The following is a 115343-nucleotide window of genomic DNA, read 5'->3' as shown; positions in this document are numbered from 1 at the left end:
AGCACGTTCCAGCTCCAAAAGTAACTGAAGGTAACCTTCAGATGCAGATTACTTCTCTAGATTTCTCTTCTTTCTTAGGAAGAATTGCTATCGGGAAAGTAACAAGAGGAGAGATCAAAGAATCTCAATGGATTGGTCTTGCACAAGCTGATGGTAAAGTGTTGAAAGGTAAAGTAAAAGAACTTTACGTTTTCGAAGGATTAGGAAAGAAAAAAGTAACTGAAGTACAAGCTGGAGATATCTGTGCTGTAGTAGGTTTCGATGCCTTCCAAATCGGTGATTCTTTCGTGGATCTTGAAAACCCGGAGCCATTGGAAAGAACGGCTATTGATGAGCCTACATTGAACATGACGTTCTCTATCAACAATTCACCTTTCTTCGGTAAAGATGGTAAATATGTTACTTCTAACCACCTTAAAGAAAGATTAACTAAAGAATTAGAGAAAAACTTAGCATTAAGAGTTCAACAAACTGATGATGCGAATACTTTCTTAGTATTCGGTAGAGGTATTCTTCACTTATCTGTTTTGATCGAAACAATGAGAAGAGAAGGATACGAAATGACTATCGGTCAGCCACAGGTTATCCTAAGAGAAGTTGACGGAGTAAGCTGTGAGCCTTACGAATCTTTAGTAGTTGATGTACCTGAAGAATATGCTTCAAGAGTAATCGACTTAGCAACTCAGAGAAAAGGGGATCTTCACATTATGGAAACTAAAGGGGAGATGCAGCACATGGAATTCGAAATTCCTTCAAGAGGTTTGATCGGATTACGTTCTCAAATGTTGACAGCTACTGCAGGTGAAGCTATTATGGCACACCGTTTCACAGAATACAAGCCTTTCAAAGGAGCTATTCCGGGAAGAAACAACGGAGTATTGATCAGCAAAACTACGGGGCCTGCTACAGAATACTCAATTGCTAAACTACAAGATAGAGGTAAGTTCTTCGTTGATCCGGGTGAGGAAATCTACACAGGGATGATCATTGGTGAGCAAAACAAACCTGGAGATCTTGTCGTAAACATCGTGGAAGCAAAACAGTTGAACAACATGAGAGCTTCTGGAAAAGATAAAGATACAGGTGTTGCACCAAAAATCTTATTCTCTCTTGAAGAATGTATGGAATACATCCAGGCTGATGAAGCAATCGAGGTAACTCCAAACTTCATTAGAATGAGAAAGAAAATCCTTTCTGAAGAAGAAAGAAAAAGACTTGAAAGATCAGCGAAAGCATAATCATTTCAATTCAAAATCAATATCATATAGAAAAGCCTCGAATTTTTCGGGGCTTTTTTTCTAAACAATTGGAAAAATTGTTTATTTTTTCAAAAGGAAATCCAAAATATTAAAATTTAATTTAAAGTAGTTTTGCGGCTATGAAAATGAGTAAACTAAAACTTATCGTTTTATTGGGAGTTCTAGCGTCTTACAGCACCTCATGTTCTACTCAGAACAATGTAACAAAGACTCCGCCTGTTAAAAATACAACAAAACCTAATACCAATAATAATACCTCTCAGCCAAAGCCTCCTGTAGTTGTAACTAAACCTACACCGGGAACTTCAACGGAAGAGACTTTCAGAACCAATCTTCCGGAGATCAAAAGAGAGTTCCGTGGCGCATGGATTGCCAGTGTTGCCAATATCAACTGGCCTTCAAAAAACAACCTTACCGTTGAACAACAGAAAGCAGAAGCAATCTCCATGCTGGATATGCTGAAAGAAAATAACTTCAATGCAGCTATTTTTCAGATCAGACCTTCCGCAGATGCTTTATATACCAGTAATATCGAACCTTGGTCTTACTTTCTGACAGGAGAAACAGGAACTGCACCTTATCCTAATTATGATCCTTTATTATTTTGGATTGAAGAAGCTCACAAAAGAGGGCTGGAACTGCATGTTTGGCTAAATCCTTACCGTGCTCATCATACCAATGGTGGAAATGTGAACAAGATGTCGATGGCCAACAGGATGTCTGATCTTGTAGTGAGATTAAAAAATGGAATGTACTGGTTTGATCCGGCAAATCCAAAAACCCAGGATCATGTATCCAATGTAGTAAAAGATATCGTAAAAAGATATGATATTGATGCGATTCACTTTGATGATTATTTCTATCCTTATGCTACGTACAACAAAGGAGCTGATTTTCCGGATCATGCAACATGGAATGCTTACGTAAACAGTGGCGGAAATTTATCCAGAGCAGACTGGAGAAGAGATAATGTGAATAAATTTGTAGAACGTATCTATAAAGAAATTCATGCAGAAAAAAACAATGTGAGATTTGGAATCAGTCCATTCGGAATCTGGAAACCGGGATATCCGGCAGGAATTGTAGGTTCTTCTCAGTTTGATGAGCTGTATGCAGATGCTAAATTATGGTTAAACAGAGGTTGGGTAGATTATTTCTCCCCACAATTATATTGGCCTATTGATTCTAAAGGCCAAGGTTTTGAAGCATTGTTAAACTGGTGGCAATCAGAAAATACAATGAAACGCCACTTGTGGCCAGGTCTAAATACCGTAGAGATCAAAACCTATGATCGTCCTACAGAAATTAAAAACCAGATTGAAATTTCCAGAAAGATTTTGAAAAATGATGCCGGAGAAATTCACTGGAGTATTGCCGGTCTTACTAAAAATCCGGGAATGCTTCCGGCTCTGAAAAGTGGGCCATACAGTGAGAAAGCATTAATTCCTAAATCTCCATGGATCAAAACAGTTCCATTACAGGCTCCAACTTTATTCATTTCAGATAACGGTAGTTTTGCACAAACAAGATGGAGTACAAAAAATGCTTCAGAGGTGTTCCAATGGGTGCTTTTCAGTCAATATGACGGAGTGTGGCAAACGGAAATCTTACCACTAGATACCCTTTTCAAAGATATTCCTAAATTCAAAAATGGTAAAAAATTAAGTGGAGTAGCCATTAAAGCCATCGATAGACTAGGAAACGAAAGTGATTACATGGCGAAAAAAGTCAAATAAAAAAAACTAATAAGGATGTTGTAAACACCGTTAAGTTTTAATAAATAATAAGGGTTTAACTTTTAGTTGAACCCTTTTTTATTCTGTTATTTTAATTCTTACGGAGAGAAAGTCTTAGCACTTAGCTTATCCATGCACCTTTTCATTCTGGAAGAATCTATACCTAATTGTTACTTCAAATAAACTATAGAAATGTTCAAAAATTCCACCATGCTTTCCCTACCTTTTATTTTAGAACAACTATAAATTATTGATTTAAAATGATAAAAATCAGCATGTTGTAAATTAAATATTCCATTTTTAAGTAAAATAAAAACTTTCACGGAATCATTTTTGCATGAATACTCTCATAATCACCAAAATATAACATTATGAATACTAACAGACTTTCCGCAAATGTGGAAAAAGCACTTAGTGATCAGATGAACAAGGAGATTCATGCATCACACATTTTTCTATCGTATGGAATTTGGGCAGATGACAAAGGCTATCAGGGAATTGCTAATTTTCTGTATCGCCATGCCCAGGAAGAAAGAAACCATTCCATCAAATTCATGGAGTACATTTTAAACAGAGGCGGAAAACCCAAAGTGACTGCCATTCCGGCTCCTCCAGCCGATCCCAAAACACTGACAGCTTGCTTTGATGGTGTCTTCAAACATGAAGTGGATAATACAACCGCTATCTACAAAATTGTAGATCTTTCCATGGCAGAGAAAGACTGGGCCACATGGAATTTCATGCAGTGGTTTGTACAAGAACAGATCGAAGAAGAAACATTAGCTCAGAACCTGATTGATAAATTAAAAATTGCAGGCGGCGACAGAGCTACAGATGAGTCTTTATTTACTTTAGATAAAACTTTACAAGAAGCACCGAATGATGTGCCACTGGCTCAGGAAGCTACGGGCAGTAATCCGTAAAAGTTATCGGTGAAGCAAAAACTGCTTGAAAATCTGTCAGAATGCTGACAGATTTTTTTATTATGAAACTCCCTTAAAATTCACTATCTTTGCACGCTGAAAGTTCAGGAATCAACAATAAGGTGAAAATATTGAACCTTATACTTTGAACTTCCAACTTTAAACCTTAAACTTTGAATTTTACAATATGAAATGTGGAATCGTAGGCTTACCGAATGTAGGTAAATCAACTCTTTTTAACTGTCTGAGCAACGCAAAAGCTCAATCAGCAAACTATCCTTTCTGTACGATTGAGCCAAACCTGGGAACAGTATCTGTACCAGATCAGAGATTATTTGAATTGGAGAAAATCGTAAAACCTGAGAGAGTTTTACCAGCTGTAGTTGAAATCGTTGATATTGCAGGTCTTGTAAAAGGTGCCAGCAAAGGAGAAGGATTGGGGAACCAGTTCTTAGCAAATATCCGTGAGTGTGAGGCGATCATCCACGTTTTAAGATGTTTTGATAATGGAAATATCGTTCACGTAGAAGGTTCGGTAGATCCGTTAAGAGATAAAGAAATTATTGATATCGAACTTCAATTGAAAGACCTTGAAACAGTAGGAAAAGCAGTTGAAAAAGCTAAAAAATTCATCAAATCTGGTAAGAAAGAAGATATCCTTACTTACGAAACCCTTCAGAATTTGCAAAAATTCCTTGAAGATGGAAAAAATGCAAGAGAATTTGCAACCAATGATTTGACAGCTTCTATCATTGGTGAAGTTCAGCTTTTAACAAACAAGCCGGTGCTTTACGTTTGTAACGTAGATGAAAATTCTATTAAAAACGGAAACGATTGGATTGCTAAGATCGAGGAAATGGCTAAAAATGAAGGAGCGGAAGTTGTGGTACTTGCTGCTCAGATTGAAGCTGACATCAATGAACTGGAGACTTTTGAAGAAAGAGAAATTTTCCTTGATGAACTAGGGCTTACAGAACCAGGAGTAAACCGTTTGATCAGAAAAGCATATGATCTTTTAAAACTACAGACTTATTTCACTGCCGGAGTAAAAGAAGTAAGAGCTTGGACTATCGGACAAGGATGGACGGCTCCTCAGGCTGCCGGAGTAATTCACACAGACTTTGAAAAAGGGTTCATCCGTGCAGAAGTAATCAAGTATAATGATTATATGACTTACGGTACTGAAGCAAAAGTAAAAGAAGCCGGAAAACTTTCTGTAGAAGGTAAAGAATATATCGTTCAGGATGGTGACATCATGCACTTTAGATTCAACGTATAAGAAAAAATATTAAAGTTAGTTTATAAAAAAGCGCTTCCATAATATAATTTGGGAGCGTTTTTTGCATTGATGTGTAAAATGATACCCATGAGAGTCTCTTATTTTTTCATCATAGCTTTCCTTTTTTCATGTTCAAAATCTATTGAAGATAAGTGTTTCGTCGATAAGATGAATGCAGAAAATGTTGTAATGGTGAATAAGACTTTCCAACCTTATACTCTAAAACAAATCCTAGCAGAAAAACCTAAGTATCTTGAAATTAACAATCTTACAGCATACCGGGATTTTGTAACAGATAGAGCTGAATTTCTTAAACAACCAGAAAACTCACAAAAAGAAGGGGAGACATCAGGAAATAACTTTACGATACTCAATGAAAGATTTTCCAATCAGTTTTTATGTTTTGCTCAACAACAAGTTGGAAATATTATATATGGGCTCGGGTTTAACAAACTCGGATATTGGTTGTTGAAGATAGAAAATAATAAGACCTTTGCCTATTTTTTAGGATTAAGTCCCAACCAGTATTATGTTAATAGAACTCAGCAGAATCTATTTGTTCTGGGAGGCTACCTCCAGGTTAAAGGAAGCTTGGTGAGTCCGAGAAAATCAAAAGATCCTAGTAATTATAAAGATTATTCAGTGATTGAAGACGGCAAATTGTTTACAATCAAATTAAAAGATCTGATGCTGGATTCCGATCAGGATGGTTATAATGATATTTTTGAGAATAGTTTTGGGTTAAATCCCAACCGGAAAGATACAGATGGTGATGGAATCAACGATTTTGAGGATATGAATCCTATGTTTACATCATCAAAGGGTAAGTTTACTCGTCTGTATGAGTCATTGTTACCTAATCCTTCCATAGATTCTGAAAAAAGGAACTTTGAATTTCAGGTGTATAAAAGTGATTGTGACTATTTCCATCAGATTAATCCAGTACAGAAGGTACTATTTATACCCGAGGATAAAAATAAGCAGACTTATTATACCAGTGTGTCAGATATTATCGATGAAGTGATCTCTCCAATACAGAAGAATGAGAAGAATCCAGACAGTTTTTATATTTATAAAGTAGGAAGCTATTTTAAAAATGATTATTCTGCAGACTATGAAAATGAAAATTGGGTACTTAAAGTGATTGGCGGATATATTATATAAATTGATAAGGTAGCCTGTTTATTCATATAAAAAGCACTTTCAAATGAATGAAAGCGCTCAAATTATAAAAATAACATAAGGTATATGTTTATTCTATGGGTGGATCTATGATGATTCTGCATTGTCTTTCGAAACAGCCTAGACCAATAGAGGTACATAAGCCTGTTGCTGGATCAAGGCATCTCATGAGACCACCGGTGACTGATCTTAATTCTTTTTTGTTCAGTTTCTTTCCCTTGTTTAAGTTTTGTTTTTTCATGGTTTTTCTATTTTAATGGATATTAATCATATCGAGGTTCAGGAACGTATCTGCACTCTCTTTCAGCGCATCTTATTCCTGTATCTATACAGCGTCTTGTTTCAGGATCAAGACACATTTGTAATCCTCCTTTAATGGACTTTAGCTCTTTCTTGTTTAGTTTTTTTATATTTTTCATAGCATTATATTTTAATGAAATTGATGATTAATCTATAAGAATTGGCCCTGGTCTGCATTCTTTTTGAGCACAAGCAGGTGAAATAATAGTACAGCCATAAGGATCAGATGAAGGTTCGCATGGCTGAATCGGACATAATACAGGTCGTATACAGTCAAGTAATCCTCCTCTAATCGTCTTTAATTCTCTTTTGTTTAATTTTTTTGCATTTTTCATAGTATAGATTTTAAATTAGATGTAATAAAATTTAATAAGGGTGCTTTGGTCTGCATTCTTCCTGGGCACAGAACGAAGATGTAATCGTACAACGAGAACCACTGGACTCGCATGGTGGGTTTTCACACAATTGATGATCAAAGCAATTAAGCATTCCACCCTGAATTGTTTTTAATTGTTTTTTGTTCAATTTTTTTCCAAATGGTAGGGTTTGGCTTTCCATGGTTTTGATTTTTAGTAAGTTATTAAATACTAATGTAGTGAAAATAATGATATGTATATCACTTGGTGTAGAAAAAAATTAGATAAGTATTTTATTCAGATTAAAAATCAACTTTGTATCTTTGAATTTTACAAATAATTAGGGATGGAAAAAATAGTCCACGCTTCATTGGAAGATTTTTATAGCGAAATGACTGCCAAATTAGGCAAGAACCTGGAAGAACTTTTTCCTAAGGGGCTTCACAAAGATATTGGACACTTTAATGTGTTTGATATTGCACAAACTCTCGAAAGAGCAAAAACAACATCTGAAATGCCTTATAATAGACGAAAATATTATAAGATCAGCCTGATCAGAGGTAAGAATAGGGCAGAATATGCCGATAAGACCATTTCCATAGAAAAAAATGCACTTTTGTTTGCTACCCCTAAAGTTCCTTATCATTGGGTACCTGAAGATGATAACCAATCCGGGAGTTTTTGTGTATTTACAGAAGACTTTTTTATTAAAAATGCATCCTACAGCAATTTGGAAAGTCTGCCTATTTTTCAGCCTGGAGCTGTTCCTATATTCGAGATTGAGGATGAACTGGCGGATGAAATAGAGTTTCTTTTTAAAAAAATTAAAAAGGAAATTGCTTCAGACTATATATATAAATACGACCTGATCAGGAATTATGTGTGGGAATTGATTCATTTCGGACAAAAGCTGCAGCCTGCCACCAAAATCTCAATGACAAAAGATGCCTCCCTGAGAGTAGTCTCTCTATTTATAGAATTACTGGAAAGACAGTTTCCTATTGAATCAAGGGAGCAAAGGATACAGCTGAAAACAGCAAACGACTTTGCAGAAAGGCTTTCAGTACACGTTAATTATCTCAATAGAAGATTAAAAGAAAATACCGGAAAAACTACCACGGAATTAATTAGTGACCGTATTGCTCAGGAAGCTAAGATCCTTTTAAAGCAAACCCAATGGACTGTTTCAGAAATATCCTATGCATTAGGTTTTGAAGAAATAGCTCATTTTTCAAACTTTTTCAAAAGAAAAACAGCGTTTACCCCTTTGGAATTTCGTTCTTGATTTGAATTTTACAAATTTTGGATTGATTGAGGTAAATACTTTCTGCTATAAATGAACCAACTTTGTCGTATTAAAATAACAAAAAATATGAAAGCAAAGACAAAAGTAGCATTGGTAACCGGAGGGAACAGAGGTTTGGGAAAAAATTCAGCTCTTAAAATTGCTCAAAAGGGACTTGATGTAATCATTACTTATAGAAGCAATCAAGAAGAGGCTGAAGAAGTGGTTAAAGAAATAAAAGCTTTGGGCAGAAATGCAGTGGCGTTTCAGCTGGACACCAAAGACCGTAAAACCTTTGACGGATTCGTAAAAAATGTAACGGAGCATTTAGAGAAAGAAACTGGAAGTTCAGATATCGATTATCTTGTTAACAATGCAGGAACAGCTTTGTATTCACCCATTACTGAGGTGACGGAAGAACAGATGGATGATATGGTGGATATTCATTTTAAAGGCGTATTTTTCCTTACCCAAAAACTATTGCCTTTCATCAATGAAGGAGGAGGAATTATTAATATTTCTTCAGGATTGGCAAGATTTGCCACACCAGGTTCTTCTGTGTATGGATCCATAAAAGCAGGAGTAGAAATGCTTACCAAATATATGGCTAAAGAATTAGGATCAAGAAAAATAAAAGCCAATGTAATTGCTCCGGGAGCCATTGAAACGGATTTCGGCGGCGGAAGAGTAAGAGATAATAAAGAGATCAATGATATGGTAGCCGGATCTACAGCCTTAGGCAGAGTAGGGCTTCCTGACGATATTGGTGGAGTTGTTGCTTTTCTATGTACGGAAGATGCCAGATGGATTAACGGACAAAGAATTGAAGCTTCAGGGGGAATGTTTCTATAAAATAATCAAGAAAAAATTTTTATCAAAAAAACAAAAGAACCAACCTGTATCAAGTTGGTTCTTTTTATCATTATAAGTCTATTGTTTAAGGAAGTACGATAGGACCATCCGGGTCTATTGGTTCTAGAGGTTCTCCCGGTAGCTGACATTTTTGTTCTCTACATCCGGGGCCATAATATTTACAGTAGCCGTTAGGAGCACATGGATAGCTGCCCAAACCGCCGTGTATAGCCTTCAGCTCAGACTTTGCTAATTTTTTTCCTTTGTTTAAGTTCGTATTTTTCATGGTATTATTTTGTATGAAGATTTAATTTAAGGTCTGCAAACTATTTGGCCACAATGTGGCGAGATGATCGTACAATAATCTCTCGGTTCTTTGGGAATATTAATCGGTGGACAGTCTGGGCCTTCACAAGGAACACTTGGCTGCATACAATTAAGCATGCCTCCTGCAATTGTTTTTAATTCCTTTTTACTGAGTTTCTTTGCTTGTAGAAAAGTTTGTTTTTTCATAACGGTAATATTTTGATTTTAATTCCAAGGCTGTTCTGGTTGATCTGGCTTGCATTGATCTTCTGCACATTTAGGATGATACTGTCTGCATCTTAAAGAAGGATCAAGGCACATTAGCAGTCCTCCGTTAATTGTTCGGAGCTCTTTTTTATTTAATTTTTTAGCCTTTAATGATTTTTCGCTTTTCATGATTCTGATTTTTAATGAGTTAGTTATTGCGAATATATGAAAAGTTTCAATAGTAAATCACTTATTGATGAAAAATATTAAATAGTTTGATTCTATTTGTTGTAAAAATGCATTGATTCGCCAAGGATAGTGCAAAATATTTCTATAAAGTATAAGGATTACAGTTTTGAAAGATTTTCTATTGCTCTCTCTAATGTTTCCTGCTTTTTGGCAAAACATAATCGGATCACATTTTCATTCAGCTTGTTTTTGTAAAACGAAGAAAAAGGGACACTGGCCACCTTATGAGTAATGGTAAGCTCACTGGCAAAATCGAAATCATTTTTATCCGAAATCCTGGAATACCTCACAGCCTGGAAATAGGTTCCTTCGCAATCTAAAAGTTCAAATGAAGTTCCGGCAAGCCCTTTTCTCAGAAAATCTCTTTTCTCCTGAAAGAACTGGTTAAGGTGAATGTAATGCTCGTCGTTTTTCATATATTCTGCTAAAGCAAGCTGAATAGGCGTATTGACACAGAAAACATTAAATTGATGTACCTTTCGGAACTCATCGGTTAAAGCTTTAGGAGCTGCACAATACCCGACTTTCCAGCCTGTAACATGAAATAGCTTTCCAAACGAAGCAACAAGAAGACATCTTTCTTTAAGTTCAGGATATTTACAAGTGCTTAAATGTTGCTTTCCGTCAAAGACAATATTTTCATATACTTCGTCACTTAAAATAAGAATAGAAGTATCCTTTACCAACTGAATAAGCGCTTGAATATCTTCCTCTCTTAATATTTTTCCTGAAGGGTTATTCGGATTATTAAGGATTATCATTTTTGTTTTCTCGCTGATCAGGCTCTTTACAGCAGTCCAATCGATTTGATAATCCGGTGCCTTCATTTCGAATCGTTTTACAATACCTCCGAAAAGCTCAACGGTAGGCTCGTAGCAATCATAGGCCGGTTCAAAAATGATCACTTCATCCTCTTTCTTGATAAAAGCAGCAATGGCGGTGAAAATAGCCTGAGTTCCACCTGCAGTAACGGTTATTTCTGAGTCCGGATGATAACTGGTTTGGTGGCTGTTCTCAATTTTTCTAGCGATTTCTTCCTTTAGACCAATCATTCCTCCCAATGGTGCATATTGATTGAACCCTTTTTTCACAAAGTGATCTACATAGTCTAGTAATTCAGAATCCGGCATGAAATCCGGGAATCCCTGCGATAGGTTAATCGCTTCATTTTCATTGGCGAGTTGTGTCATCTGACTGAAAATAGTAGTTCCTACATTGGAAAGCTTTGATAAAGGAAGTTGTATCATAAAAAGAACGAATTTTATTAATACCGAATTTAATGAATTATTTGAAAAAGATAAAAGATAAAAGATAAAAGATAAAAGATAAAAGATAAAAGATAAAAGATAAAAGATAAAAGATAAAAGATAAAAGATAAAAGATAAAAGATAAAAGATAAAAGATAAAAGATAAAAGATAAAAGATAAAAGATAAAAGATAAAAGATAAAAGATAAAAGATAAAAGATAAAAGATAAAAGATAAAAGATCTTGTCGTTAAACAACTAAAACATGCGGATATCAACATCAATAGGGGCGGGCTTTAGCCTGGCCGCTCAATAAATAAAATAAATCCATTGGCTTTAGCCTAAAATTAACCTCTCTATTTGTATTTGCAATATTCAAATGACCATGAGAAAAATCTCTGTGTTTAATCTATTGATTTTGATGTTTTATAAGTGAAAGTTTGAAATAAAAATCTGTTTTCATTTATTTTGATCCTGACTAAGAGATTGGTTTATAGTTTAAAGTGTATTATGAAGACGATTTTAACTATGTTTTTGTTAATTAAACAAATGTTTTAAACGATCGTTTGAAAAAAACAAGTTTTTCCTTTTTAATATGCTCGGTGATACTTACATTTGTTATGCTAAAAATAATTTAAAACCAATGACAATGAAAATTAAGAGGATCGAATTTCCAGCAAAATCTATTTTGTCTCAAGGAAATGAAAAGTTTGATTATGCTGATAGCTTTGAAGGAGGTTTGGTGGGTAATGGACAAAATTTTGACATTACACAGGTTGGAAAAGCTTTTTTTACAAGCGGGCCTACATGGGGAAAGAAAATGTTTGCACTCAGAAATAAAGTGGTGGGATTATTCGGATTAAAAACAGGTGAAAGCAATGATCCTATAAAGGAATCTGATCGTTTTACCTGTGAAGTAGGAGAGCGTGTAGGGCTTTTTAAAGTCTTTAATAAAACCAACAATGAACTTATTATAGGGGAAGATGATAAACATCTGGACTTCAGAATTTCTCTTTTATTTGATAAAAACCAAGGTGGGCAGGATGAAAATTCTTTAACAATTTCCACAACGGTGAAATTTCATAACTGGCTGGGTGTGTTATACTTTTTACCCGTACGTCCTTTTCATAAACTTATTGTTCCTGCTATGCTTAAAAATATCATAGGCAAGCTGGAACGCACTCAATAATAACTTGTAAGGGTAAATGTTGGAAAATAGACATTTACCCTTTATTCTTTACTTAATTAAGTCTACTTTTTTGAGATGTAAATCCTGATTTCAGGAAGAATGTTGATAAAAAAATGAAGCTGAAAATTCGGATAATTTTGGACAATTTCGTACTTTTGTATGTTTGCTGAAATCATATATGTCACAAGAAATAAATCCAACCTACTCCGAAGATAATATCAGAACCCTCGATTGGCAGGAACATATCCGTCTGCGCCCCGGCATGTACATCGGGAAGCTCGGTGATGGTTCATCTGCCGATGACGGTATTTACATTTTACTTAAAGAAATCCTGGATAACTCCATTGATGAGTTTAGGATGAGATCTGGTAAAAGAATTGAAATAAAGCTGGATGACGGCAAGGTTACGATCCGTGACTTTGGTCGTGGAATTCCGCTGGGGAAAGTCGTAGATGCCGTTTCCAAAATGAATACCGGAGGTAAGTACGATAGTAAGGCGTTCAAAAAATCTGTCGGACTGAATGGGGTGGGTACCAAAGCTGTAAATGCCCTTTCAGACTATTTCAGAGTACGTTCTTTCCGTGATGGAAAAATGAAGGTGGCGGAATTTTCCCGCGGTATGATCAAAGAAAACTTTGATGAAAAAGAAACCTCAGACAGAAACGGAACTGAAATTTCATTTATTCCCGATGGAGAAATCTTCCTACACTTCAAATACAGAAAAGAGTATATCGAAAGAATGCTCCGCAACTATGCGTATCTGAATCCGGGACTGAAAATATTATTCAACGGAGAAACCTATTTTTCTGAAAATGGTCTTAAAGATCTCTTGGAAGAAGAATTGGAAAGCGATATTCTTTATCCGATCGTCCACTTAAAAGATGATGATATTGAAGTTGCCATTACTCATTCCGATAAATCACAAACGGAAACCTATTTTTCATTCGTTAACGGACAGAATACTACCCAGGGTGGTACTCACCTTAATGCTTTCCGTGAAGCGTATGTGAAAACAATCCGTGAGTTTTTTAATAAAAGTTTTGATGCTTCTGATATCAGAAAATCAATTATTGCAGCGATTTCCATCAATGTAGAAGAGCCGGTTTTCGAATCTCAGACCAAAACCAAATTAGGATCTAATGATATGGGGCCTAATGGGCCAACAGTAAGAACTTTTATCATTGATTTTCTAAAAAGCAAACTCGATAATTTCCTACACAAAAATCCAGAAATAGCAGAAGCGATTCAAAGAAAGATTCTGATCTCTGAGAGAGAGAGAAAAGAACTTTCCGGAATCCAGAAACTGGCCAGAGAAAGAGCTAAAAAAGTATCTCTCCATAATAAAAAACTACGTGACTGTAGACAACATTATAATGATCAAAAAGCCGAAAGAAAAGGTGATACACAGATCTTTATTACCGAGGGAGACTCCGCATCCGGATCTATCACCAAATCAAGGGACGTAGAAACTCAAGCCGTATTCTCATTAAAAGGAAAACCATTGAATTGCTATGGTCTAACGAAGAAAGTAGTGTATGAGAATGAAGAGTTCAACCTTCTTCAGGCCGCTTTAAATATTGAGGAAAGTTTAGAAGACCTAAGATACAACCAGGTAATCATTGCAACCGATGCCGATGTAGATGGGATGCACATCCGTTTGCTGATGATTACATTCTTCCTGCAATTCTTCCCGGATCTGATTAAAAATGGACACCTTTATATTCTTCAAACTCCGTTATTCAGAGTGAGAAATAAAAAAGAAACCAGATATTGCTATTCAGAAGCGGAAAGAGTAAAAGCTCTAAATGATCTTGGAAAGAATCCTGAAATTACCCGATTCAAAGGATTAGGAGAAATTTCACCGGATGAATTTAAACATTTCATTGGTAAAGATATCCGTTTAGAACCGGTAGTCGTAGGAAAAGATCAAACCATAGACCAGTTACTGGAGTTTTATATGGGTAAAAATACACCAGACAGACAGACTTTCATCCTTGAGAACTTGGTGGTGGAAGACGATTCTGATATTGATAAAAAACACATTCTTGATGGAGTAAACATTTAACATTGTTCATGACACCAAAGAATCAAAATGAGATTAAGTAACCGAAGTAAAGCACCAGTTTACAACTTTATAAACACGCTATTGATGATGGTAGTGGTGTTTGGAATAGCAGGATTTTTAGTCAATAAGTACAGGTTTCATATCCTAGGAAGCGAAAGCTATCTGATGGTTCTTGTTCCCCTATTATTACTGATAATCTTTTATCTTAACGGACGACAAATCTTTGAATACGACAGTGATGGAGAAGCGCTGCATTTTAAAAACAGGAATATTATTCCCTTTTTAAACAAACCTCTTCACGATGAGTTTCCAAAGTATAAGCTGGTAAAATATGATGTGATCAGTATATTCTTTATCAAAAGATTATATATTACCGTTTCAAGTAAGAATAATGGATCTACCATTCTGAAGTATCAGATCTCTTATTTGACCGGAAAAGAAGTAAATGATTTAAAACTCTCTCTGAATAAAGTGGTGAAAGCCAATAAAGAGAAAAAAGATTAATATAACAGATGACGACAGAAGAATATTCGCATGAGGGTGAAAGCTTAAAGAAGGTTTCCGGTCTCTATAAAGACTGGTTTCTAGATTATGCTTCCTATGTAATTTTGGATAGGGCTATTCCTTCGATATTTGACGGGCTGAAGCCTGTTCAGCGAAGAATTATGCACTCTATGCGGGAACTGGAAGATGGCCGTTACAATAAAGTGGCCAATATCGTGGGAAATACCATGAAATATCACCCTCACGGGGATGCCTCCATTACAGATGCCATGGTGCAGATCGGGCAAAAAGAACTCCTAATAGATACTCAGGGAAACTGGGGAAATATCTATACCGGAGATTCTGCAGCTGCCGCCAGATATATTGAAGCGAGATTGACTCCCTTTGCTTTGGATGTAGTCTTTAATCCAAAAACTACAGAATGGACAAAATCCTATGACGGTAGAAATAATGAACCCATTGATCTTCCTGTAAAATTCCCGTTGCTTTTGGCTCAGGGAGTAGAAGGAATTGGGGTAGGACTTTCCACAAAGATCCTTCCACACAACTTCAATGAGTTGATTAATGCTTCTGTAGCGTATTTGAAAGGAAAGAAATTTGAGATCTATCCGGACTTTTTAACTGCCGGTTATCTTGATGTATCAGAATATAATGATGGGCATAGAGGCGGAAAAGTAAGAGCAAGAGCAAAGATCACGCAAACGGATAAACATATGCTGGTGATCTCTGAACTCCCTTATTCTAAAACAACTAGCGACCTGATCGATTCTATCTTGAAAGCGAATGAGAAAGGAAAAATCAAGATCAAAAAAATTGAAGACAATACGTCTGATAAAGTAGAGATCCTGATCCATATTCATAATGATGTTTCTCCGGATAAAACGATTGATGCATTATACGCTTTCACAGACTGCCAGGTAACGATTTCTCCGAATGCTTGTGTGATTGTTGGTGACAAACCAATGTTCATGAATGTTTCCGATATTCTTAAAACCAATACGGATCATACCGTTTCCTTGTTGAAAAAAGAGCTTGAAATAGAGCTTCACGAGCTTCAGGAAAGCTGGCATTTCTCTTCATTGGAAAGAATCTTTATCGAAAACAGAATCTATCACGATATTGAAGAAGTGAAGACCTGGGATGATGTTTTGAAAACCATCGATAAAGGATTAAAACCTCATACCAAGCATCTTCTAAGAGCTGTAACGGAAGAAGATATTCTAAAATTAACAGAGATCAGAATCAAGAGAATTTCAAGATTCGATTTAGATAAATTTAAAGAAAATATTGCCTCTCTTGAAGGTAAAATAGAACAGGTAAAACACCACCTTGCCAATCTGATAGCCTATGCTATTGAGTATTATCTGAATATCCAGAAGAAATACGGAAAAGATAAGCAGAGAAAAACTGAATTAAGAATCTTCGATACCATTGATGCAACAAAAGTAGCAGTGGCGAATGAGAAGTTCTATGCCAATTTTGAAGAAGGTTTTATCGGAACATCCTTGAAGAAAGATCAGTATATGTTTGACTGCTCGGATATTGATGATATCATTACCTTCAGAAAAGACGGAAGCATGAAGGTGGTAAAAGTGGAGGCTAAGACATTTATCGGAAAAGATATTCTCCACGTTGCTGTATGGAAGAAAAATGATAAGAGAACGGTATACAACATGATCTATCGTGAAGGTAGAGAAGGCCCTTATTATATGAAACGTTTCTCTGTAACAGGAGTCACAAGGAATACAGATTATCCGTTAGCTTCAGATAAAAAAGGTTCAGAAACATTGTACTTTTCAGCCAATCCGAATGGTGAGGCGGAAACGGTTACAGTTCTTTTAAAACCCAACCCAAGAATCAGAAAGAATAAGATGGAGATCAATTTCTCTGATCTGGCGATTAAAGGACGTGATTCCAAAGGAAATCTGGTGACCAAATATGCTGTGAAGAAAGTTGATCTTAAAGAAGAAGGTGTGTCTACACTGGCTCCAAGAAAAATCTGGTTTGATGATACAGTAAGAAGACTGAATGCTGATGCAAGAGGTACTTTGCTAGGAAACTTCAAAGGAGATGACAGAATATTAACCATCAATACCAATGGTGAAGTGAAATTAGTTTCATTTGATCTTGGAAACCGTTTTGATGATGAGTATCTGGTATTGGAAAAATGGAAGCCAGAACAGCCTATTACATGTATCTACTATGATGGCGAAAAAGATATTTATTTCATCAAGAGATTCTTGTTAGAGAATACGGTGAATGTACAGATCTTTATGCCATCCGAACATCCGAAATCCTTCATAGAAAATGTAATTGTGGCCAATGATGCCACAGCAGAAATTATTTTTGCGAAAGATAAAGGCAAAGAACGCGATTCTGAAACCATTAATATCGATGAATTTATTGCTGTAAAAGGAATAAAAGCAATTGGTAATCAATTTACTAAATTTAAAGTAAAAGCAATCAATATTACTATTCCCGAACCTGTAGAAGAGGAGTTGGAAGTATACGAAGATCCGGAGCCAACAGGAGATATGGATGAGGACGGTGGCGTTATTGGTGATCTGTTTCATGAAGAAGGAAACAACGAAACCGAATAGAAACACCGAAGCATGAAGAAAATAATATTTCCCACACTCTTACTGATAGGCTTATTAAGTTTTTCATGTAAAGAAAAGAAGACTGTAGAAACAAAAGTGGTAACTACTCCCAAGCTTCCGGTCGCTCAGCATGCTAATACCCCGGTAGAAGATGAAGCCGATTTTGCAAAAGATGATACGGAGTATGAAAAGATTGACGAGAACAGTTTTAAAAAGTGGAAAGGAAAATATTTCCTTGAATATCATGACTATGCAGGTGAAGGAAACTCCGTAATTAAGGTAAAAGTAGATCTGAATGAACCCGAGTTCAATAATATTTGGATCTGGTGGGAAGCCCCTAATGAAAAGAATTCTGATACAATCAGTATGTTTGGAGGCTTAGGAAAAGCAGATCATACGAATACCAAAATTAAATTCTTACCGGAAGTGGAGGCTGGAGAGGGTCGAGGGATGGAGAAAGATTATTTTTTATATGAAAAAAACAATAAATTCTATATAAAATCCGGGATGATCCCTTCTGAAAATGGAGTGATAGAGTTGCTTCCTATTCAAAAAATAAAATAAAAAACATCAGATGGATATATTGGTTATCATTATTATTGCAATCACTTGTGTATTCAGTTACATGGGATTCAACAATACGAGTTTATTTGAGAAATATAAATTCAATGTTGGAGCGATTGTTAACCGTAAAGAATATATAAGGCTTATCAGTTCTGCATTTTTACATGCAGACTTTATGCATTTGTTTTTTAATATGCTTTCCTTGTACTTTTTTCAGGGTGTGGTGGTTCAAATGTTTGGAGAAATAGGATTTTTGATTATCTATTTTGGATCGATGATCCTTGGAAACCTATTCAGTTTGCAGATTTACCAGAAACAACCATGGTATTCAGCTATCGGAGCATCCGGGGCTGTTTCGGGAATCATTTTTGCTTCCATAGCTATGGCACCCAATGAGATCAGTGTTAATTTCTTACCGGGATGGCTGTTTGGAACATTGTATTTCGGATATTCCGTATACATGATGCTAAACCCTAAGCAATGGGATAATCTGGGACATGCTGCCCACCTTGGAGGAGCATTTTTTGGGCTTGTTTACTCTGTTGTACTGCATCCGCAGCTGGCAATGCATAATATTCTCTATCTTGGAGTAATGTCATTACCATTAATTTATCTGGGATATCAGATTTTCGTCAGGAAGAGAATAAGATAAAGCTTATCTTTAATCTAAAATATCAAAACCAATGAACACATCAGAATTCAACAGTTTCATCGTGATACTTATCTATGGTTCATTGGTTTTGCTTTCTCTACTGAACATTGCGAATCCTTTAAAAGTAAACCGAAAAGCAAACTTCTGGTTCGGAATCTTTCTTTTTCTCTGGTCTACCTTCTGGATGGATGAAGTTCTTGTTTTGATAACAGGTTCAATGGTAGAATTTCATTCCCTTTTTCTGGTTCGTATTATACAATATTCTACTCCTATCTTTTTTTACTTCAGTGTATTATTTTATACGAATCCTTCTTTTTCCTTTAAACTTACAGATCTCAAGTTTTTGTTGTTTCCGACGGCATTCCTGACCTGTCTTGTATTGTCAAGTCTTGGGTATACCACTCCTTTTGAATTCCTGAGTATCATCCTGATCCTGGTTCAGGCGTTATTCTATACCGTACTTTCTTACATTACGATCAGAAAACATCAACAGAAAATTCAGCAGTTCTCTTCCAATACAGAAGGAATCAACCTGAATTGGCTCGAATACATTATTCTGGTAATTCTTGTAGTGAACATTATCTATGCCGTTTATAATCTATTTTATGATCCTAAATCGTTAAACTTTTTTATCAATGTTGTATTTCTATTGGTCATTTATTGTGTGGGATATTATTCTTTGAAGCAAAAAGAAATTTATCCGCTAGAAGAAAAACAACGGGAAGAGTTGATTTCTATTGAGGATAATACGGATTCGGAAGAAGTAAAAAAGAAACTGATCCCTGATGAAGACCTTATCAAGATCAAAGCACAGCTGGAAAGCATTATGGAAATTCAGAAACCTTACTTGGATAGTGAGCTGAATCTTATCAAGCTTGCAGAAATGGTATCCGTTTCTACCCACCATGTATCGTATGTGATTAATACTGGCTTCCAAAAGAACTTTTTCCAATATGTAAACGAGTACAGAGTGGAATATGCTCAAACTCTTCTGAAGGATTCCAACAGCAAACTATCCATTCTTGGAATTGCTTACGAATCAGGGTTCAATTCAAAGACATCTTTTAATACCACCTTTAAAAAATTAACCGGACAGACCCCTTCTGAGTTTAAAAATAGGTTCTGATTTATAAACTTTTACTTTTGTAAGGTATTTATGTTGTTGATTTTTAATTATTTAAATATATTTCGCCTTTTTGCTTAAAATAAGTTCGTTCAGATAACTCGGAACATTCAAAAGTAACTTCCATCATAGCTTTGTACTGTAAAATTTAATCTTATGGATACTAAAGAATCATACGCTGTGATAACAGGAGCCAGCCAAGGACTTGGAAAAGCCTTTGCTGAAAATCTAGCCCGGAAAAATATCAATGTCATTCTGGTAAGTCTTCCCCACCAAAACTTAAAAGAACTTGCTCATAGGCTTGAAGAAATATACCATATAAAAGCTCATTATTATGAAGTGGATCTTTCCGTTAATGAAAATGTGATGAAGCTTACAGAATGGCTTAATTCATCTTTTCAAATTCATATTTTGATTAATAATGCAGGACTTGGAGGTACGAGAAAATTCACTGAAGTAAGTTCTGATTATATCAATACCATTCTGCAGGTCAATGTAGCTGCTACATCATTAATTACCCATCAGCTGCTTCCTAATCTTTTAAAACAGCCCAAAGCCTATATTTTAAATGTTTCAAGTATGGCAGCATTTTCTCCGATAGGGTTTAAAACCGTATATCCTGCTTCTAAAAGTTTTATCCATTCCTTTTCAAGAGGTCTACATGAAGAATTAAAAGATACCAGCGTTTTTGTAAGTGTGGTGAATCCCGGTGCCATGAAAACCAACGAAGATGTCTGCAAAAGAATTGAAAAACAAGGTTTCTTTGGCAGATTGACGCTTTTAAATCCTGATAAAGTAGCAGCACGATGTATTCAGCGGTTATTTAAAAAAGATTCCGTAATTATGGTCAACCCAATAAGCTGGCTGATGATGAAGATTCTTCCGATATGGATAAAACTTCCTCTTATGACCCAGGCCATTAAAAGAGAGATCGAAGCATGAAAAAAGTTTTTGTAACCGGAGCTACAGGGCTTCTGGGAGCCAATGTTATCCTTAAATTATTAAAAGATGGTTATTCTGTTATTGCTCTGGTGCGCCAGAAAAGCAAATATCTGGGTGAAGAAAATAAAAACCTAATGTTGGTTGAAGGAGAGCTTATGTCAGACCTTTCATCATACCTTACAGAGGTAGATTGTGTTATTCATATAGCTGCAGAAACAAATCAGAACCTGATCCATTACGAAGAGTATAGAAAAATAAACTATAGCATGACAATGCATCTTTTCTATGAGTCAGAAACTTATGGTGTAAAACGATTTTTATTTGTAAGTTCAGCGAATACCTTGGGATACGGAACCAAAAACGCTCCTGGCAATGAGCAGGAAGCTCAAAAATATCCTTTTACCCATTCTCTGTATGCCCAAAGCAAACTGGAGACCGAAAATGATCTTTTGGAAAACAATAATAAGATGGAAATCATCATTTTGAATCCTACCTTTATGATTGGAGCCTATGACGCAAAGCCAAGCTCAGGAAAGCTAATTTTTTGGGTTTGGAAAAAGAAACTTGTTTTCTATCCTAAAGGAGGAAAGAATTTTGTACATGCAGAAGATGCCGCTCGTGGAGTAGTGAAAGCAATGGAAAAAGGAAAAGACGGAGAAAAATACTTATTAGCGAACGAGAATCTAAGCTACAAGCAATTTTTTGAAAAAGTAAACAAAATCACGAACCAAAACCCTTTTATGATTCCTATTCCCAATATATTGTTGAATATTCTAGGTTGGAAAGGAGATGTTCTTAGAAAATTAAAAATAAAAACCAATCTTAATACTCCTAATATGAAAGCATTTCAGATTTATAATTATTATTCTAATCAAAAGTCAGTAGAGGAACTGGATATTCAATATCAACCGATTGATACAGCAATAGAAGAAGCTATTCAGTATTTTAAGACTAAAAAGAGAGGAATCTCTAAATAGAAATATGTATAGAAAACCATTCGCAAATTCTTAACCAATCTAGAAATTCCAGGGCATTTCAACGATGAGATTGCTTCCCTTCGCTCACCATAACAGAGGAAATACAGGGAGTAATTTATCCTGAAAAATTCTCCAAAGCTTGTTCCAGTGTTTCTACAAAATTAACGTGCTTTGTTTTATTACTCTCAAAGATAAAATCCTTCATGCTTTTGCTTTCATATTTGCTAAAATCTCCAACAATAGCCAATCCAATACGGTAATTGGAAAACTTTTGCAGAATTTCTCCTGCAATTTTGGTTTTCAGATCAAAGAAATCGGGAGTGATATTTTTTTCATAGAGAACTACTTTATCAAATCCTTGATAATAGATGTTTCCCATAAGATCCAATCCATCTTCTGCTGATTGAATAATGATTTGCTCCGAAGTTACTTCTGCAATTTGCCTGTTTCCGACATTGTGCGGTTTGATGACCATGATTTCTGTGATATATGGTGATTATAGAGGATAAAATTACTTATTTTCTTCCGTAAATAAACCGATCATTTTCAGATAAGTCTTTTAATAACTGTGCGTTGGAGAAATAGTGATATAGTTCCAATGTTTCAGGCCCCAGCTTTTGATTGATCTCTAAAAATAAAAGTCCGTTACTTTTCAAATGATTTTTGGAATCCTCAGCAATCTTTCTGTAAAAAATCAAAGCATCAGATGTAGGAGAGAAAAGCGCCATTGTAGGCTCAAATCCTTTTACCGAATCGGCAATTTCTGTCTCTTCTTCAATACCTATATAGGGCGGATTTGAAATAATAACGTCATATTCTTTAGTCAGTTTAGTATTAAGATAATCAGCATGAATAAATTGAATGTCAAGCTGATGATATGCTGCATTTCGCTTGGCTGTTTCAAGTGCTTTTTCAGAAAAATCTATTGATGATACTTCAGCGTCAGGAAAATGTTTCTTTAAAACCAAAGGAATCACTCCGCTTCCGGTACCAATATCAAGAATCTTTAAGGTCTTAGATTCTAAATTTTTGATTTCCTGAATGGCTATTTCAAGCAGCTCTTCTGTTTCCGGGCGGGGAATCAATACATTTTCATCCACTAGAAATTTCATTCCGTAAAACTCTGTCTCACCAAGAATTTGTTGATAAGGTCTTCCTGTTTTTAAAATTGAAATCAATTCACTAAGCTTTTGCTCATCATCTGTCAGAAGCTCCTGCTCTGAAAATCTTCTTTGCTCAAAAGAATCAAAGCCCGTAATTTTCTGGATAAATATTGAGGCTAAAAAAGCGCTTTCCGACTCAGTATAAAGGTCGGAAAGTTCTGCTTTGAAATATTTTTTAAATGTTGAAATTGTCATTTATCTCGTGAAAACAAGTTTAGTGTCTGTAGATTTTTCTTCATCAATTCTGTACCCTTCATAGTTGAAAGCTTTTACATCTTCCAGGGTTTGGGCATTGGTTTCTGCACAGAATCTTACCACGAGACCTCTTGCATGTTTTGTGTAGACTACAATGGTTTTCAGTTTACCCTCTCTTAATTCATAAAAATCAAAATCAATAACCTTATGATTCAGTTTTTTTCGATCAATAACCTTTCCATATTCATTGCTGGCAAGGTGAAGCAGAATTTCTCCTTTTTTCATTTCAGAATTCAGCTGTTCTGTGATTTTTTCTCTCCAGAACTCATACAAATTTTTGTACTGATCGAATTCAAAAGGCCGTCCCATTTCCAATCTGTAAAGCATTACTTTATCAGAAGGCTTTAGAAGGCCATACAATCCGGAAAGTATTCTGTAGTTTTTTTGAAGGTAATCTACCGCATCTTTATCAAGTGTTTTAGCATCCAATCCTCTGTACACTTCACCTGTAAAAGCAAACATAGCAGCAGTAGATTCTTTGGCAGTAGGTTTTGATTTCCACTTTTGATTTCTTTCCCAATTTTCATCAGCAAGCTTTGGCGAAATCTCCATAAGCTCAGAAAGATATTTGGGTGATTTTTCTTTTAAATAAGTTTGTATAAAAGCTGCATCTTCAATGAATTTAGGAGTAGTGGGTTTCAACAGATCCGTTGAATTTTCTACATTCATTAATTTGGCAGGTGATGTTACAATTTTCATAATGTTAAAATACAGATAAATGTTTAAAATCAATAAAATTCATGGCCATCAATGAGATCAGATCAATCATAAAATGACAGACTATCAGAATTTTAATGTTTGAATATTTTTTATAAAACATAGCAAAAACGACTCCAATAAAGAAAGGTACTACCACCTGACCAATGGTTCCGTAAGTGCTGTGCAGAATTCCAAATAAAGCAGCAGAAACTAAGATCCCCAAAAGAGGGCTGTTATATATTTTCTCAACCCTGGGTTGTATATAACCTCGCATCAGAAGCTCTTCAACAATGCCTGCTGTAAGGCATGTAAAAATAATTAAAAAATAATCATTTTTAAAAATGGTCGTGAATTGCAGAATTTTACTGCTGTCTTCTTTATGGATGAAAAACTGAATCAATACATTCAGAATGGCTCCTCCAAAAACGCAGATAAGATATAAACCGATGACAGATTTTATATTGAAGGCAGTAGAGAACTTCTTTTCTTGTTGAAGTAAAAAAGAACCCTTTTCAATAAAGAGACTGTACAGAAATAGAATGAGTAAAACAGCCCATATAGCAAGTCTGCTAAGAAAGAATGTATTGCCTGTAACGACTTTTGCCCCTGTAATCATACTGATAACAGGGAATACATATAGCATCACTATACCTAAAAGCACAAATGTGAGCAGAATTCCTAAAGAATATTTTCCATTAAGCCCCATACAACCTATCAACCGTAATTCTTAACCTTGAATTTTAAACGTCAAAACTTTGAATTAAATAATTCCTTTTCCCTGACGAATAACTTCCGGCTCACCAGAAGTAAGGTCTACAATAGTGGAAGCCACATTATCACCATAGCCTGAATCAATAACGATGTCTACCAGATGATCATATTTTTCAGCGATGAGTTCAGGATCGGTAGAGTATTCGATAATTTCATCATCATCTCTAATAGAGGTTGAAGCAATGGGATGTCCTAATTTTTCTACAATAAGTTGTGGAATCGGATGATCCGGAACACGAATACCAATTGTTTTATGCCCTTTATAAGCTAAAGGTAAACTTTTGTTCGCTTCAAGAATAAAAGTAAACGGCCCCGGAAGATGACTTTTCAGAAACCTGAACACTGAAGTATCAATAGGTCTTGTAAAGTCGGAAAGGTGACTCAGATCATTACAAATAATTGAGAATTTTGACTTTTCAAGCTTTAATTTTTTCAATTGAGCCAACTTTTCCATGGCTTTTATATCAAAAATATTACAGCCAAGTGCATAAATTGTATCGGAAGGATAGATAATCAATCCGCCATTATTTAATGTTTTAATGACTTCATTCACAAGATTTTCCTGTGGGTTGTCGGGATAAATTTTTAATATCTTTGCCATAAAACAAAGATACAAATAATAAAATAGTTTTCATAAAAGTCCTTTATTTAAAAGAAAAATTAGGATTTGTGAAAAATATTCGTACCTTTGCAATCCAATATCGCGGGATGGAGCAGTAGGTAGCTCGTCGGGCTCATAACCCGAAGGTCATCGGTTCGAGTCCGGTTCCCGCTACTAAGCAAGTGTTTTCGGTAAACACTCTAAAAATACACCGCGGGATGGAGCAGTAGGTAGCTCGTCGGGCTCATAACCCGAAGGTCATCGGTTCGAGTCCGGTTCCCGCTACTAAGTAAGTGTTTTCGGTAAACACTCTAAAAATACACCGCGGGATGGAGCAGTAGGTAGCTCGTCGGGCTCATAACCCGAAGGTCATCGGTTCGAGTCCGGTTCCCGCTACTAAGCAAGTGCTTTCGGTAAGCACTCTAAAAATACACCGCGGGATGGAGCAGTAGGTAGCTCGTCGGGCTCATAACCCGAAGGTCATCGGTTCGAGTCCGGTTCCCGCTACTAAGCAAGTGTTTTCGGTAAACACTCTAAAAATATACCGCGGGATGGAGCAGTAGGTAGCTCGTCGGGCTCATAACCCGAAGGTCATCGGTTCGAGTCCGGTTCCCGCTACTCAACGAGAGAAGTAACTTTAGGTTGCTTCTCTTTTTTTATTTCCTGTTGTTACCAACAAATCTCACTTTTGAAATACAATCTGATAAGTTAGAAATTGCAAAGGGCGCAAGGTCATGTACAATTCTGTTATTTTTAAGACGTAAGGATTTTATCTCCGATAAAATTGTGTGCTAATTAGCCACTAATGCACGAATAATTCTAGTTATATATAAATCTATGTGCCTATGTGGTTAATAATTTAGAGCCACATAGATACATAGAATGTTATAAGCTAAAGATAACTTGAGAACTTTTTAAAAAAACTCTGTATTTTTAGCACTTTGTGTCATTGCGTTTTCTACAAGAGCTCTTGCAGGTCTTAGAAAAGGTAAATTAGTGACTTTTCTTAGTTGCCACTACAGAATAAACCATAGGAATTTTATCTTCCAAACGAGCTATCCTATATTTTTTAGGCTCAAATTCAACCGTTCCATTGAAACAGTTGTAGGGTGAATAATCAAACTCATCCAGGTTGTTGATTTCAAGTCCGTTTTTGATAAGACTGTTCATTACTTCACCTAGCCCGTGGTTCCAGGTAACGGTGGATGCTGAGATATCGGCCTCTCTGTCAGCATAAGTACCGCTTACAGTTTCTACGATAGCCCCTGAATTAAAGTATCTGTATCCTACCGTTTCAAAATTGTCATCAAACATCCAAACCACAGGATGAAATTCAACAAAAACAAACTTCCCATTAGGCTTTAGAAAATGAGAAATTACTTTTGCCCATTTGTCCAGATCCGGAAGCCAGCCAATAGTTCCGTAGCTGGTAAAAACAATATCAAATTGCTTATTCAAATGATTAGGAAGATCATAAATATCACTGCAGATAAACTGGGCGTTTGAATTTGTATCATGTGCCAGTTGTTGAGCACTTTCGATGGCTTTATCAGATAAGTCAGCTCCTGTAACTTCTGCTCCCAATCGGCTTAGCGAAATAGAGTCCTGCCCAAAATGACATTGCAAGTGTAATACTGATTTTCCTTGTAAATCACCTAAGAGACCTAGTTCAATATCATTTAGCGAGCTTTTCCCTTTTAAAAAGCCATCAACATCATAAAATTCAGAATTTATATGTGTTTCTGTTCTATTGTTCCATGAGTTTCTGTTGATATCTATATAATTGTTTTCCGGATTCATTTTGTAAATTAGTTTTTAATGATTTGAAAACTACTAATTTACATAAAATTTACATTTTTGTTTAACATTGCTGATCAAATTTCCATTGTTGGTACTCTTCTCTCATACAATGACCACAAGGTCGATATCCGTTTTGTAAGGCTTCTGCTTTATCACTAAAGAATATTCGATTCTCTTTTTTCATTCTTTTCCCTGACTTACAACCCAATAATCCATAGATTTTCAGTTTTTTATTTCCACTCAGACGAATTTCCTGGTTTCGGATTTTGCTTCTTAGGGTAGAGGCTGAAAGTTGTGAATGTAGTAGCATATTTTAGAGGGGAGTTGGAGGCTGGARGAGGGAAGTTTCTTGAAGYCGAAGTTTAAATAGGGGRTTGTTTTAAGGAGATAGGGTATTAGGAGGGGAGTTGGAGGCTGGAGGAGGGAAGTTTCTTGAAGTCGAAGTTTAAATAGGGGGTTGTTTTAAGGAGATAGGGTATTAGGAGGGGAGTTGGAGGCTGGAAGAGGGAAGTTTCTTGAAGCCGAAGTTTAAATAGGGGATTGTTTTAAGGTGATAAGGTATTCCGAGGGGAGCTTTAGGCTGAAAGAAGGAAGTTTCTTGAGTCTTGAAGCTTAAATATTTTTGTTTTATAATCAATTGAATTCATTAATAATGATTGTTTTTCCATCTAATATAAACTTCAAGCCTCCTGCTTCCATCTTCCAACTTCTCAATTCGCTGCATCATGAAAGATAATACCCAAAGCATATCGTTTTCCTGTTTTCACCTCACTTACTCCATGTTTCATGTTGACTCTGTAATATCCTTTTACTCCTTTTTCAGGTTTAAAATGAGTAGTGAAAATAAGAATATCTCCTTTCTTAGGTTTTAAAACGATTGCTTTAGATTGAGCTCTCGGAACTTGCTGGGTAAGAACAAACTCACCACCTGTAAAATCCTTATCCGGATCGCTTAGCATCAATACAATCTGAATGGGGAAGTAAATATCGCCATATAAATCCTGATGTAAAGTATTGAAACCTCCTTCACCATATTTTAAAATCAAAGCAGTTGCTTTTTTCTGATTATTAGAGTGGCATTGCTCCAAAAACGAATGGTGTTCAGAGGGAAATGAAATCGGAATATTCAATGCTTTAAACCAATTATTGGCAATAAGAGCGAGATGCGGATAGATGTGAGTACGTAGATTTTGCAGAAGTTCAGGCAGTGGGTAGTTAAAATATTTATATTCACCCAGACCAAAACGATGCCGTGCCATTACAACAGTTTTTCGATAGAAGTCAGGTTGGTCGTAATTCAAAGATAGTGTGTCACATTCCTCATCAGATAGTAATTTAGGGATGATGGCGTATCCGTTTTGATGCATAGATTCCGTTATGGAATGCCAATCTGTATCTTGAATTCTTTGAAGTATATCTGTCATTGTTTTGTATTTACTTCACAAAGATCTGAACTCAATGGCATGTATAAAATCCAAAACATGCGGTATTTTGTTTGATGGAGAATGTTTTTGAATTCAGTTTTTGTCTCTCTGGACTATCTTTATAACTTAAATCTGGATGATAAGCGCAGTCCTGTATAAAGATACTTTTGCAGTGTTAATTAAAAATATAGATAACAATGAATTACACGATTAAAAAAGCAAGTCTTGAGGATCTTCATGAAACAGCAGAATTATTTAACCTTTACCGTATTTTTTACAGACAAGAATCGGATGTGGAAAAAGGAAAAGCATTTCTCAAAGAAAGATTTTTAAACAGTGAATCGGATATTTTTCTTGTTTACGTTGAGGGAAATGCAGTAGGATTTGTACAGTTGTACAAACTGTTTCATTATACCAAATTGCAAAAACAATGGTTGTTAAGCGATTTATTTGTTCATCCTGATTATAGAGGAAAAGGACTTTCTGTAGCGTTGATTGATCGTAGTAAGCAATGGTGTGAAGAGACTGGAGCTTGTGGATTGATGCTTGAAACGGAGAAAACAAATGATGTAGGAAATACTTTATATCCTCGTTGCGGATTTGAGTATGATGGATTGCACAATTATTATCATTGGTGGAAATAGATGGAAATAGAAAGCTGAATTGGGAAGCAGAATAATATCCTGTCGGCCTTTGATCCTTATTTATACGTAATGAGAAGTAGTATTATTTCTACAATTACCGTCATTTAATTCTACAGTTATTCTTTTATGGGTAGGGCACATAGTCCTATTTTTGTACTGCTCTTATAGATCAAGGGTAGGACAGTTGATCTTGTAGAGTTTATGCAAATTATCTCCGCCTTATTTCTACTTTTTCCCCAAGTTTTATGATTAGTACCACAAAACTGCTTTTTGGCGGGGATTTTTTGTCATATTAAAAACAGCATTCTTTTTTCTATATCTATTCTATTTTACTGGATTTTTACCATTTTATATATTTCTCATTGCTATAGAATTATTACTGTGCAAAAAGTGTTTTTTGTAAGGTGTTATTAAGATGTATTTACCCTATAAAAAAATCCCGCTTGAGGCGGGATTTAAATTGTATATTATTGAGCAAGTTGAGCGTAAGGAGTAAGTTTATTATCGTCACTCATGGTTGCTCCCAGGAATTCTCTTTTTTGATCTGCTTTCATTCTTCCTGCCGCATCATTAGCATTAAAATAAGCTTCGTTAAGCTTCGTTGCAATTTCAGCGGGCTTGAATTCAAATTTTGTATCACCTTCTACACCTAAATATCCGTTCTTTCTGGTAAGATTAGAAATATAGTTGTTATAATTGATAAATGTATTTCTAAGATATAGAGTATGGTATTCCATACATTTTTTAGCTTTCTTGGAAGAATTGTTCATAATGCAGTTCTTCATGTTGTTTCTGTATAAAAACCATTCAGATTCTAAGATGCCATATTCTTTTCCCAGTGCAGTTTTTCCGTTGATAACGATATTATTGTCGCCTTCTTTTGTAGCAATGGCCTGAAGATGTTGAATGACTAATGGAACTGTAGCTTCAATTTTAGATTTAGTATCCTTTAGTATGCTAAGATCAGCAGCAGGGGATTTTTTCTTTTGTGCTGTAGTAACGTTAAAAATGAGCAGCAGTAGTACAATCAGTAAATTATATCTTTTCATGAGAAATTTTTAAGGCACTAAAATAAATATAATTTCCCGGTTTTAACAAATTCATTTTAATTTTATTTAATAAATTTTAACAAATCTACAATGTATGTTGTTCATTGTTGTAAAAATGGTTGTTTTTAAGTCTTTATTTCAATCATCTTGGTAATGAATTGTTGCGAAATGTGAATTAAAAGTGATTAAAACTTTTCTTATTTAAACAAATACTATATTTTTGCTGCCAATGAATTTAGAGAAATTACATACAAATATCCGATTGAAAACTAGTATTGCTTTGGTTTTTACGTTTTGTATTATTATTTCTTCATGTGCGGTAAAGAATAGTATCAAGCAGTTGTTGAATGTTGATAGAACTTCAAACAGCCAGTCTTCTATTCCTAACAGAAATTATCATTCTGTAGCTTCGTCTTTAAAATGCAAATTCTGTAAAGAAAAAGAAACCTTGTCTCAAGACCACGGTCTGAAAGATCTGATGCCTTCTGATGCTGAGGAGTTAGTATTTACCTTTGTTGCCTTTTGTGGGCTGTTTACTTTCAAAAAAGAATTCAGTCATCCGTTGTATAACACTTCCAAAATAGGGAAAACAATTTCTATTTTTCTGCAATACCGAAAACTTATCATTTGATTCAGAAAACTGTATTAAGTGACTGATTGTAGTGTATTAAAAATATATACTCATTCTACCGGAATCTCCGGTAATAAATAATCTATAAAATCTTTAAGAACATTTTAGGCATCCTGTGTGGATGGCTAGCATTCTGCTGTCTTTCAATGTATGGACGGCAAGGTGCATAAAATATTTACAATGAAAAATACAGCTAATATTTATTCTATTCCTGCTATAATAAGCATTCTGTTGTTTCAGAATTTAGCTTTTGCGGAAATACCTCATCTTAAATTAAACCATGAAAATTTAGAAATTCTTTCCACTATTACCAATGATGATCTCATTTTTATAAATGAAAAAAAACAGAAAATAGCATTAAGTGATCTGAAAGGTAAAGTAGTTTTTGTCAACTTCTGGGCTACCTGGTGCAGGCCTTGTGTAGAAGAAATGGCTTCTATCAATGAACTTAAAAAAAAGCTAAAAGAAGAAGATATTGTATTTGTAATGCTTAATATAGAAGGAGACCTAGAGAAGGCAAAAAAGTTTATGATACAAAGAGAATTAGATCTTCCTGTATACGGAATCGGAAGCTCTGTATCATCCGGTCTTTTTCAAAATGTAGTCCCAACTACATTGATTTATAATAAGAGTGGTCAATTGGAAGCCAATATTCAAGGGATGAGAGATTTTAATGATCCTCAGATTTATGAAGCATTAAAAGAACTATCAACAAAATAAAAGATATGAATCATTTACAAAAACAGATCAAGGAAAATGGGATTAAAGCTCTAATACTATCTATGGTATTTTTATCCCTCAACATCAATGCTCAAAAAATAAGTATGGAAGATTTTCAAATAGCCAAAGCAACTCATAAATCCTATCAGGCGATGTATATTATAAATGAATCTGACAAAAATAAAATGGACGCTGTGCTTAGAAATATTGGCAATGCTCTGGAAGATCCTCGCCTGAAAAATAAACTCAAAATCGTTTTGCTTGCTTTTGGTGGTGGGGTTGAGATTTTTAAAAAGAACAATACCTATGAATCTCAGCTTTTATCACTTAAAGATAAAGGAGTTGTATTCTTGCAGTGTGAAAATACCCTTAGAGAAAAGCAGATTGCAAAAGATGAATTATACAAATTTATTCATTATACGCCTTCAGGAAACGGGGAAATTATTCTCCGGCAATATGAAGGATGGGCCATCGTAAAGCCTTAATTAAAAATTTTAAAAATAACACAGCTTTTATTAATAGGCTGTGTTGTTTGTTTTTAGGTTGGTCTTTTAACTTTTTCCCCTATTTATGTCCGAATGATTGATAGAAATGTTATCTATTTTTTTGAAAACCCAATAATAATTAAGAATATTTGTAGAATCGTGTTTTTAGATTAGATGATTTTTTTCATATTAAATAGAATGTTGTAATTGGATGACTGGATTTTAATATTGATTATTAGTTGTTTATGTTTTGTGTTTAAATATTCGTTTTAAACCTAATTAGAATAATTAAAAATAAAAACCCGTTTTTCTTTGAGAATTTATAGGTAACGGTTAATTTTGCTATTTATAATAATTATAAATAATGAAATTGTATCAACGTATTTTTATTTTTCTCATTTTTAGCCTTTCCATTTCTCGAATTAGCGCACAAGATGCTGGTTTTTCAATGTCTGGAACGGTGCAGAATCACACAAAACAGGGACTAAGTGGAGTCAATATTTTTATTGAAAACACAAAAATTAAAACACAATCCGATCAAAATGGAAATTTTAGGATTCATTACAAAAAAGGAGAGGCCACATTGGTATTCAGTGTGGCGGGCTATAAGAACTTCAAGAAGAGAGTCAACTTTAGTAACGAAACATCTCCGGTAAATATTCAGTTAATAGAAGATCATGGAGCGGTTGAAGAAGTTATTGTACATGGCAAAGGCAAAGTGAAAGCACTGCAAGACGGTGCTTTTACCGTTAATGCTATTGATGTTGCTAAATTGGCTAATACGACAGCCGATCTTAATCAGGTTTTGAACAGAACTACTGGAATTAAAGTCCGCCAGCAGGGTGGTGTAGGTTCCGATTACAACTTTTCTATCAACGGAATGTCCGGGAAAGCCGTGAAATTCTTTATAGATGGTGTTCCTTTGGAAATGCTTGGGAAAGGAGTAGATCTGAGCACACTGCCTGTAAATATGGCTGATCGTGTAGAAATCTACAAAGGAGTGGTTCCTATTCACCTAAGTACTGATGCAATGGGAGGAGCTGTAAATATCATTACTCCAGCCAGTAGTAAAAATTATTTGGATGCTGGTCTGAGCTTAGGGTCTTTCAATACACAGCGCATCAATCTGAACGGGCAGTTTAAAGATGATAAAACAGGGCTGATTCTTCGCGTCAACAGTTTTTATAACCACTCGGATAACAATTACCTGATGAAGGATATGAAAATATGGAACGGAGCCAAAAACGAGTACGAACTCAGAAATCTAAAACGTTTTAATGACCGGTATCAGTCTGTTTTTGGGATGGCTGAAATTGGACTAGAAAACAAAAGCTGGGCAGATTCTTTCTTTGTTGGAGTATCTCAATCAGTGTTCGATAAACAGATACAGACAGGTTCCAATCAGGATGTTGTTTATGGTGGAGTAAAGCAAAATGGAGAAGCTCAAAATTCCTTTATGAAGTATAAAAAAGCTAATCTTTTCAATGATCATTTGGATGTGAATGTGTATGCAGGTTTCTCTAAAAGCATTCAGAAAGCAACCGATACTCTTATGCGTAAATATAGTTGGGATGGTACGTATGTGCCTTCTGCTACCAGTGAAAAAGGAGGAAGAAGTATTATCATGCAGCATGAAGACCGTCTTTATTCGCAAGTAGGAGCTACATATAAAATCGTTGAACATCATAAGCTTATCTTCAATTATGTTCTCGATTATCTAAAGAATATCACCTTCAATCAACTTGAAGAAGAGAAAAAAGATGTACCTCCGGCCAAGATGACCAAGCAAATTCTATCTATGGCTTATCAACAGGAATTTTTTAATAAGCATTGGACTAATATTTTCTTTGGTAAATATTACAGTGTAGGACTTCAAAAAATGGTTTTTGATCCGGTAACGAGAACTGATAATCCGGTAAAAGATAATTTTAGCAGCTGGGGATATGGTTTTGCCACAACGGTAAAAATTACAAAAGGACTGGGAATAAAAGGATCATTTGAACGTTCTTATCGTTTGGTGGAACCTCAAGAAATTTTCGGAGATGGAGTAGCGGTAACCAGTAATATGAATCTAAAGCCAGAAACGAGTGATAATGTAAATGTAGGTTTATACTTCAATCATCACTGGGGACAACATGCTTTTCGTATTGAGGGAGCAGGATATATACGCGATACCAAAGATTTTATTTATACTGTTCCTAATTTGTATAACAGTACCTTCAAATATGAAAACCTATCCAATATTTTTACCCGTGGATTGGAAGGAGAACTAAACTATCAGTATAAAAGACTTCTGAATGTATTAATGAATGTGAGCTACAACAAAGCTTATGACAATACAAAATTTGCCAATAATAGTGACGATGTAATTTCAGCAACTTACGAAAAAGATGTTCCCAATCAGCCTTGGCTATTTGGAAATTTAAATGTCAGCATTGGTAAGGATGACTGGTTTCAGAAAGAAAGTCGTGTAGAGCTTTATTACGGTTTGCAGATGACCGAATGGTTTTACAAAAACTGGAAAACCTATGGGAATCCAAGAAACATCCCCATTATCCCAAGACAAACGCTGCATAACATTGGAATAAGCTATTCTATGAAGAACGGAAGGTATAATGTCGCATTCGATGTTACCAACCTTAGTGATGCATTGGCGTATGACAATTTCAAACTTCAGAAGCAAGGACGTGCTTTCTATATAAAATTCAGATATCTATTTAAGTAAAAGATCATGACACAATATTTCAGAAACAGTATATTTTTAATACTCGCATGTTTAACCATTATGAGTTGTGAAAATGAACCCAACTACGGAGATTCCGGAAGTGGTGAAAAAGACTATAAATATTTTCTGCTTTCCGCATTAGGAAGCTGGCCGAATACTGTGCACTATATGACGGCAACCAATGATCTTACCAAAGGAGCAATGGATATTACCAAAGAAGGTGACGAGATCAATTCCAAAGGAACCTACTCCTATATTGTAAAAAATGGTTTTATCTATAACTACAAAACCGATCAGGGAATATTCAAAAAGTTTAAATATACCCAGGATAGGCTCACTACTGTAAAAGAAGTTCCCTATACGTATATCAGTGATATTTCCAGCTATGTATGGGTAGATGATCATACATTGGTTATTATAGGAGAGACTGGTGATGGTCAGCATGTTCGTTATAGTGTTTTCAATGCTTCAGATCTTAGCATCATCCGCCAGGGAGAGATTGAAGGATTTGAACCTTTCCCGAATGATTATAATTTCTATACACTAGGTGCTATAACTTATATGGATGGGCAGATCTATATGCAGTATAGTTTCCGTAATGGTAAATGGATCACTCCAGATTATCACAACTTTGCGGTAATCGATTACAATACTTTCAAAGTAAAATATTCGGTAAAAGATAGCCGAACTTCCGGGGTAGCTAACGGTTCTCCATATTATAAGACTTCTTTCAGAAAAGATAATGAAGTCTTTTACTATGCCTGCTATCCACGAGTAGGAGCAGGAACAAGTAAAATTTATCTTTTGAGAACTCTTAAAGGTGCTGCTTCGCCGGATACAGGCTATCAGATTAATCTTACAGATATTGTAGGAGGTAAAGTGCTGGAAACAATGATCGAATATATTGGTAATAATAAAATGGTTGTCCTGTATCGTGATCCGGCATTAGGAAATGTTTATAATGGACGTTACGCTATTGTGGATCTGGAAACCAGACAGTTGGTTCGTGTATTGGATGAACTGCCAGGTGATGAACCTTATGAACAAGGTCTGTTCGTTCAGGATAAAAAACTATACATTGCTGTAAATGCTAGTAAAGGAGGAAACTATGTATGGATATATGATCTAAAGACAGACAAAATAACCAAAGGAATGAAGCTGCCAGATAATATTTCCGGCTTTGCAAGGTTCGATAAGTTTTATGACTAATCATAGCATAGAAATAAATAATTAGATTTCATTAAAAAAGCTGTTCTCAAAATTATTGAGAACAGCTTTTTTGTTTGTGTTAAAAGAAACCTTGTCGAGGCTTTAGAGAACTAAAGTTTGTAATTAAAAGACAACGTTACCACTCGGCTATCCAGATTGTATTTCTGTCGGATAGTAGAACTGAAATTATCTCCTGTTACGCGATAGTTGTTAGTTTTTAATAAATCTGTCACGGCTAATTTTACTGTAGCTTTATCCTTCCATAATGTTTTAGAAACACCCAATGTAAGATCAAAATAAGCATCACGGATAAACAAGCCAATATTAGATTTTGAAAAATACTGTGCATTAGCCTCTGCTTTCAAGCCTTTCACAATATTGAAGCTGTTTTGTGCATTCAATGTAAAGGCGAGCTGAGAACTGTTTACCGAATAATTTTGGTAATTTCCCTTATACTCATTATTGAATATATTAAACATAGAAGTAAGTGACCAGAAACTGAAAAGCTTTGTTGTTGCTGTAATGTTGGCACCATATACATAAGATTTATTCAGGTTGTCCTGGGTCTTTACCAGAATTCCTGTGTCTGGCTGGTAGTTGTAGACTTCCGTCATTACATCATTTGTTACACTAAAATACGCTGATGCTATAATATATTTTCCCCATGTATAACCCAATTCAGTGGCGTGAGTAAACTCAGGATTAAGGTTAGGGTTTCCCTGCCAGTAGTTGAAAGGATCATCGTAGAAACGGAAAGGATTCAGGTCGAAATGACTCGGTCTGTTGATTCTCTTACTGTATGATGCATAAAATCCATGCTGGTCATTCATCTGGTATTTCACTGATGCACTTGGGAAAAGATTGGTATAATCTCTTTTTCGTTGTTCTTGGGATGTTTTCTGGTTGATATCCGTATGGGTCATTTCAGTTCTCAATCCTAATTGGAACGTCCATTTTTTCAGATTTAGCTTGTAATTGGCATACAATGCGTGTATTTGCTCTTTGTATTCATATTCATTACTTGCCTTATCATCATTGATCCATTCTTCACCCTGCTGTACAAAATATTGCGAAGGGTTATTATTAGACTTTAAAGTAGATTTTAGTCCTGTTTCCAGGCTATGCAATTCACTAAAAGGCAATGTAAAGTCAACTTTAGCATTGAAGACTTTTAAGCGGGAAGCAATATTTCCTTTTCTATTGTTAAATTTCTCTGTTCCCTGATTGACTAGTGCATTCGAAAGCTGATTCTGACGGGATGTAAAACGGGATGTTTCATATTCCAGATCCAGATCTACCTTGTAACCCTTATCGTTGAAGAGATGAGTACCCTTTACATTATAGGTGTAATCGTACCAGTTTTCTTTGCTGCTGTTGTCAGAAAATACATGAGCAAACAGATTGTCTGCAGGTTGAAATATTTTATTTTCGCCTTTAGAAAAATCTTCATATCGGCCTATTTTCGCATCAAATAAAGCACCAACGGTCGTTTTATCACTCAACGCATAATCTGCCCCAAACTTAAAATTATTAGAGGTCAAAGGTTCATTGGTCGTTGAATTCTGATCTGTCCTTCGAATGACCTGCTGAGGCTGTTTTTCATCAAAGAAAATCTGGTTAAAGTTTCGTCTTTCCTCTTCACCACGGAATGTATAACTATAATCGCCATGTAGAGATAATTTTTTGCGGGTATAGTTTAAGCTCAATCCAGTGTTAACTCTGTTTTTCCGGCCTCTTCCGCCATTGAGATAATAATTGCCACTCATCCCTTCCAACGAACTTTTTTTAAGGACAATATTAATAATACCTGCATTTCCGGCAGCATCATATTTGGAAGAAGGATTTGCAATAATTTCAATATTCTTTACCAGGGTAGAGTTGGTAGAACGTAATAGATTAGCGAGTTCTTTAGTAGATAAAGAGCTTAGCTTCCCATTAATCATCACACTTACTCCTTTCTTTCCGCGTAAAGAGAGTTCACCGTCCTGCGAAACGACCACACCTGGTGTTTGGCCCAGGACTTCCAATACAGTAGTACCATCAGACAAGACACTATTTTCTACATTAAAAATCATTTTATCGGCTTTCTGCTGAAAGACCGCTTTGTTACCTTTTAATACAACACTGCTAATCTCTGAAATTTTTTCTGCCTGCAAAGAGTCGTTCAGATTTTCTGTTTGCCCGTAGGCATTCAGGCTTGCCATTAAAGGTAGCCACATATAATGCTTCTTCATGATAATAGATTTTAGGTTGTTGTTTTCTTTTTATTTCTACGGCCCCACCAGATCATAAAACCGGTGATGGGCAACGAGGCACAGAATAAACTCATGATAAATGCCAGTATTTTTCCAGGCATTCCGAAGAAGGCTCCCACATGTAAATCATAAGTAGCATCTGTTGCTTTTTGAGCCATAAGTTTATCCTTGTGAGGACGGTTAAAGAGTAGCTTCCCTGAATGTTCGTCAAAAATCATCATGGAAGACTCTGCATAAGTAAATTCTTTTTCCTTGACCCAAATGCTTAAATTCTCGTGTTTATGATCTGCTTCAGCATGATCTTCCAGATCAACTCCAAAGGAATAAGCTTTAGGATAATGAATTTTTACCTGTTCTATAATACGGTCGATCGTCGTTACAGTTTCAACCGATTCCGGAGCTGTTGTTTTGTATTGGCTGTAATCCGGAGTAGCAGAAGAAAAGCCGTTAAGTAATATATATACCCATGTTTGAGTAATACGGAATGAATACATAATACCGGTAATAGCCACAATAATAGCCAAAAAGGAAGCATAAAAACCAAGAATATTATGCACATCGTAATTCTTACGTCGCCAGCCCTTTACTTTTTCCCATTGGAACCATAGGCGCTGTTTACGCATTTTTTTATTCTTTGGCCACCATAGGATAATCCCTGTAACCAGCATAATCACAAAAATAATGGTAGAAACTCCCACAATAGTACCTCCAACACTATCACTTAATAATAATGAGCGGTGTAGGGCCATACAGATGAAGAAAGGATTATTTTTTACATCATATATGGCGATTACCTTTCCGGTATATTGGTTTACATAAACGTTTTTATAGACGATAATACTATTGAAGTGATTCCAGCCATCAGGATTCCCTTTAACCAGTCCGAATTGATAAGAACGGGCAGGATCAATAGGAATGGTAACCTCTTCTGCTTTTACGATCTCATTTTTCAATTGAGAATTGACCCTGTCTTTTAGTTCATGCAAAGGAATAGGCTTCTTATGTTGAATATCCTTCTCTCCATGAAAGATGTGTTCCTCACGCAATATTGCAGTAATATCTTCATTGAAAACAAAAAATGCACCTGACAAAGAAACGATTAAAACAATGATTCCTGAAAGCAACCCTAGCCATAAATGGGCTTTTAAAATATATTTTTTAAAGGTTCCTTTAGATTTCCGGTTATTGTTTTTTTGCATTTTATTATTATTTAGTCTTATTAAAAATAAATAAGTTGCAAATATAGATTATTTATAATAATTCTAAAGAAAGGGAAAGCTTAATTTCACTCTAAAAACCTGACTTTTATTAGGATTTATGAGAATGGATATTTACGAGTATAAAAAGATTGTTATAAAAGAGATTCCCTGGGAGAGTTGAAAATATACTTTTTGAACTTGAAAATGATAGATGACATTATTATACCACTGAAATTGTTCATGATATAGCCTTCATTACTGATAAAAAAACTATATTTGAATAAAATTATTATCCTGATTTACAGTTTGTTGTATTGTATTTTAGGTTATCACTAAAAAAATAGTTGTTTGAATCAATTTTATTTCTACATTTGTATAACTAATTTCTTAGTGATATAAAAGTTGCGAATTATATATCACATTAATGATAAATGAACAGGATATGAAAAACCAGACTTTAACAAAAGCGGAAGAGCAGGTAATGCAATATGTATGGAAATTGGAAAAAGGATTTCTTAAAGATATTCTTGATCTTTTTCCCGAACCAAAACCGCATACCAATACTGTTTCTACCATTTTAAAAGTATTAAAGGACAAGGAGTTTGTAGACTATAACGTTCATGGAAGGCAGCATGAATATTTTCCACTGGTTACCAAAGAACAGTATTCAGGGAAAACAATGAAAAGCCTTGTAAAGAATTATTTTAAAGGATCCTATAAAAGTGCCGTTTCATTTTTGGTAGAAAAGAATGAAATGACAGTAGAAGATCTTGAAATGCTATTGGACGAACTCAAACATAAAGACTAATAACCATGGAGGCTCTACTTTTATACTTTGGAAAAATAATTTTATGTTCAGGTGTAATGTTTCTGTACTATCAGTTGTCTTTAAAAGACAAGACATTCCATCATTATAACAGATTCTATCTGTTGTCTGCCATTTTGATATCGCTATTGTTGCCGCTTATCAAAATAGAGGATTTTACAATAGAAGTAAGTAATGAGATGTATTTGCTTCTTGGGAAAATTAAGAATTTTAATACAGAAAAAAACTTAGACAATGGTAACCTTTATTTTAACATTATTTTTTCAGCTTTGGGACTGGTTTCTCTCTATTTTTTAGGGAAGCTTATCTACGGAATCATCAAGATTCAGCAGTTTAAGGAACAGTTTCACAAAGAAAGTTTTGACGGCATCAATTTTTACCGTACAAACCTGACCGAAGCACCGTTTTCATATTTTAAAAACCTTTTCTGGAAGAATACCATTACACTGGATTCTGAAATCGGAAAACAAATTTTAAAGCATGAGATGGTACATATTGAACAGAAACATTCATTTGATAGAATTCTTATTGAAGTGGTAACCGCTGTTTTCTGGTTCAATCCGTTCTTTCATATCATTAAAAAAGAAATTAGTTTAATTCATGAGTATCAGGCTGATCAAAAAGCCGTGAAGCATTCGGACACCAAAGCATTTGCGCAGATGCTTTTAGCAAGCCACTTTTCCGGAACACAGTTGGCTGCTGCCAGTCCGTTTCTAAGTTCAAACCTTAAAAAAAGACTTAAAATGTTACAAAAACCAAGAACCAAATTCGGGTATGCGCGTAGAATCCTAGCGTTGCCGGTTTTATTTACAGTAGCTTTTGCTTATCTGGTAAATGCTAAGAACAAAGAAATTGAAGAAACAAACTTATCTATTAAGAAAGCAGTTTCAGAAATCAAAAAAGATACCGTAAGTCCTGAAAAGGCAGAACAAAAGAAAATTACAGAACCAGGATCTCTTTCTCCAAAAGAAGAAGAAAGATTGGCTGAACTTGATAAAAAGATCAAGGAAAAAGAAAGAGAACTTGATGGACTGAATCCTGACAGCGAAGAATTTAATAAGAAAATTGAGGAAATAAGTTCTATGGCTGCTGAAATTGGCAGTATTACTGCTGAAATTGAAGTGGACGCATATTTCAAGTCTGATGAATGGAAAAAACAGATGAAGGATCTTGAAAATATGGATCCTCTTTCCCCACAAGAGATTAAAAAAATAAAGAAAGAAGCTGAAAAAGCAGCAAAGGAGGGTGCTAAAGCAGCTAGAGAGGCCAGTAAAGCTGGAAAGGAAGCTGAAAAAGCAGCAATAGAAGGAGCCAAAGCAGCTAGAGAGGCCAGTAAAGTTGGAAAGGAAGCTGAAAAAGCAGCAATAGAAGGAGCCAAAGCAGCAATAGAAGCGAGTAGAGCTAGTAAAGCTGGAAAGGAAGCTGCAAAAATAGCAAGGGAGACCGCAAAAATCGGAAAAGTAGCTGCTGAGCAAGCACGAATTGAATTTGATAAAACTAAAAAAGAAAGCGATAAAGCAAAAGTGGAAGCAGAAGAAGCAAGACAGGAAGCTGATAATGTAAGAAGGAATTTTAAGAACATCAACTTTACTGCTGCCAATGGTTCACCCAAGACTATGGTTTTGCAAGCCGATTTTATCAAAAAAGATGGAAATGGAAACATTACCATGAATGGAGTTAAAAGATATGATGTGAGAGGTTGGGAAGAAGCTAAATACTTCCTCAATGGAAAAGAAGTTTCCAAAGCAGAAGCTCTTAGTATCAAACCTGAGAATATTGAAAGTATGAATATTATGAAGGAAAATAAAGTAAGAGGCACACAGAATGAAATAAGAATTCAGACAAAGAAATAAAGTTCAACCAGGCTTTGCCAATACTCTATTGGCAAAGCCTCTTTTTAATCATACATTATGAAAGCTAAAGTTCTATTTTTTATGCTCCTGGGGGTCTTTGCCAATGCACAGTTCAACAGGTTTTTCTATGAATATAAGTTTATTCCGGATTCTAACAATAAGGATGATGTAAAGAAAGAAATGATGTTGCTGGATATTGATAAAAATGGGTCGAACTATTACAGTCAGGATAAGTTTGTAGCAGATTCCATAGGAAGAGCTAATCTTGAAAAGCAATTGAAGGCTGGAAGCGGGAGTATAAGTATGAATAGAAGTGAGAAGCCGGGAATGGTTTCTTATAGGGTAACCAAGCAGTATCCTGATTTTAAAACTTACCTTTTCAGAAGTATTTCTATGGATAAATACAAAATTAAGGAAGATAAAAAACCAGAATGGAAAATTTTACCTGAAAAGCAGAAAATAGGAGAATACAATGCCCAGAAGGCAACCACAAGTTTTGGTGGAAGAGATTGGATTGCATGGTTTACCACAGACATTCCTATTCAGGACGGACCTTATATATTTTATGGGCTTCCAGGTCTTATCGTGAAACTGGAAGATGTTACAGGTTCTCACAGTATGCAGCTTGTAGGGAATAAAAGTATAAAAGCTCAGGAGAAAGATGCAGAGCTCACGCTTCCAGGAAATGTGAAAATACTGGGACTGGACGGTAAGGATATTGAAGTAACCAAAGATCAGTTTAAAAAAGCCTGGAAGGCTTATGTGAATGATCCTACTAAGAATATGAGGGAACTGATGATGAGAAATGGTGGTGAAGCTGGTGGGAAAGTAGCTTTTAAAATAAAAACAACAGACGGAAAAGAATTTTCAGACCCTAATGAGGTGTTTAAAGAAATGGAAAAGCGGACAAAAGAGATGCTTCAAAAAGATAACAATCCGATACAACCGGATCTGGTAAACTAAAATTATGATTTTATATAAAACAGAATAATCCCAAAGGTTGTTCTGTTTTTGTTTTTACAGGCTAATATATCTACATTTAAACGACTTTAAACTTTGAATCTTTATGACAGAAAAAGAAAAATGTGAAGCAGGACTTTTATATAACGCAAATTATGATGCACAGTTGATTCAGGAGCGAATGGTTTGTAAAGATCTGTGCCTGGAATATAATGCGTTGAAAAATTCTGATGCAGAAGAAAGGAGCCGACTACTTAAAAAGATATTAGGCAGTACAAAGGAAAATCTATGTATTGAACCCTCTTTCTGGTGTGATTACGGATATAATATTCAAGTAGGTGAAAATTTTTACTCCAATCATAACCTTGTGATTTTAGATTGTGCAAAGGTAAGATTTGGTGATCATGTTTTTATTGGCCCTAATTGCAGTTTTTATACGGCAGGACACCCGCTTGATGTAAAACAGAGAAATGAAGGTCTGGAATATGCCCATCCGATTACAGTAGGAGATAATGTGTGGCTGGGAGGCAATGTAGTGGTTTTACCTGGTGTTACGATTGGGAATAATACAGTAATAGGAGCAGGAAGTGTAGTTACGAAAGATATTCCGGAGAATGTTGTCGCCGTAGGAAACCCTTGTAGGGTCGTGAAAAGTATTGAAGAAAATAAATAAAACAAATCCCGGAACGAAGTTCCGGGATTTGTTTTATCTGAAATAACAGTCAGTAATTAAGATAATTTCTGAGAATCAGCAATAAATTGAGCCAATCCGCTATCTGTTAATGGGTGCTTTAATAAGCTCAAGATCGGAGGAAGTGGAGATGTAATAACATCAGCTCCGATTTTAGCACAGTCGATAATGTGCATTGAGTGACGGATAGAAGCAGCTAAGATTTCAGTTTCAAACATATAGTTGTCGAAAATTAATCTGATTTCCTGGATAAGATTTAATCCGTCTGTAGAAATATCATCTAATCTTCCTAGGAATGGAGAAACATAAGTAGCTCCTGCTTTAGCAGCTAAAAGAGCCTGTCCCGGAGAGAAGATCAATGTACAGTTTGTTCTGATTCCTTTATCAGAAAAATATTTTAACGCTTTGATACCATCCTTGATCATTGGGATTTTTACAACGATATTTGGGTGGATTGCAGCCAATTCGTCTCCTTCTTTGATCATTTCTTCATACGTTGTAGAAAGTACTTCAGCAGAAATATCTCCATCTACAAGCTCGCAGATCGTTTTATAATGGTTTTTGATCGCTTCAGCTCCCTGAATACCTTCTTTAGCCATTAATGAAGGGTTGGTCGTTACACCATCTAAGATTCCAAGATCTTTAGCTTCCTTGATTTGCTCTAAATTAGCTGTGTCAATAAAAAATTTCATTTTGTTAAATAGATTTATTGATACAAAGATAAGTGATTTAATTGAGTTCTGGAGTATGATTTTTTCGGGCGATGGTTGAAGTGGGACGTAGTAGAGTATGAGTGTGATAGATAATAAGTAATCATTGTAATAGTAAAAGAAAAATTTCATTGCACATAAAATCTAATTAGCTAATTTTGTCTATAATCTATAACATAATCCCATGAAACCTTCTTTTAAAGCCACTTTAGAAATTATAGGAATCAACCCTTTTGTTTTTATTCCGGAAGAGGTTCTTGAAAGAATTTTTGAAACTTCTGGAAAGAATAAAAGCCCGATTCCGGTGAAAGGAACAGTGAATGGAAAGGAGTTTGAACAAAATTTGATGAAATATTTGGGCGAATGGAGATTGTATGTGAATTTGACCATGCTAAAAAATTCACCCAAGAGGATTGGCGAAATGATTGAAGTTGTGATGGAATATGATGATGTTGAAAGAAGCATTTCTATTCATCCTCAATTAGAAAAGGCTATAAGAGACAGTACAGTGGCAACAGCCAACTTTGAAAAACTGATTCCATCAAGAAGACATGAGCTGATGAAGTATATCAATAACCTGAAAACGGAGGCAAGTATTCAGCGTAATGTCGAAAAAATTATCAGGCATTTGCATGGAGAAATAGATTTCTTTGGAAAGAAGATTGAATAGGGGAATAAAATAATGATTATTAAAATTGTTCTATCCTGAAAATTTGATAGTAGGTTACAGTTTTCAGCTAGTTTTCTTAAAATTTTATTTTTATTAGTATCTATTTATAGTCATAATATATATGGTTAATTATATCAGCTTTGTGGGATGATTAAAAATTTCGTAAACTTGTTATAACCAAATGATAAAAAGATTATAAAATGAGCACAACAGTTCCAACCCTGTTACACGTTCCCTTCTCAGATACTCCTCAAAGAAAGTATACCTATGAATATGTAAAGAATACAATAGATAGAAGCCAAACTCTTGCTTTTGACTTTGACACAGAATACAGTGGCCTTGCTAAAGGTGGAAGTACCAACTCTGCCATTCAAATTAACAGACAAAATGTTTTCATGAATGAAGACTATTTAGAAGAAACCCTTATAGGAGAATTAGTAGGAAATTGCTCATCCACATTATTTCCTCTGAATTTAATTACAAATCAATTTGGATTCCTAAAGAGAATAGATAAACATGAGGACATTATTTCTCGTTGGGATCAGATAAAGCCTAATCTCCTGTTACTCTATAACAGCGATACTTCACTTAATTTTATTCATAAAGTTGAGGGCTTATATAAAAGCCCTGAGAATTTATTAAAAAGTTTTCAATGTGATTGGTTCTTTATAACATTCTTCTTCCCTCTATATGGAAATTACGGAGACAACAGAATTGTTGAACTGGAATATGATTTCCCTATATCTTCTTCTAATAAAAAAGAAACTTATCATGTGTATATGGAGCTTAAAGATGTGAATGACGAAAATGGAAAGATTGCAATAGTAATGCATGGAAAATCTTTACAAAAAGAAGAGAATACCTTAAAAGGATATATTCTGTTAAATGAAGATAAAACGATCCATGAAATAATGTTTCATTTTGACTTTAGAGAATATCAAGAAGATATTAAAATTAGAATCTGGGAAAGAAATAATTAGTTAATATTTTTTTTTTTAAAATTCCCTTTATGATGATAAAAAATAAAATATTAGCTCATATTTTTTATCTTTATTAAAAATAACATCTGATGAAAGAAACTATAAAACATATTGTTCAAAAGGGAGAAACTCTAGAAAGCATTGCTCATGATTATGGGATTTCTGTTACTGAACTACATTCTTTTCATAATCAGAATGCAACCCATATTCACCAATTAATCTTATCTTTTATGGGAGTAAGTGAAGGGGCAGAGCTTCTGATGAAGCAAGAAAAACCTCCCAAACCACCTTTACAGATAAAAGAAATAAGCGAAGAAGATAAAGGAAGAGAGGAAAAGAGACAAACTAAAAAAGAAGCCCTGCAATATGGAAAGGAAGAATACTTTATAGTAGACGGAGCAAAATGTCTTTGTGATAAGGGAACTATCCCGGCTACCTTAAAAGTAAACTCTCACACTAAATCTATTTTCAATAGTAAGGGCAATGATAAATGGGCAGCTACTTTAGAAGATGTACAGTTTAAAGAGGGAAATTCCTGTTTTGGAAGCTGTGCCGTTAAAAATAACAATCCATGTACCTTTTCCCCAGCCGGACTATGGCAAAAGCCCTTTGAAAAGACAAAGGTAATGGATAAAAAAGTTCTGGTAGAATCCTCTTTTCTGATGTGCGTCATTGGAGGAAAAATCTCTGTACAGCATCATGGGCAGACGATCTTACTGGGAAGTAATAATATACAAAAATCCGACGCAGAATTATTGAATCAGGTAATGTCAGGGATTAACTTTGAAGAGTTTCAGGCTGAGTATGACGATAATCAATATTATTTGTAGGCTATGGGAAAAATATTAAAAGGAATAGACGGCGAACGATTCCCATTGATTGGAGGAGTTACGGAATATGGTGTTACCTTTACGGAAACTGCTGACATAAATACCGTAAATGATAATGATATTCTATGGCAGGTCTATTGGGCTAATGAATACAGCGAATATGAAAAAGTTCCTTTCTCAGGGCAGAAAAAGGGAAGACTGACAACTTATAAATTTCTACAAAATCTGCAAGGTAAAAACCTACAACTCAAAGCAACGTATAAGGATGAAACTGTAGAACTGCATATTACTCCGCAAGCTAATGGGGAAATAAAGATCATTGATGTATTTTTTCTTGATGTAGAATATAAAATACAAGATACCAGTAAATTAAAATACATGAATAGTGTAAACCTTCAGATTTATACGTTGAATATGATGGGGGAAGTATGTTGAATTTAAGATTTATGATGCGGTAAACGGGCAGGATGTAGAAGTAGCAAAAAACTCTGAACCGATGCAGGTTATTCAGAAAAATGGTATTGTAAAGACTAAAAGATCCATATTATTAAGTCCTGGGATGTATATGCAGACCCAAAAAGATATGTCTGCAAGTGAGCATCGCTACAAAATAAAAGTTTGGGAAAGGAATAATGAAGCCAATTTCTATGAAGAAGAGCTGAAGGTAAAAAATGAAATGGGAGAAATGAGTATCCCACAGGATTCCCAGGCTCCGCAGAAAACTGGATTACCTGAACCTCCGAAGAAGAAAGATGACAAAAAAGAAGACAAAAAATGTTTTTGTGAAAAAGAGTTCTCTGAGGATGATATTAAAGCTTTCTATAATTCAAAAAAACTATTTATAGCTAAAAACTGCCCTTTACCTGATGATATGAAGAGCTATAAAGCTTTTACGGAAGCTTTAAATAATGCAATGAAAGAAAACAATATTAAAACCTGCATGAGAAAAGCTCATTTTCTCGCACAAATTGAAACTGAATCAGATAGGCTAAATACCACAATGGAATATGCTAGTGGTTGGGATTATGACCATTCAACACATTTTGCAGCTTATAATGAATTTAGACCCTATGCTAATTATAGAAAAGATAAAAAAATCGAGGAGGCACTGAAGAAAAAATATACCCCTCAAGAAATTAAGAAATTAAATAGAGGCTATGAAAGATACAATGAATGTATTCGACATGGTCATACTACAAAAGGAGATGGTCCTAAATATAAAGGCAAAGGATTAATTCAATTGACATGGAAAGATACTTACAAAGATTACTTTAATCACCTACAAAAACCTTCTTTAATAGATACACCAGAAATTGTAGCAAATAATTTAACTTACACGTGTGATTCAGCAGGATGGTTTTGGAATAATAGACAATTAGGAATCTATGCTGATAAGGACGATTTAATTTTTATTTCTGTAAAAATTAATGGTGGCTTAAATGGGTTTGAACATAGAAAAAGTAATGTTAAGTCTATAATTAGGTTAATGAAAATTGAAACAAATTGTACTACAAATAAACTAAGTTCTATAGGAAAATATAAATATGCAACAAGTGATATTAAAAATCTCAAATGGGGGAAAAATAACAAAAGCAAAATTGAAAAATATGATGATTAGATTCTTAGTATTCTCATTTTTTTTTATTTATAATCTTATTTCCTCCCAAATCATTGCAGGAGAGTACTCACCAATAGAGTCTAAATGCAAACTTAATTTAAAAATCAGTTCAAATAATCATTACATCTTCAGCATAAATAAGAAAAAGAAAATGGAAGGAATAGTAAAGATTTCGAAGGAAGATGAAGGTTTATATCTTAATTTTGATCATATAGGTGTATCCTTTGACAACGACACAATTTATATGCAAAATTCTGGAAATGCAATGAACCCCTATATTCATTTTAAAGAATGTGATGATATGTATATTCATTTGGCTAAAAAAATAAATCTTGAAAACATGTATTCAGCCATATCCAATAAAAAGAAATCAACTCACTTTACAGATTCTCAAATAGAAAATTTACTTATTTCAGAACCTATTACTAAAAATAATGTTGATATGTATAACAATCTTGCATATCATTTATCATGTACTAAAAATGGTAATCAACAAGCAATTAATATTTTAACTCAAGTTACAAATAAATTCCCTGAAAGAGTTGTTGCATATCTTAATCTTGCAGACAACTATTGGAATCTTGGAGAAAAAGAAAAAGCGGTTAAGAACTATAATATGTATATATCATTGATGAAATCTCAAAAGAAAGATTTATCAAGAATCCCACAGAGTGTTTGGGAGAGGATTAAGTAGAATTTAAAATGAAGAAAAATACAATAAATTAATGTTTAGTTTAAGATATTGCTTATTACCAAAACCGGACAAAGTGAATAATGATAGTGTATGATAATATAGGCTTTGTTTAAATCCTAATGCTAAAAAAGTATAATTTTATTATATATTTTAAACAAAATCCGGAACACGTTCCGGATTTTGTTTTCTTTATGAATTTAAAGTTTTACTCAGTTTTATAGCATCCTGATTGTTTGGGTCATACTGTAGAGATTTTGCAATATGCTGCTTAGCTTTACCAGGATCACTTTGCTGTTCGGCGAAGGCTATATAAAAATAAGCATACGCCAGATTCTTTTTATTTTGCTCCACTTCTTCAGGTTTTACCGTGGCGATATACTTTTCATAAGCAAGTTTGGCATTGGCATCGTCTTTAGCTGATTGATAAGCATAAGCCTGGCTATAATAAGATGGAGCCCAGTCTGGTAATAAAGCAGATATCTTTTTCCATGTATCTACGGCATTTGTCCAATCTGAAGCTTCCTGATAAGCACCTGCTAATTTGGCTAAGGCTTCTGTATCTTTTGGATTGGCTTCGATTTGTTTTTTAAGACCTTCAATGGTAGGATTAGTAGATTGAGTGGCAACTGCAGCTTGAGTTGCTGTACTACTTGCACTATCTGTCTGAGTGGTTTGTGCGCTTAAAAAACCAGCGCTTCCTACAAGAATTAAACCTGCAAATAGATTTTTGATGTGAATTTTCGGCATTTTCATAATCTTATATTTTATAATTCGGATTTCTAAAATTCAATAATAATTCCATAAAAGCTCAAATTTTAGAGGCTTTAAGTTTTTTTAGAAAATATTAACGGGATTCGTGTTTTTTTTAGATTAATTTTTGATTCGTTGAGGATTGAGGTATCTTTGTCATTCAACTATTTTTAATTAATCATATATCCTATGAATATCATATTAGCTTCTACATCCACACTTTTTGGTGGAGAATATCTGGAATATTTAAGAGAAGAATTAATCCAATTATATACAGGAGTTGACGAGATTGTTTTCGTTCCCTTTGCAAGACCGGGAGGTATTTCCCATGATGAGTATACAGCAAAAGCCCGTTCTTTTTTTGAAACCATCAATATTAAAGTAAAAGGACTTCATGAATTTGAGGATAAAATCGAAGCTTTACATCAGGCAAAAGGTTTTTTTACAGGCGGTGGAAACACATTTTTATTGGTTAAAACATTGCATGAAGAAGGATTAATGTTCGTTTTAAAAGAAAATGTAACCGGAGGGAAACCTTACCTTGGTTGCAGTGCAGGAAGTAATATCGGTGGACAGAATATGAAAACAACAAATGATATGCCTATCGTTTATCCACCAAGTTTCGACTGTATGGGGTTGGTTCCGTTCAACCTTAATCCTCATTATCTTGATCCAAATCCGGATTTAAAGCATAATGGTGAAACAAGAGAAACCCGTATCATGGAATTCCTTACCCAAAATGACATTAAAGTAGTAGGTCTTAGAGAAGGAAACTGGATCAGAAGAATCAATGATACCATTACTGTAGAAGGAAGTGAATTAACCAGAATTTTTGAAAAGAATAAAGAACCTTACGAGATAGAAGCTGGAAGTACATTATAATGGAGCAGGGAGGCATCAGTCATTTTATAGAACGTAACCTGAAGAATTTTTCAGTCAACAGCACTGGTTGGAGTGATCTGATTGGGAAAATGCTGTCTGAAATGGTTATCGCAGGCTGGAATATGGAATATGATGTTTTTGGAAAAGAAAAATCCGGAGAATTATGTTGTAGTATTTATTCTGAGAATGAAGAGTTGAATATTGTTCTTAAAAAGATCACAGAAAAATATTCTGAATTATCCCAAAAAGTCTGTGAAATATGTGGTGCTGTTGGTAAGAAAAGGACGATAGACTCATGGCAGACAACTTTATGTGTGCATCATTTTCTTGAACAAAAACCGACGATAGATATTGATAAAGAGCAGAATGTTATATATGGAAATACAATAGCATTGAATCTGAAAAATCTTGTAAAGGCAGAAGTGGAGTTTGATCTTAAACAATTAAATCTTTACACAAAAGAAACCGATGAACCATTTTGTTTTTCATGGCAGGAATCGAATTATTATTTGCTCTTAAAAACTGTTTCTCTACATTTATTTCCGGAAGATATACAACCCAAAATTTCAGATTTGTTTCAAAATTTGAAGGATTGTGAAATCTGTGGATATAAAGCACTTTATCATCACTCTTGTTTACGTTGTTATAATGAATCATGGGGAACCTGTGAATATCACAGAACTGACTATGAAGACAAATCCGATTATATAAAAGAATGTCAAATGGATATTTTTATAGATGAAGACGATGAAGAGAAATATTTCAAAAATGATCGTTCATTTGAGAAAACTCCTGACTATCAGATTCTTTTCACCGCCAGTGATTTGCAGGAGTACGAAAAGCCTTTATTTTAACTATATTTGATTTAGAATTTAAATAATAAACTGCTGTACTTCAAAATATGAATTGTTCATAGTATTGTTTCAGGAATGTCAGCAAAAGTTTAGTATAAAAACAACAATGCAATGAAAAAAACACTTGCAGTTCTTACGCTTTCTGTACAGATTGTTTCGGCTCAGAATATGGGACAGAAATTAGATAAAGCCACTAAAGATCTTATGGATTCTTCAGGGGCAATAGCTTCTAATCTATCGTTTTACGTATCTGATGAAAGTGGTAATTTTATATATGAATACCAAGGAAGCAAAGGTCTGTCTACTGCTTCTACTCAAAAAATATTTACGGCAGGTGCCGCGTTAGAAACATTAGGTAAAAACTATACCTATACTACCACATCAAGTTATTCTGGAAGTATATCCGGAGGGACTTTAAATGGAAATCTTTTCATCACTTCCAATGGAGATCCTACCTTAGGAAGCTGGCGATATGACGCTTATAAACCTGAAAGTTTCAAAAAGAAGCTGATGGAAGCTATTAAAAAATCCGGTATTACAAAAATTTCAGGTGATCTGATCATTGATGATTCTTATTTTGATCATCAGACTATTCCAGGCGGATGGCCATGGGATGACCTTGGTAATTATTATGGAGCCGGTGTTTGGGGTATCAACTGGAGAGAAAATCAGTTTGATATCAACATCAATGGAACAGATTTTAAAAGCTTTTCTTATCCATTGGAAGGTGTAAAATGGCTCAATGACCTGAAAGCAGGTGGCAGTTCGGATCAAAGCTTAATTTTTACAGCACCTCATTCTAATGTAGCGCTGATTAATGGAATGCTTCCTGGCGGGAAAACAGTAACCGTTTCAGGTTCTACTCCTAATCCTCCTTTGCAATTGGCAACAGAAGTAAAACAATGGTTAAAAGAATCCGGTGTTGAATTTTCCGGAAAAACAATTACCAATTCACAGATTGAATTAGAAGGAAAACAGGTTATGGAAGCTCCTAAAAATAATATCATTCTGACCTATCAATCTCCAACATTGGATAAAATTGTCTATTGGTTTTTGAGAAAAAGTGTCAATCTGTATGGAGAAACGATGATCAAAACCCTTGGAAAAGAGAAAAAAGGAAACCCAAGCTTTAAAAGTGGAGTAACCTATTTAAAAGAATTCTGGAAATCAAAGGGAATTAATCCGAATATGATCAATTTTGCTGATGGCAGTGGACTTTCTCCACAGAATTATGTATCGGCAAAAGCGGAAGTACAAGCGCTTTTATATGCCAAGAAACAATCCTGGTTTGATGCTTACTATGATGGATTTCCGGTACAGGATAATGGTATGAAAATGAAAAGTGGAACGATGAGAGATACCAAATCTTTTGCAGGATATCACACCGCGAAAGACGGGAAGAAATATGTATTTTCAATTATTATCAATAATTATCAGGGAAGTGGAAGTGCCGAGCTGCAGAAAATTCTTAATGTTTTAAAATAAATAACTTTGAGGAAATCCATATTAACCAGATTGAATAACTGGATCATTTTTGTTGTAATGACTACCTTGGTAATCGCCATTGTTGTGTCTTCTACCATATTGATCAATTTCCTGAGAAAAGAGGAAATTAAAAGGATCAATCTTCTTTCCAAAGCGATCCGAATCCAGCAGGAAGTGAAAAGTCCGGATACAGATGTTCTGGATCTATTGCCTGAAATTCTGAATATTAACAATACGATTCCGTTCATTGTGACGGATAAATATAAAAATCCTATCCTTGATCTTGGATATTATCGCAATATCCCGGAAAGTACCATTAAAAACCCTGAAAAGCTTCATGATCTGATCATCAAGATGGAAAAAAATTATGATCCGATTGAAATAAAGGTTCCGGATGGAAATAACCAGTTTGTATATTATGACAATTCACGATTGCTTAATAATTTGAGGTATTCTCCTTATATTTTAGGACTATTTATTCTGTTGTATTTTGGATTTACATTTTGGTTCTTTAGGACCATCAAAAAGACGGATGAAGGGTATCTTTGGGCTGGTTTAGCTAAAGAAACAGCGCATCAGATTGGAACACCTCTGTCTTCAATGATTGGCTGGATGGAAATTATGAAATTAGAGAATCCAGATTCTGAAGGAGTTGTGGAAATTGAAAAGGATATCGAAAGGCTAAGAACAATTTCTGAACGTTTCTCAAAAATAGGGTCTGTTCCGGAACTGAATGATATGAATTTCAATGAAACAATTCAGGAAAATTATGATTATTTAAAGACAAGGATTTCAAGAAAGGTTGATTTTACGCTCCAGCTTCCTGCTTATATCGTTTTAGTTCCACATAATAAGATCTTGATGAGCTGGGTAATTGAAAATCTGGTGAAAAATGCTGTAGATGCTATGAAAGGACAGGGCACTATTGTAATGTCAGTCTTTGAAAGAAACAAAAATATACTGATTGAGGTAAAGGACAATGGAAGCGGAATGACCAGCCAACAGGCCAGAAATGCTTTTAAACCGGGATATTCTACCAAAAAGAGAGGCTGGGGATTAGGATTGTCACTGGCACAAAGAGTTATTCATGAATATCATAATGGGGACATTAAGATTTCTCAGACAGAAGTAGGAAAGGGGACTACATTCAGGATTACCATTAAAAAAGTATAGTTAAACCTATAAGGAAAGTTTATATTAAAGATTTACTATAATATGGAATAATAAAAAAGCGGGGATGTTTTCCCCGCTTTCTTGTTTATTTTTTACCAGTTAACCACTGAGTTTGTAATTTTAGTTCCTCCGGAGTCGGATTGGCTTTGAACTGGATTTTTTCTCTGTCTACTTTATCCAGAATAGCTTTACCTTTAAGAGTCATTTTTTCATTTTTACCAGCATTGTCTCTTAAAATTGTTACCGTTACTTCCTGACCCTCTTTAATGGTTCTGGTATAGCCCATTAAATCTGCCAGCTTGTTGATGTCGACTACTCTTCCATCTATGGCAAGTACCTTATCTGTCAATTTAAACCCAACACTTTTTGCAAATGGAGATAGAGTAGCATCCTCATCAAATGCTAATGCTTGAGTTCCCGGATCGTAACCCGTTTGAGTAGGATCCTTAATAAACCAGAAAATAGGAGGAAGTTCCTTTTTGCTCACCTCTACCCCTACCATTTTCAGATATTCTACGTAAGGAGTAGGTTGGCTTCCGGCAATATATTTATTATAAAAATCCTTGATCTGAGGATAGCCCGTTACGGTTACCAGCTCGTCAATCAATTTGTCATCTTTAAATGGTTTGTTTTCACCAAATCTTTGGGACAATTTTCTGATCATATCACGATATCCCATTTCGCCGTTAGATAACTTTCTCAGTTCAATATCCATACACATGGCCAAAAGAGCTCCTTTTTCATATACATTTCTATACTGATCTTTGTAAGCATCCTGTAACACATTTTTACTCATTACCGTAAACGGCATTGTATCATTGTACTTCTTGGAATTATTAATCTTTTCTACAATTCTTTTAAGAAACTCATCCTTGTTGATAAGCCCTTCCTGAATCTGGAATAAATTAGCAAAATATTCGGTTCCGCCTTCGTACATCCACAAATGCTGAGACATTTTCGGATCTGCATAATTAAAGTAATGGATCTCTTCAGAATGAGTTTTTAAAGGATTTACCGTATGGAAGAACTCATGGGAAACTACATCAGTAATCGTTTGGTCAATAGCATCTTTAGGCATTCCTTCAGGGAGAACCACGCTGGTAGATTCATGATGTTCTAACGCTCCAAATCCATGAACATCAGGGCCATTTCCGCCAGATAAGTAAAGCATAATAGCATACTTTTTATTGGTGTTCATATCCCCAAGGAATTTCTTTTGAGCAATCACCATTTTTTCAAGATTATCTTTGAAATCTGCGGCCTTGTACTTTCCGGTTGGAGAATAAACTCCCAGAACAAGTTCCATTCCTCCGGCATTGAAGGTGATATAGTCCGGTTTGGTATACATCAATGGTGAATCTGTCACTTTTGCATAATTAGCAAGGGTATAGGTATCTGTAGACTCAGATTTATCCTGATCTACCAACGCTGTTGTTCCATAGAAATCAGTTGGTTTTTGAATTACCAGCTGATAAGGAACATCCTGCATATTTTCAATATATCCAACAAAGCCATGCGTATTGATCATATAAACTTTACCTTCCTCAATATCAGTTCCTGAAGGAGAGAACACTGCTTTATGTTTTGAGGTATCGGTTTCTTCATCGAAGCTATCATTTACAAGATATGTGATCTTGTTTAAGTTTTGAGCATTTTTCAATGAATAGCTATTTTCATTAACCTTTGTAAAGGCCAATTCCTTTCCTTTGTTGTCATAAAACTTAATACCCTCTATGAATCTTCCATAATCATCTACAGAATATGTTCCCGGAACCGTTTTTGGAAAATGGAATTTGATATCTCCCGATTTCATTTTCGGAAACTCCATAGTAACGGCTACTTTATCATCTTTTACATTAACGAGGTCAATGGTGGTCTTTATAGATTGTGCATTTGCTAAAAAAGCGGCAAAAAGGCCTAAGCTAAGTGCTGTTTTTCTCATTAGGTTTGAATTTATAGATAAATAGTTGTTTATTTTTTCCTTTTGTTACGAGATAGAGTATTAAACTTTTCTTAAAATTTTTACTTTACAATAAAAAAGGCAAATTTGCTTATTTGCGAATTTGCCTTTTTATTTATTGAACACTTAAATAATTAATGTAATAATTTCGGTTAAAATCAACCGGAGTATTCTTTTTAAGTTTTACGGTCTGCCATTCTTCAGTTGGATTTATGGTCTGATTTCCATTGATAATGATGGGAAGTTTCAGGTTTTTCACAATATCCGTGTATCTGAATTTCAAGGTATCTCCATTTTGAGTATATTCAAGAGTAGGAATTTTAATCGTTCTCAGATACTGGTCAAAAACTGTAGAGAAATCAATTCCCGATTTTGATGAAATATAATCTTCAATTTGTTTTGTAGTAACAGTCTGATGATAAAAATCTTTGCCTAAGCCTCTTAAAATCTGTCTGAATTTGTCATCATTATTAATGACCTGTCTTATCGTATGAAGCATATTGGCTCCCTTTGGATACATATCTCCGCTTCCTTCATTTCTCACCCCATATTTTCCAATGATAGGAACATCATTTGCAATTTTACCTCTAAGACCAATAGCATATAAATCTGCAGACTTTTTATCGAGATAATTTTCTGTAAAAAGAATTTCCGAGTACATGGTGAAACTCTCATGAATCCACATGTCTGCTTCATCCTTTGCGGTAATATTGTTGGCAAACCATTCGTGGCCACTTTCGTGAATGATGATATAATCCCATTTTAAACCAATTCCTGTTCCTGAAAGATCTTTTCCACGGTAGCCGTTTTGGTAATCATTTCCATAGGCTACGTTACTTTGGTGCTCCATTCCCAGATAGGGGGAATCTACAAGTTTGTAAGAGTCTTCATAGAAAGGATAAGGCCCAAACCAGTATTCAAATGCAGAAAGCATTGGTTTTACCTGTTCAAATTGTTTCTTTGCTTTTTCTAAATTATAATCCAATACCCAGTAATCCAGATCAAGTTTTCCCTTTTCCCCATCAAAAGTATCTTTAAAATTTACATACTTGCCAATATTAGGAATGATAGAATAGTCGTTGATAGGGTTTTTCACTTCCCAGGTATAGGTGGTTTTGTTACCATTAGTTTTTTTATCGATCAATCTTCCGTTTCCAACCCCTACAAGATCACTTGGGGTAATGATTTTCATAACGATACCATTATCAGGTTCATCACTCCAGATATCTTTGGTCGGAAGCCAGATAGAAGACCCTATTCCCTGAACAGCGGGGCTCATCCACGGATTTCCGTTTTTATCTTTGGTGAAAACCCATCCACCATCCCAGGGTGCATTTTTAGCAATAAGCGGATTCCCGGAATAATCAACGTCAATCGTATATTTTTCTCCTTTTTTAAACTTCTTCTTAGTCGTAATAAATATAAAATCACCATCCTGTTTATAGCTGGCAATAGGAAAGTTTGCCATCACTTTTCCTGCTTTCATAGGCTGTTGCAGATCAATCTGAAATACAGGGTTGGCAACATCCTTTATAATTTCAAAGCTTATCTTATTGGTTCCTTTAATGCTTTTCTGCTCAAAGTCGGGTTCCACAGAAAAATCATATTTTTTAACATCCCAGAAATCTCTGAATGGCGTATTGGAACCTTTTAAAGTATCTTGTTTGGTGTAAACCTTATCTCTTTCAAATAATTGCCCGAAAGCAATTCCGGAAACAAATAAAAGAGTGTATGACAGCTTTTTCATGTAAAATTAAATTAATAATCTTTTCAAAAGTATAAAATTAAATTAACAGCCCGGTAAAGATGCTGGAAAAATACAGGTAAAATGTTTTGAAATATATAAAAAAAGCCCGGCTAATGCCGGGCTTTATAAAATATGCTCATTTTTATTTTTTAATAAATTTCAGATTTGAAGTAGTTCCTTTATCTTCAATTGAAATAACATACGCTCCGGTGCTTAGCCTTGAAACGGAGATCTTATTGTCTGAGATGTATCCATCCATTACAAGTTGTCCTGCAGCATTTGTAATAGTAAATTTTGCATTAGGAGAAACTTTTGTTACGTTCAGTACATCACTTGCCGGATTAGGATAAACTTGGATTGTACTGTTGTCTTTTGTAATATCATGAGTGCTGAGTGGCTGCTCATCCGTGATACGAACAGGATAATCTTCAGTCTCACCATCTCCTGCACCGGTACATCCGTCTTGTAGCTGTTTATTATAAGCCAGTGTTACCCTCATGATTACATTTCCATCTGTGTAAGCGGTTGCAGGAACAGTGAAAGTTCCTGAAACAGGAGTTGTTGTACTCGCTGCACTGGAAAAGATAACTTCAGAAGCAGAGAATAATCCGTCCTTGTTATAATCGATCCATGCTGTTACTCCTTCTTTATAATTCGTTCCGCTCCATTTTTTAGCCACACTGATCTTATTTCCTGCAGCTCCTTTTTTCAAAGTAATCAGTTTGCTCAAATCAGAAGTATAATTTGTATATTCTGATGCTCCACTGTCATTTGACATTGCTGACATTCCTGCTGGGGTTACCGTAACATTGGAAATATATTCATCATTAGAGTTTGAAATAACGAGGCAACCTTCATATGATGGGGTAACGAAAACATTAGGAGATGAATAGGTTCCAGTAGTGGTTTGGCATACATTGGCTACTTGTGCCTCATACTTGGTAGCATCACTTAGTCCTGAAAGATGATAAGAATTCGTTGTTGTAGATACGGTTGTCCATGTAGGAGCTCCCAATTTTCTATACATTAATGAATAACTACCTCCTTCTACTGCGTCCCAAGTTGCAGTGGCTGTAGTTTTTGTAATTCCTGTGAATGTTACTCCTGTCGGAGCAGTTGAAGAACAAGTTTGAGCAGAAGAAATGGTAGCCTTTCCTATTGCATAAAATAGGTTGTCAACAGCACTTACTCTGATTTTTATATCAGTACCTACTGTGAGTGACGAGAATGAGTAAGGTTCAGAGCCATCATTCGGAGTGGAAGGACTGATGACCGTCCATGTACTTCCGTTGTCTGCAGTATAATCTATTTTAACGTTTTGTACATTATAAGGGGCTACATTGGTATTGGCGACTTCCCAGGTAATGGTGCTCGGAATATTATTATATGCAGAATTGGAAGTTATTGTAAATGGGCCGTCATCACCTATTGTTACTTTAGCAAGAGCACTTTGTGTTTGTTGCTGGTCTACAGAAGGGCTGTTGTCCCTCACCGTTACCTTAAAGTTCATTTCTCTTTGTACATTAGATACGGTTTCCCAGTCTATTGGGCTGCTAAGAAGTCCGTTGAGTACATTTGAAAGTTTAGGAAAATAGCGGGTAGGAGAAGTTGTAGGAGTGAAAGATCTAAAATCGGCACCAGTAGGACGATGTGGGTTTACGGGCCCAAAAGTAGCGGTGGCAAGATCATATTGTTCCCATGCATAAGTCATAGGATCGTTTTCAGCATCAGTGGCACTGGCTGTTAATACAAATGCTGTCCCTTTGGGAATTGTTTTCTGAGGAAGTGGCTGTATAGTTGGTGGGGTATTGGTCGTAGGCGTTACAATACCACAGGTCTTTGAATTTACATAAGTCTGTACTTCTTCAATATTTTTTACATGAAAATAGGCATCTGAATTCATCTGGACATTGGCATCTGTAATCCCTGCGTAGCCCATAATGGTAGAACCGGACCCTGGTTCCATGTGAGCTCCATGAAGGCTTAGGGACATGGTATGGTTTGCACCAAACTGATGACCAAGTTCGTGAGCTACAAAGTCTATATCAAACGTATCTCCATAAGGTTGATCTACAATATTTGGAGAGGTAATTCCTGCTCCTTTAGAGGTTTTATCATTATTGTTAGCAGGATCAATACAGACATTCCCCACACGACCTGCAGATCCGCCACCACCTCTGTGGCCAAAGAAGTGGCCTACATCATAAGCAGCATTGCCGATGCCTTGTGTATTGGTAAGTGTTTGCTGAAGCTCTAAATTCCAAGCACTGGGAGCTACCCATCTCCCTGATGAATTTTGGGTGACAGTTGTATATGGATCTGTTGCAGGATCTGTAAAAATAATTTGTGGAAAATCCTGAACGATCATGCGAATGCCAAAATCCTTTTCAAATACACCATTCACTCTGTTGATGGTAGCATTAATACGTGCAACAGCACCTGGAACACCACCCGCAAGTTGAGTGTATTCACCGTTTACAGAAATAGCAAGTCTGTAAGTTCGAAACTTTTGATCATTATTTTTATTAGAAATTCCTATGCTGCTTAATTCTTTTTTTGATTGTAGAAGCTGCTTCATTTCCTTTTTCGCTTTTTCAGGCTCAGATGTAGTACATTCAAAAGGAGATCCATCTGATGTTTTGTTAGATTTAAAGAAAACACCATACACATCCTTTTTTTTATTGATAGGTTCTATAAATTCATATTTTCCAGTCTTAATATCAAAAATCATAGATTGGAAATCATTGGGAGCTGTACTAAACCTCACCTGTTTGTTGGGATTGTCTAGTCCAACCCCTGAATAAGCGCCTAATTGATATCTCTCAGCCATTGATTTTTCAATAACAGGAGCACTGTATACTGAGAATCTTTCAATTTTTCCATCAGTAGTAGGAAGGGAGACAACTATTGGATTTCCCTGACCTGCTTCCGGAGCATTTTTTAATAATTCTCTCAGGGTATTAAGATCAAATTGGTAAGACTGTAGAACATTTACTTCTTTCCTTTCCGGATTCACTCTCTCTGACACTGGCATCCAGCGTTGTGCTTGTAGTCCCATCAGGTTTAAACCTAATGCACAGACGAAAATAAATTTCTTTTTCATTTTACTTTATTTTTAAATTATTGTTTTGTTTAAAAATAGTTAATTTTATTAATGTATAATTGTTTATTTTGTGTTTTTGTTATTTATTTAATAAATTAATTTAAAATAATTGATATTTTATTTAATAATTTTATTTTAATTGAAAATATTACAATCAATAGGGATTACTTAGGAAGAATATTTATAGCCGTTTGTTGTTTAATGTGCATAATCAGAATTTATATTAAATAAAATAGCCTGAATCTCTTTGATGAAAGTCTTAGGGTGTTATATGAAAAAAGCCCGGCTAATGCCGGGCTTTATAAAATATGATCATTTTTATTTTTTAATAAATTTCAGGTTTGAAGTAGTTCCTTTATCTTCAATTGAAATGACATACGCTCCAGTGCTTAGTCTTGAAACGGAGATCTTATTATCTGAGATCTGGCCGCTCATTACTTTCTGGCCTGCAATATTGGTGATTGAGAATTGTGCCTTAGGGGAAACCTGAGTTACATTCAGGATATCACTTACTGGGTTAGGATAAATCTGAATAGAAGCTTTATCTTTTGTCACATCACTTGTAGCAAGCTCTTGTTGGATAAGGATAGGGTAGTCTTCTATTTCACCATAGTCCTGGCTGCTGCATCCGTTTTGTGGTTGGGTACCATAGGCCATTATCACTCTCATAATTACATTTCCTCCTGTATAGGCATTCATAGGTACAGAGAATGTTCCGGTTACCGGAGTAACTTTATTAGGGACGGTTGTGAGAATGATTTCAGATTCAGCAAAATATCCATCTTTATTGAAGTCTATCCATGCTGTTACTCCTTCATTATAGGTCGTTGTACTTGTCCATTTTTTGGTTACACTGATTGTGTTGTTTGATGATCCTGGTTTTAGAGTAATTAATTTTGTCTGATCGGTGGTGTAATCGGTGTATGAAGAAGCCGCACTTGTATTGGAAATAGCATTCATACCTGCAGGGGTTACCGTAACATTAGAAATATACTCATCCGAAGGATCTGCTGAAACTGCACAAATAAAAGGCAGAGTAGTGAAATTAGTAGAAGCTGAATAGGTTCCAACGGTAGAATTACATACATTGGCTACTTGTACTTCATATTGAGTAGCTGGGTCTAAGCTGGAAAGATAAGAAGAGTTGGCCGCTGCAGGAACGGTTACCCATGTTGTAGTACCCACTTTTCTATATAGTAAAGAATATTCTGCTCCTTGGAGGGCAGACCAATTGATATTGGCTGAAGACTTTGTAACTCCAGTGACTGCAATTCCTGTAGGAGCGGTATCGGTAGAACAAGGACTTGCTGAAGCAGACACCGTGGCACTTCCAATGGCATAAAAAATATTATCAACAGCGCTTACTCTTATCTTTAGATTAGAACCTGTGGCGAGGGATGAGAATGAAAAAGGTTCAACTCCATCATTAGGAGTAGATGGAGTAACAACTGTCCATGTAGTTCCGTTGTCTGTGGTATAATCTATTTTAACATTCTGCACATTATAAGGAGAGCCGTTTGTATTTACAACATCCCAGGTAATGGCACCAGCCAGGTTGTTATAAACAGTATTTGAAGTTACCTTGAATGGCCCGTCATTCCCAACATCCACTTTTACCGGACTACTTTGGGTTTGCTGCTGAGTGATATCAGGGTTATTATCCCTTACTGTTACTTTAAAATTCATGACTCTTGCTACACCTGGTAAAAGTTCCCAGTCCTGTACCGTTGTAAGGTTTCCATTGAGTACGGTTGTCAGTTTGGGAAAATAGCGGGAAGGTGAGGTTGTTGGAGATAGAGATCTGAAAGCGGCACCACCAGTACGGGTAGAGGTTAAAGTATTAAATAGAGTACCAGAAATATCATATTGCTCCCATGCGTAAGTCATAGGGTCATTTTGAGCATCGGTGGCATTGGCTGTTAATACAAAAGCAGTTCCTTTGGGAATAATCCTGTTCGTAAGTGGTTGTATCACAGGTGGAGTATTGACAACTGGAGTCGTAATTCCACAAGTTTTACTATTTACATACGCTTGTATTTGCTCAATATTGATGACATGAAAGTAAGCATCCGAATGCATTTGGACATTGGCCGCAGTAATTCCTGCATATCCCATAATCGTAGATCCTGATCCTGGTTCTATTGGAACATCCGATTGATTTTGATTAACAGTCATTGTATGACGGCCTCCTAATTGATGACCTAATTCATGAGCGACATAGTCAATGTCAAAAGCATCTCCAAAAGGTTGATCTACTACAGATGGTGAAGTGATTCCAGCTCCTTTAGAGGTTGCATCATTATTGCTGGCAGGATTTATACATACATTTCCGACTCTTCCCGCACTTCCACCACCACCTCTGTGGCCAAAAAAGTGGCCAACATCATAGGCTTCATTGCCTATACCGACTGTATTGGTAAGTGTTTGCTGAACCTGTAAGTTCCATGCTGAAGGGGCACTGTAAGTACCATTAGTATTAGCAATAACATTTGAATAAGGGTCTGTAGCTGGATCTGTAAAAATAATTTGTGGAAAATCCTGTACAATCAAATGAATTCCCAAATCCTTTTCATACACACCATTTACTCTATTGATGGTAGCGTTAATACGTGCAGCAGCGCCTGGAACACCACCCGCAAGTTGGGTATATTCTCCGTTTACAGAAACGGCAAGCCTGTATGTTCTATACTTTTGATCATTGTTTTTATTAGAAACCCCTGCGCCGCTTAATCCTTTTTTTGATTGTAGAAGTTGCTTCATCTGCTTTTTTGCATTTTCAGGCTCAGATGTAGTACATTCAAAAGGAGTTCCGTCTGATGTTTTGTTCGTTTTAAAGAAAACACCATACACATCTTTTTCCTTATTGATAGGTTCTATAAATTCATATTTTCCTGTTTTAGAATCAAAAAGCATTGATTGGAAATCATTCGGAGCTGTACTGAATCTTACCTGTTTTGTAGGATTATCCAGTCCAACCCCGGAATAAGCACCTAATTCATACCTTTCAGCCATTGATTTTGCTACAACAGGAGCACTGTAGACCGAAAATCTTTCAACTTTTCCATCAGTAGTAGGAAGAGAAACAACTACCGGATTTCCTTGGCCGGCTTCTGGAGCATTTTTTAATAATTCTCTCAATGCATTGAGGTCGAATTTGTAAGAATGAAGGATATTTACCTCTTTCCTTATCGGACTAACTCTTTGGGAAACCGGTTCCCAACGCTGAGCTTGCAAGCTTGTTAAGCCTATAGCTAACGCAAATAAGAAAGTAACTTTTTTTTTCATAATATATTGTAATAAGATAAAATTGTTTTATGAACTTTTTGTAAATTTAACTATTTTTATGATAGAATGAATATAAAAGTGCTTGATTTAAGATTGTTTTTTGTTTTTATAAATGATAATCTGTGTAATTGTTAATTTGAATGTTTTTTTTCGCCACAAATTTGATTTTAGAAAATATTTAGTCATATTGCATGAAATCAATTTTAGAAAGAGAATAAAAAAAGAGCTTGTTTCATTCTGTGAAACAAGCTCTTTTTTAGTTATATAATATTGTTATTTCTGTACAACAGGAAGATTTCCATTGCTTTTTTGTACCCTTTTATAAGTGAAAGTACACATCATAATACTAAACTCATATAATATAAGTAATGGGAAAGCAGCCATCAACATACTGAGTACATCCGCTGGAGTAATAATTGCTGCAACTACCATGATCAATACAATAGCATGACGACGATAAGTCTTCATAAATACAGGAGTAAGAATTCCGATGCTGGTAAGGAAATAGATCAGAATAGGGAACAAGAAAATAACACCCATCCCAAGAACAACCTGTAAAAACAATGTGGTATAATCACTTAGATCATAAAGTGGAACTATAATATCTGAAATTTTAAAGATAACTCCAAAGTTAACTGCGAAAGGCAGAATTAAAAAGTAGCCACATAAAACTCCCGTCATAAAAAGCATCCATACAGCATTAATGATGTAGATTGAATTCTTTTTCTCTCTTGGGTGTAAAGCAGGGCTGATAAAACGCCACAACTCCCAAACAATATAAGGAAATGCTGCCACCATCCCTCCAAAAACGGAAACCGCCATCATTACATTGAACTGTTGATATAGTCTTTGTACACGTACGGGGAAATCCTTTGGCAGGTGAATGCTGTCTTCTCCTAAAATCAGCCTTGAAAAATGATTAACAATTTTGAAAGTAGGGAAATCATTTCTGGTAGGTCCAAAAAAGATATGATCCATAATCCAGTTGATATTGAAACCTACCGCAAAGGCTGCAATGATGATAGCAATAATCGAACGAACCAAATGTCCTCTTAATTCTCCAATATGCCCCAGAAAGGACATGTCTTTGTTATTGTCCATATAATAGAATCTGTCAAAATACCACCTTCATAAAAGGCAAGCAGTTTAAGTTTGCGAAATTATGAAATAATAATCAGTATTTAGAATTTATTAGTCATGAATTTGTTCAGGATTATATGACGGATTGCTGATCTGTTTTTAAAGAGACTTTTAGGTATAACAACAGACAGCTCAAAATGATTTCAAGCTGTCTGTTGTTTTTATCATAAGATTCAATTACTTTTCCAGAATTTTCAGAACTTTTTCGGCTACAGCTGCTCCTGATTGAGGGTTCTGTCCTGTTACCAAATTTCCATCAGCCACCGCAAAAGGAACAAAATCCTGATCTGCTTTTACATAGTGAGCTCCTTTGCTCTTCAATACATCTTCTGTAAGGTAAGGCATGTGATCTGCTAATTCTGCTGCAATTTCTTCTGAATTTGAAAAGCCAGTTACTGTTTTTTCTTTGATCAGAAGCTCTCCGTTAGAAAGTTTAATGTTAAAAAGTCCTACAGCTCCATGACATACAGAGGATACGATTCCGCCTGTTTCATAGATGCTACGAGCTATTTCCTGTAATTCTTTATTGTCAGGAAAATCCCAAACGACACCATGTCCACCGGCGTAGTAAATGACACTATAATCATTGGGATTTATGTCTTTTGGAGTTAAAGTATTTCCTAATTTATTTCTGAAAGTTTCATCAGCATAATATTTCCAATCCACAGGTTGTACAAACATTTGTATAGAAATAGGATCTAGCGGAGTATAACCTCCTTTCGGGCTTACAAAATCAATTTCATAGCCTTTTTCCTCCAGTTTCTCATAAAAATGAACGGCTTCACCCAGCCATAGGCCTGTTGCTCTTTCCATATTAGGGTATTTTTCCACACTTGTCACTACGATTAATGCTTTCTTTTTCATTGGTATTGTATTAAAAATTTATAAGACAAAGGTTGGAATTTTGGCGGACTTATAACAAGGATATAGGTCAAAAAAAAGATGTGACCTGTGTCACATCTTTATTAATATAGTCTGCTTAATGTTTCTCTTGAAACTCCAAGATAGCTTGCAATAAGTTGTTTGGGAATATGATCTATAAAGCCCGGATATTGTTTTATAAAATCTTCATAACGTTCCTTAGCAGATTTACTCATTAAAGAAAGTATTCTTTGCTGTAGAGCTACATATCCGAAATTAGATTTTACCCTGAAAAAATGTTCCATAGCAGGAACTTTTGCACAAAGGGTATTTAAGTCTTCATAAGAAATCACATGAACTTCCGAATCTTCAATACAATCAACTGCCAGTGATGATGTTTCCTGCCTGAAAAAGGCTGCAAAGTCTGAAATCCACCAGTTGGAAGCAGCGAATTGAAGGATATGTTCTTTTCCTGTATTGTCTATGAAACTACTTTTAAGAATACCTTTTTCTATAAGGAATATTTCATGTACAGGCTGATGTTCCTGGATCAGAAATTGTCTTTTCCGGAATCTCTTTTTTACAAAACAACGCTGAATGATCTCAAATTCATCATCCGGAAGAGTAATAATTTCCTGAATATGCTCTTTTAGAAAATGGCTCATCCTACTTCAAAGATTAGTTGATGCCTTCATCAAGCAATTTATGCAGATCAATGATTCCGAAATACTTTCCATTCTCAGTGACTACCAGCTGGCCAATATTATTACCTTTTAAAATTTTCATAGCTTCTTTTGCGAGAGCATCCTTTTCAATAGTTCTTGGATTTGCAGACATAATGTCTTTTGCCAAAACCTTAGTGATATCTTCTCCTTTCATCAACATTCTTCTTAAATCACCATCCGTAATTACTCCAATGATTTGATCTTCATTCGTTACAACGGTAATTCCGTGGCTTGATGCACTGATAGAGATAATAACGTCTCTAATAGTAGCCTCTTCGGAAACCTGAGGTTTTTGTGAAGAAAGAAACTGCTCTACCTTAGAAGTCAGATTTTTACCTAAGCTTCCTCCAGGGTGGAATTTGGCAAAATCATTCGCTTTAAAATCATTCAATTCCATTAGAGCTATGGCAAGAGCATCTCCCAATGCCATTTGAATCGTGGTAGAACTTGTAGGTGCCAGTTTATTAGGACAAGCCTCTACATCAACATGAGTATCCAGGATAATTTCGGAAAACTCAGCCAGTTTGCTGCTTTTATTTCCTGTCATTCCGATCAAAGCTGAAGAATAATCCTTTAAATAAGGAACCAGATTGGCAATTTCAGGAGAATTTCCGGAATTAGAGATACAAAGCACGACATCCTGTTTTTGGATCACTCCTAAATCACCATGAATAGCTTCCGAAGCATGCAAAAATTGTGAAGGAGTACCGGTAGAATTTAGAGTAGCAACAATTTTATTCCCCACATGCGCCGATTTGCCAATTCCTACTACAATTAATTTTCCTTTTGCAGAGTGAATAATCTCTACAGCCTGGGCAAATTGGTCGTCAATTCTGTTTTTTAATTTTTCTAATTCTGAAATTTCAATTTCTAAAGTACTTTTAGCAATTGATATAATGCTGGTTCTATCCATTTTATGATAATAAGGTATACAAAAAAGTTTTCAAAAAACGTTATATTTTAAAAACAATATTTAATATAAATTTTATTTTTTATAAATTCGTTCGCTTTTATTTTAAGCAGAATTTTTATAACTTTGGGTTAGATGCAAATTTAGCAATAGAAAATTAGATGAGCGCAAAAAAAGCCAATTTATCAGGCGAATTGAAAAAGTATTTTGGGTTTTCTACATTTAAGGGACAACAGGAACAGATCATAGAAAACCTATTGAATGGGAAGGATATATTTGTTTTGATGCCTACAGGTGGTGGTAAATCATTATGTTATCAGCTTCCGGCACTTATTTCGGAGGGAACAGCTATTGTTGTTTCACCTTTAATAGCGTTAATGAAGAATCAGGTGGATGCCGTAAATGGGCTTTCATCCGAGGATGGGGTAGCGCATGTATTAAATTCATCATTAAACAAAACACAGACAAAACAGGTTTTTGACGATATTAAAAGCGGGAAGACCAAGCTTTTGTACGTAGCTCCTGAATCATTGATAAAAGATGATTATCTGGACTTTTTAAAGGAAGTTAAGATTTCTTTCTTTGCTATTGATGAGGCTCACTGTATTTCAGAGTGGGGACATGATTTTAGACCGGAATACAGGAACCTTAAACAGATTATCGATAAAATTGCCAGTGTACCGGTGATTGCCCTTACGGCTACCGCTACACCGAAGGTTCAGGATGATATTCAGAAAACATTAGGAATGACCAATGCTTTGGTCTTTAAAGAAAGTTTCAACCGTCCGAATCTATATTATGAGGTAACTCCTAAAATTAATATAGATAAAGAGATCGTTAAATTTATCAATCAGCATAAAGGAAAATCAGGGATTGTCTATTGTCTGAGCAGAAGAAAAGTGGAAGAATTTGCCCAGCTTTTGCAAGTCAACGGAATTAATGCTCTTCCTTATCATGCTGGTCTTGATCAAAAAGTGCGAGTCGCCAATCAGGATAAATTCTTAATGGAAGAAGTGGATGTTATTGTAGCAACCATTGCTTTCGGGATGGGAATTGATAAACCGGATGTACGTTTTGTAATTCACTATGACTTTCCAAAATCATTAGAAAGTTATTATCAGGAAACCGGAAGAGCGGGAAGAGACGGTGGCGAAGGTCATTGTTTAGCATTCTACGATCCTAAGGACATTGAAAAACTGGAGAAATTTCTGGCTCAAAAACCTGTATCTGAGAGAGAAATCGGATTACAGCTTTTAAATGAAGTGGTAGGTTATGCTGAAACTTCAATGAGCAGAAGGCAATATATCCTTTACTATTTTGGAGAAAGCTTTGATCCTGTGAAAGGAGAGGGTGCCAAAATGTGTGATAATTCATCCAACCCACCTAAATTAAAGGATGCTACAGATGATTTAACGAGAGTTCTTGAATTGATTAATGGTACAGGAGAAAAATTTAAGGCAAAAGATCTTATTTCCGTTATTGTAGGAAAAGAAACTGCGGTTACCAAGTCTTATAAGCTGGAACAGAATCCTCATTTTGGTTTTGGAAAAGAAGAAAAAGACAATTATTGGAAGACCATTTTAAGACAGGCAACGGTTCAGAATTTCTTGCAGAAAGATATTGAAACGTATGGTGTTTTAAAAATTGCAGAAAAAGGAAGAAAGGTATTAGGAGGCAAATCCAAAGATATTTTCCTTATTGCTGAAGACAGAGAATTTGATCTTACACAAGCTAAAGCAGATAGTGATCAGTTACAGCAGCAAGCCGGAGGAGGGTTAGACCAAAAACTATTTACTCTATTAAAAGAATTAAGAAAAAAAGTAGCCAAAAAACACGGAATTCCGCCTTATACAGTATTTATGGATCCGAGTTTGGAGGATATGACAGTTCAATATCCGATTACGATAGATGAGATCAACAAAATTTATGGAGTAGGAGAAGGAAAGGCCAAAAAGTATGGTAAAGAATTCGCAGACTACATCAAAACGTATGTTGAAGATAACAATATAGAACGTACTCAGGATATGGTATTGAAGCAGGTGGCTAATAAATCCAGCCACAAGGTTTTCATTATCCAAAGTACTGATAAGAAGATCGATCTTGAAGATATCGCAAGAGCCAAAAACCTTTCTATGGATGAACTTCTGAAAGAAATGGAAAGAATCGTTTATCAGGGAACCAAATTAAACATCGATTATTATATTGAAGATAATTTTGATGAAGATATCGTAGACGGCTTCATGGAATTTATGAACGAATCTGAAAGTGACAGTATGAAAATTTTATTGGATGAGTTTGGAGACGAACTATCTGATGAAGAGGTAAGAATGCTGAGAATTAAGTTTATCAGTGACGTTGCCAACTAAGGAATGAAATATGAAAAAAATAGTAAAAGCTCTTCAATTGAAGAGCTTTTTTGTTGTAGTTTAGTAAAAACTAATACAATTATACTGAATGCAATTTTTAAAGAAAAATTACCTTGTAATTTTATTTTTTGCCATAATAGGTATTATTACTTACGACTATTTTTTTAGGCAGGATTTCAAGAAAAATTATCAGAAAACCGGAGAATATGCTATCGGTACAATTCATGAAATTAAACCATATGGAAGAGGCACTGGTTATTATTATCTGTACACATTTAAGGTAGATAATAAAGAGTATAAAGGACGAACTGAAGGAGAAATGCCATTTTCTAAGGGGCCGCAACAGGTAGATAAAAGATTTCTGGTATTATATTTAAAGAATCATATTCATAACAATGCGCTTTATATAAGCATTCCTGTACATGATCATATAAAGAATAATACTGAATTAATGAAATGGGTCTCAGAACATCCTGAAGCCAAATCTAAACTGGATTCAATTCCGGGTACTGGATGGTTTTTTGAAAACTACTTTTAGGATGATGAAATTGTGAATTCTATATAGACATTATAATATTCTATGTGGCTCTGTGATTCGAAATTTTTTAAACCACAGAGCCACATAGATTTTTACCAATAAGATGATTAATGACAATTAAAGGTAAAGTCAGATTTTAGCAGTTTACAATTTTATCGGAGATAATCTTTGCGTCTTATAGCAATAGATATTAAAAAACAGATTGCGCCTTTGCGAATTCCAACAAACACCTATTTAAAAATTGAAATTGTTTTACTAGTAATGGTAAAATGAATATTTGACTTGTAATTAAACTTTTTAGTAACTTTAACTGATGAAAAAAATATCTGTCATATTTATTCTGCCGGACTTAGAAACCGGAGGTGCAGAAAGAATAGTTACCACCATTGCAAATCATCTTTCCAGGGATCGTTTTGAGCCTAAGATTTTGCTGTTGCGTAAACAAGGCGGATATCTTGATTTTTTGAAAAAAGATGTTGAAATCATCGATATCAATACAGAGAGAATCAGACATTCTTTGAAACCTATTTTAGGAGAAATCTACAGACGAAAACCTGATATTGTATTTTCCGGATTTGGAGAAGTAAATGCTTATTTATCATTATTTATCAAGCTTTTTCCAAGAACAAAATTTATTGCCAGAGAAACAAATGTTGTGACTCAGCATGTCACGAGGAAAGAAATCAAATTTTTCTATAATTTTTACAATAACTATCAGAAAATCATTGCGCAGAGTGATGATATGATGAAGGATTTAGTAGATAATTTTAATATTAAAAAGAAAAAAATTGTCAAGATTAATAACCCTGTGGACTTTGATTTTATTGATGAAAAGCTAAGAACTTCTTTAAAACCTGAAGGATTTAAATATAATTACAAAAATGTAGTCGCCATCGGGAACTTATCAGCCAGAAAAGGATTTGACAACCTTTTGAAAGTATTTTCAAGGCTCAAAAATGAAAATATAATGCTTCACATTCTGGGAGATGGAAAAGACAAAGAAGTATTGCTTCAAATGAAAGAGTTTCTTGGGTTGAAAAATGTTATTTTCCATGGCAGACAGGAGAATCCTTATCAGTTCTTAAAATATGCGGATTTGTTTATCCTTTCTTCAAGATACGAAGGCTTTCCTAATGTACTTCTGGAAGCCGGAGCTTGTGGAACCTATTCATTAGCCAATAATTGCCCGGGAGGAATTAATGAGATCATTCAGCATAATGTGAATGGAGAAATTGCCAATATTGAAAACTATGAAGATTTCGCTCAGCAAATCATCAACGTGATGCATGAGAACTATAACCGTGATGCGATAAAGAACTCTATTAAATCCCGGTTTTCAAAAAATATTATTCTGGATAAATATGAAAAGGTACTGCTTGACCTTATCAAATAATATGAATAAGTTTGAAGAACTGAAACGGAACCGATACATCAAAAAAATGCATTCCAATGCCATTGCAATGTTTACCAGGCAGATTGATCTTCGTGAAGGATGTTTGAAGATGGAATATTTTTATGACCAGATTGAACATATTTCCTCTCTAGAAGGAATTGATATTGATATTTTTAAAGAATTTTCTTTAAAAACAAGTTTTTTCCCTTTACCCAAAGAAAGAGAAGTTTATAATCAGGAATATTTAACCGCATTAGATGCCAGATTATCTACCATTGAAGAACAATACAGGGATCGGGTGCTACAGAAATGTGGAGAGCTTGTCAGTAAGCTTCAGTATATCAAAACGATTGTTTAATGATGATATTGGAAAGCATTGCTTTTTCGGGAATTGTTATTGCATTGATGTGCATTGCTTTACTGTTTACCAAAAAGAAAAATATTTCTTCCGATTATTATCTTATCGCCTGGTTATTGATTGGTATTGTTAATCTTGTGTACTATTTATTTCCATTTTTACTTCCTGAAATAGTTCAGCCCTTTGGCTTTGCGCTTCCGGTATTGAGTATGGGAATGCTTTACTTGTATGTCATTTCGATTACTTTTAATATTCAGTTCAGCTTAGACCGTCTAATTCGGCATTCTTTGTTTTATATTTGTTACAGCTTAATTTTTATTGGAATTTCACTGTTTTATAGCCGGATTGCCTTCAAGAGCAGTATTCCTTATTTTGTTGAAAAACAGCAAAGCAGAGTGTTAGATCTGTTAACCTTTCCAATGGCTGCTGTGCCTGTTGTATATATTATTTTATGTTTTCTGGCTTTAAAAAGATATCAGAAAATGCTTCCGGAATATTATTCTGCTCTTGAAAAGATCAATCTTAATTGGCTGAAATATATAATCGTTTCCTTAATTATTCTTTTTATTGGTGTTTTCTGTATGATTGCTTTAGGAACCCGTACGGATGTAATCCCTTTTGATAAGATCTTTCAAATTGTTGCCGCAGTGCAGAGCGGATATTTATTCTGTATTGTATTCTTTAGTTTAAGGCAAAGTATTGTTTTTAATCAGCAGGGAACTCTTGATGTGAATATAGTAATGAAACAAGAAGAGAAAACTAATATTCAGAATAAAAACAGTTCTGATAGTCTTTCTCAAAAACTATTGGAATTCATGGAAACAGAAAAACCTTATCTTGATGAAGAGCTGAGTTTGCAAAAATTATCTTTATTGATGAATGTTTCTACTCATCAACTCTCTCAAACAATTAATCAGGGGCTTAATACCAATTTTTACAAATTTGTGAATGCTTACAGAATAGATGAGGTCAGAGAAAAGCTGAAAGATCCTGAGTATGAAAAATATTCCATTTTGGGAATTGCTTTTGAGTCTGGCTTTAATTCAAAATCTACTTTCAATAAGATCTTTAAGGAAGAAACAGGAATGACTCCATCTGAATTTAAGAAGTCCGGATCTATCAAAAAAGAGTCCTAACCGATCATTTAGGACGATCAGACTTGTGTTTTGTGGGATTTTTGTCCTCAAAAAAACTATGGACACACCTCTTCATTTAAGTAACATTATTGTACATGTCATCAGCGGAACGATTGCCCTCATTGTTGGATTTCTGATCCTGTTCAAAACAAAAGGAACTCCTCTACATGTAAAGCTCGGATATCTTTTTATCTATTGCATGATCATTGTGGTAACGACTGGGGCTTTCGGAGTCATTGTATTTAAAAGAAATCTGTTTCTATTACTGATTACAGTTTTAGCGGGTTACAATACCTATTCGGGATTCAGAATATTAAAAGAAAAATCAAATCGATTTTACATCAAAGATCTTTTGGTGATGGTGGCTGCTTTAGCTATAGCCTTAGTGTTTATCTATTATCTTAAATCCATTGGTTTTTATTGGAATCCTGTGGTGATTTATTCTGGAGTAGGATATCTGCTGTTGGTAGTTTCTTATGATATTTTTCGATATGGTATTCCGATATCCCAATATGGGAATCTATGGCGTTATGAGCATTCCAGTAAAATGATCAGTGCAATGGGAGCCCTTTTATCAGCATTTGTAGGAACTCTTTTGCCTGATTTTAAACCTTATAGTCAGATCCTTCCTTCTTTGCTGATGACACTTATTATGATTTTTTTTAATATTAAAATCTATATTCGGCTGAAAAAACAAAAAGTCATGACAAAACCATAATTCCCTTAAAATGTTCTCAGTAAATAGGTAGAAATGTTTGAATATAAAAGACCTCTTACTTCTGTATATTTTGATTGTAACTTCCGATTGATGGGTTTTTTAGTATTTTTGCGTTTTAAATAAGAATACAATGAATATGATTCCTAAAATAGGATGTGCTTGTGAAAAACCTGACCATAATTATACTGAATTTAGAAGTTCCGAATTAGGAATAGATCATACTAACGGAAGACATGGAGAAGTAAGCATTCAACAGTGTAAGTTGTGCCAAAGAATATGGATTCATTATTTTGTTGAATATGAGCATTATTCCAAATCAGGAAGATGGTACAAGGGAATTGTTTCCAAAAAAGATCGTCCAAATATAACTCCGGAAAATGCAGTAGAGTATTTGGAAAGTCTTGAATGGTATGTGTATGGAGGTTCGTTTTTTGATAGTACAGGAACTATCGGAAAAGGCAGTCTGCAGCTAGATTGATAACCGCGTTAAGGTATTTAAAATTTTTTGATCTCAAAATTGATAAAACTCACTTTGGTGCTTGGTAATTTATATGTAAATTTGTGAGAATAAAGTTAGATAATAATAAACAAATTCATAAAATAACATGAGTCAATTCGATGTTACCGTAATAGGTTCCGGTCCTGGTGGTTATGTAGCTGCGATCCGTGCAGCACAGTTAGGTTTCAAAACAGCAATTATTGAAAAATATTCAACTTTAGGCGGAACTTGTCTTAACGTTGGATGTATTCCGTCAAAAGCGCTTCTTGACAGCTCTGAGCATTTTGAAAATGCAAAACACAATTTTGCAAGCCATGGAATTATTATCAATGAGCCGCAAGCAGATATTGCAAGAATCATTGAGCGTAAAAACGAAGTTGTTGATCAAACGACTAAAGGGATCAACTTTTTGATGGACAAAAATAAGATTACTGTTTTTGAAGGATTGGGAAGCTTTGAATCTGCTACTCAGATCAAAATCACTAAGAATGACGGTTCTTCTGAAACCATTGAATCTAAATATACGATCATTGCAACAGGATCTAAACCATCATCTTTACCTTTTATTTCTCTTGATAAAGAAAGAGTAATTACTTCTACTGAAGCTTTAAACCTAAAGGAAATCCCTAAGCATTTAGTAGTAATCGGAGGTGGAGTTATCGGTCTTGAACTAGGATCTGTATACTTAAGATTAGGAGCTCAGGTAACTGTAGTTGAGTTCATGGATAAAATCATCCCTGGAATGGATGGAGCTTTAAGTAAAGAATTAACTAAAGTTCTTAAAAAACAAGGAATGAAGTTTATGCTTTCTACAGCAGTTTCAGCAGTAGAAAGAAACGGAGATACTGTAAAAATTACAGCTAAAGATAAAAAAGGAGAAGAAGTAGTTGTAGAAGGAGATTACTGTTTAGTTTCTGTAGGAAGAAGACCTTACACAGATGGTCTTGGTCTTGAAAAAGCAGGGGTAGAACTTGACGAAAGAGGAAGAGTAAAAACAAACGATCACCTTCAAACTAATGTTGCTAACATCTACGCGATCGGAGACGTTATCAAAGGAGCTATGCTTGCTCACAAAGCTGAAGAAGAAGGAGTTCTTGTTGCTGAAATATTAGCTGGACAGAAACCACACATCAACTATAACTTAATTCCTGGTGTTGTTTATACTTGGCCGGAAGTTGCAGGTGTTGGTAAAACTGAAGAGCAGTTGAAAGAAGAAGGAGTAGCTTACAAAGTAGGATCTTTCCCAATGAGAGCATTAGGAAGAAGCCGTGCAAGTGGTGACACTGATGGTCTTGTTAAGATCATTGCTGACGAAAAAACTGATGAGATCTTAGGAATGCACATCATTGGAGCTAGAGCTGCTGACCTTATTGCTGAAGGAGTAATTGCAATGGAATTCCGTGCAAGTGCTGAAGATATTGCAAGAAGTTCTCACGCTCACCCAACGTATGCAGAAGCGATTAAAGAAGCTGCATTAGATGCTACAGCAAAAAGATCTATCCACATGTAATATTTGATTAAAATTTAATCATTTAAATAATAAAAGAGGAGCAAATTGCTCCTCTTTTTGTTTGTCTTATCCCTACCAGTATTTTTGTCATTACGAACCGAAAGTGAAGTAATCTCAACGATGGCGCAGGTACTTGATCCTATAATTTATCTTCTATAATTTGTTTTCCCAATTAATAACTAACTTCTGTCATTCAGAGCGCAACGAAGTGTAGCGTGGAATCTCCACAGATGGCATAAATATTTAATACTGCAATTTATCAATCATAGAAAAATCTGCGAAATCAGCCAGATCTGCGAGAGAACAAATCAGTTAATGCCATTAAATACTCACAAAATTTACATCATCTTCATCTTATCATAAAACTTCGAATGATTGGGAGCAATATTAAACTGAATCCCAAACGTAATTCCTTTAAAATACTTTTCTTTATGGATTGGAAAAGCATATCCTGTATTCAGAAAGAAGAGGTTAAATAATGAAATTCCAATTCTTGGTTCTATTGCATATTGATTGATAGAAACACCATATAACTGACCATTATTGGTATAATAAGCATTCGCTTCCGGTATAAATTTATTAGTTTCGTTAATGCGTGTATAAAGCATTGAGGGGCCAAGAATGACCGATTTATAATTAGAATCTCCAAGTCTGAATTCCAATCCTGCCTGTAAAACATTTCTTCCGGTATAGCGATATGCCAGATTCACAGCAGTTCTATCCAATATCTGAGCATTAGCAGTTATAAGAGAAAGGAGAAATACAGCTACAAAATATTTTTTCATGTTTCGGTTATTTTACATTCAAATGTACTGGTTTTAAAGACTATTTAAAATATAAAACAATTCTTAAATATATTCACTAGGTTATAGTCTTCAAATTTCCGTACCTTTGTCAGCTAATTTTATCATCAATGCAACTCGGAAAAACCCAGACTTTACAAATTTCAGAAAAACTCAATTCAGGATGGATCTTAATAGATGAAGAATCCGGTGAAAAAGCTTTTCTTCCTAAAATATTCATTCGTGAGGAACAGGAAATAGGAGAGTACATTGAGGTATTTGTATACCAGGATGATGATAAATTGAAGGCAACTACAGAGATTCCCTTGGCAGAAGTAGGTGAATTTGCAGTAATGAGTTGTGTACAGAGTCTTCCGAGCGGAGCATTTATGGACTGGGGAATCATTAAAGATTTATTTGTTCCGTACAAGCAGCAGAAAACCAAAATTGTTGAAGGCAAAAGGTATCTTGTTTATCTTTATGTAGATGAAGATATGGAATTGATTACCGGAACTACAAAATTCAAGAGAAACCCACAATACCAAGATCTTCCATTCCAAAAAGGAGATAAAGTAGATCTTATTATGATGAATGAAAGTGAGTTGGGTTGGAATGTGGTTATCAATAAACAATACATTGGTTTAATATATACTTCTGATGTTTTCAAAAAACTGTATCCACTATCGGAAGAAAAAGGATATATCAAAGCAATCCGTGAAGATGGGAAAATTGATGTTTCTTTACAGCCGGAAGGATTTGAAAACATTGATGAGTTCAAACAAAAGATCTTAGACAAACTGGAAGAAAATTATGGCCTTCTGTATGTTTCAGACAAATCTACACCTGAAGAAATCAAAGATGAGCTTCAGATGAGTAAAAAGAATTTCAAGAAAGCAATCGGAGGTTTGTATAAAGATAAGATCATCGATATTTCAGACGATAAAATCAAATTATTATAACAAAAAAGAGCAGAATTTTCTGCTCTTTTTTTGTTATATCTATTTCCAAATCCTTTTGAAATAAGATTTCTATAGTATTCTTCACTATAATATTCAATCTTAAAAATCCAAACTTTATTTCCAAAACATGATGCAAATCATAACAATTTTGTTTAATTTTTTTGTTTAACAATTTTGTCAAAAATAAAATTCCGTTTAAATTTGCACAAATTTGTTTAACAAAAATGTCAAATCAAGCAAAAAAAGACCAAACACAGGAATTGATCAAGGAGACAGCGAAGAAATTATTCTTTGTGAAAGGAAAATTTGATGCTACTACGCAGGAGATTGCCGATGAAGCAGGAGTGAATAGAACCCTTATAAATTATTATTTCCGATCAAGAGACAAACTTATTCAGATCATTTTTGATGAAGCTCAGAAAGTGGAGCAGGAAAAATCAAAAATTATTCAGAATTCAGAACTTCCATTCAAAGAGAAGATCAGCAAGTTTATAGAAAGCAGTCTTTCTACGAGCCTTCAATACCCATATCTGGAAACCTATATCGTTTCACAGATCAATAAAGGAACCTGCCATCAGCGAGAAATAGAAGAAGATATTCTTGAAACCATGTATAGGGATATTGAAAAAGAAATGGAATTGGGAAATATTGAAAAAATGGCTCCCGTTCAGTTTATTCTGAATATGGTTTCGTTATTGGTTTTTCCAAGTGCAATAAGACCTTTGTTTATGGAAAATCTGATGATTAATGACGAAGAATATGATAAGATTATTTCAGAAAGAAAAGAAATTATTATCAATATGTTATTTAAAAATTAAAAAAATCTAAAGTATTTCTTAAAATGATTCGTCAGTTAGAAATAAAACAACAAGGAACAAGGATTAAAAATTAAAAAATAAACGAAGTATAAAATTATGAAAAGAAAACGTATAACTGCTCAAAAGCTAAAGATTGGGATAGCTGCAGCATTTATGATTTTCGGTTTTTCATCGGTGTCCGCCCAGCAGCAGGTTTCTCTGCAGGAAGCAATAAAACAGGCACTCCAGAATAAGGCTGAAGCTAAGAAAGCAGCCTTACAGGTTAAAAAAGCCGAATATAAGATTGATGAGGCCAGAGCAGGAGCTTTACCTCAAATCAGTGCAACAATCAGCAACACGTACAATCCTATCTTGCAAAAAACGGTTCTTCCGGGAGAGATTGTAGGTAAACCTGGAGAACTCATTCCTGTTGCTTTCGGAACCAAGTGGCAATCTGTAAATGTTGTTTCACTTAATCAAAACATTTTTGATCAAAGAGTTTTTATTGGTCTTAAAGCGGCAAAATCAACTCGTGAATTTTACCTTTTAAATTCAGAATTAACCAATGAGCAGATCATTGAAAATGTTGCAACAGCTTATTATCAGGTATTTGTTCAGGAGGAAAATCTGAAAACAATACAGGAAAGCTATGCGAATACAGAACGAGTAAGAAATGTAATCAAGAGTTTGGTGGATAACGGCTTGGCTAAACCTATCGATCTTGACAGAACAAATGTTCAACTTACCAATATTGGTTCTAATAAGCAGCAATTGATTAATGCAGTAGAAGTTTCAAAAAATTCATTGAAGTTTTATATGGGAGTTCCTATTGAGAACCCTATCGAACTTGAGGATAAAGAAATTATACCTAATCCTGAGCTATTGGCAACCAATGTAAATCTGGAAACCCGTTCAGAGTTAAAAGTCTTAAATAAACAAAAAGAACTTTTACAATACAACAAAAAAGCAACGATAGCCAACTTATATCCTACAGTGGGACTTACGGCTAACTATGGATGGCAAGGGTTGGGAAATAAATTTCCTTACACTACAGGATCAAGCCAGGGAACAAACTGGGGAGATTATGCTTCAATTGGTTTAGCGATTAAGATTCCGATCTTTATGGGAGGTGCTACCAGAGCTCAGATCCAGCAGTCGGAAATTGATATCCAGGATCTGGATCAGGATATTCAGAATAAAAAGCTGAACTTGAGTTTAGATTATAAAAATGCTATTTCTAATATGGAAAATGCCATTATCAATATTCAGAGCATGAAAGATAATGTAGACCTTGCAGAAAAAGTACAGAAAAATACCCAGTCTAACTACCAGTATGGTTTAGCAACACTTACTGAAGTATTAGATACCGAGAATTCACTTACACAGGCCAAACAGAATTATGCTAATGCACTGCTGGACTATAAGCAGTCTGAAATCAAGGTAATTAAAGCAAAAGGAGAGCTAAACACATTACAAAACTTATAATAAACTAAAATGAAAAAAACTTTAATATATATCATCGTAGCAGCTGTTCTCGTAGGGTTGGCAGCGTACAAGATTGCTGGTAACAAAGAAAAACAGACTCAGGAAGTAAAGGAAGTTGCTAAGCAGGTAGATAAAATCAACGTAAACATCGTAACAGTTGCGAGAGAAAATATCGACACAGATTACTCCGCAAACGGAACATTTCTTCCTAAACAGGAAATGAACCAGTCTTCTGAGATTTCAGGACGTATTGTGAGCGTTTTAGTAAAAGAAGGTTCAAGAGTAGGAGCAGGCCAGGTGTTGGCAACTATTAAAAGAGATGCTATCGAAGTGGATGTTACCCAGGCTCAGAATAATTTGCAGAATGCTATCATCGACAACCAACGTTATGAAAATGCATACAAAACAGGCGGAGTTACAAAGCAACAGCTTGATAACTCAAGACTGCAATTGAAAAATATGCAGGCAGCAGTAAAAGCTCAGGGAGTTAAAGTAAACGATACAAGCATCCGTGCAGGAATCAGTGGTACTGTTAACAAAAAAATGGTTGAACCGGGAACTGTAGTGTCTCCAGGAACAGCAATGTTTGAGATTGTTAATATCAATAGCTTAAAGCTTTCTGTTTTAGTAGACGAAAGTCAGGTTGGAAAAATCCAGTTAGGTCAGGAAGTTCCAATTAATGTTAACGTATTACCTGAAGATTCTTTCGTAGGTAGAATTACATTTATCGCTCCTAAAAGTGATGCTTCTTTGAATTTCCCTGTTGAGATTGAAGTTCAGAACAGAGGAAACCTAAAAGCAGGGATGTATGCTACAGCAGTGTTTAAAACAAACCATGGCGCAGAAACTCAGAATATGCTGACTGTTCCTGCGGAAGCGTTTGTAAACGGAGTTAGCTCAGGACAATTATTTGTAGTTGAAAATGGTGTTGCTAAATTGATTAAAGTAACTGTTGGTAAAATTTACGGAGACAAGGTACAGGTATTAAGCGGATTGAACGGTGGTGAGCAAGTAGTAACCAGCGGACAGATCAACCTGGACAACGGATCTAAAGTAAACATTATAAAGTAATCGGTTTATGAAGTTAGCAGAAATATCGATTAAAAGACCCTCGTTGGTAATTGTATTATTTACAATTCTGACGTTGGGAGGTATCCTGAGTTATACACTCATGGGATACGAATTGATTCCGAAATTTGAAACCAATATGGTAACGATTTCCACGGTGTATCCGGGAGCTTCACCAGCAGAGGTGGAGACCTCCGTCACCCGGAAGATTGAAGATGCCGTAGGTTCCTTGGAAAACGTAAAAAAAGTAGAATCTTCTTCATACGAAAGTTTATCCGTTATCATGGTTCAGCTGAACAATGGTGCAGATGTTGACTTTGCCTTGAACGATGCACAGCGTAAGGTAAATGCTATTTTGGCTGATTTCCCTAAAGACGTAAAAGCACCGTCACTGAATAAATTCTCTTTGGATGATTTACCTATTATCACGATGAGTATTTCATCAGATAAGTTAAACAGTAAGGATCTTTATGACTTACTAGATAAAAAGATTGAGCCGATTTTCTCCCGTGTTAATGGGGTAGCGCAGGTTGATCTAGTGGGTGGACAGGAAAGAGAAATTCAGGTGAACCTTGATGAGAAAAAATTGCAGGGATATGGCCTTTCAATAGGAGATGTACAACAGGCGATTCTTTCATCAAACCTTGATTTCCCTACAGGAAGTTTGAAAACAAGAACAACAAAATCTACGATCAGACTATCCGGAAAATATAAGTCTACTGAGGAAATGAATAAGCTTGTGGTTTCCAACAAAAACGGAGCACAAGTACGTTTATCTGATGTTGCAACCGTTTTTGACTCTCAGAAAGATGTTGAGAAAGTGGCAAGATTCAATCAGTTTCCTACAATCTTAATGCAGGTGAAAAAGCAGTCTGATGCGAATGCAGTGGCTGTATCTGAAAGTGTTCAGAAAACAATTAAAACAGTAGAAGAAGCTTATAAAGTTCAGGGAATCAAAGTAAAAGTAGTAAATGATACGACAGACTTTACCCTGGAATCCGCTAACCACGTTATTTTCGACTTATTCTTAGCGATTATCCTTGTGGCTATTGTAATGCTATTGTTCCTTCACAGTATCAGAAACGCATTCATCGTAATGGTATCTATTCCGGCTTCATTGGTGGCAGCGTTCATCGGAATGAACCTAATGGGATATACTTTGAACTTGATGAGTTTACTAGGGCTTTCCCTTGTGGTAGGTATCCTGGTGGATGACGCGATTGTGGTGCTGGAAAACATTTACCGTCACATGGAGATGGGTAAAAGTAAAATCAGAGCAGCGTATGACGGAGCATCAGAAATTGGATTTACCGTTGCAGCAATTACCTTGGTAATTGTGGTGGTATTCTTACCGATTGCAATGAGTTCAGGGCTTGTAGCAAACATCCTGGCACAGTTCTGCGTCACGGTGGTTATTGCGACCTTATTATCTTTGTTAGCATCATTTACCATTATTCCTTGGCTATCATCAAGATTTGGTAAGCTGGAGCATTTGACGGGTAAAAACTGGTTCGAGAAATTTATCCTTTGGTTTGAAGGATTAATTGACAAGTTTACACACTGGATTACAGATATTCTTGAGTGGTGTCTGAAAACAACATTAAGAAGAATTGCTACGGTAGTGATTACCTTCATTATCTTATTATCTTCATTCTCATTGGTAGCATTTGGTTTCATTGGAGGTGAATTCTTCCCACCAATTGACCGTGGTCAGTTCTTAGTACAAATGGAGCTTTCAAAAGATGCAACGATTGAAAAGACAAACCAGTTAACTCTGGATGTAGAGAAGTTTTTAAGAAACGATAAAGATGTTGTAGACTTAATTACAACGGTAGGACAGCAGTCAACAGGTTTTGGTGGTGCTCAGGCAACAACTTACCAATCTGAGGTTCAGGTAAACTTAACCGATAAGTCTGAGCGTTCTGAAAGTACCAACATCAAAGCTGCGAAAGTAAAAAGAGCATTAGAAGAGAAATTTACAGGTGTAGAATTCAAAACAGCTCCGATTGGTATCATGGGTGCGGAAAACGCTCCGATTGAAATGGTGGTAACAGCACCAGATAATGAAACCGCAGTAAAAGAAGCAACAAGAATCCTTGAGTTATTGAAAAAAGTTCCGGGAGCAGTAGATGCAGAATTATCTACAGACTCTGGTAATCCTGAAGTACAGGTAACTCTTGACAGAGATAAAATGGCTTCTCTAGGTTTAAATCTTTCAAGTGTAGGACAGACGATGCAAACTGCATTTAACGGAAATACAGACGGAAAGTTTAAAGCAGGAGAATATGAATATGACATCAACATCCGTTTTGGAGACTTCAACAGACAGTCTATTGATGATGTTAAAAACCTGATCTTTACAAACCCTCAGGGGCAGCAGGTTCGTTTGAGTCAGTTTGCTGATGTAAAAATGGGCTCAGGGCCAAGTTTGCTTGAGCGTAGAGATAAATCTCCTTCTGTAAAAGTAAGAGCTAAAGCAGTAGGTAGACCGGTAGGAGACGTAGCTAACGAATGGGCAGCTAAGTTTATGAATGGTAAAAAACCTATTGGGGTAGACTACATCTGGAGTGGTGATATGGAAAACCAGCAGGAAGGTTTCGGTACGTTAGGAATTGCGTTATTAGCAGCTATCGTATTGGTATATCTTGTAATGGTATCATTGTATGACAGTTTTGTATATCCTTTCGTAGTATTGTTCTCTATTCCATTAGCGATGATCGGGGTAATGGTAATCCTTGCCTTAACCGCTAACTCATTGAACATCTTCACCATGTTAGGGATGATCATGTTGATTGGTCTTGTTGCGAAGAATGCGATTATGATCGTTGACTTTACCAATGCTAGAAAAGCAGCGGGAGCAACCACTCACGATGCATTGATCCAGGCTAACCACGCCCGTCTTCGTCCGATCCTGATGACAACAATCGCGATGATCTTCGGTATGCTACCGATTGCATTAGCAACAGGTGCCGGAGCTGAGATGAACAAAGGTCTTGCATGGGTAGTAATTGGTGGTTTAACATCATCACTATTCCTGACTTTGATCATTGTACCGGTAGTATACTCTTTATTTGACTCTATTCTAAGAAGAATGGGTAAAGATAATAAAGTAGACTACGAAGCTGAAATGAAGGCTGATTATGAACACAGAGAATTAAATGAAGACGGATTTACGCCTAAGCATTTAGACAAATAAAATATCATATACCTTTAATTAATCGAAAGCGCCTCAGGTTTTTCTGAGGCGCTTTTTTGTTTAGATTGTAAAGATAATAGATGGGTTGTAAGTTTTGGCTAAAGCCGTATGGATTTTTTGAACTTGTAATATGGGCTAAAGCCCATGTCTATTGATGTTATGACGGTAAATTATAAAAATATCCTATCAATAGGAGCGGGCTTTAGCCCGCTTAATGTTATAGAATGAATATTGGCTTTAGCCAAAACATAGTATTTTACCCGGTTTTTAATAAAAAAGCTTCCGGTATCCACCGAAAGCCTTTATATATTGCAATTGAAAAAAATTAGTCTGCCATAGCCTCTCCAGCTTTTCTGAAGACAAAATTTCCGTAGATGTGTCTTCTTGCAAAACGGCTCGGAGAATCAGCATTCACCATTTTGATGTAGGTGTTTCTTGGAACCCCCATATATTCATAGGTTTTACCATTCAAATGCAGAACCGTTAAAATCGATTTTTCAAGATAAAAATCCTGAATATTAGATTGGGTAATCGTTTCTGTATATTCCTCTTTGTATTTTTCCTGAGTTTCAGGATTAATGCTTACCAGAAAATGATAGGCTTCAATCACAGACTTACTTTTTGCTTCTGCTTCCAGTCTACCTGCTTCGTCATTGATAAATTTATCAGGGTGTGTATCTTTCATCACATTTCTGTAAATTGTTTTTAACTCTTTTAAAGTTACATTTTTATCAACTCCAAGAAGTGTTCTATGTTCGCCTATTCGTTTCATATTTTGAATTCTTATTTTCGGGGTGCAAAATTAAGGAAATTAATTGAAAAAAATGTAACTTATTCATTATTAATTTAATTGAGGTGTTAAATCTTTATTCTCCATGAAAATATTCATAAGCATACCCTTCCAAATCACCACATTCTGAAATTAATTGCTCATTTTCATCATATATTTTAAAACTTTCCTGTGAGTCTCCAATACTTGCAGATCCATCCAATCCAAGTAGAATCGTGTAAAAAGTATCCGTTAAAAGATCGGAAATAATACTTTTGAGTTGGTCAGTCTGAAGTTTATCCAGGTTTAATTCTTCAATTTTCTTTGAGACAAGAGTTCTGTATTCTGATTGGTGGTCAAAAGCTGAATGGAAAATATTCTATTTTTCGAGATAAAAATTTTTTTACAAATTCTTCAGTGGTCATAAGGTGGAGATTATTTTTAAATAATATAATTTCGTTAGTCTGCCATTAAAAAACAGTACCCAAAATGAGTACTGCTATTATAATGTTTTTAAGAACGATTCGTTATTAAGGCTCGTCACAATTTCTTTTCAGCTTGGTAAAGATCTTGTCAAAATCCCTGTACATATTGCCTTCATCTTGATCGCGTTTCTGTCTGAAGCTGCTGTTGGCACAATTGTGAAAACTAAGTCCGATCATATCAATTAATGCATAATCTTCACTTTGAGGATCATTAAATTTAGTATTGAAACGGTTCATCACCCCTTGTGGATCTGCATTGTTTTTACTTTTAAGCTCTGTATAAGCTTTCCAGGAGGCAAACATTTTTTCTCGGTCAGGAGAAGATATGGCATCTATAGGTTCTCTGCAGGTTTCGTAAAATTTACTGTTTTTAAGGGTAGAAGGATCAGAAAAAGCCAAGATTTCTTCTTTGTTCAGTTCATACTCGTTTTCAAAAGTTTGTATGGCATTTTCGTACAGCTTTTTCCAAACAGGAAGATTGATGACTTTAAGGTTATAAAGTTCTTCTTTCTTCTCCAGATATTGCTTTTCAAGATTTTCAAGATGTGCTTCTTTATTCTTACGGATATCTTCAAGGCTGGAAAGTTTGAAAATAGGATTCGTATCAAAATGAACCCCATTATACTTGTATAAAAGTTTATTAACTCCGTCTATTTCCTCTTTTTCATATTTGGAAGCATCAAAATATCCTTTGTTGTCACAATTGAATGTCTGATAGCTGTACGGTGTCAGATTAGTGGTTTTTACAGGGTTTTTTTGTCCCCAAACAATAACAGATAAAGTCAGGGAGAGCCCGACCATCATTTTTTCCATGCGCATAGTTGTAGAAAGAATCCGAATTTTCTAAAATTTCCCTACAAAATTAAGGCTTTAAATTTGAAAACTAAAGAATTTAACCAATTTTATACAGTTATTTTTATTATTTAATGAGAATTTTGATTTTTTGCTTTAAACAGGCCGTTTTCTGAAATTTTAAGGCTCATCACAATCTCTTTTCAGCTTGACGAAAACCTTCTCGAAAGTTTTAAATAGAGTGTTATCCTCATCTGCCTTTGCTCTGAAGCTATGGTTGGCGCAATTGTTAAAAGCATTCATAAGGTCAATCATAGCATAGTCATCTTTTCGGGGATCATTCCATTTAGAATTAAAAACATCCAATGTTCCGGAATAAGGTTCTTCTCCTTTTTTAGGCTCAAATAAGCTTTTCCATGCCAGATACATTTTTTCTTTATCCTTGGTGGTCATGGCATCAGCATATTCTTTACAGATAGGGTAAAACTTACTTTTTGAGAGAGATTGCGGATCAGCATAGCCCATAAGAAGACTTTTATAAAGCTGATATTCGTTGTCCAAAAGTTGTATAGCTTCTTCCCGTTCTTTTTGCCATATCGGAAGATTGATGAGTGTAAGCTCCTCAAGTTCCTTTTTTCGTACCAGATATTCTTTCTCAGCCTGTTGTAAAAGCTGAGTGCTATTGCTGCGTACCAGATCGAATTTGTTAGGGTTAAAAACAATGAGAGAAGAAAAGGGAGACGGGGTTAGAGGAGATATGAGTTTATAGGTACCATCTATTTCTTCTTTGTTATATTTGGAAGGATCAAAATATCCTTTAACGTCACATCCAAAAGTCTGATAGCTGTAAAGAACCAGTGGGCTCTTCTTAGCAGGTGCTTTTTGAGCGATTATCATCACTGATAGAGCCAAAGAAAGTCCTGTAAATACTTTTTTCATGTTTTTGAGGTTGAAAAATTTATACTTTTTGAATTTCGGACTAAAATTAATACTTAAAGTATCAAGTCCTGCTATAAATCAGAATTATTTACTCACTGGTTTCAGGTATTTATAGTGGGTGTCGTTTGTTTTTCTTTTTGTTTTTTATATTTTGCACGCCCTATATTATAAATCCGGATTTTGCTGAAGCGAAATGGAAATATAATGATTGAATTATAGACAAAATATTAATAATGTACGACAATTTAGAACAACTGTTTTATAGCGGAGACCTGGAACAGTGTATTATAGAAGGAGAGCAATACTTATTATCTCACCCTGATGACGAAGAGGTCTTATTTTTAATGGCAGTGGTTTATCATGATATTGTGTATTATGAAGGACATGAGGCGGTTTATGATGCCATCAGAGACTTTGTTATTCCTTACTTGCGCAGAATCCTGCAAATTAATCCCAATCATCAGAAAGCACTCTATAACATTCTGGATTATCCTTTAGGAAATGAATATACCCTAATGCAGATTGCCAGAACTAAAAAGCATATCACTCAGGAAAATAAAGCAGAGTTTATAGGCTATGCAGAACGTATGCTGGAGGATCCGGAATATGTTGGATATGGCTATGATTTCTTAGTTAAAATATATGAATCTCTGGAAGAAAATAAAGCCCTTTTGAATAGTCTTGAAGCGGCAATGTATTATTCTAAAAAAGCAGATGCTGATAATCGTGAGATCAGAGACAAAAATACCTCGCTTTACTGGATTAAAAAGATCTATTTACTAGACCGTACAAAAATGGTTTCAGGAGAAGAGCTTACAGCACTTATTGACAAGGAACATGCTGCTTTTGTAAGCAGAAACGAATATGATTTTATCAACCTTGCTGATATTGCCTATGAAAATAACGTTCCGGATCTTTCATTAAAAATGATGTTAAAAGCCATCAAAGGTGAAAATTCAGCATTACATATTCACGAAAAACTGGTAGAATGGCATCAACGTTTTGCAGAACTCATTAGAAAAGGATACCACAATCCTGATGTTTTCTATTATCAACTGATTATTGAAAGAAATTATAACGATTTACTGAATATTCCCGTAGACTTTTACTACCATCATGCTCTTGAAGTTATCAATTCCCATCCGGAACTGTTCTCAGGATATCATTTTGCAGGTACATTCCTATACGAAAACGAACGTTATGCTGAAGCGATTCCTTTATTGGAAAAAGCCGTACAACTATCATCCAATGCTACAGCCTGGAGAAGAAAAGCAGACTCAGAATATTTTTTAAATGGAATAATACCATCTGAACTTCCTGTATTTTCTGATGATCCGACAGATATTTACAACGAAGGGGTTTTGGTGAATGAGTGTATAGATGCATTGGAAGATGAAAATGATAAACTGAAATGGCATGAAGTGGGTCGTATGGTATATGAACAGGCACATGAAGCATTTCGAAAATATTTTGAAGAAGGTAAGTTTGAAAGTGATTATTACAATGATCTGCATACCAGAGCGATGTGCTGCAATAATTTGGCCATTAAATATTCGTTGCTGGGAGATTATCAGGCCGCAGTGGAGACCGCTTCTGAAGGACTCGGATATTCAGAATTTATGGAACTTCACCTGACCCTGATTGATGCTTTGATGAATGGAGGAAATTATGAAAGAGCAGAAAAAGCACTGAATATCTACTTCGGTCTTTATGGAGAATGCGATGAATATTTCTATAAAAGCCTTTACAACAGGGCACTTCAGGTTCAGCTTCATGAATTGCTGGGAGCTGATGATGTTTATAAAGAAGCGGAAGAAGTTCTTACCTATGCCTATCAACGTACCATGGAAAATCCTGAAATTGATGAGTATGATTACAGGGATCTGGAAGCTGCAAAAAATAAATTGGAAGGTATGTTATTTCATCATCTGGACAGCCAGGATATTCATATCAGGAAAGCTCATTATGAAGGGATGGCAGAACGTTTTCCACAGGAAGCTAACCCTCAGTACGCTTTGATGCAGATTTATAATGAGGAAGAGAACTATGGAAAAGTAGCCTTAGCAGCGAAAAGATATCTTGAAAATAAAAAAGAATTCCTGTTGGATGCTTTCGATAAAGCAAAAACCATTTACATGATCGTTAAGAGCAATTTTCTTCAGGGAAATTATCAGGAAGCGGCAGCTGTTTTCACTCAATATGATGCCGAATGTGAGATAGCAATGGATCCGGAAGAATATGTTCTTTGGCTAAGCTATGGAATCAGGACTTATGAAAAGCTGAACAATAAAAATGAAACTTTAGGACTTGCGGAACGATTCACTACTATTTACAATGCAGAAGAATGGGGTTATGATGATCTGGTGGAAAGTGTTGAACTGGCAAAAGCAGTGGTATTGTATCAGGCTGGAAATTTAAAAGAAGCCCATGCGATATTGGATCAGGTACGTTCTGTTGCAGACTATGATCCTATTGCTGATGAATATAAAGCTTCGTGGAAAAAACCGGGGCTGTTCTCTAAATTCGGATTTTAATCATTAAAGAAAAAAATGGCACATCGTCTTTACGTATACAATGTAGATTCAAAAACTGGAGACCAATATTCATATTATCTTGGAGAATGGAATTATGAGATTCCGGAATTGTTTCTCCCTTTATTTTCCTGTGATCCAAGATCAAAAGGAAAACTCCTGTACTTTGATAAAACAAATGGAGTAGAAAGACTGAAATCATTCTACCAGTTGTTGGGTGAACATTATCAGTTGCTTTATAAAAAAGCATACTATGAACCCGTTAATAAAATGTTCGAGATGTTGGATGACCTTCCCTATGATACTTTAATGATCAATGGATGGGATGTCTTCAATATGAGTGAAGAAAAACATTCTGATCAGGCCAAAAACTGGGTAGAAGAGATCAAGGAAAAGAGCAGGCTGTATGATAAAGCGATGGCTAAACAGAACCTTGGATGGCTGGAAAAAGAGATTGTAGCCAGAAGTGGATATGGATCCTTTTTAGAAATGCTTGAAACAGACTGGATTGATTATGGCCTCGGGTATTGGAATGAAGATCTGTATAAAGATATTTCAGAATCTTTTGAAGACAATGGTCTTTGGGGATTAAAAGATAAAAAAGGAAATATCATCACTCCTGCAGTTTATGACGAAATATTCGCCTTTACTGAGGAAGGAATTGCTGTTGTACAGAAAAATAGTAAGTACGGGTATCTGAGAAATGATGGGAAAATACTTATTGACTGTATTTATGAGGAAGGGTATGATGCTCTTTTTATTGACGGCAAAAATTATGGGATCATAGAAATTGATCAGCTATGCGGGCTCATTAATATCGCTACCGGAGAAATAGTGATTCCTTGTGAATATGAAGAGCTGGAGATGTTAAGGCATGTCTATTTTTTCAATGCTAAAAAAGATGGCAAGTATCACCTTATTGATGTATCCAATAAACAGATTATTGCAAAGTCTTTTGATCAGCCTTTAGAATTTGATTATTCCGAATTTCTTTACCATAGATTGGAAGGAAGCTCCAAGAGAGCCTTTTATACCTTTGGCGGTGTTTTCCTGGGTGAATATCCTGAAGATGTGTTGGGACAAATTAATGGAGGATACTATTGGGTTAAACCGAATAAATTTCAGAAAAAAAACAGTATTTTAAAAGCTGATGGAAGCCTTTTGGATAATGACATAGATACGCTGATGCTTATAGATTATTATACTTCTTTTGCCTACAAAAAAGCTAAGGAATGGTATATCTACGATATAAAATCAGGTGAATTCAGGTTGAAAGAACATACGATTGAAAATATCCACAGGGATTGGTATACCCAGTTTATGAAGGATGTATTTCTGATGTCTGATGAAAATGGCTGGGGAGTGTATAATGCTGCTGAAGACCGTTGGTTGCTGCCCTCATCTAAAGAATATAAAAAAATAGAAGCTTGCAGAGAAGAAATTTTCCGTGTGACCACCTCAAAAGGGATGTTCTATTTTGATCAGAAAACAGAAATGCAAAGCGATATTTACGATTATATTGGAGAAGGAATAGACTATAATGAACAGATGCTTTGCCTTTATAAAGGGAATGAAATGTTTATCCTTGATGCTGAAAGAAAACTGCATCAGATTTCCGATCATCAACTGGGAGCTTTCTATGAACAAAGACATAACCTTCGTGGAAAAGATCAAAAATATTTCCTTGATTTTTATAAAGTATGGACGGAAAACAAAGGTTCAGACTACGAACAGTATTTTGATGATAAAACGCTGATGTCACGAGCCGAAGAATATACTGAAGAGGGAAAGATTGAAGAAGCTGTAAGGTTATATGAAATAGGAGTACGCCGCGGAAATACAGATATGATGGTGGAACTTGGATATATTTATGTTCATGATGAATATCCTGAATACTACAATCTGGACAAGGGGCTTGCCTTGTATGAAAAAGCAGCTTCAAAAGATCACGCCATTGCCTGGAATAACCTTGGCTATCATTATCAGAGTGGGGTGGGATATCCTCAGGATATTAAAAAAGCTCTAAAGTGTTTCAGAAAGTCCGCAGAATTAGGAGATGGGCTGGCCATGCAGAATCTTGGATTGTTATATTTTTATGGTGAATATGTATTACAGGACTATGACCTGGCATTAGACTACTATAAACAGGCCGAAAAGAAATACTATTATAATGATGAAAAGTTTGCAGAAATCTATTATCAGAAAAGTGATTTTGCCAATCTTCAGCGGTATCTAAGAAAAGATACAGAAGGCGCTTATTCCGATATTTATTACGGAATTATGTATGATGAAGGATTAGGAGTAAAAGTAAGCATCAAAAAAGCAATTAAACACTATGAAAAGTCTTTGCAGCATGGATATTACACTACAGCATTGAGAAGACTCTTATACTTCTATAAAGAAGATCCTGCCTTTGTCGATCCGGAAAAATACCAGTATTGGAAAAAATTTGGAGAAGAAAATGATATGGATCTAGAAGAATAAATTTTTAAACCATTAAGATAAAATAAGAATTTAAGGATTGTTAAGAAGAGCTTTGCTCTAAGAAAAGCTACTTATTAAAAATCTTAATGGTTTAAATTACTTTCTATAGGAAAAGTATGAGTTATTGATTATTAGCTCAAGAATAGTTGCTCACTTCAATAAGGTTTTGATCCGGATCACGGAAATAAACAGATTTTATCTTTCCTAAAGCGCCTGTGCGATCTACGATGCCCTCGATGATTTCTACATTTTTTTGCTTCAGTTCCTCCAGAACATCATGAATATCTGTATGAGCAATGAAACAAAGATCTGCGGAACCACTGGTAGGATATTCAGCTTTGGGTTCAAACTCATGACCTTTTTGATGAAGATTAATCTTTTGATTTCCAAAAGTGAGTGCTTTTCGGTTATCTCCAAAGGTCACCACTTCAAAACCCATAATCTGAGTATAGAATTCTATGGTTTTATCAATATCTGCTACCGTTAATACAATATGGTCTATGTTTTTAATCTTCATAATTCTTTGTTTTGAAATATTATCCTTACAAATATCAGGATTTGTAGGCTGTTAGTGTGTTATTTATAGCTGAAATTGGGAATATTTATGTTCCCTGTTCTTTTTCTAATTTTAAAATAATAGCTTTACAAGATAAAGTACAGCCATGATCTATTTTTTCTTTCTTTTTGTTATTGCAGTTTTGAGCGTAATTTCTTACCTCATCATGAGTTTTTGTAAGCGATGGACTAAAGGCCACAAGTATGAAGTGGTCTTGAATACGCTCATATTCATCATATCATTTCTTATGCTATCATACATCACTATTTTTATTTTTATAGGGACTCTTGATTTTTCCAGATAGTTAGATTTGAAAATAATAATTTTAAAAAATATAGTCTTATGCCTTTTGATTGGGTTTACCTTATTATTCTTCTGTTTCTCCTTTTCGTAATTATTATTTTTGCCTGGATCTCTAATGTTATTGTTAGCTTTTGTAACCGATGGACAAAGAATCATAAATACAAAAAGTTGCTTAATATTTTGATATTTATAGGCTCATTCCTTTTGATCTCATTTATCAGTATTTTTATTTTAATAACGAATGTTTCTTTTCAGCGATAAATGAACTTTTTTTTCTAATAAAGAAATAAGCGATCAGAAGATTAATAATAAGAGCCAACCATACATTTATACCATAAAAAAGTTCATAGTCATGATGTTTTTCATTATAGAAAAGATTCTTGATGATTCTGAAAGTAATCGCAGTGGTCGTAATGGCATAGCTTAAAATCATATAATTTTTATGCCTGATAATATTTCCTTTTTTAATAGTAAGGACAGCAACTATCGTAAAATAAGCCCAAAGAATATCCTGGATCAGAAACCCTGTAATACCTATCAGTCCACCATTAGAAAACAATCCCAATACAAAACAGGCCGGAACATTAATGATGAGGATATTATAGACATAGACCTTACCAATTATTTTGTGTAAACTCCTGTTTTCTCTCAGAAACTGAGCTGAAAATTGAGTAAGACCTGCCAGAAGGCAAAGGGTGATTGAAAAAATATGAATATAAAAAAATGCCATCCAATAAGGGTTATTGACCACTTGTTGCTTAAAGGCAAGAAATCCTACGGTTTTATCAAGAGAGGTATATTGGGAAATCGTTTTCAGCATCAGAATACTGAAAATAAAAACAGAAAACACTGCCATAATTTTAGCAGTCTTTATTCCCAATGATTTTACCATGAATCTTTTTTAGTCTTTTAATACATCTCTTATCTGATTCTCCATATCCTCCATATCATTAAACTTTCTTAGAATTAAGGATTTGTCGTTTTTTCTAAGTTCTTCAATAATTTCAAGAGCTAATTCCAAAGGTTCTGCTTCATATCCAAACAAATTTCGATCAAAATCTATACCTACGATTAAACCATCACTATTCATTCCCAGACACCAATTTTCCAAAAATTCATCAAGTGGAATAGGAGTGGCCTCATAACGGCTCCATTCATTGTATACGCAGGATTTTGCTCTTACTGCATCTGACCAGAAACAAATGATCTGTACAGGTTCTCCATCCTCATATTCCAGATCATTGGAGTAGGAGGTAGCATATCCTCTATCATCTTTTAAACCATAAACGGTTTCTGTTTCACTGATTTTTCTGATGAAGTCTTTATAGCGGATTTGTAAGGTAATGTGATCTTTAAGCATGATTTGAAATTATGAATTAAAGCTGTTTTATTTTCGACAATCCCGGTTAAGAATTGCTTCTGTTGATATGAACAATCTCTGGGTTTTTACCATCCGAATTTCGTTTTGATCTTCCAAATAACCCTATTTCCAAATCATTGGGAATTTCATTATCCAGTTCTGATGGATGTACATAGGTATACATGCCATATCCATGTCCGGAAACAAGCCAACCCTCAGTAGAATTCAAATGAATAACATTGAAATCTCCGGCAGGGCCTCCTGCCAATATAGGCCCAAATTCTTTCATAAGTCTGATCGCTTCTTCCTGTACATTTTCTACAATGGTAATATCGTCAAAAATAATATAGGTATCGTTTTTAAACAGCACCCAATCCTGGAATTTAGGGTTGATTGCAAGATTTATATGTTCAAGAGTTGATAAGTTTTTCATAGTTTAAATATAATTATTAAAAGATTATAGGCCTCTCATAAATCTATCTGCAAAAAAATATTATAAAATTCTCTTTATTCTTAAATGTTGCAATAACATAATGGTTTTTGCATCTTTGATCTCTCCGGAATCCATCATGGCAAGTGCTTTATCAATAGGCAATTCCAGTACTTCAATCTGCTCACCTTCTTCCTCAAGCCCGCCGCCATCATTAATTTTCATTTCATTTGAATATTCAGCGATGAAAAAATGAAGGATCTCCGTAACAGAACCGGGAGACATATAGGCTTCAAATACTTTCTCTACCTTGGAAACCTTGTATCCTGTTTCTTCTTCTGTTTCTCTTTTAATACAATCCTCAGGATTATCATTGTCTAAAAGCCCGGCACAGGCTTCAATAAGCATTCCGGTAGCATTTCCGTTAATATAAGTTGGTAATCGGAATTGTCTGGTCAGAATAATAGTATTGGAAATTGTATTATAAAGCAAAATAACCGCTCCGTTTCCACGATCATAAGCTTCTCTGCTTTGGGTTTCTGTAGTTCCATCTTTTTTGCGAACTGTAAAAGTAACTTTATTTAAAGTATACCAGTTGTCAGATAAAATATCTGTTTTTAAAATAGTAATATCAGGATTTTGCATAAGGGATGTCTTCTATGTTATAATAAATGGTAAGTCCTTTTTCTTTTGCGATTCTTACGTCTTCATCTGCGCCTTTAGAAGCTCCTTCAATTCTGAGAACAGCATCACACTTTTCAAGAATACGGTGAGCAGCTGGATATTGTATTTCCTGCCATGCCTGATCCCCAATTTGGCTGGAGCCAGCCAGCTTCATTAAAGGGAGAGCAACCCATTCGCCAATAATAGGAATATGTCCCTTTCTGAAAATAGGTAAAGCGACCGCTTCAAGGTTGTCGAGGTTTTGCTGGATCAAATCAGGATTATCATTGGTTCCACTTCTATAGGGGCCTGCAATAAGTATAAGCATAATTTTTTTTGAGTAAAATAAAAGAACTTATAAGAGAAAAAAAATAATGTAGTTTAAGAGTAATTAGTTTTTTGCCTGTTTGTTTTAATGATGCTCAAGAATTCAGGGGTGATTCCAAGATAAGAAGCAATCTGTTTTTGAGTAACACGTTCTGCAGCTAGTGGATATTTGTTTAAAAAGTTATAATAGCGCTCCTCTGCAGGAAGTGATAGATTTTCAATGGTTCGGAGTTGCTCTCTTATATAAGCATTTTGCATCATAATTCTGAAAAATCGCTCAAACTTAGGAACTTTGCTATAAAGTTCATCCAGATGATCTTTGGAAAGTTGTAACACTAAACTTTCTTCGAGAGCTTCAATATTTAGCATCGCAGGTTTTTCATTAATAAAGCAATACATATCTGTGATCCACCAGTCTGAAACAGCAAACATAATGGTAGATTCTTTTCCTGATGCATCCAGATAAAATGCTCGTAAAATACCTGTTACAACAAAGTTGATGTGCTTACAAGTTTGCTGATGTTTTACAATCAATTCTTTTTTCTGGATCTTTTTTTCTTTCAATAAAGACAAAAAATATGAGGTTTCAGCGTCGCTCAGAGAAATATGTTTGGAGATATTTTTTAAGATTAAATTATTTTCCATACAATACTAGTTCTCTTTTTTCAACAAATCAATGAGGGATTCATATAAATCCGGAAATTTAAATTGAAAACCAGCATCCTGAATTTTTTGTGAAGAAGCTCTGGAACCTTCCAAAATAGCACTCGCAAGCTCACCAAATAATATTTTTAAAAGAAAAGCGGGAACATTGGGCATCAATAATGGTTTCTTCAGAACCTCAGCAATCTTTTTGGTTAAATCTGCATTGGTAGCATGTTGAGGTGAAACAGCATTGTAAGCACCATGAATGCTGGGGTGTTTCAGAGCGAACTCATAAATGGAACAAATGTCTTCAATATGAATCCAGGGCATGTACTGTTTTCCACTTCCCAAAGCAGATCCAATTCCGTATTCTATGGGCGGAAGCATTTTCTTTAAAGCACCTTCTTTTTCAGAAAGCACAACAGCCGTTCGGATTTTAACAATCCTGTCAGCTAGATTTTGTTCTTTAAAATGGTCAGCAGCTCTTTCCCACAAAACAACCACTTCACTAAGGAAATCATGTCCCGGGGGATCATTTTCCGAATATATTTTTTCTGTAGTCCGCGTTCCGTAAAAGTTGATTCCTGAAGCTGAAATAAAAGATTTTAGTTTAATTTCTTTTTTTCTCAATGTATTTCGGAGCAATGTTGCAGAATCCACTCTGCTGGAAATAAGTTCTTTTTTCCTTTCTGCTGTCCATCGTTTTTCTGAAATATTAGCGCCTGCCAGATGAATGATATGAGAAAGATTTTCAAAAGCTGCTTCATCAACGGTTCCTTTTTTGAGATCCCATTCAAACTCATTGGCTTGTTTTTTCTTTCGGGTAAGAAACCTTACATCAAATTCATTCTCAATTTTTTTAGCAAGTTCTTTTGCAATTAAGCCATTTGCTCCGGTAATCAAAACAACTTCTTTCATAGTACTATATTTGAGGTGGTGTGGTTAATAGGTTATGCTTGGTTTTTAACGATCAAAACAAAGTCTTCTTCTAAAAGCTTATAGCCGTAATCATAAATAAATTTATATTCAGATCCGTTCTTATAAACCTTTAGATTGGTAAAGTATTCAAAATCAAAGCCGAGGCTTTCTAATTTGGATTTGGCAATCTTTGTTTTACCGTCTATATTTACATCTACAAGAATCCTATAATTTTTGCGAAGTTTATTATTAATATTTCGCATTAGATTCGTAGAATCTTTGTTCTGCTTATTGTTATAGGCATTTCGGCAGGCATCATTGCAGAATTTTTTATCAGACCTTCCGATGATTTTTTCGCCACATTCCAAGCAATTCATACTGTTTATTTTTTCACTTTGTGTCCATGAGCATGTTTTTTTCGTAACAATCTTATAAACCTGCTGTGTGAAGGATAGCTTCTGTTAGGCGTTATATTATTAAAAAATAAAGCCACCAGCAACAGGATAATACACCCCGAAAGAACCGGAGAGATAACATACCAGTACCCTAATTCCGGAATTTTACCGGTAGAACTCACCGCAATCAGAGCTGTTGCTCCGCCCGGCGGGTGCAGGGTTTTTGTATACTGCATCAATACAATAGAAAAGGCTACAGCCAAGGGAGCAGAAAGCCAGATAATATCCGGAACAATTTGATACACCGTAACACCCACCAGTGCGGAAAGAACATGCCCTCCTACCAGATTTCTCGGTTGAGCCAGTGGACTTTGGATCGCTCCGTAAATCAAAACACTTGAAGCACCAAAGGATCCTATCAGAAATATATTTTCCGTTTCCGCTAAAGAATGTGACTGAATAAAGGCAATTAATCCAATTCCAAAAAAAGCACCTAAGAATGACCAAAAGTGCTCCTTGTAATCAACCAGCGTTTCTTTATAGATTACATATTTTGATACTCTGAATGTTCTTTTTAGTGTCTTCTTCATTAAGTTAGGTCTTCTTTACTTTTGATTGATAGAACAAAGATACAGATTTATCCGTTTGTAAATGGATAGTAGTGAGGAGTTAAACATTTTCTATGTAGAAAGTAGAATAGATTATTTTTTTGTAAATAATTTATATGATTTTTAGTGTTTTAATTGATTAAATATTGTTTTGGTGTATTTTTATTAATGATAAATCAATATTGAGGATAAATTCAAAAACTATAATCATGAAAACCCAAAACATTAAACCGGAATCCACTTTCAAAATGTATGAAGTATTAAGCGGAATCTGGATTGCAGGCTGTTTAAATACAGCAACAGAGCTGAATATTGCAGATAAACTCTCTGAAGGTGCTAAATCTATTTCATTACTGGCTAAAGAAACAAAATCATACGAATGGCAATTATACCGGATTATGAGGGCTTTAAGCAGTGTCGGGATTTTTGAAGAACTGGAAAATAAAACTTTTGCATTAAACGATTTAGGAGCTGCTTTACAGACAGATGTTCCGGGAACTCTCAAAAATTTTATACTGGTTAATCTTAATGAAAGTTTTACTGTATTTAGAGAACTTACTTATAGTGCTCAAACAGGGAATGTTCCTTTTGAACAGGTTCATGGCATGAATTTATGGGATTATTATAAGAAATATCCTGAGAAAGGAGTCAATTTTGGAAAAGGAATGACTGGTTTATCCGAAGTTGTTCTGAAGAGCATTATGAATACATTTGATTTTAGTTCATATAAGACAATAGCAGATATTGGTGGTGGCAATGGAAGCATGATATTTGATATTCTGAATGCGTCTCCAGATAGTACAGGGATCATTTTTGATGAAGCCAATGTGATTGAAGAAACAGATCAGCTGATTCCAGAGCATTTAGAAAACAGATGTTCAACTGTTTCCGGAAGCTTTTTTAATACTATTCCTGATAATGCAGATTTGTATACCATGAAATGGATTCTACATGATTGGAATGACGAAGAATGTATTCAGATTCTAAAGAACATTTATCAGGCCATGCCCAAAGGAGGAAAACTGCTTATTATAGAAGCTGTAATTCCTGATGATTCTCAGAACAAACCTCATATAGCTAAGCTGCAGGATATCATTATGATGGCTTGCTTAACAGGAAAAGAAAGAACATTAAACGAGTTTAAATTATTGATAGAAAATGCAGGACTCCGGTTTAACCGGTTTATTCCGATTGGTACAGATCTCAGCAGCATCATCGAATGTGAGAAAATATAACAGGGAAAATCTGAAACGGGATTTTTAAATGTAAAAGGCTGTTCTCTAATCGCAAAACATCTTTTGTTTCTTTTGTGGTTAAAAGAATAGCCGATTTATTTTTTATTGTCGCTAAAAAACATCAAATTTGTGACCTCAATGGGGTGCTGCAATAGCGGCTGAGATGATACCCGGGAAATTTTTCCACACCTGATTCGGATAATGCCGACGTAGGGATTTTTTTGATTGATCATCTCATCATTTAATTTAGGTAAGTTAATTTGATGCAGGAAATTTTACAACAGACAACATGGCAGGAATGGCTTGGAGTCTTCTTTTCAGTAGTTCAGGTCTTATTGGCACGAAAAAACAATTCCAATAACTATCTTTTCGGGATTGCCGGAATTTTACTTTCACTATATGTAATGTTTTTCGCTAAGCTTTATGCGGAATTTACTTTAAATCTCTATTATTTAGTAATGAGTATTTACGGATGGCTGTATTGGAAATTCGGGAAACGGAAAACAGAAACAGATATTTCTGAAACCAGCGCCCAGGAAAAACTGATTACCGCAGGAATTGTAATAGGAACATTCTGCCTTTTCTGGTTTTTTCTGACCCACTTTACTGATTCTGATGTTCCGATTTTGGATTCTTTGGTAAGTGCTTTTGCATGGGCAGGAATGTGGTTGATGGCACGCAGAAAAATTGAAAACTGGATTTTACTTAACATGAGTAACATTATTGCGATTCCCTTGCTGATCCATAAAGGTCTTTATTTATATTCAATTCTGACCACTTTCTTATTCATTGTTGCTATTTCAGGGTATCTGGAATGGCGAAAAACCATTAAAAACAGAAAAAATGCTTTCGTATAAGGAAATAAGAGGAAAAATGCATGGAGTTTCTGAAGTTCCGCAATCAGTAATCGATCAGATTCATCAGGAAAGACTTCTTCAGATCTGGGTTCCTAAAATGTATGGTGGATTGGGATTTCGTTTAAGAGAAGGCCTATCTGTTTTGTTTGATTGGTCAAAAATCGATGGAAGTTTGGGCTGGATGCTTACTTTATGTTCGGGAGCCAATTTTTTCGCAAGAAATTTAAAACCTGAAATTGCTAAAGAACTTTTTTCCGACTCTAAAACCTGTTTCGGCGGAAGCGGAATGATTGGTGGCACAGCAGAAAAGCAAACCGATGGAACCTTTTTAATGAATGGACTCTGGCATTTTGCAACAGGAGCCCCACATTTAAGTCATTTTACTTTAAATGCTAAATTAACTGAAAACGGAAATCCTTTGCTTGATAAATCGGGTTCCGAAATGATAAGATCATTTGTTATTCCAAAAAATAAGACTGAAATCATTCCGAATTGGAAATCGATGGGGATGAAAGCCACCGGAACATACTCCTTTAGAGTTGAGAATGTGAAAATTTCGGAAGAGTATAGTTTTATATATGATGAATTTTTTACAGATGACGCTTTAGATGAAATTCCGTTTAGCATTTTTGCTGATTTAACTTTGCTGGTTAATTATTTGGGAATGGTAGCTCATTTTTCAGAAGAAGCGATTAAAATCCGACCTCAGCTTGACTTACATTCTTTCAATGAAAAAATAGAGAAAGAAATGGAAAGAATAATTGAATTTGCCAATGAAATCGAATCTTTACTCAATGATCTTACAACGATTTCTTTTGAAAAACAGAAAGAAATCCACAATTATTCATCAAATTTGGTTGAAAGTTTATCTCATCAGATTCTTGAGATCTATTTTCAATTGGGAATAAAAGCAAGTCATACAGATTCTCCTGTCTATCAGATTTTTTGTGATTATTTTACAGCAACGCAGCATTCCAATTTCAGAAGAGAAGCTAAATTCGGTCTAACTGCTCAGTAAAACTATTTTTTTAAGTAGGGTTCTATTTGATTTAAAAATAAAGTTTTAGACTTGTTTTGAATTCAGCTTTTGCATTTAGCCACATCATTCAAATAGGAATAAAACTTAACCATATTATAGAGATTGGAAAGTGTAAAAACTGGCTTTTTATTCAAGATGTATTTAAATAAATCTTATTAAAATCATTTATATGGTTTGTATTTTTACTTAAATATATAGTTTTTGAGTACAAAATTTATAATTTCACATAGTGGTGAATGATAAGATTTTAAATTTAACCTCAAATCAAAAACTATTACTTATGAAAAAACAAACTGTTAAACCCGAGTTTACTTTAAAGATGTTTGAAGTATTGGGCGGTGTTTGGATTGCCGGTTGTGTAAAAACAGCTGCTGAACTTAATATTGCTGATTATCTGGCAGAAGGAAAGCAGACCATTTCATCTTTGGCAGAACAAACAGAATCTGACGAAAAAAGCCTCTACAGAATGATGAGAGCATTAAGTGGGGTAGGGATTTTTGAAGAACTGGAAAACAAAACATTTGCTTTGAATGATTTCGGAGCAGCATTACAAACTGATGTAGAAGGTACTGCCAAAAATTTTGTTCTGACAATTCTTGGGGAGCATTTTCCTGCTTATATGGAATTAACTTATAATGCAAAGACCGGGAAAATTCCTTTTGAACACGTTCATGGAGTAGCTCTTTGGGAATATTACAAAAGAAATCCTGAAGCTGGAATCAATTTTGGGAAAGGAATGACCGGGATGTCCGGAATGGAATTAGAAGGGATTATGAATACTTATGATTTTAGTCCCTATCAAACAATTGTGGATATAGGTGGTGGGAATGGAGTGATGATGTATACTATTCTAAATGCTTATCCTCAGAGCTCAGGAATTATATTTGATGAAGCTAACGTTATAGAAGTAACTACCTCTGTGATCCCTGAAAATTTAAAGGACAGATGTTCAGTAAGTATCGGAAGCTTTTTTGATAAAGTTCCTGCAGGAGCTGATTTATACACTATGAAATGGATTATGCATGATTGGAGTGATAAAGAATGTATAGAGATTCTAAAAGTGTGTTATGATGCCATGCCGAACGGAGGAAAACTACTCATTATAGATGCTGTAATTCCGGATGACTCCAGAAATAAGCCTCATGTTGCTAAAATTTTAGACATTGTAATGCTGTCATGCCTCACAGGAAGAGAAAGAACACTAAGTGAATTTAAAACACTTATAGAGGAAGCAGGCTTGCATTTTACCCGTTTTATTGATATTGGTACAGAAGCTAAAAGTATTATTGAATGTGAAAAATTGAGATAGAAGATTAAAAGAATGCCCTGTGCAATTTAAAGCTTACATAGGGCATTTTATAGTTGAATAATATTTATGTAGACTAATCTGTAATATTAACTTGATAAATAGCTACTAATCCCGTTGTTACAGGCTGTTTATTATCCTGAAGATAATTTCCTGCTTTAAAATAAACAGACTCAGACTTCCAGCTATCTCCCAGATTAAAGGTAGTCGTTTGCTGGTTAATACTTACCTGAACATTCAGATTATTCTGTTGAATATTATAATCAAAAACCTGTCCTAAGGATACGTTTTTCAATAAAGTGATGCGTTGTTCTTTACCATCAACTTCTTTTTTAAAACCCACCTGAATATCTCCATTATTCCACCAGATTTTTACAGCTTCTGTACCTTTGGAATTTCCATGAATTTGCCCAATAATAATTTTTCCGGTACTCGGTTGCTTTAAGACAGCCATCTTGACCTGTAAATTATGTTTGTTTTCAAAATGCCATTCGTTAATTTGCCGCAGTTCTGTTCTTGGGTAATGAGATCCCTGAGTAGCTTTGCCATCAGAAGAACAGAAAAAACGGATGCTTTTATCTTCAATTGAATAATAAAAATTTTCTGATGAGAATTTAGCTATTTCCGAGCCTTTAATGATGGTGATGGAGTTATTTTTCTGAATAGGAAGCTGAAGATTAAATCCAGTCAGGTTAAACTGAGATTGTGGAACAGGTTCATCTGTTTTTTGAGCATGGATAGAAACGGAAGATAGAATAAACAACCCTGTTGTTACTAGAAATTTAATATGGCTCTTCATATCTGATGAATTAGTATTGAACAATGAATACAAAATTATTTAATTCCTTTGATTGAAGTATAGATGCATGAAGGTTTATGACTTTTTTATAATAAATTAATATAACCTTTATAGATAAAGAAAAAATAGAGCACACACTATAGATTTATTGTGAATGATAAGCAAATGGTATTGGAAGTAATTAATTTTTTTGAAAGAGTAGTAGCAAATATAAATTATACTAATATCAAAAAAGGAAGTTCATTGAACTTCCTTTTTTTGCTAAAATTTAAAGATTATCCTAAAACTAATTCTTCAGAATAAACAATACCTTCATAACAAGCATTATAAATAGCCTTTAATTCATCTAAAGAAGGAACTCTTGGATTGAAGCCAGTACAAGGATCTGCAAGTGCATTGGCCGTAATATAATCAATATTTTTATCCCAATCTTCTCTTGAAATTCCAAACTCTTTGATAGCTGATTGATTATTTACCTCTGAACGTAGCGTTTCAATAGCCTGAGCAAGATCTTCAGCCGTTTCTTTACCAATGACTCTTGCTAAATCAGGATAACGCTCCGTAGCCTGGGCGTTATAACGGATAACATTTGGAAGGAAAATAGCATTGGATGCTCCGTGAGGAATTCCATACAATGCTCCAACCTGATGAGACAATGAGTGAACAATTCCCAACCATGCATTATTGAATGCCAATCCTGCCATAAAAGACGCATCATGCATATTCTGACGTGCTGTAATATTGTTAGGATTTTCTACAGTTTCTTTTAAGTTATTGAAAACAATCTCAAGCCCACCTTTGGAAAGTGCATCCGCAATATTATTATCAATATTGGATACAAAAGCTTCCACACAATGTGTTAATGCATCAAGACCTGTGTTAGAGGTTACATGGGCAGGCATTGAAGCACAGATTTCTCCATCTACAATCGCAATATCCGGTGTTAATTCATAAGACACAATTGGATATTTTACCCCTTTTTCTCTGTCTGTAATCACAGCAAGGCCTGTGGTTTCAGTTCCGGTACCACTTGTAGAAGGAATCGCGATGAATTTTGCTTTGTTTCTTAAAACAGGAACCGTAAAAGGCTTAATCATAGCATCAAAATCAGCATCGGGATACTCATAAAATACCCACATGATTTTAGCAGCGTCAATAGCAGAACAACCTCCTAATCCGATTACCCAATCCGGTTCAAATGTCTTCATGATTTCAGCTCCTTTCAGACACGTTGCTGATGATGGATCTTCCTCTACACCTTCGAAAATCTGAGTTTCGATTCCTGCTTCTGTAAGGTAAGTAATAGCCTTGTCAAGAGTTCCGCTCTTTCTCATAGAGCTTCCTCCCGTTACAATTACTGCTTTTTTACCTTTAATATTTGCTAATTCTGAAAGACTTCCGGCACCATGGAAAACCTCTCCTGCAATAAATAATTTGCTCATTTTTTTTGTTTGATTTTAATGAGACAAAATTAGATAAGCCCAAACGGATGGTGTTATACAAACAAGATTATGTGTTATACATTTGCGCCAATTCCTGTTGAAGAGCTGTAGGTGTTTCTTTCAATTTTGCTTTCACAAACTTGTTGAGAGCAGAAGGAGAATTGAAGCCAAGATCAAACGCAATTTCTTTATGAGAAAGATCTGAAAACATCAATTGTCTTTTAATTTCTATTAAAATCCGGTTATGAATGGCTTGAATGGCCGTTTCCCCGCAATGTTTTTTAGTAATTGAATTTAATTTTTTTGTGGTAATAGCCAATTCATCAGCATAATATTGAACCGTTCTGTATTGTTTGTAATGTTCATTCAGTAATTTCTTGAAACGAACATAAATAGGTTTGTCAGCTGTTTCTTTATGCAAAATAGGATGTAACCCATGAACAGATTCAATTAATCCCAATAGAAAAATTTTAATCTGAAACCTTGCCTGTTCTTTTTTGATCAGACTAGGTTCCTGATATATTTTTTTGATGTTGGAGATCGTGTATAAACTCTGTTGAAAATCTTCTGAAGATAAAACCGTACAATGAAGCTGAGTAGAAAGATTGACATTATAAGTACTCAATTCGTTTTTCAAAATATCTGAACAGAATAGGATTTCTTCAAACAGAATGATTTTGCCTTTAAGATCATCACTTGCATCAGAAATAAAATGAACCTGTTCCGGAAATACCACAGAAATTTTCCCAGGCTTCAAAAAATGTACTTTATCTTCAATGTATAACTGTAAAGTTCCCTCTTCAGTAACAATAATAAAAAAATGATCCTTTTTATGAGGCTTTTTATACTCTTTCAAATAATCATTGGTTAAATCAAAAACCCGAAAAGAAAGATTTTTATCTTCTTCCTTCTGAATATTCTTTTTAATTTCTAGCTTCTTCATAAACTCATTCTTTGTATAGAACAGACTGCAAAAATAATTTAAATCTAAATAATATGGCCACGAATGCACGAATAAAAAGAATTCGTGCATTCGTGGGTAAAAAAAATCAGAATAGAAAATAATCTATCCTGATTTATATATGGTTTGAAGAAAGTCGGTTACTATTTATTTTTCAGCTTATTGATTTCTTCTTTTAGCAAGCTAATGTATTCCTGTAGATTCTTAATGATTTCTATACTTAGTTCATTATTGATAGTATTATTGCTCCCCAGATTACCTTGTGCATGATCATTAAAAACAGGGTTTTCAATAACTACTTTTACTTCTTCCTCTTCATAAATTTCCTCCACTGGCACCTCAAGAAACTTTGCCAGTTTATCCCATTCAGCTTGTATAATTTTTACAGTTCCGCTTTCTTTTCTGCTATAATTTGAAACATCTGTAGCAATAGCATCAGCAACTTGCTGTTGAGTATAACCTTTTCTCTTTCTTACCGTACGTAGTTTTTCTTTTTGCATGTTAGATGTTTTTACAAATTTGCAAAAAAATAATGTATAAAATAGAGAGGTTTTTAAAATTTTTATCAACAAAAATAAAATCTATTTTTCCTGAGTGAGTTCATATTATTTCTTTTTATTTTAAAACTATTCCAATATTTTTTACCATGAAAAATGAAAATTCCAACACTTTTTTAATTTTCATTATCCGATCGCAAACGACTACAAACGAATTTAAATAGTTTATAACCGACTGACTTTTGGTGAGATCTGCAACTTTGCAACAGAGATTTGAGAAAACAGTGAACGTCTCTTATCTGAAATATTAATCATTAAAATCTAAACGTTATGTCACTAAGAAACAAAGTAACATTAATTGGTTACACAGGTAAAGAAGTTGAAATGGTAAACTTCGAAAACGGGAATGTTAAAGCAAACGTATCTTTAGCTACAAGCGATCATTACACAAACGCTAAAGGTGAAAAGGTAGAAGAGACGCAATGGCACAATCTGATTGCTTTCGGGAAAGTTGCAGAAATTATGGAAAAGTATGTCCCTAAAGGAAAAGAAATTGCGATTGAAGGTAAGCTTACATACAGGTCTTATGACGATAAGGATGGTGTAAAGCGTTACATTACGGAAATTAGAGTAGACGAGATCCTTTTGTTAGGAGGTAAATAATTCTAAAACTCAAATGATGAAAGTAAAAGTTTTTAAGATCAGGCTTCCTGAGGAGTTTCTCTACAAAGATCAGAAAGCTCTGGATGATTTTCTGGAAGGAAACGAGATTATAAAAGTGGAAACTGCTTTTGTAAATGATGAATGTTATTGGTCTGTGATCCTGTATTTCGAAGAAGCTAAATTGGTGAAAAATACAGTAAAAGAACCAAAGGTTATTAAATATTCTGCAGAAAATGATTTGCTAAATTCCGATGAACAAAAGATTCTGGATGCTCTGAAACTTTGGAGATCAGAAAAAGCCCGAGAACAGAATTTGCCAAGCTACTTCATCGCAAGCAATAAAGAGCTGATATCTGTAGCTAAGTACAAGCCTGCCAAAAAAGAAGAGCTGCTGGAAATCAAAGGATTTGGAAAACATAAAATTGAAAATTATGGTGAGGAAATCCTTGAAATCCTTGAAAATGTTTGATTTTTTAGAATAATAATTATCTGATTTTAAAAACCGAAGAAAATTATTTTTTTTTCGGTTTTTTTGTGTTGATGATTTGAGTAAAATCAGGCATCATATTTGATGATACGTTAATTTAAAATATAAAAAGCACACAAATGAAACTTTACTTTTTGATGACAACTTTGTTGTCTCTTTCTGCCTATTCTCAGGTAGGTGTCAATACAACAACTCCAACCAAATCATTGGATGTGAATGGAGAACTACGAGTAAGAACAATTCCTAATCAGGTTGCGCCAAATGTAACAAAAATGATTACTTCAGACGCTAATGGAAATATTCAGGGAAGTACCCCGCTTGATGCAATGTACTCTTCTGGATTGATTACAAAAGGACATATGACATGGAATAACATTCTTGTAGGTGCAAAATCTACAAAATTAGACTTTACCGGAAGATTGGCTCTGGCATCTACTAATTTTACCTTTTCTGTTTTTTATGAAGTAGGCTCTGGATTTACAGTATTATCATCTTCTCCAAATGTAACTGTCACTGCTAATAATGCTACAAGTTTAAGAATCAGTGCAGGAGGATCAACATATATCCTTACCTTCAATGTAAATAGTAATGGGTATGCTACTGTTACCTGCAACACTGATTGGGTACAGGGAACATTTTTTTCGATTCCAAACATAAGCTAAATGTTTGTATCTGTTTTAATTCCGGTTTCCTTAGATTTTTATACTGTGTAAAGTCCTTGTAATTCCGTACTTTTGTATCTATCAAAATGACATACAATAAATGAAGCCAAGTTTAGCAAAAGGAACGAGAGATTTTACGGCACAGGAAGTTTCCAGAAGAAAATATATCATCAATATTCTACAGAATAATTTTGAATTATTTGGATTTCAACCATTGGAAACACCAAGCTTTGAAAATCTTTCTACCCTAACAGGAAAGTACGGAGAAGAAGGTGATCGCTTGATTTTTAAAATTCTGAATTCAAGCATTAATGAGGCAAAAGATGATAAAAAACATCAAATGCTTAACGATTTTCAGAGAGCATTGGAAAAGCCTTTTAGTTCAGAAAGTTTAACTGATAAAGCTCTTCGTTATGACCTTACCGTACCTTTTGCAAGATTTGTAGCCATGAATCATGGGAAATTGACATTCCCATTCAAACGTTTCCAGATCCAGCCGGTATGGAGAGCAGACAGACCTCAGAAAGGAAGATACAGAGAATTTTACCAGTGTGATGCAGACGTAGTAGGAAGTGAAAGCTTATTACAGGAAGTAGATTTGGTACAATTATACTTAAAATCATTTGCCGATCTGAAAGTTCCTGTGACGATTCACATGAATAACAGAAAAATCCTTTCCGGATTAGCTGAATATGCAGGAATTACTGATAAACTGATCGACTTTACAGTAGCTCTGGATAAGCTGGATAAAATTGGAAAAGAAGGCGTAGTTAAAGAATTATTAGAAAGAGAAATCGCTCAAGAATCAATTGATAAACTAGATTTCTTATTCAGCCAGTCTGATGATGCGCTGGAAAACCTTCTTCAGTTGAAAGAAAAATTCGCAGGCAATGAGATTGGATTGAAAGGAGTAGAAGAATTAGAATTTGTTCTTACACAATCTCTGAATCTTGGTGTTGATATGCAAAATCTTGTATTCAATATTACTTTGGCAAGAGGTCTTGATTATTATACAGGAGCCATCTTCGAGGTGAAAGCAGATGAGGTAGCAATGGGTTCTATTGGCGGCGGCGGTAGATATGACAACCTTACGGAAGTATTTGGAGTGAAGAATATCCCTGGAATTGGTATTTCATTCGGACTAGACAGAATTTATCTGGTAATGGAAGAATTGAACCTTTTCCCTGAAGAAGCTTCTTCTAAAATAGAATACCTTTTCGCTAATTTCGGAGGCGAAGAAACTACAGAAGCTTTGAAACTGATTATGCAGTTGAGAGCAAAAGGAATTTCCGCAGAACTATATCCCGAGAATGCCAAAATTAATAAGCAATTTACTTACGCTGAGAAAAAAGGAATTAAAAACCTAGTTTTCTTAGGCGAAGAAGAAATTAAAAATGGTACAGTTACCTTTAAAGACCTTGAAGCTGGAGAGCAGAAGACTGTTTCTTTGAATGAGTTTTTAGGGTAGAAACATAAAAACTTCATGATGGTAAATTGTATAGGTTGTTTAGTTCCACTAAAAAACGTATCCGGCTTTTTTTCTGCAATAGAAGAGTTGGCAGATAATACTTATCTATGCAATAACTGTGGTGTAAAAACACGTGATATCCTCAAAATTATGGATGTTTTTCATACCGGATCATTTCAAAACTATAGTTCTTTTCAAATTCAGGAACTACTGGCGAAAGGAATAAGGTTTGAAAAGTTTAGTGATCAGCTTGAGGGAAAATATTTTGTTCATTTATCTCAGAAACCAGCAATTAAGAAATTATTTAATGCTCTTTTGGATGATGAAAATATTATACATGCATCAAATGCAGTATATAACAATCATTCCGGTGTTTTGCTTGCAACTGAGCGAAGACTTTTGTTTGTGGGAGCAGATTCAAAGATTAGCCTTCCTGAAATAATTGATTACGATGAAGTAATTTCTGTAGATTTAATTGAACCAGTTAATCACATAAAAATAACCACTTCTGAAAATATTTTTAACTTTTTAGAAGTTCTTCATGAACCTGAAAAGTGTTTAGCTAAAATAGAAGAACAAATAAAGCTTTTTAAAGATAAAAAACTGACTGAATCTCAGCCCATCCAAAATAATAACGAGCCATCGCTTTTTGATATTTTGGAAAGGCTGGGCAGTTTAAGGCAGAACGGGTTGATTACTGATGAAGAATTTGCAGAGCAAAAGAAAAAAATATTAGTACAACTTTAAAAACACATAATTAAAAATGAGTAGTTGTGCCATTTGCAAAAATAACATCTCCCTTAGTCCTGAAATACTCTTAGATAATATTGAAATTTGCAGTGATTGTAAATCTAAATTAGATAGAATATACAATGGATTCTCTTTGAACAGTAATCAATTCAGTATACATCAAGTCAAAAGATTATTAAAGAAAGAGCTGGATGTTCGTCAGCTTAAAACTGATATATTCAAAATTAACCCAAGTCTTTCTGATTATTCAGGATCTGCTTTATGGAATCTTTTTGAAGTCATTCAACAAGAAAAACTTATTCATATTATTTTTGGAAAACACAATCAACGGGGATATGGAACCTTTGTTTCTACAGATAAAAGGTTGATTTTCATTGATGCTGGAGCTGATGAGATTATATTTAAAGAAGTGATTGCCCTTGGAAATATTATTTCAATTGATTTTTCTTCCTTAAATAACATAATGACAGTGGTTATTCCCCAAAAGGTAATTGAAATTGAACTGGACTATCCTCAGTATGGATTACCCTTTTGTGAAGCTGTGAATCAGCTTATCAATAATTCTTTGAAGATAGATACCACTGAAGTCAGTGCAATTTTTGATCTCGTAGAAAGGCTTGGAAAATTGAGGCAGACTAATATCCTGACAGAGAAGGAGTTCTCAAAAGAAAAAGCTAAACTATTTAGTAAAATATAATATTTCCGATAATTTCATTATGCAAAATATAAAGTATCAGATCAAATATATTAATTCGGATTTATTATCGTGGGCATCAGAAGATATTGAAGAGCTTTCGGATATTCTGATGGAAGATGAGAAAATTATTCATATCGTAGATGGGTTGCTTGATGGAACGGCTGGTCTTCTTTTTTCAACAGATCATCGTATTATTTTTAAAGGTTTTGGTTTAGACTTTATAGAAGCCATTCCACATGAAAAAATTACGCTGATACAATATGTGACTTCTCAGAAAATTATTGAATTGGCTACAGAAGAACAGAAATATATGTTTGAAAAGAGTGATCCTTATTTTGCAGATCAGTTTTGTAAGACGGTTAATACTTTTCTGAAAGGAGAGGAGGTTGTAGAGATTTCTAAAGATTCTATTTTTGAACTTTTAGAGAGGCTTGGACAACTGAAAGATAACGGAATTCTCACCCAAGAAGAATTTACCGAACAAAAACAGAAACTTCTGAATAAATTATAAATGTTGTAAACTAACTGTACCGGTTGGTTTCTATAGTAAACGAAAAAGGCTCAGGATATAACATCTTGAGCCTTTTTTATTTCTTTTAGTATCTTGAAAGAGGTTGAGTACTGCATCGGAAAGAACCGCCAAAACTTCTGCTTATAGAGAAATCAATATATTCTACTTTAATATCATGTTGCTCAATTTGTTCACCAATATGCTTAAAAGCTGGATCTGTGATGTAAACTTCCGGAGAGACAGGAAGTCCATTAGTAGCAAGATTCATGGCTTCATGAAGAGTGACATGAATTTTCTGCCAGCTCATTAATGCCGCAGGAATTCCTTCTAAAAAAGCATCTTCACAAATAATCATCAAACCATTTTTTACCAATCCAAGAGCACAGTCAAGATGTAAAATATCCGGATGAAGTTTCACTTCTTCTACAGAATATCCCTGTGGTGTTAAAAGTTTTCTCAGCCATAGAATTCCTAAGGTATTAGATGCCAGACCTGAGTTTCCGACGAAAATCTGCTTCCCAAGAATCAACACATCTCCACCTTCCAAAAACGGGCCTTTTCCCAAGGTTTTATCTTCCGCATCTGCAATTTCAGGTTGTGGAACGGCAATATAAGAACAGTCCTGTGGATATACTTCCTGAAGAAATAGATCACGTACTGGGAAAACTTCATTTCTTCGATGCAGAAATCTGAGTGAAGACTCAATAACAAAGCTTCCTATCGTAAAAAATGGATCTCTTACAAAAAAGTTGGAATATCCTGCTGTTCCTACTGCTTCCTTTTCCGCAAAGGTAAGTTTACGGGGACGAAGTATTTCAACACCATATTTTTCAAGAGTTTCTTTTAAGTTTGTTCTTTCCTGTTCCCATTGCTTTTGAAGCTCTGGAAATACTTCAGCGTGATCTTTCCCTCTGTTATCAAAGTTTTCCTGAACGGCTTCTTTAGTGAGAAATCGGAGGTCTTCGGGACGAGGTTCTTTGGGATAACCAAATTCAGACTGTGCTAATACAACCTTTTTTAACGGAGCAAATTCATTTTCAACAAAAATCATAGAATTCTTTTTTTCAATCAGAATAGAAGTAAATTACCTGTTAAGATAGGTTAATTTTAAGAACAGTGGAAAAAAATACCTGAAAAACGAGAAGATTTGAATATTTTTGAGGGTAAATATAGAATCAGAATTTGTAATTTGGGCTAAGAGAACAAAAACAGACTAAAAACTGTTTTAGCCAATACAATATAAAAATTAAAAACCAGATGAATACTATTTGTGCATTGTGCGGAACTCCGCTGACATCTACGGATATGCTTGTTGGAAAAAATAAACTTGCAGACGGCGGTTATTTGTGTACTGAATGTTTTAATAAAGCTATTACGATCAACAGAGGTCTTATCAATAACCTGCATCAGTTTTATTTTGCTGAAATCACAGGAATGTTCCTTAAAAGTAAAATTGATGCAAGCCAGAGTCCAGGAAGTTCTCCATCGTTGGGAACGGGAAACTATGAATATGATGCTCCCACAAGACTAGATGAAATAAAAGACCAGATCGTAGCGCTAAAAGCGAGATTGAGTGTTTTAGCCAATGAAGAAGTAAATGAACTGGATAAAGTTTTGGATCCTAATGAACGATTGATTGCGATTGCAGAATGTATCAATCTTCGTAATAACAGAGAAGGAATTATTTTTTCAACCCAATGGAGAGTGATCTTCATGGACAAAAAGTTTCTGGGTGGAGTGGTGAAAAACGAATATACCCATAAAGACATTGTCTCTCTGGATCAGGTTGAAAATCTTTTATATTCGGTTTTAAGAGTCAATACAAGAGGAGGTACTGTTGAGTTTAAACTCCATAATAAAGGTGATGGAAGATCATTCTGTGATAGTGTGAACGGGCAGATCAGACAACCTGAAAGACAAACAGTTCAGCAACCAGTACAACCACAGTCATTCTATCAAAATACTCCTAGCCCTGCACCTCAAAATCCATCCAATACTCCAAAGAGTTCATCGGAAGATATTTTTGAGCAACTGGAAAAGCTTGGAAAACTAAGACAGATGGGCGTTTTAAGTGAAGAAGAATTCTCGGTGCAGAAAGCAAAATTATTAGAAAGACTTTAAAATGTAACAAATTTTGTTGATTTTAAATGAGTTAATGATAAATGGATCATAATTTAAAATAAGATTTGATACAAAATAGAACAGTATTGTTAACTATTTTGATGTAAAAACTTTTAAACATAAAACAAGAATGAACACAAGTTGTGCTCTTTGCGTAACTCCATTAACAATCATGGATACCGTTTTGGGAGAGAATAAGCTGTCAGATGGCGGAATCTTATGTAATAAATGTCTGAATAAGGCAACCGCTGTTAATAGTGATCTGGTGAACAGCCTGATCAACTATAGTCTTATTGAGATAAGAGATCTGGTATGGAGTGCAAGCATCGAAGAAACGGAAGAAGTTGTGGAAGAACCTGTAGTAGAAACTACAACATCCCGTACTACCATGACATTTTCTCATACTGTTCAGTTTACCATTGATAAACCGAAGCCAACAAGATCAGATGAAATCAAAGAACAGATAGCTACTCTAAATTCCAATCTCAATGCTTCTTTGGGTAATCAGATTAGGGAATTGGAGAAAATTCTGGATCAGGACGAAAGGATTCTGGCAATAGAGAAAGGGAGTTATATGCAGGAAAATAATGAGGGAGTTCTGGTAGCAACGCAACGTAGAATGATCTTTATATACAAAAGAATTTTTGGAAATATAAATAAAGATGAATTTGTATATCATACTATTACCAATGTATTATATGGTTCG

Annotated in this window: 110 protein-coding genes, 5 tRNA genes and 1 riboswitch (2 of these 116 cut by a window edge); of the genes, 69 read left to right on the top strand and 46 right to left on the bottom strand. The window is 34.9% G+C overall.

Annotated features, from left to right (window positions below; translation table 11 throughout):
* The 5 genes from typA to GTR01_RS08480 all read left to right on the top strand — a co-directional run.
* Window positions 1-1238, top strand: partial view of a translational GTPase TypA gene (gene typA / locus GTR01_RS08500; protein WP_160137410.1) — the 3' portion only. 568 nt of this gene lie to the left of the window's left edge; 1238 of the gene's 1806 nt are visible here — the last part of the coding sequence; the start codon falls outside the window, past its left edge; it ends in the stop codon at window positions 1236-1238.
* 140 nt (window positions 1239-1378) lie between these two features.
* Window positions 1379-2995: a family 10 glycosylhydrolase gene (locus GTR01_RS08495; protein ID WP_160137409.1), complete on the top strand. Its 1617-nt coding sequence runs from the start codon at window positions 1379-1381 to the stop codon at window positions 2993-2995.
* A gap of 371 nt (window positions 2996-3366) precedes the next feature.
* Window positions 3367-3918: a ferritin gene (locus GTR01_RS08490; protein ID WP_160137408.1), complete on the top strand. Its 552-nt coding sequence runs from the start codon at window positions 3367-3369 to the stop codon at window positions 3916-3918.
* 187 nt (window positions 3919-4105) lie between these two features.
* Complete coding sequence (gene ychF / locus GTR01_RS08485) at window positions 4106-5197, top strand: redox-regulated ATPase YchF (RefSeq protein ID WP_160137407.1); 1092 nt, start codon at window positions 4106-4108, stop codon at window positions 5195-5197.
* Window positions 5198-5284: 87 nt separating this feature from the next.
* Window positions 5285-6361: a hypothetical protein gene (locus tag GTR01_RS08480; RefSeq protein WP_160137406.1), complete on the top strand. Its 1077-nt coding sequence runs from the start codon at window positions 5285-5287 to the stop codon at window positions 6359-6361.
* A 281-nt stretch (window positions 6362-6642) separates the two neighbouring features.
* On the opposite strand, the gene GTR01_RS08475 is transcribed toward GTR01_RS08480, so the two are convergent.
* On the bottom strand, window positions 6643-6798 hold the full coding sequence (locus GTR01_RS08475) for a bacteriocin-like protein (protein ID WP_160137405.1): 156 nt from the start codon (window positions 6796-6798) through the stop codon (window positions 6643-6645).
* A 247-nt stretch (window positions 6799-7045) separates the two neighbouring features.
* A complete protein-coding gene (locus tag GTR01_RS08470) occupies window positions 7046-7237 on the bottom strand; it encodes a bacteriocin (protein WP_160137404.1) in 192 nt (63 codons plus the stop codon).
* A 144-nt stretch (window positions 7238-7381) separates the two neighbouring features.
* On the opposite strand from GTR01_RS08470, the gene GTR01_RS08465 reads away from it, so the two are divergent.
* Both GTR01_RS08465 and GTR01_RS08460 read left to right on the top strand, forming a co-directional pair.
* Window positions 7382-8320 (top strand): helix-turn-helix domain-containing protein, encoded by a 939-nt coding sequence (locus GTR01_RS08465; protein WP_160137403.1) that lies wholly within the window; start codon window positions 7382-7384, stop codon window positions 8318-8320.
* Between the two features lie 87 nt (window positions 8321-8407).
* The gene (locus tag GTR01_RS08460; protein WP_160137402.1) at window positions 8408-9172 is read left to right on the top strand and encodes an SDR family NAD(P)-dependent oxidoreductase; all 765 of its coding nucleotides are present in this window, start codon (window positions 8408-8410) and stop codon (window positions 9170-9172) included.
* Window positions 9173-9257: 85 nt separating this feature from the next.
* Here GTR01_RS08460 and GTR01_RS08455 read toward each other — a convergent pair whose 3' ends face one another.
* From GTR01_RS08455 to GTR01_RS08445, 3 genes are all read right to left on the bottom strand, one after another.
* The gene (locus GTR01_RS08455; RefSeq protein ID WP_160137401.1) at window positions 9258-9458 is read right to left on the bottom strand and encodes a hypothetical protein; all 201 of its coding nucleotides are present in this window, start codon (window positions 9456-9458) and stop codon (window positions 9258-9260) included.
* A 245-nt stretch (window positions 9459-9703) separates the two neighbouring features.
* On the bottom strand, window positions 9704-9874 hold the full coding sequence (locus GTR01_RS08450; protein ID WP_160137400.1) for a bacteriocin: 171 nt from the start codon (window positions 9872-9874) through the stop codon (window positions 9704-9706).
* 158 nt (window positions 9875-10032) lie between these two features.
* On the bottom strand, window positions 10033-11181 hold the full coding sequence (locus tag GTR01_RS08445; RefSeq protein ID WP_160137399.1) for a methionine aminotransferase: 1149 nt from the start codon (window positions 11179-11181) through the stop codon (window positions 10033-10035).
* Window positions 11182-11828: 647 nt separating this feature from the next.
* Between GTR01_RS08445 and GTR01_RS08440 the strand changes: the two genes are divergently transcribed.
* The 9 genes from GTR01_RS08440 to GTR01_RS08400 all read left to right on the top strand — a co-directional run bounded on the left by GTR01_RS08440 (window position 11829) and on the right by GTR01_RS08400 (window position 21795).
* Window positions 11829-12368, top strand: coding sequence for a DUF2867 domain-containing protein (locus GTR01_RS08440; protein ID WP_160137398.1), 540 nt, complete (start codon window positions 11829-11831; stop codon window positions 12366-12368).
* A 178-nt stretch (window positions 12369-12546) separates the two neighbouring features.
* Window positions 12547-14433, top strand: coding sequence for a DNA topoisomerase IV subunit B (locus GTR01_RS08435; protein ID WP_160137397.1), 1887 nt, complete (start codon window positions 12547-12549; stop codon window positions 14431-14433).
* 27 nt (window positions 14434-14460) lie between these two features.
* Window positions 14461-14937 carry a hypothetical protein gene (locus tag GTR01_RS08430; RefSeq protein ID WP_228452186.1) on the top strand — a complete coding sequence of 159 codons (477 nt, stop codon included), beginning with the start codon at window positions 14461-14463 and terminating at the stop codon, window positions 14935-14937.
* Window positions 14938-14945: 8 nt separating this feature from the next.
* Window positions 14946-17537, top strand: a complete 2592-nt coding sequence (locus GTR01_RS08425) for a DNA gyrase/topoisomerase IV subunit A (protein ID WP_160137396.1) — start codon at window positions 14946-14948, stop codon at window positions 17535-17537.
* A 12-nt stretch (window positions 17538-17549) separates the two neighbouring features.
* Window positions 17550-18101, top strand: a complete 552-nt coding sequence (locus tag GTR01_RS08420; RefSeq protein ID WP_160137395.1) for a hypothetical protein — start codon at window positions 17550-17552, stop codon at window positions 18099-18101.
* 10 nt (window positions 18102-18111) lie between these two features.
* Window positions 18112-18753, top strand: a complete 642-nt coding sequence (locus GTR01_RS08415) for a rhomboid family intramembrane serine protease (protein WP_160137394.1) — start codon at window positions 18112-18114, stop codon at window positions 18751-18753.
* 31 nt (window positions 18754-18784) lie between these two features.
* Window positions 18785-19879 (top strand): helix-turn-helix domain-containing protein, encoded by a 1095-nt coding sequence (locus tag GTR01_RS08410; RefSeq protein WP_160137393.1) that lies wholly within the window; start codon window positions 18785-18787, stop codon window positions 19877-19879.
* A 153-nt stretch (window positions 19880-20032) separates the two neighbouring features.
* Window positions 20033-20818 carry an SDR family NAD(P)-dependent oxidoreductase gene (locus GTR01_RS08405; RefSeq protein WP_160137392.1) on the top strand — a complete coding sequence of 262 codons (786 nt, stop codon included), beginning with the start codon at window positions 20033-20035 and terminating at the stop codon, window positions 20816-20818.
* Window positions 20815-21795: an NAD-dependent epimerase/dehydratase family protein gene (locus GTR01_RS08400; protein ID WP_160137391.1), complete on the top strand. Its 981-nt coding sequence runs from the start codon at window positions 20815-20817 to the stop codon at window positions 21793-21795. The genes GTR01_RS08405 and GTR01_RS08400 overlap by 4 nt, the downstream gene beginning before the upstream one ends.
* A gap of 115 nt (window positions 21796-21910) precedes the next feature.
* Here GTR01_RS08400 and GTR01_RS08395 read toward each other — a convergent pair whose 3' ends face one another.
* Genes GTR01_RS08395 through GTR01_RS08375 form a run of 5 tightly spaced genes read right to left on the bottom strand, consistent with a single transcriptional unit; the run spans window position 21911 to window position 25284 of the window.
* Window positions 21911-22270 carry a DUF4180 domain-containing protein gene (locus GTR01_RS08395; protein WP_160137390.1) on the bottom strand — a complete coding sequence of 120 codons (360 nt, stop codon included), beginning with the start codon at window positions 22268-22270 and terminating at the stop codon, window positions 21911-21913.
* Between the two features lie 40 nt (window positions 22271-22310).
* Window positions 22311-23153: a peptide chain release factor N(5)-glutamine methyltransferase gene (gene prmC, locus GTR01_RS08390; RefSeq protein ID WP_160137389.1), complete on the bottom strand. Its 843-nt coding sequence runs from the start codon at window positions 23151-23153 to the stop codon at window positions 22311-22313.
* Window positions 23154-23912, bottom strand: coding sequence for a peroxide stress protein YaaA (gene yaaA, locus GTR01_RS08385; protein ID WP_160137388.1), 759 nt, complete (start codon window positions 23910-23912; stop codon window positions 23154-23156). It lies immediately after the preceding gene.
* Window positions 23913-23916: 4 nt separating this feature from the next.
* Entirely contained in the window at window positions 23917-24618 is a 702-nt protein-coding gene (locus tag GTR01_RS08380; protein ID WP_160137387.1) for a CPBP family intramembrane glutamic endopeptidase, read from the bottom strand.
* A 54-nt stretch (window positions 24619-24672) separates the two neighbouring features.
* On the bottom strand, window positions 24673-25284 hold the full coding sequence (locus GTR01_RS08375; protein WP_045497812.1) for an L-threonylcarbamoyladenylate synthase: 612 nt from the start codon (window positions 25282-25284) through the stop codon (window positions 24673-24675).
* A 101-nt stretch (window positions 25285-25385) separates the two neighbouring features.
* Here GTR01_RS08375 and GTR01_RS08370 point away from each other — a divergent pair.
* The 5 genes from GTR01_RS08370 (at window position 25386) to GTR01_RS08350 (ending at window position 25902) form a co-directional block, all read left to right on the top strand.
* Window positions 25386-25458: transfer RNA gene (locus GTR01_RS08370), tRNA-Met, on the top strand.
* A 38-nt stretch (window positions 25459-25496) separates the two neighbouring features.
* Window positions 25497-25569: transfer RNA gene (locus GTR01_RS08365), tRNA-Met, on the top strand.
* 38 nt (window positions 25570-25607) lie between these two features.
* A tRNA-Met gene (locus tag GTR01_RS08360) sits at window positions 25608-25680 on the top strand.
* 38 nt (window positions 25681-25718) lie between these two features.
* Window positions 25719-25791, top strand: a tRNA-Met gene (locus tag GTR01_RS08355).
* 38 nt (window positions 25792-25829) lie between these two features.
* Window positions 25830-25902: transfer RNA gene (locus GTR01_RS08350), tRNA-Met, on the top strand.
* 375 nt (window positions 25903-26277) lie between these two features.
* Here the strand turns inward: GTR01_RS08350 and GTR01_RS08345 are convergent.
* The 3 genes from GTR01_RS08345 to GTR01_RS08335 form a co-directional block, all read right to left on the bottom strand.
* On the bottom strand, window positions 26278-27084 hold the full coding sequence (locus GTR01_RS08345) for a class I SAM-dependent methyltransferase (RefSeq protein WP_160137386.1): 807 nt from the start codon (window positions 27082-27084) through the stop codon (window positions 26278-26280).
* A gap of 61 nt (window positions 27085-27145) precedes the next feature.
* Complete coding sequence (locus GTR01_RS08340) at window positions 27146-27394, bottom strand: Ada metal-binding domain-containing protein (RefSeq protein WP_160137385.1); 249 nt, start codon at window positions 27392-27394, stop codon at window positions 27146-27148.
* A 400-nt stretch (window positions 27395-27794) separates the two neighbouring features.
* Window positions 27795-28508, bottom strand: a complete 714-nt coding sequence (locus tag GTR01_RS08335) for a 2OG-Fe(II) oxygenase (protein WP_160137384.1) — start codon at window positions 28506-28508, stop codon at window positions 27795-27797.
* A 197-nt stretch (window positions 28509-28705) separates the two neighbouring features.
* On the opposite strand from GTR01_RS08335, the gene GTR01_RS08330 reads away from it, so the two are divergent.
* The gene (locus GTR01_RS08330) at window positions 28706-29152 is read left to right on the top strand and encodes a GNAT family N-acetyltransferase (RefSeq protein WP_160137383.1); all 447 of its coding nucleotides are present in this window, start codon (window positions 28706-28708) and stop codon (window positions 29150-29152) included.
* A 467-nt stretch (window positions 29153-29619) separates the two neighbouring features.
* Here GTR01_RS08330 and GTR01_RS08325 read toward each other — a convergent pair whose 3' ends face one another.
* A complete protein-coding gene (locus GTR01_RS08325) occupies window positions 29620-30201 on the bottom strand; it encodes a hypothetical protein (protein WP_160137382.1) in 582 nt (193 codons plus the stop codon).
* 262 nt (window positions 30202-30463) lie between these two features.
* Here GTR01_RS08325 and GTR01_RS08320 point away from each other — a divergent pair, with 262 nt between their 5' ends.
* The 5 genes from GTR01_RS08320 (at window position 30464) to GTR01_RS08300 (ending at window position 35971) form a co-directional block, all read left to right on the top strand.
* A complete protein-coding gene (locus tag GTR01_RS08320) occupies window positions 30464-30832 on the top strand; it encodes a hypothetical protein (RefSeq protein WP_160137381.1) in 369 nt (122 codons plus the stop codon).
* A gap of 180 nt (window positions 30833-31012) precedes the next feature.
* Complete coding sequence (locus tag GTR01_RS08315; protein ID WP_160137380.1) at window positions 31013-31552, top strand: TlpA family protein disulfide reductase; 540 nt, start codon at window positions 31013-31015, stop codon at window positions 31550-31552.
* 5 nt (window positions 31553-31557) lie between these two features.
* On the top strand, window positions 31558-32037 hold the full coding sequence (locus tag GTR01_RS08310; protein ID WP_160137379.1) for a DsrE family protein: 480 nt from the start codon (window positions 31558-31560) through the stop codon (window positions 32035-32037).
* A 364-nt stretch (window positions 32038-32401) separates the two neighbouring features.
* Window positions 32402-34762 (top strand): TonB-dependent receptor, encoded by a 2361-nt coding sequence (locus GTR01_RS08305; protein ID WP_160137378.1) that lies wholly within the window; start codon window positions 32402-32404, stop codon window positions 34760-34762.
* A 60-nt stretch (window positions 34763-34822) separates the two neighbouring features.
* The gene (locus GTR01_RS08300) at window positions 34823-35971 is read left to right on the top strand and encodes a hypothetical protein (RefSeq protein ID WP_228452185.1); all 1149 of its coding nucleotides are present in this window, start codon (window positions 34823-34825) and stop codon (window positions 35969-35971) included.
* 110 nt (window positions 35972-36081) lie between these two features.
* Here GTR01_RS08300 and GTR01_RS08295 read toward each other — a convergent pair whose 3' ends face one another.
* Window positions 36082-38205 carry a TonB-dependent receptor domain-containing protein gene (locus tag GTR01_RS08295; protein WP_160137376.1) on the bottom strand — a complete coding sequence of 708 codons (2124 nt, stop codon included), beginning with the start codon at window positions 38203-38205 and terminating at the stop codon, window positions 36082-36084.
* 11 nt (window positions 38206-38216) lie between these two features.
* Window positions 38217-39425 carry a PepSY-associated TM helix domain-containing protein gene (locus GTR01_RS08290; RefSeq protein ID WP_160137375.1) on the bottom strand — a complete coding sequence of 403 codons (1209 nt, stop codon included), beginning with the start codon at window positions 39423-39425 and terminating at the stop codon, window positions 38217-38219.
* Window positions 39426-39867: 442 nt separating this feature from the next.
* Here GTR01_RS08290 and GTR01_RS08285 point away from each other — a divergent pair, with 442 nt between their 5' ends.
* The 4 genes from GTR01_RS08285 to GTR01_RS08270 all read left to right on the top strand — a co-directional run bounded on the left by GTR01_RS08285 (window position 39868) and on the right by GTR01_RS08270 (window position 43737).
* Window positions 39868-40233 (top strand): BlaI/MecI/CopY family transcriptional regulator, encoded by a 366-nt coding sequence (locus tag GTR01_RS08285; RefSeq protein ID WP_160137374.1) that lies wholly within the window; start codon window positions 39868-39870, stop codon window positions 40231-40233.
* A gap of 5 nt (window positions 40234-40238) precedes the next feature.
* Entirely contained in the window at window positions 40239-42104 is a 1866-nt protein-coding gene (locus GTR01_RS08280; protein WP_160137373.1) for a M56 family metallopeptidase, read from the top strand.
* Window positions 42105-42161: 57 nt separating this feature from the next.
* Window positions 42162-43067, top strand: coding sequence for a GLPGLI family protein (locus GTR01_RS08275; protein WP_160137372.1), 906 nt, complete (start codon window positions 42162-42164; stop codon window positions 43065-43067).
* A 103-nt stretch (window positions 43068-43170) separates the two neighbouring features.
* On the top strand, window positions 43171-43737 hold the full coding sequence (locus GTR01_RS08270) for a sugar O-acetyltransferase (RefSeq protein WP_160137371.1): 567 nt from the start codon (window positions 43171-43173) through the stop codon (window positions 43735-43737).
* A 56-nt stretch (window positions 43738-43793) separates the two neighbouring features.
* On the opposite strand, the gene fsa is transcribed toward GTR01_RS08270, so the two are convergent.
* The gene (gene fsa / locus GTR01_RS08265; RefSeq protein ID WP_123856173.1) at window positions 43794-44447 is read right to left on the bottom strand and encodes a fructose-6-phosphate aldolase; all 654 of its coding nucleotides are present in this window, start codon (window positions 44445-44447) and stop codon (window positions 43794-43796) included.
* A gap of 202 nt (window positions 44448-44649) precedes the next feature.
* Between fsa and GTR01_RS08260 the strand changes: the two genes are divergently transcribed.
* The 6 genes from GTR01_RS08260 (at window position 44650) to GTR01_RS08235 (ending at window position 49257) form a co-directional block, all read left to right on the top strand.
* Window positions 44650-45135, top strand: a complete 486-nt coding sequence (locus tag GTR01_RS08260) for a YdeI/OmpD-associated family protein (RefSeq protein WP_160137370.1) — start codon at window positions 44650-44652, stop codon at window positions 45133-45135.
* 200 nt (window positions 45136-45335) lie between these two features.
* On the top strand, window positions 45336-46115 hold the full coding sequence (locus tag GTR01_RS08255) for a hypothetical protein (RefSeq protein WP_160137369.1): 780 nt from the start codon (window positions 45336-45338) through the stop codon (window positions 46113-46115).
* A gap of 89 nt (window positions 46116-46204) precedes the next feature.
* Entirely contained in the window at window positions 46205-46945 is a 741-nt protein-coding gene (locus tag GTR01_RS08250) for a PAAR-like protein (protein WP_160137457.1), read from the top strand.
* Between the two features lie 3 nt (window positions 46946-46948).
* Window positions 46949-47380, top strand: a complete 432-nt coding sequence (locus GTR01_RS08245; protein ID WP_160137368.1) for a hypothetical protein — start codon at window positions 46949-46951, stop codon at window positions 47378-47380.
* 61 nt (window positions 47381-47441) lie between these two features.
* Window positions 47442-48563, top strand: coding sequence for a glycoside hydrolase family 19 protein (locus GTR01_RS08240; RefSeq protein WP_160137367.1), 1122 nt, complete (start codon window positions 47442-47444; stop codon window positions 48561-48563).
* Window positions 48553-49257: a tetratricopeptide repeat protein gene (locus tag GTR01_RS08235; RefSeq protein ID WP_160137366.1), complete on the top strand. Its 705-nt coding sequence runs from the start codon at window positions 48553-48555 to the stop codon at window positions 49255-49257. The genes GTR01_RS08240 and GTR01_RS08235 overlap by 11 nt, the downstream gene beginning before the upstream one ends.
* Before the next feature lie 189 nt (window positions 49258-49446).
* Here the strand turns inward: GTR01_RS08235 and GTR01_RS08230 are convergent, their stop codons facing one another.
* Window positions 49447-50010: a tetratricopeptide repeat protein gene (locus tag GTR01_RS08230; RefSeq protein WP_160137365.1), complete on the bottom strand. Its 564-nt coding sequence runs from the start codon at window positions 50008-50010 to the stop codon at window positions 49447-49449.
* 186 nt (window positions 50011-50196) lie between these two features.
* Here GTR01_RS08230 and pepE point away from each other — a divergent pair, with 186 nt between their 5' ends.
* From pepE to GTR01_RS08210, 4 genes are all read left to right on the top strand, one after another.
* Window positions 50197-50889: a dipeptidase PepE gene (pepE, locus tag GTR01_RS08225; RefSeq protein WP_160137364.1), complete on the top strand. Its 693-nt coding sequence runs from the start codon at window positions 50197-50199 to the stop codon at window positions 50887-50889.
* Entirely contained in the window at window positions 50889-51743 is an 855-nt protein-coding gene (locus tag GTR01_RS08220) for a hypothetical protein (protein WP_160137363.1), read from the top strand. Before pepE ends, GTR01_RS08220 begins: the two co-directional genes overlap by 1 nt.
* Window positions 51744-51854: 111 nt before the next feature.
* Complete coding sequence (dacB, locus tag GTR01_RS08215) at window positions 51855-53228, top strand: D-alanyl-D-alanine carboxypeptidase/D-alanyl-D-alanine-endopeptidase (RefSeq protein ID WP_160137362.1); 1374 nt, start codon at window positions 51855-51857, stop codon at window positions 53226-53228.
* A 6-nt stretch (window positions 53229-53234) separates the two neighbouring features.
* Window positions 53235-54401, top strand: a complete 1167-nt coding sequence (locus tag GTR01_RS08210) for a sensor histidine kinase (protein WP_160137361.1) — start codon at window positions 53235-53237, stop codon at window positions 54399-54401.
* Window positions 54402-54486: 85 nt separating this feature from the next.
* On the opposite strand, the gene GTR01_RS08205 is transcribed toward GTR01_RS08210, so the two are convergent.
* The 8 genes from GTR01_RS08205 to GTR01_RS08170 form a co-directional block, all read right to left on the bottom strand.
* Window positions 54487-56343 (bottom strand): PDZ domain-containing protein, encoded by a 1857-nt coding sequence (locus tag GTR01_RS08205; RefSeq protein ID WP_160137360.1) that lies wholly within the window; start codon window positions 56341-56343, stop codon window positions 54487-54489.
* A gap of 133 nt (window positions 56344-56476) precedes the next feature.
* On the bottom strand, window positions 56477-58108 hold the full coding sequence (locus GTR01_RS08200; RefSeq protein ID WP_160137359.1) for a M1 family metallopeptidase: 1632 nt from the start codon (window positions 58106-58108) through the stop codon (window positions 56477-56479).
* 142 nt (window positions 58109-58250) lie between these two features.
* Complete coding sequence (locus tag GTR01_RS08195) at window positions 58251-61211, bottom strand: reprolysin-like metallopeptidase (RefSeq protein WP_160137358.1); 2961 nt, start codon at window positions 61209-61211, stop codon at window positions 58251-58253.
* Window positions 61212-61529: 318 nt separating this feature from the next.
* On the bottom strand, window positions 61530-64496 hold the full coding sequence (locus GTR01_RS08190) for a reprolysin-like metallopeptidase (RefSeq protein ID WP_160137357.1): 2967 nt from the start codon (window positions 64494-64496) through the stop codon (window positions 61530-61532).
* A gap of 273 nt (window positions 64497-64769) precedes the next feature.
* Entirely contained in the window at window positions 64770-65597 is an 828-nt protein-coding gene (gene tatC / locus GTR01_RS08185; protein WP_160137356.1) for a twin-arginine translocase subunit TatC, read from the bottom strand.
* Between the two features lie 216 nt (window positions 65598-65813).
* A complete protein-coding gene (locus GTR01_RS08180) occupies window positions 65814-66500 on the bottom strand; it encodes a type 1 glutamine amidotransferase domain-containing protein (RefSeq protein WP_160137355.1) in 687 nt (228 codons plus the stop codon).
* Window positions 66501-66601: 101 nt separating this feature from the next.
* Entirely contained in the window at window positions 66602-67162 is a 561-nt protein-coding gene (locus GTR01_RS08175) for a Crp/Fnr family transcriptional regulator (RefSeq protein WP_160137354.1), read from the bottom strand.
* A 13-nt stretch (window positions 67163-67175) separates the two neighbouring features.
* Window positions 67176-68135, bottom strand: a complete 960-nt coding sequence (locus tag GTR01_RS08170; RefSeq protein WP_160137353.1) for an SIS domain-containing protein — start codon at window positions 68133-68135, stop codon at window positions 67176-67178.
* 158 nt (window positions 68136-68293) lie between these two features.
* Between GTR01_RS08170 and recQ the strand changes: the two genes are divergently transcribed.
* The 8 genes from recQ to lpdA all read left to right on the top strand — a co-directional run bounded on the left by recQ (window position 68294) and on the right by lpdA (window position 76650).
* Complete coding sequence (gene recQ / locus GTR01_RS08165) at window positions 68294-70498, top strand: DNA helicase RecQ (protein ID WP_160137352.1); 2205 nt, start codon at window positions 68294-68296, stop codon at window positions 70496-70498.
* A gap of 88 nt (window positions 70499-70586) precedes the next feature.
* On the top strand, window positions 70587-71036 hold the full coding sequence (locus tag GTR01_RS08160) for a hypothetical protein (protein WP_160137351.1): 450 nt from the start codon (window positions 70587-70589) through the stop codon (window positions 71034-71036).
* A gap of 313 nt (window positions 71037-71349) precedes the next feature.
* Window positions 71350-72429, top strand: coding sequence for a glycosyltransferase (locus GTR01_RS08155; RefSeq protein WP_160137350.1), 1080 nt, complete (start codon window positions 71350-71352; stop codon window positions 72427-72429).
* Window position 72430: 1 nt separating this feature from the next.
* Complete coding sequence (locus tag GTR01_RS08150) at window positions 72431-72787, top strand: DUF2489 domain-containing protein (protein WP_160137349.1); 357 nt, start codon at window positions 72431-72433, stop codon at window positions 72785-72787.
* Window positions 72787-73923, top strand: a complete 1137-nt coding sequence (locus tag GTR01_RS08145; protein ID WP_160137348.1) for a helix-turn-helix domain-containing protein — start codon at window positions 72787-72789, stop codon at window positions 73921-73923. The genes GTR01_RS08150 and GTR01_RS08145 overlap by 1 nt, the downstream gene beginning before the upstream one ends.
* Window positions 73924-73981: 58 nt before the next feature.
* Window positions 73982-74641, top strand: a complete 660-nt coding sequence (locus GTR01_RS08140) for a hypothetical protein (RefSeq protein ID WP_160137347.1) — start codon at window positions 73982-73984, stop codon at window positions 74639-74641.
* 130 nt (window positions 74642-74771) lie between these two features.
* A complete protein-coding gene (locus GTR01_RS08135) occupies window positions 74772-75119 on the top strand; it encodes a hypothetical protein (protein WP_160137346.1) in 348 nt (115 codons plus the stop codon).
* Window positions 75120-75246: 127 nt separating this feature from the next.
* A complete protein-coding gene (gene lpdA / locus GTR01_RS08130; RefSeq protein WP_160137345.1) occupies window positions 75247-76650 on the top strand; it encodes a dihydrolipoyl dehydrogenase in 1404 nt (467 codons plus the stop codon).
* A gap of 338 nt (window positions 76651-76988) precedes the next feature.
* On the opposite strand, the gene GTR01_RS08125 is transcribed toward lpdA, so the two are convergent.
* On the bottom strand, window positions 76989-77435 hold the full coding sequence (locus tag GTR01_RS08125) for a hypothetical protein (protein WP_160137344.1): 447 nt from the start codon (window positions 77433-77435) through the stop codon (window positions 76989-76991).
* Window positions 77436-77563: 128 nt separating this feature from the next.
* On the opposite strand from GTR01_RS08125, the gene GTR01_RS08120 reads away from it, so the two are divergent.
* The 5 genes from GTR01_RS08120 (at window position 77564) to GTR01_RS08100 (ending at window position 84937) form a co-directional block, all read left to right on the top strand.
* Window positions 77564-78391, top strand: a complete 828-nt coding sequence (locus GTR01_RS08120) for a S1 RNA-binding domain-containing protein (RefSeq protein ID WP_160137343.1) — start codon at window positions 77564-77566, stop codon at window positions 78389-78391.
* Between the two features lie 224 nt (window positions 78392-78615).
* Window positions 78616-79209, top strand: a complete 594-nt coding sequence (locus GTR01_RS08115) for a TetR/AcrR family transcriptional regulator (protein WP_160137342.1) — start codon at window positions 78616-78618, stop codon at window positions 79207-79209.
* A gap of 96 nt (window positions 79210-79305) precedes the next feature.
* Complete coding sequence (locus GTR01_RS08110) at window positions 79306-80673, top strand: TolC family protein (protein ID WP_160137341.1); 1368 nt, start codon at window positions 79306-79308, stop codon at window positions 80671-80673.
* Between the two features lie 9 nt (window positions 80674-80682).
* A complete protein-coding gene (locus tag GTR01_RS08105; protein WP_160137340.1) occupies window positions 80683-81744 on the top strand; it encodes an efflux RND transporter periplasmic adaptor subunit in 1062 nt (353 codons plus the stop codon).
* Between the two features lie 7 nt (window positions 81745-81751).
* Window positions 81752-84937, top strand: coding sequence for an efflux RND transporter permease subunit (locus tag GTR01_RS08100; RefSeq protein ID WP_160137339.1), 3186 nt, complete (start codon window positions 81752-81754; stop codon window positions 84935-84937).
* A 325-nt stretch (window positions 84938-85262) separates the two neighbouring features.
* On the opposite strand, the gene GTR01_RS08095 is transcribed toward GTR01_RS08100, so the two are convergent.
* The 4 genes from GTR01_RS08095 to GTR01_RS08080 all read right to left on the bottom strand — a co-directional run bounded on the left by GTR01_RS08095 (window position 85263) and on the right by GTR01_RS08080 (window position 87922).
* Window positions 85263-85709: a KTSC domain-containing protein gene (locus GTR01_RS08095; RefSeq protein WP_160137338.1), complete on the bottom strand. Its 447-nt coding sequence runs from the start codon at window positions 85707-85709 to the stop codon at window positions 85263-85265.
* Between the two features lie 94 nt (window positions 85710-85803).
* Complete coding sequence (locus tag GTR01_RS24835) at window positions 85804-85929, bottom strand: hypothetical protein (protein ID WP_317167589.1); 126 nt, start codon at window positions 85927-85929, stop codon at window positions 85804-85806.
* 307 nt (window positions 85930-86236) lie between these two features.
* On the bottom strand, window positions 86237-87004 hold the full coding sequence (locus tag GTR01_RS08085; protein ID WP_160137337.1) for a hypothetical protein: 768 nt from the start codon (window positions 87002-87004) through the stop codon (window positions 86237-86239).
* Between the two features lie 159 nt (window positions 87005-87163).
* Window positions 87164-87922, bottom strand: a complete 759-nt coding sequence (locus GTR01_RS08080; protein ID WP_160137336.1) for a hypothetical protein — start codon at window positions 87920-87922, stop codon at window positions 87164-87166.
* Window positions 87923-88155: 233 nt separating this feature from the next.
* On the opposite strand from GTR01_RS08080, the gene GTR01_RS08075 reads away from it, so the two are divergent.
* Complete coding sequence (locus GTR01_RS08075; RefSeq protein ID WP_160137335.1) at window positions 88156-90456, top strand: tetratricopeptide repeat protein; 2301 nt, start codon at window positions 88156-88158, stop codon at window positions 90454-90456.
* Between the two features lie 15 nt (window positions 90457-90471).
* A complete protein-coding gene (locus GTR01_RS08070) occupies window positions 90472-92937 on the top strand; it encodes an SEL1-like repeat protein (protein ID WP_160137334.1) in 2466 nt (821 codons plus the stop codon).
* Window positions 92938-93073: 136 nt separating this feature from the next.
* On the opposite strand, the gene GTR01_RS08065 is transcribed toward GTR01_RS08070, so the two are convergent.
* The 10 genes from GTR01_RS08065 to GTR01_RS08020 form a co-directional block, all read right to left on the bottom strand.
* Complete coding sequence (locus GTR01_RS08065; protein WP_160137333.1) at window positions 93074-93454, bottom strand: VOC family protein; 381 nt, start codon at window positions 93452-93454, stop codon at window positions 93074-93076.
* A 568-nt stretch (window positions 93455-94022) separates the two neighbouring features.
* Complete coding sequence (locus GTR01_RS08060; protein ID WP_160137332.1) at window positions 94023-94688, bottom strand: DUF2306 domain-containing protein; 666 nt, start codon at window positions 94686-94688, stop codon at window positions 94023-94025.
* 9 nt (window positions 94689-94697) lie between these two features.
* Window positions 94698-95156 carry a DUF2750 domain-containing protein gene (locus GTR01_RS08055; RefSeq protein WP_160137331.1) on the bottom strand — a complete coding sequence of 153 codons (459 nt, stop codon included), beginning with the start codon at window positions 95154-95156 and terminating at the stop codon, window positions 94698-94700.
* A gap of 46 nt (window positions 95157-95202) precedes the next feature.
* Window positions 95203-95589: a hypothetical protein gene (locus GTR01_RS08050; protein ID WP_228452184.1), complete on the bottom strand. Its 387-nt coding sequence runs from the start codon at window positions 95587-95589 to the stop codon at window positions 95203-95205.
* 60 nt (window positions 95590-95649) lie between these two features.
* On the bottom strand, window positions 95650-96231 hold the full coding sequence (nudK, locus tag GTR01_RS08045) for a GDP-mannose pyrophosphatase NudK (RefSeq protein ID WP_160137330.1): 582 nt from the start codon (window positions 96229-96231) through the stop codon (window positions 95650-95652).
* Window positions 96218-96577 (bottom strand): DUF4406 domain-containing protein, encoded by a 360-nt coding sequence (locus tag GTR01_RS08040; protein ID WP_160137329.1) that lies wholly within the window; start codon window positions 96575-96577, stop codon window positions 96218-96220. The genes nudK and GTR01_RS08040 overlap by 14 nt, the downstream gene beginning before the upstream one ends.
* 53 nt (window positions 96578-96630) lie before the next feature.
* Window positions 96631-97221, bottom strand: coding sequence for a Crp/Fnr family transcriptional regulator (locus GTR01_RS08035; RefSeq protein ID WP_160137328.1), 591 nt, complete (start codon window positions 97219-97221; stop codon window positions 96631-96633).
* 6 nt (window positions 97222-97227) lie between these two features.
* A complete protein-coding gene (locus GTR01_RS08030; RefSeq protein ID WP_160137327.1) occupies window positions 97228-98139 on the bottom strand; it encodes a TIGR01777 family oxidoreductase in 912 nt (303 codons plus the stop codon).
* A 32-nt stretch (window positions 98140-98171) separates the two neighbouring features.
* The gene (locus GTR01_RS08025; RefSeq protein WP_160137326.1) at window positions 98172-98516 is read right to left on the bottom strand and encodes a hypothetical protein; all 345 of its coding nucleotides are present in this window, start codon (window positions 98514-98516) and stop codon (window positions 98172-98174) included.
* 5 nt (window positions 98517-98521) lie between these two features.
* Entirely contained in the window at window positions 98522-99124 is a 603-nt protein-coding gene (locus GTR01_RS08020) for an HPP family protein (protein WP_160137325.1), read from the bottom strand.
* A gap of 227 nt (window positions 99125-99351) precedes the next feature.
* Between GTR01_RS08020 and GTR01_RS08015 the strand changes: the two genes are divergently transcribed.
* The 4 genes from GTR01_RS08015 (at window position 99352) to GTR01_RS08000 (ending at window position 103582) form a co-directional block, all read left to right on the top strand.
* Entirely contained in the window at window positions 99352-100377 is a 1026-nt protein-coding gene (locus GTR01_RS08015; RefSeq protein WP_160137324.1) for a methyltransferase, read from the top strand.
* Window positions 100378-100506: 129 nt separating this feature from the next.
* Window positions 100507-100610: riboswitch (TPP riboswitch) on the top strand.
* 27 nt (window positions 100611-100637) lie between these two features.
* The gene (pnuC, locus tag GTR01_RS08010; RefSeq protein ID WP_160137323.1) at window positions 100638-101234 is read left to right on the top strand and encodes a nicotinamide riboside transporter PnuC; all 597 of its coding nucleotides are present in this window, start codon (window positions 100638-100640) and stop codon (window positions 101232-101234) included.
* Window positions 101221-102252: a hypothetical protein gene (locus GTR01_RS08005; protein ID WP_160137322.1), complete on the top strand. Its 1032-nt coding sequence runs from the start codon at window positions 101221-101223 to the stop codon at window positions 102250-102252. The genes pnuC and GTR01_RS08005 overlap by 14 nt, the downstream gene beginning before the upstream one ends.
* A gap of 301 nt (window positions 102253-102553) precedes the next feature.
* Window positions 102554-103582, top strand: coding sequence for a methyltransferase (locus GTR01_RS08000; protein WP_160137321.1), 1029 nt, complete (start codon window positions 102554-102556; stop codon window positions 103580-103582).
* A gap of 73 nt (window positions 103583-103655) precedes the next feature.
* Here the strand turns inward: GTR01_RS08000 and GTR01_RS07995 are convergent, their stop codons facing one another.
* From GTR01_RS07995 to GTR01_RS07980, 4 genes are all read right to left on the bottom strand, one after another.
* On the bottom strand, window positions 103656-104378 hold the full coding sequence (locus GTR01_RS07995; RefSeq protein WP_160137320.1) for a polysaccharide lyase family 7 protein: 723 nt from the start codon (window positions 104376-104378) through the stop codon (window positions 103656-103658).
* 275 nt (window positions 104379-104653) lie between these two features.
* Complete coding sequence (locus tag GTR01_RS07990) at window positions 104654-105820, bottom strand: iron-containing alcohol dehydrogenase (protein WP_160137319.1); 1167 nt, start codon at window positions 105818-105820, stop codon at window positions 104654-104656.
* Window positions 105821-105887: 67 nt separating this feature from the next.
* Window positions 105888-106763 (bottom strand): AraC family transcriptional regulator, encoded by an 876-nt coding sequence (locus GTR01_RS07985; RefSeq protein ID WP_228452183.1) that lies wholly within the window; start codon window positions 106761-106763, stop codon window positions 105888-105890.
* Between the two features lie 161 nt (window positions 106764-106924).
* Complete coding sequence (locus GTR01_RS07980) at window positions 106925-107281, bottom strand: helix-turn-helix domain-containing protein (protein WP_160137317.1); 357 nt, start codon at window positions 107279-107281, stop codon at window positions 106925-106927.
* Between the two features lie 327 nt (window positions 107282-107608).
* Here GTR01_RS07980 and GTR01_RS07975 point away from each other — a divergent pair, with 327 nt between their 5' ends.
* The 7 genes from GTR01_RS07975 (at window position 107609) to GTR01_RS07945 (ending at window position 112516) form a co-directional block, all read left to right on the top strand.
* The gene (locus GTR01_RS07975; protein ID WP_123856123.1) at window positions 107609-107941 is read left to right on the top strand and encodes a single-stranded DNA-binding protein; all 333 of its coding nucleotides are present in this window, start codon (window positions 107609-107611) and stop codon (window positions 107939-107941) included.
* A gap of 13 nt (window positions 107942-107954) precedes the next feature.
* Window positions 107955-108410 carry an HRDC domain-containing protein gene (locus GTR01_RS07970; RefSeq protein ID WP_228452182.1) on the top strand — a complete coding sequence of 152 codons (456 nt, stop codon included), beginning with the start codon at window positions 107955-107957 and terminating at the stop codon, window positions 108408-108410.
* 137 nt (window positions 108411-108547) lie between these two features.
* Window positions 108548-109090: a hypothetical protein gene (locus GTR01_RS07965; protein ID WP_160137316.1), complete on the top strand. Its 543-nt coding sequence runs from the start codon at window positions 108548-108550 to the stop codon at window positions 109088-109090.
* Window positions 109091-109190: 100 nt separating this feature from the next.
* Window positions 109191-110558 (top strand): histidine--tRNA ligase, encoded by a 1368-nt coding sequence (hisS, locus tag GTR01_RS07960; RefSeq protein WP_160137315.1) that lies wholly within the window; start codon window positions 109191-109193, stop codon window positions 110556-110558.
* A 15-nt stretch (window positions 110559-110573) separates the two neighbouring features.
* On the top strand, window positions 110574-111305 hold the full coding sequence (locus GTR01_RS07955) for an SHOCT domain-containing protein (RefSeq protein ID WP_160137455.1): 732 nt from the start codon (window positions 110574-110576) through the stop codon (window positions 111303-111305).
* 136 nt (window positions 111306-111441) lie between these two features.
* Entirely contained in the window at window positions 111442-112005 is a 564-nt protein-coding gene (locus tag GTR01_RS07950) for a PH domain-containing protein (RefSeq protein ID WP_160137314.1), read from the top strand.
* A gap of 19 nt (window positions 112006-112024) precedes the next feature.
* Entirely contained in the window at window positions 112025-112516 is a 492-nt protein-coding gene (locus GTR01_RS07945; protein ID WP_160137454.1) for an SHOCT domain-containing protein, read from the top strand.
* Window positions 112517-112601: 85 nt separating this feature from the next.
* On the opposite strand, the gene GTR01_RS07940 is transcribed toward GTR01_RS07945, so the two are convergent.
* Window positions 112602-113567, bottom strand: coding sequence for a dimethylarginine dimethylaminohydrolase family protein (locus GTR01_RS07940; protein WP_160137313.1), 966 nt, complete (start codon window positions 113565-113567; stop codon window positions 112602-112604).
* Between the two features lie 206 nt (window positions 113568-113773).
* Between GTR01_RS07940 and GTR01_RS07935 the strand changes: the two genes are divergently transcribed.
* Window positions 113774-114637 (top strand): PH domain-containing protein, encoded by an 864-nt coding sequence (locus GTR01_RS07935; RefSeq protein WP_160137453.1) that lies wholly within the window; start codon window positions 113774-113776, stop codon window positions 114635-114637.
* A 130-nt stretch (window positions 114638-114767) separates the two neighbouring features.
* On the top strand, window positions 114768-115343 hold the 5' portion of the coding sequence (locus tag GTR01_RS24575; protein WP_228452181.1) for a PH domain-containing protein. Its footprint extends 294 nt past the window's final position; 576 of the gene's 870 nt are visible here — the first part of the coding sequence; the start codon lies at window positions 114768-114770; its stop codon lies beyond the right edge, outside the window.

It is taken from the genome of Chryseobacterium sp. c4a, from assembly GCF_009900745.1.
GTDB lineage: Bacteria > Bacteroidota > Bacteroidia > Flavobacteriales > Weeksellaceae > Chryseobacterium.
The sequence above is the reverse complement of the archived record's forward strand: the minus strand, read 5'-3'. Positions and strand labels throughout refer to the sequence as shown.

Bases quoted from the DNA above. Each gene is read 5' to 3' on its own strand.
- GTR01_RS08495 (WP_160137409.1), top strand. From the start codon at position 1,379: ATGAAAATGAGTAAACTAAAACTTATCGTTTTATTGGGAGTTCTAGCG.
- GTR01_RS08490 (WP_160137408.1), top strand. From the start codon at position 3,367: ATGAATACTAACAGACTTTCCGCAAATGTGGAAAAAGCACTTAGTGAT.
- ychF (WP_160137407.1), top strand. From the start codon at position 4,106: ATGAAATGTGGAATCGTAGGCTTACCGAATGTAGGTAAATCAACTCTT.
- GTR01_RS08480 (WP_160137406.1), top strand. From the start codon at position 5,285: ATGAGAGTCTCTTATTTTTTCATCATAGCTTTCCTTTTTTCATGTTCA.
- GTR01_RS08475 (WP_160137405.1), bottom strand. From the start codon at position 6,798: ATGAAAAATATAAAAAAACTAAACAAGAAAGAGCTAAAGTCCATTAAA.
- GTR01_RS08470 (WP_160137404.1), bottom strand. From the start codon at position 7,237: ATGGAAAGCCAAACCCTACCATTTGGAAAAAAATTGAACAAAAAACAA.
- GTR01_RS08465 (WP_160137403.1), top strand. From the start codon at position 7,382: ATGGAAAAAATAGTCCACGCTTCATTGGAAGATTTTTATAGCGAAATG.
- GTR01_RS08460 (WP_160137402.1), top strand. From the start codon at position 8,408: ATGAAAGCAAAGACAAAAGTAGCATTGGTAACCGGAGGGAACAGAGGT.
- GTR01_RS08455 (WP_160137401.1), bottom strand. From the start codon at position 9,458: ATGAAAAATACGAACTTAAACAAAGGAAAAAAATTAGCAAAGTCTGAG.
- GTR01_RS08450 (WP_160137400.1), bottom strand. From the start codon at position 9,874: ATGAAAAGCGAAAAATCATTAAAGGCTAAAAAATTAAATAAAAAAGAG.
- GTR01_RS08445 (WP_160137399.1), bottom strand. From the start codon at position 11,181: ATGATACAACTTCCTTTATCAAAGCTTTCCAATGTAGGAACTACTATT.
- GTR01_RS08440 (WP_160137398.1), top strand. From the start codon at position 11,829: ATGAAAATTAAGAGGATCGAATTTCCAGCAAAATCTATTTTGTCTCAA.
- GTR01_RS08435 (WP_160137397.1), top strand. From the start codon at position 12,547: ATGTCACAAGAAATAAATCCAACCTACTCCGAAGATAATATCAGAACC.
- GTR01_RS08430 (WP_228452186.1), top strand. From the start codon at position 14,461: ATGAGATTAAGTAACCGAAGTAAAGCACCAGTTTACAACTTTATAAAC.
- GTR01_RS08425 (WP_160137396.1), top strand. From the start codon at position 14,946: ATGACGACAGAAGAATATTCGCATGAGGGTGAAAGCTTAAAGAAGGTT.
- GTR01_RS08420 (WP_160137395.1), top strand. From the start codon at position 17,550: ATGAAGAAAATAATATTTCCCACACTCTTACTGATAGGCTTATTAAGT.
- GTR01_RS08415 (WP_160137394.1), top strand. From the start codon at position 18,112: ATGGATATATTGGTTATCATTATTATTGCAATCACTTGTGTATTCAGT.
- GTR01_RS08410 (WP_160137393.1), top strand. From the start codon at position 18,785: ATGAACACATCAGAATTCAACAGTTTCATCGTGATACTTATCTATGGT.
- GTR01_RS08405 (WP_160137392.1), top strand. From the start codon at position 20,033: ATGGATACTAAAGAATCATACGCTGTGATAACAGGAGCCAGCCAAGGA.
- GTR01_RS08400 (WP_160137391.1), top strand. From the start codon at position 20,815: ATGAAAAAAGTTTTTGTAACCGGAGCTACAGGGCTTCTGGGAGCCAAT.
- GTR01_RS08395 (WP_160137390.1), bottom strand. From the start codon at position 22,270: ATGGTCATCAAACCGCACAATGTCGGAAACAGGCAAATTGCAGAAGTA.
- prmC (WP_160137389.1), bottom strand. From the start codon at position 23,153: ATGACAATTTCAACATTTAAAAAATATTTCAAAGCAGAACTTTCCGAC.
- yaaA (WP_160137388.1), bottom strand. From the start codon at position 23,912: ATGAAAATTGTAACATCACCTGCCAAATTAATGAATGTAGAAAATTCA.
- GTR01_RS08380 (WP_160137387.1), bottom strand. From the start codon at position 24,618: ATGGGGCTTAATGGAAAATATTCTTTAGGAATTCTGCTCACATTTGTG.
- GTR01_RS08375 (WP_045497812.1), bottom strand. From the start codon at position 25,284: ATGGCAAAGATATTAAAAATTTATCCCGACAACCCACAGGAAAATCTT.
- GTR01_RS08345 (WP_160137386.1), bottom strand. From the start codon at position 27,084: ATGAATCCGGAAAACAATTATATAGATATCAACAGAAACTCATGGAAC.
- GTR01_RS08340 (WP_160137385.1), bottom strand. From the start codon at position 27,394: ATGCTACTACATTCACAACTTTCAGCCTCTACCCTAAGAAGCAAAATC.
- GTR01_RS08335 (WP_160137384.1), bottom strand. From the start codon at position 28,508: ATGACAGATATACTTCAAAGAATTCAAGATACAGATTGGCATTCCATA.
- GTR01_RS08330 (WP_160137383.1), top strand. From the start codon at position 28,706: ATGAATTACACGATTAAAAAAGCAAGTCTTGAGGATCTTCATGAAACA.
- GTR01_RS08325 (WP_160137382.1), bottom strand. From the start codon at position 30,201: ATGAAAAGATATAATTTACTGATTGTACTACTGCTGCTCATTTTTAAC.
- GTR01_RS08315 (WP_160137380.1), top strand. From the start codon at position 31,013: ATGAAAAATACAGCTAATATTTATTCTATTCCTGCTATAATAAGCATT.
- GTR01_RS08310 (WP_160137379.1), top strand. From the start codon at position 31,558: ATGAATCATTTACAAAAACAGATCAAGGAAAATGGGATTAAAGCTCTA.
- GTR01_RS08305 (WP_160137378.1), top strand. From the start codon at position 32,402: ATGAAATTGTATCAACGTATTTTTATTTTTCTCATTTTTAGCCTTTCC.
- GTR01_RS08300 (WP_228452185.1), top strand. From the start codon at position 34,823: ATGAGTTGTGAAAATGAACCCAACTACGGAGATTCCGGAAGTGGTGAA.
- GTR01_RS08295 (WP_160137376.1), bottom strand. From the start codon at position 38,205: ATGAAGAAGCATTATATGTGGCTACCTTTAATGGCAAGCCTGAATGCC.
- GTR01_RS08290 (WP_160137375.1), bottom strand. From the start codon at position 39,425: ATGCAAAAAAACAATAACCGGAAATCTAAAGGAACCTTTAAAAAATAT.
- GTR01_RS08285 (WP_160137374.1), top strand. From the start codon at position 39,868: ATGAAAAACCAGACTTTAACAAAAGCGGAAGAGCAGGTAATGCAATAT.
- GTR01_RS08280 (WP_160137373.1), top strand. From the start codon at position 40,239: ATGGAGGCTCTACTTTTATACTTTGGAAAAATAATTTTATGTTCAGGT.
- GTR01_RS08275 (WP_160137372.1), top strand. From the start codon at position 42,162: ATGAAAGCTAAAGTTCTATTTTTTATGCTCCTGGGGGTCTTTGCCAAT.
- GTR01_RS08270 (WP_160137371.1), top strand. From the start codon at position 43,171: ATGACAGAAAAAGAAAAATGTGAAGCAGGACTTTTATATAACGCAAAT.
- fsa (WP_123856173.1), bottom strand. From the start codon at position 44,447: ATGAAATTTTTTATTGACACAGCTAATTTAGAGCAAATCAAGGAAGCT.
- GTR01_RS08260 (WP_160137370.1), top strand. From the start codon at position 44,650: ATGAAACCTTCTTTTAAAGCCACTTTAGAAATTATAGGAATCAACCCT.
- GTR01_RS08255 (WP_160137369.1), top strand. From the start codon at position 45,336: ATGAGCACAACAGTTCCAACCCTGTTACACGTTCCCTTCTCAGATACT.
- GTR01_RS08250 (WP_160137457.1), top strand. From the start codon at position 46,205: ATGAAAGAAACTATAAAACATATTGTTCAAAAGGGAGAAACTCTAGAA.
- GTR01_RS08245 (WP_160137368.1), top strand. From the start codon at position 46,949: ATGGGAAAAATATTAAAAGGAATAGACGGCGAACGATTCCCATTGATT.
- GTR01_RS08240 (WP_160137367.1), top strand. From the start codon at position 47,442: ATGCAGGTTATTCAGAAAAATGGTATTGTAAAGACTAAAAGATCCATA.
- GTR01_RS08235 (WP_160137366.1), top strand. From the start codon at position 48,553: ATGATGATTAGATTCTTAGTATTCTCATTTTTTTTTATTTATAATCTT.
- GTR01_RS08230 (WP_160137365.1), bottom strand. From the start codon at position 50,010: ATGAAAATGCCGAAAATTCACATCAAAAATCTATTTGCAGGTTTAATT.
- pepE (WP_160137364.1), top strand. From the start codon at position 50,197: ATGAATATCATATTAGCTTCTACATCCACACTTTTTGGTGGAGAATAT.
- GTR01_RS08220 (WP_160137363.1), top strand. From the start codon at position 50,889: ATGGAGCAGGGAGGCATCAGTCATTTTATAGAACGTAACCTGAAGAAT.
- dacB (WP_160137362.1), top strand. From the start codon at position 51,855: ATGAAAAAAACACTTGCAGTTCTTACGCTTTCTGTACAGATTGTTTCG.
- GTR01_RS08205 (WP_160137360.1), bottom strand. From the start codon at position 56,343: ATGAGAAAAACAGCACTTAGCTTAGGCCTTTTTGCCGCTTTTTTAGCA.
- GTR01_RS08200 (WP_160137359.1), bottom strand. From the start codon at position 58,108: ATGAAAAAGCTGTCATACACTCTTTTATTTGTTTCCGGAATTGCTTTC.
- GTR01_RS08195 (WP_160137358.1), bottom strand. From the start codon at position 61,211: ATGAAAAAGAAATTTATTTTCGTCTGTGCATTAGGTTTAAACCTGATG.
- GTR01_RS08190 (WP_160137357.1), bottom strand. From the start codon at position 64,496: ATGAAAAAAAAAGTTACTTTCTTATTTGCGTTAGCTATAGGCTTAACA.
- tatC (WP_160137356.1), bottom strand. From the start codon at position 65,597: ATGGACAATAACAAAGACATGTCCTTTCTGGGGCATATTGGAGAATTA.
- GTR01_RS08180 (WP_160137355.1), bottom strand. From the start codon at position 66,500: ATGAAAAAGAAAGCATTAATCGTAGTGACAAGTGTGGAAAAATACCCT.
- GTR01_RS08175 (WP_160137354.1), bottom strand. From the start codon at position 67,162: ATGAGCCATTTTCTAAAAGAGCATATTCAGGAAATTATTACTCTTCCG.
- GTR01_RS08170 (WP_160137353.1), bottom strand. From the start codon at position 68,135: ATGGATAGAACCAGCATTATATCAATTGCTAAAAGTACTTTAGAAATT.
- recQ (WP_160137352.1), top strand. From the start codon at position 68,294: ATGAGCGCAAAAAAAGCCAATTTATCAGGCGAATTGAAAAAGTATTTT.
- GTR01_RS08160 (WP_160137351.1), top strand. From the start codon at position 70,587: ATGCAATTTTTAAAGAAAAATTACCTTGTAATTTTATTTTTTGCCATA.
- GTR01_RS08155 (WP_160137350.1), top strand. From the start codon at position 71,350: ATGAAAAAAATATCTGTCATATTTATTCTGCCGGACTTAGAAACCGGA.
- GTR01_RS08150 (WP_160137349.1), top strand. From the start codon at position 72,431: ATGAATAAGTTTGAAGAACTGAAACGGAACCGATACATCAAAAAAATG.
- GTR01_RS08145 (WP_160137348.1), top strand. From the start codon at position 72,787: ATGATGATATTGGAAAGCATTGCTTTTTCGGGAATTGTTATTGCATTG.
- GTR01_RS08140 (WP_160137347.1), top strand. From the start codon at position 73,982: ATGGACACACCTCTTCATTTAAGTAACATTATTGTACATGTCATCAGC.
- GTR01_RS08135 (WP_160137346.1), top strand. From the start codon at position 74,772: ATGAATATGATTCCTAAAATAGGATGTGCTTGTGAAAAACCTGACCAT.
- lpdA (WP_160137345.1), top strand. From the start codon at position 75,247: ATGAGTCAATTCGATGTTACCGTAATAGGTTCCGGTCCTGGTGGTTAT.
- GTR01_RS08125 (WP_160137344.1), bottom strand. From the start codon at position 77,435: ATGAAAAAATATTTTGTAGCTGTATTTCTCCTTTCTCTTATAACTGCT.
- GTR01_RS08120 (WP_160137343.1), top strand. From the start codon at position 77,564: ATGCAACTCGGAAAAACCCAGACTTTACAAATTTCAGAAAAACTCAAT.
- GTR01_RS08115 (WP_160137342.1), top strand. From the start codon at position 78,616: ATGTCAAATCAAGCAAAAAAAGACCAAACACAGGAATTGATCAAGGAG.
- GTR01_RS08110 (WP_160137341.1), top strand. From the start codon at position 79,306: ATGAAAAGAAAACGTATAACTGCTCAAAAGCTAAAGATTGGGATAGCT.
- GTR01_RS08105 (WP_160137340.1), top strand. From the start codon at position 80,683: ATGAAAAAAACTTTAATATATATCATCGTAGCAGCTGTTCTCGTAGGG.
- GTR01_RS08100 (WP_160137339.1), top strand. From the start codon at position 81,752: ATGAAGTTAGCAGAAATATCGATTAAAAGACCCTCGTTGGTAATTGTA.
- GTR01_RS08095 (WP_160137338.1), bottom strand. From the start codon at position 85,709: ATGAAACGAATAGGCGAACATAGAACACTTCTTGGAGTTGATAAAAAT.
- GTR01_RS08085 (WP_160137337.1), bottom strand. From the start codon at position 87,004: ATGGAAAAAATGATGGTCGGGCTCTCCCTGACTTTATCTGTTATTGTT.
- GTR01_RS08080 (WP_160137336.1), bottom strand. From the start codon at position 87,922: ATGAAAAAAGTATTTACAGGACTTTCTTTGGCTCTATCAGTGATGATA.
- GTR01_RS08075 (WP_160137335.1), top strand. From the start codon at position 88,156: ATGTACGACAATTTAGAACAACTGTTTTATAGCGGAGACCTGGAACAG.
- GTR01_RS08070 (WP_160137334.1), top strand. From the start codon at position 90,472: ATGGCACATCGTCTTTACGTATACAATGTAGATTCAAAAACTGGAGAC.
- GTR01_RS08065 (WP_160137333.1), bottom strand. From the start codon at position 93,454: ATGAAGATTAAAAACATAGACCATATTGTATTAACGGTAGCAGATATT.
- GTR01_RS08060 (WP_160137332.1), bottom strand. From the start codon at position 94,688: ATGGTAAAATCATTGGGAATAAAGACTGCTAAAATTATGGCAGTGTTT.
- GTR01_RS08055 (WP_160137331.1), bottom strand. From the start codon at position 95,156: ATGCTTAAAGATCACATTACCTTACAAATCCGCTATAAAGACTTCATC.
- GTR01_RS08050 (WP_228452184.1), bottom strand. From the start codon at position 95,589: ATGAAAAACTTATCAACTCTTGAACATATAAATCTTGCAATCAACCCT.
- nudK (WP_160137330.1), bottom strand. From the start codon at position 96,231: ATGCAAAATCCTGATATTACTATTTTAAAAACAGATATTTTATCTGAC.
- GTR01_RS08040 (WP_160137329.1), bottom strand. From the start codon at position 96,577: ATGCTTATACTTATTGCAGGCCCCTATAGAAGTGGAACCAATGATAAT.
- GTR01_RS08035 (WP_160137328.1), bottom strand. From the start codon at position 97,221: ATGGAAAATAATTTAATCTTAAAAAATATCTCCAAACATATTTCTCTG.
- GTR01_RS08030 (WP_160137327.1), bottom strand. From the start codon at position 98,139: ATGAAAGAAGTTGTTTTGATTACCGGAGCAAATGGCTTAATTGCAAAA.
- GTR01_RS08025 (WP_160137326.1), bottom strand. From the start codon at position 98,516: ATGAATTGCTTGGAATGTGGCGAAAAAATCATCGGAAGGTCTGATAAA.
- GTR01_RS08020 (WP_160137325.1), bottom strand. From the start codon at position 99,124: ATGAAGAAGACACTAAAAAGAACATTCAGAGTATCAAAATATGTAATC.
- GTR01_RS08015 (WP_160137324.1), top strand. From the start codon at position 99,352: ATGAAAACCCAAAACATTAAACCGGAATCCACTTTCAAAATGTATGAA.
- GTR01_RS08005 (WP_160137322.1), top strand. From the start codon at position 101,221: ATGCTTTCGTATAAGGAAATAAGAGGAAAAATGCATGGAGTTTCTGAA.
- GTR01_RS08000 (WP_160137321.1), top strand. From the start codon at position 102,554: ATGAAAAAACAAACTGTTAAACCCGAGTTTACTTTAAAGATGTTTGAA.
- GTR01_RS07995 (WP_160137320.1), bottom strand. From the start codon at position 104,378: ATGAAGAGCCATATTAAATTTCTAGTAACAACAGGGTTGTTTATTCTA.
- GTR01_RS07990 (WP_160137319.1), bottom strand. From the start codon at position 105,820: ATGAGCAAATTATTTATTGCAGGAGAGGTTTTCCATGGTGCCGGAAGT.
- GTR01_RS07985 (WP_228452183.1), bottom strand. From the start codon at position 106,763: ATGAAGAAGCTAGAAATTAAAAAGAATATTCAGAAGGAAGAAGATAAA.
- GTR01_RS07980 (WP_160137317.1), bottom strand. From the start codon at position 107,281: ATGCAAAAAGAAAAACTACGTACGGTAAGAAAGAGAAAAGGTTATACT.
- GTR01_RS07975 (WP_123856123.1), top strand. From the start codon at position 107,609: ATGTCACTAAGAAACAAAGTAACATTAATTGGTTACACAGGTAAAGAA.
- GTR01_RS07970 (WP_228452182.1), top strand. From the start codon at position 107,955: ATGATGAAAGTAAAAGTTTTTAAGATCAGGCTTCCTGAGGAGTTTCTC.
- GTR01_RS07965 (WP_160137316.1), top strand. From the start codon at position 108,548: ATGAAACTTTACTTTTTGATGACAACTTTGTTGTCTCTTTCTGCCTAT.
- hisS (WP_160137315.1), top strand. From the start codon at position 109,191: ATGAAGCCAAGTTTAGCAAAAGGAACGAGAGATTTTACGGCACAGGAA.
- GTR01_RS07955 (WP_160137455.1), top strand. From the start codon at position 110,574: ATGATGGTAAATTGTATAGGTTGTTTAGTTCCACTAAAAAACGTATCC.
- GTR01_RS07945 (WP_160137454.1), top strand. From the start codon at position 112,025: ATGCAAAATATAAAGTATCAGATCAAATATATTAATTCGGATTTATTA.
- GTR01_RS07940 (WP_160137313.1), bottom strand. From the start codon at position 113,567: ATGATTTTTGTTGAAAATGAATTTGCTCCGTTAAAAAAGGTTGTATTA.
- GTR01_RS07935 (WP_160137453.1), top strand. From the start codon at position 113,774: ATGAATACTATTTGTGCATTGTGCGGAACTCCGCTGACATCTACGGAT.